Raw genomic sequence first — 111,889 nt, forward strand, 5'->3', positions numbered from 1 at the left:
CATGTGCTTTATGTTTCAAATTGGCCGTGCTGGGGAGAAGGGATTGACGACCACAAATGTGAGTAAGGGACGATCTGGATGCGCTTGGCTGCTATTCATTCCATTACTACCGGTATTGTTTTTTGTAGGGCAGACCATTCTTGAGCCGACAGTAACCGTTCACTACGCCGAAAACGGCAAGGAAGAGCTGAAGTACATCTGGAACGTGCAGCACCGGATATATAAAGGACGGATGCAACCCGGAGGCGGAACATCAGATAACGGCTTTATATTTCCAGACGAAGACTTTTTCATGCAGTTGGATTGGTGGAGCGAAAAGGGCCGTCACCATTGCGTCAGCATCACCCCAAAATGGCCGAACACCCATATCTATCTTGACTTGAACGGGAACATCGACACAGAGAAAGGCATTGTGACTGATGCGGACCGATTGAATCAGTGCAAAGGAGACTGGGCAAAGCCGTAAGACGATACTCCCAACCAGGCAGGGCAAGCCCGGTCGTTTATCTGGACGACGAAAACCAGTAGAGCCCAGCTGGCGCGGGGCTCTTTCTCTGCTTATTAGCAGGCGACGCGTACCATCCCGCTCAGGCAATCAGCTCGACTTTACCGGTGACCAAGCGATAGACGCCGCCCACGATTTTCAATCGGCCCTTGTCGAGCGCGTCGGTGAGCAGTGGCGTGGCCTTTTTAAGGCTGGCGACCGAGTCTTTGACGTTTTGCGCCGTCGCATTTTCCAGCAGATTTCCGGGCTGCTTGAGCACGGTCTCGATAGAGGGCCTGAGGGCGTCGGCCAGTTTCGGGATGCGCCCAGGGAAGACGGTGTGATCCTTTACGGCTTTTATGCCGGCCTCGATGGCGCCGCAGCTCTCGTGGCCCAGTACGAGGATGAGCGGGGCGCCGAGTACCGCCACGGCGTACTCGAGGCTGGCCAGGCCTTCCTCGGTCACGAAGTTGCCCGCGACGCGTATGGCAAAAAGATCGCCGCGCGCGGTGTCGAAAGCGTATTCGGGGGCGATCCGCGAGTCGGAGCAACTGAGCACTGCCACGAACGGGTTCTGCCCGGAAACCAGGGCTTCGCGCTCGTCCTTGAAGTCGTGGGTCTTTGAGTTCCCGCTGACATAACGTCCGTTGCCTTTGATCAGCCTTTGCAGTGCCTGGTCGGGGTTGATGGCGTTTTGTGGCTTGGGCGGCGCGGCGGTTTTTTCGGCGGCCTGGAGCATCTTGTCGGGCAGCATGCCGGCCATCAGCAGGGCGCCGGCGCCCAGTCCGGCGAAGCGCAGAAAGCGACGACGATCCTGGGTATTGGTGCTGGGTTTTGCATCACATGATTCACACATGATTGGTGTACTCGAGTCGACTCGGTGGGAATGACTGCCGTTGGGGGCCAGGAACCTTCGGCCCTGGAATGTTGGAGTCTAGTTGGCTTGTAACATTATGTTTTGCGCGGCCTCGAAGGGCTGCAAAGGGTGGCCTTCGGGCGCAGGGTGGTTCACCTAGCTGTCCAGATCGCAGCCTGCCGCTAGACGTAGCGATCCCGCCACGCCCTCCATTTCGCCCCTATACAACCCCCACTCACAAATAATAAAATGAGAAGCATTATCATTAATGCGAAATCCCCCATGCCCGCCCAAACCCCCACCTCGCCCGTCGCCCAGCTCTACGCCAACCACCACGGCTGGCTGCGCGGCTGGTTGCACAGGCGCTTGGGCCACACCGCCGATGCCGAGGACTTGGCGCACGACACCTTTATCCGCGTGTTGCGCTCCCAGGAGGATGTGCGCGAGTTGCGCCAGCCCATGGCGTTTCTCGCGACTATTGCCAATGGCTTGTTGATCAATCGCTGGCGGCGGCAGGCGATCGAGCGGGCGTACCTGGAAGCGTTGGCGGCGCGGCCGATGGGGGAGGAGCCTTCGCCGGAGGCGCGGCATTTGATGATCGAAACCTTGCTGGAGCTGGACTCGCTGCTGGTGGGCTTGTCGTCGCGGGTGCGGCAGATTTTCTTTTTGTCGCAGTTGGACGGTTTGACCTATCCGCAGATCGCCGCGCAGTTGAGCCTGACGGTGGCCCAGGTGCAGCGGGCCATGGGCAAGGCGTTCAGCGTCTGTTACGCGAGCCGTTTCGAATGAGCGGCGTCGCGGTCAATCCGCGGGTGCGCGACAGCGCCATCGATTGGATGGTCAAGGCGCAGTCGGGGTCGATGGATGCCGCCGAGCATCAGGCGTTGCAGCGGTGGCGGCAGGCGAGTGCCGAGCATGAGTACGCCTGGCAGCGGGTCAGCAGTTTGCCGTTGCTGCTCCAGCCGGGGGCCAATCTGTTGGCGGATGCCACGGCGCGGCGGGCGCTGGAGTCGGCGGGCGCCGATCCGCGGCAGCGGCGGCAGGTGCTCAAGTGCCTGTTGGCGTTGGGGCTGTTCGGCGGGATTTCCTGGCAGGGGGCGGAGTCGACCCTGGTGCGTTCGGCGTTGGCGAGTTATCGCACCGCGGTTGGCGAGCGGCGGCGCTGGGCCTTGGCGGACGGCGGTTCGCTGTGGCTGAACACTGCCAGCGCGGCGAACCTGGACTTGAGCCCGCAGCGGCGTTCCGTGCAGTTGGTCGAGGGCGAGCTGGCCCTGGATATGCCGGCCGGATCCGCGTCGTTGCAACTGCACACCCCGGACGCGGTGCTCTACAGCCGCGGCGCCAATCTGCTGGTGCGCCACGATCGCCAAGGCACTCAGGTGACGGTGCTGCGCGGGTTGGTGCAGGTCAGCGCGCAGCGCCATCCGGCGGTGGTGCCGTTGCAGGCCGGTTGGCAAACCCGGATCGACAGCCGCGGCGTCAGGCAGGCCAGCGCCATCGATACCTTTCTGGCCCAGGCCTGGTTGCGCGGCATTCTGCCGGCCGAGCGCATGCGGCTGGATAAGTTGCTGGCCGAACTCTCGCGTTATCGCCCGGGCCTGCTGCGGTGCAGCGAGGCGGTGGCGAGCTTGCGCGTGACCGGCAGTTTTCAGCTGGACGACACCGAGGCTGCGCTGGCCCTGCTGGCCACGACGCTGCCGGTGCGCATCGAGCGCCGCACCCGGTATTGGGTGACTGTGGTGCCGGCCTGAAAATTTTTTTTCCATCGCGCGATAGTTTTTTCGATCTGGCTTGGCCTCTAGGTATGACCCATCGGCACAGGTGGGTGCCAACCCCTAGGAGCCCTGCATGACATTCCCCGCCCGTGCCTTGCGCACCCGCACTTTTGCCCTGCTGTTATTGAGCCTGCCGCCCTTGGCTGGCGAAGCGGTGTTCGCCGCCGACGCGCTGCAGCATTACAACATTGCCGCCGGCCCGCTGGACCAGGTGCTGTCGCGTTTCGGCGCCCAGGCGGGCATCAGCATGGCCGGCAGCGCGCTGCTCACCGCCGGCAAGAACAGCCAGGGCCTGCAAGGGGATTTCAATACCGAGGCGGGGCTGATCCAGTTGCTGGCGGGCACCGGCCTGAGCTATCAGCGTCAGGCGGACGGCAGCTATGCCCTGCGTTTGCAGCAGGAGGCGGTGTCGTTGCCGGCGCAGCAGGTCAAGGGCGAAAATCCCGAGCTGGAGGAGGTCTACCTGGCGCCGCGTTCGTCGGTGTACATCTCCGGCGAGGAGATGCAGCGCTTCGGCGCGGTCTCGGTGGGCGACGTGCTCAAGGGCCAGCCCGGGGTGCAGGTCGGTGACAGCCGTAACGGCGGCGGCCTGGACGTGAACATCCGCGGTATCCAGGGCCAGAGCCGGGTGGCGGTGACGGTGGACGGTTCGCAGCAGGCGCTGGACGTCTATCGCGGTTACGCCGGCACCCAGCAACGCAGCTACATCGACCCGGACCTGATCAGCGACATCGCCATCGACAAGGGCCCGAGCCTGACTTCCAGCGCCATCGGCGGCACGGTGAAGATGCGCACCCTGGGCGTCGACGACATCCTCAAGGACGGCCAGAACGTCGGCCTGCGCCTCAAGGGCGAGCTGTGGAACAACGGCGTCGACCCGGCTTCGCGCGACGGCCATTCGAAAACCCAGGATCTGTACTCGGAACCGCACCAGAGCCGCGGCGGCTTGTTCGGTTCGGACGCGGAAGCCGGCAGCGCCGCGTTCGCCTACCGGCATGATCTGTTCGACGTGGTGGCGGCCTACGCCAAGCGCAACCAGGGCAACTATTTCGCCGGCAAGAAGGGCCAGGACCGCTACCGCACCTACAACCGCTGGGGCGGCGAAGAGACCAGCGTGGCCACGACCTACAACGCGGGCGAGGAGGTGCTCAACTCGTCGTCGAAGACCGAGTCGTTCCTGCTCAAGACCACGATTCGCCCGGCGGACGACCACACCCTCGACCTCGGCTACCGACGCTACGACGGGCACATCGGCGAGATCATGCCGTCGGACATTTTCCGCTTCGGCACCGGCGGCATTTACCAGTACCCCCTGGGCCACACCAAGATCGACACCTACACCGCGCGCTACAACTACTTGCCGGCGGACAACCCGCTGGTGGACCTGACTGCCAACCTGTGGATGACCGACGCCCAGACCAGCCAACTGACCTCGGTGGCGGCCCCGGCTTCGCAAGCCTACCGCTCGGACCGTGCCTGGAGCCGCCAGGCCGATCGGCGCATCGGCGGCGACCTGAGCAACACCTCGCGTTTCCAGAGCGACTACGGCGATTTCAAGCTCGACCTGGGCAGCTCGTTCCAGGTCGAGGACCTGAGCCCGCAAAAGGGCGTGGTCACCACCCAGCACGACATCAACGCCAACCGCATGCTGCGCGAAGGGACGCGGCAGGAGTTCAGCTTCAACGGCAAGCTGGAATACAAGCCTGTGCAGAGCCTGGCCCTGTGGGGCGGCGGGCGCTACACCCACTACCGCAGCAAGGACAAGGTGGCTTCCGCGACCGCGCGCTGGGAAGAGCGTGACTTGCGCTACGTGGGGGTCTCGAACGACGAGCGCTCCGGCAACATGCTGTGGTTTCCGGACGCGAGCGGGCAGTTCACCGACGCCACCGACCCGCGCCTGAACAACGGCATCGTGTTCAATAACACCAACTTCCCGTTCGAGGGCATCAACTACAACGACTTCGGCGCGACCGAGTCGACGGTCTATCCGTCCCAGGTCGGCGAGGTGGTCACCGGCTACGACTATGGCGGCAAGAACAGCAACAGCGGCGGCGCCTTTGCCCCGGCCTTCGGCATCAACTTCGAAGTGGCGCCGGACACCTTCGTCTATGCGTCCTACACCGAGGGCCTGCGCATGCCGTCGCTGTTCGAGACCAGCCAGGGCGTGTTGCAGACCATGCCGGGCAAAGGCTTGAAACCCGAGCGCTCGCGCAGTTGGGAAGTCGGCGCCAGCACCCTGCAGAAGGGCCTGTTGCTGGACAACGACACGGCGGCGCTCAAGCTGGCCTACTTCGATAACGACATCCAGAACTACATCACCCGCTACTACGACCCGAGCCCGGGCCTGATGGGCCTGATGCGCTTCAGCAACACCGACAGCTACAAGACCCGCGGCCTGGAATTGCAGGCCCATTACGACGCCGGCCGGGCCTTCGCCGACCTGTCGTCCACCTACTACCTGAAGACCGAAACCTGCGACTCGGCCTTCGCCGCCACACTGCGCGCCAGCAGCAATCGCTATCAGGACCTGAGCGGTACGCCGGACTGCACCCCGGGCAGCTTCATGGGCTCCTACACCAACACCCAGAATCCGCCGAAGCTGGCCGGGAACCTGACCACCGGCCTGCGTTTCTTCGACCAGAGCCTGACCGTCGGCACCCGCATGACCTACACCTCCGGGCCCACCGTCACCGCCGACGAGAACTGGCAGACCGGCGCCACCACGCCGCAGCTGAACTACCACCAGGTGACGCTGGTCGACCTGTTCCTCAACTACAAGTTGAAGGAGCACACCCAATTGAATGTGTCGCTGCAGAACCTCACCGACCGCTACTACCTGGACCCACTGGCGCAGAGCTTCATGCCGGCACCGGGGCGCACGCTGCGGGTGGGGATGCAGACCAAGTTCTGAGGGGCGGGCAGGGCTGATCGGCCAGCGGCAACCGCTGGCCGACTCCGCGCCGGGCCGAGCGCCGCCTCTTGCCGAAGCGCTATCGACCAGGAGCGCTTATCGGCCATCGCCCAGCGTCAGGCCTGCGACTAGCGCTTCCAGCAGGAGGCTGATCTTGGGCAGGGTCTCGCGACGTTTAATCCAGGCCAGGTGGATCGGCAGGCCCTCGGTTGCCAGATGCGGCAGCACCTGCACCAATGCGCCCTCGTCCAGCTGTCGCTGGACCAGCCACGACGGCAACTGCGCGATGCCGCAGCCCGCCATGACCGCTGTCACGATCCCTTCGCCATTGCCTACCACAAACCGGGCGGCGACCTGCCGGCGGGTTGTCGTGCCCTGGCCGTCGGCGAAACTCCAGGGGTTGACCCTGCCGTCCACCCAGCCATAGGCGATGCACTGATGCTGCTCCAGGTCGGGCTCGGTCAGCGGGATGCCCTGCCTGGCCAGGTAGGCGGGGGCGGCACACAAGATATGGCGCTCGTGGGCCAGGCAGCGGTGGCCTACCGTATCCGGCCAGGCCTGCGGGTCTGCGATACGCACCACCATGTCGACGCCTGCCTTGAACGGGTCGACGAAACCGTCGGAAAAGGAAATATGCGGGATCAGGGCCGGATGATCCTGCATGACGCGCAGGAACAGGGGCAGCACCTGGGCCCGGCCAAAGGCCCCGGGCAGGTCTATTCGCACACTGCCGCGCAGCCCGCTGGCGTCTGCCTTGAGCGAGTGCTCGGCCTCTTCCAGATCGGCCAGCACGCCAGTGCAGGTGCGATAGAAGGCCATTCCCGCGTCGGTCAGCGAGAGGTGCCGGGTGGTCCGCTGGAACAGTCGGATGCCCAGGCGGCCTTCGAGGCGAGCGATACTTTTACTGATGGCGGAGCCTGTCAGGTGCAGTTGCTCGGCGGCGGCGGTGAAGCTACCAGCCTGGGCAACGCAGACAAACACATCGATGCCTTTCAAGCGTTCGGAGGGAAACATGGCCATTCTCGATTGATGAATTCATGTCCTGATACCAGGTAGAAAACATCATAAATGAGAGTTGCATTCAGCAGTATGCTGGGTCCGCGCCCAGGCTCTCGAGCGATTCGCCAGGCGCGGCTCCCACCACCCAGGATTGGCATAACGATGAGGCAAGGATGCTGGCCACGCTGAGAAACTATCCGACCACCGTCAACCTGCTGCTTTCGGCATCCCTGGTGCTGACCCTCGCCCGAGCGGTCACGCTGCCTTATCTGGTCATTTATTTAGCCGGCAATTTCCACTTGGGCATCGCCGATACCGGCCTGGTCATCGGCAGCGCCTTGATCGTCGGATCGCTGTTGAGCCTATACGGCGGGTTCCTGGTGGACCGACTGTCCAGCTATGGGCTGATCCTGGTCTCCTGCGGCGTGTTCACCGCGGGGTTTCTCGGCACCTTCGTCGCCCGCGATCTCTGGCTGTTCTACCTGTGCCTGGTGGCGATCAACCTGGCCTATGCGGTCATCGATATCGCCGTGAAGTCGGGGTTTGCCAGCCTGCTGCCGGTGGCTGGGCGTAGCGAAGTGTTTTCCATCAAATACACCCTGACCAATATCGGCTATGCCGTCGGCCCCTTTCTCGGCGCGGGAGTGGCCAGGCTGGATATCAGCCTGCCGTTCCTGCTGTCCGCGGGGCTTGGCGCAGGTTTTTTCTTCAGCTATTTCGTGTGGGGCGACAGAGGCCTGGCGGGTGTCGGGGCCAACCAGCCACCGGTACCATTCCTGGCCGTGGGCAGGCTGCTGCTGCGCGATCGCCGGCTGGTGTGCTTTACCCTGGGCGGGCTGTTCAGCGCCGTGGTCTTCGGCCAGTTCAGCGCTTATCTCTCGCAGTACCTGGTGGTGACCACGACTGCCGAAACCACGTACCGGATTATCAGCACCCTCGTGGCGACCAACGCCCTGACGGTGATTGGCCTGCAATACCTTATCGGCCGGAGGATTTCCCAGGAACGCTTGCACCTGTGGCTCGCCGCTGGGCTGGCCATGTTTATCCTGGGGCTGGCCGGTTTTGCCCTGTCGACCACCCTGGGTTGCTGGGTGATCGCCATGGCCATTTTCACGCTTGGCGAGATTATCGTGTTTCCCGCCGAATACATGTTTATCGACAAGATCGCCCCCAGCCATTTGCGCGGCATGTACTACGGCGCGCAAAACCTCAACAACCTGGGAGCGGCCTTGGGGCCTGTGCTGTGCGGGGCGGTGTTGGCGACTCAGCCGGCCCAGTCCATCTTCTACATGCTGATGCTGTTCATTGTCGCGGGCGGTGGGCTGTACTTCCTGGGGGCATCTGTTTCGGGCAATACGGCGCCAGGCAAGGTGGATTGAACAGGCTCGAGCCGGCGACCCCGATCCGCCCCCCGACTTTCGGCTGGATCAACCCAAGCGCACCGACAACTCGACGTCGTCGCCCACCGCCACCGACAGGTAGCCGTTGGCCGGCAAGCGCACATGCGCCAGGTATTCGGGGCAGTAGTCGGTGTTGTCGGCGATCACCAGTGCCCCCGGCTTGAGGCGGCTTTCCAACAGGGCCAGCACATCGCGGTACAGCGCCTTGGCGCCGTCGAGCAACAGCAGGTCGATGGTTTCGGGCAGGTCGCGGGCCAGGGTGACGAGGGCGTCGCCTTCGCGAATCTGCACCAGGTCGTCGACGCCGCCTTCGCTCAGGTGCTCGCGGGCCAGGGCGATTTTCGATGGCTCGAACTCGCTGCCGATCAGCACGCCACCGCCGTTGTCGCGCAGCGCGGCGGCCAGGTGCAGGGTGGAAAGACCGAACGACGTGCCGAACTCGACAATGGCTCGGGCCCTGGTGCTGCGGGCCAGCATGTACAGCAGCGTGCCGGTTTCCCGCGAGACCGGCAGCCACAGGTCCTTGAGCAATCCGTAGAGTTCGCGGTATTCGGTCTTGCTGCGCATCAGGCGCTCGCGTTCGGCAGTGGAAACGCTGGCCAGAAGGGGGCTGGTGGCGGCGCCGGCTTGCGTGTAAAGGCGCTCGATCAGCGGCGCCAGTGGGGCTGAAGTCAGGGTGGTCATGGGTGTTTTCCGTCAAGTTGAGCGCTGGGAAGCGCGAGGCTAAAATGCGAACAATTCGTCGCATTCAAAGTATGCGAAGGCTCCGTCGCATTCGCTATTCGCATTGGCCCAAGGCCGGAACGTTCCCATGACCAGTCGCCAGAGCCCCCGTATTTCCTCGCGCAAACTGCCGCAGCAGGCCCGTTCCACCGAGTTGGTGGCGGCCATCCTGGAGGCGGCTACTCAGGTTTTGGCCAAGGAAGGCGCCAGCCGTTTCACCACCGCGCGGGTGGCGGAGCGGGCTGGGGTGAGCGTCGGCTCGGTGTACCAATACTTCCCCAACAAGGCCGCCATCCTGTTCCGCCTGCAGAGCGACGAATGGCAGCAAACCACGCACATGCTGCGGGACATTCTGCAGGAAAGGCGCACGCCGCCGCTGGAGCGGTTGCGTGCCCTGGTGCATGCGTTCATTCGTTCAGAGTGCGACGAGGCGCAGATGCGCGGCGCGTTGAGCGATGCGGCGCCGCTCTATCGCGATGCGCCCGAGGCCCGGGAGGTTCGCGCGGCGGGGCAGGGGATTTTCCAGGCGTTCCTGCTCGAGTTGCTGCCCGAGGCGCCCGAGGCAACCCGCGCCCTGGCTTGCGACCTGGTCTTGACCACCCTCAGTTCAGTTGGCAAGGAGTTTTCAGGCACGCCGCGCACCCCCGCGCAAATCGCTGCTTACGCCGAGGCGATGGCGCAGATGTTTCGCGCTTATCTGGTGGGGCTCGACTGACGCTGAGGCGAGTCAGGGATTTTCTCCAAGGCACAAAAAAAGCACCCAAGGTGCTTTTTTTGTCAGTGCGCTCAGCGGGACAGCGCCGCCGCCCTGGCCCGTGCCGCGTGCAGCTTCTTGTAGCTGTCGATCAGCCGCAGGTGGCGGTCGAGACCCTCCAGTTTCATGCTGGTCGGGGTCAGGCCATGGAAGCGCACATCCCCCTTCACCGAGCCGATCACCGCATCCATCCGCTCGTTGCCGAACATGCGGCGGAAATTGGCTTCGTAATCCGCCAGGTCCAGGTCTTCGTCGAGTTCCATCTCCAGTACCGCATTCATCGCCTGGTAAAACAGGCCACGCTCGGCGGTGTTGTCGTTGTACTGCAGGAACATCTCCACGCACTCCTTGGCCTCTTCATATTGCTGCAAGGCCAGGAAGATCAGCAGCTTCAGCTCCAGGATGGTCAGTTGGCCCCAGGCGGTGTTGTCGTCGAACTCGATGCCGATCAGGGTGGTGATATCGGTGTAGTCGTCGAGCTCGCTTTCTATCAGGCGCTCGAGCAATGCCTGCAACTCATCCTCGTCGAGGCTGTGCAGGTTGAGGATATCCGCGCGGAAAAACAGCGCCTTGTTGGTGTTGTCCCAGATCAGGTCGTCCACCGGGTAGATTTCCGAATAGTCCGGCACCAGGATGCGGCAGGCGGTGGCGCCCAGGTGCTCGTACACGGCCATGTAGGACTCCTTGCCCATGGCTTCGAGGATGCCGAACAAGGTCGCGGCTTCCTGGGCGTTCGACCCTTCTTTTTCACTGGAGCCGCCTTGGCCGGAAAAGTCCCACTCGACGAACTCATAATCCGACTGGGCGCTGAAGAAGCGCCACGACACCACGCCGCTGGAGTCGATGAAGTGTTCGACGAAGTTGTTCGGCTCGGTGACCGCCTGGCCTTCGAACGTCGGTTGCGGCAAATCGTTCAAGCCCTCGAAGCTGCGGCCTTGCAGCAATTCGGTGAGGCTGCGCTCCAGCGCCACCTCAAAGCTTGGGTGAGCGCCGAACGAGGCAAAGACGCCACCGGTACGCGGGTTCATCAAGGTCACGCACATCACCGGGAACTCGCCGCCCAGGGACGCATCCTTGACCAGCACCGGAAAGCCCTGGGCCTCCAGGCCCTGGATGCCGGCGAGAATCCCCGGGTATTTGGCCAATACGTGCGCCGGAACATCCGGCAGGGCGAATTCGCCTTCGATGATTTCGCGTTTGACCGCGCGCTCGAAGATTTCCGACAGGCACTGCACCTGGGCTTCAGCCAGGGTGTTGCCGGCGCTCATGCCGTTGCTGAGGTAGAGGTTCTCGATCAGGTTGGACGGGAAGTACACCACTTCGCCGTCCGACTGGCGCACGAACGGCAGCGAAACGATGCCGCGCTCTTCATTGCCGGAATTGGTGTCGAACAGGTGCGAGCCGCGCAGTTCGCCATCGCGGTTGTAGATTTTCAGGCAGTAGGGGTCGAGGATTTCGCTGGGCAGCTCATCCTTGGGGCCGGGCTGGAACCAGCGCTCGTCCGGGTAATGCACGAACGGCGCGTTGGCAATCTCTTCGCCCCAGAACTGGTCGTTGTAGAAGAAGTTGCAGTTCAGGCGCTCGATGAATTCGCCCAGGGCCGAGGCCAGCGCGCCTTCCTTGGTCGCGCCCTTGCCGTTGGTGAAGCACATCGGCGACTGCGCGTCGCGAATATGCAGCGACCAGACGTTGGGCACGATGTTGCGCCACGAGGCGATCTCGATCTTCATGCCCAGGCCGGCCAGGATGGACGACATGTTGGCGATGGTCTGTTCCAGCGGCAGGTCCTTGCCGGCGATGTAGGTGCTGGCGTCCGAGCCCCCGCTCGGCATCAGCAGGGCCTGGGCGTCGGCGTCGAGGTTTTCCACCTCTTCAATGACAAACTCGGGCCCGGCCTGTACCACTTTCTTGACGGTGCAGCGGTCGATGGAGCGCAGGATGCCCAGGCGGTCCTTCTCGGAAATGTCCGCCGGCAATTCCACCTGGATCTTGAAGATCTGGTTGTAGCGGTTTTCCGGGTCGACGATGTTGTTCTGCGACAGGCGAATGTTGTCGGTGGGGATGTCGCGGGTCTGGCAGTACAGCTTGACGAAGTACGCCGCGCACAAGGCCGAGGAGGCCAGGAAATAGTCGAACGGACCCGGTGCCGAGCCATCGCCCTTGTAGCGGATGGGCTGGTCGGCCACCACCGTGAAGTCATCGAACTTGGCTTCAAGCCGGAGGTTGTCGAGAAAGTTGACCTTGATTTCCATGGGGGCACACCGAATAACGAGTGAAACGAAAAGGCCGCCATTATCCGGTTTTTCCGCGGGAAGTCTTGCGCTTTCGGCCAGGGCCGCTGGCCGGTAGGCGGCCGCTCTGGCGGGGCAATTTTTCCCGGGCGCTCGCGTTCTACGGCCCGAGCGCCGTGTTAACGTCGGGTTCTCTGCCAGCCTGGTCGCACCCCACCATGAAAATGCCCGACATCGATGCCATCCAGGCCTTCGTCCTGGTGGCGCAGTTCAAGAGCTTCACCCGCGCCGCCGAGGCCCTGGGCGCTACCCAGGCCGCCGTCAGCCTGAAGATCAAGCGGCTGGAGGAAAGCCTCGGCCGCCAGTTGCTGGAGCGCACGCCGCGGCGGGTGGTCCTGTCCGCCCAGGGGCAGGTGTTCCTGGCCAGTGCCCGGCGCTTGCTGGAGCACTATCAAGAGGCGATCGACTGCTTCGGGCAGCGTAAACGCACCCTGCGGGTGGGCGTCAGCCATCATATCGTCGGTGCCGACCTGAGCCGGTGGCTGCGACGCCTGGCCAACACCGACCCGGAGGTGGTGGTCGCCTTCAGCCTGGGCACTTCGCGGGGCATGCTGGACAGCTACGAGCAGGGCCAGCTGGACGTAGCCCTGATCCTGCGTCACGACAACCGCCGCCAGGACGGCGAGGTGGTCGGCAGCGAACGGTTTGCCTGGATGGCGGCCGAGGACTTCCAGTTGCCCGCTGGAGCGCCGTTGCCCCTGGCGTTCCAGCCTGAACCCTGCGGCATGCGCAGCATGGTGGTGAATGCCCTGGATACTCATGACCGCCTGTGGCAGGAGGCGTTTGTCGGCAGCGGCATCCTGGCGATCGGCGCCGCGGTGGTGGCCGGCATCGGCATCGGCGCGATGGTTGCGCGCATGGCGCCCCAGGGTTGTGTCGATGTGCAGCAACGCTTCGGCTTGCCGCCGCTGCCCAGTCGTGACGTGGTGCTCTACAGCGCACACCGCGACGCCCAGGCCCAGGCGCTGATCCGTACCATGAGCGCGGGGATTGCGGGGCGGTGAGTCAGAGCAAGCGATGCCCGACCCAGGCCAGCAGCAGGGTCAGGCCGAGAATGGGCAGGCCGGCGAGGCCGAATGCGCCGAGCTGGATCAGCACGGCCGTGAGTGGGCGGATCGGGCGGGGTTCCATCAGGGCTTCCTCAAGGATTGCGTCAGCCCAGTCTGGCGAAGGGCGCGCGCCCGAAACAGGCGCCATGGGCTATTTCAGTGATAAGCGCCGCGTGGGGTTGGCCCTGCGCGAGCGGTGCGGCGCCAGGAGGAAATCGTGAGTATCAAAGATCACCCGCAAGACTATAAGGACCTCAAGCGCGCCGTCGCTTTGCTCGAGTCGCCGTCCCTGACGGCGAAACTGTCCGGCTTGCTCGGCTCGCCCATCGAAGGCGCGGTCAAGGCCCTACCGGAGGCGGTCTCGAAGAAGATCAACGGCGCGGTGACGGCAGCGCTGCACGCGTCCGCCGACGCGGCGCTGCGGAGCCTGGAGAACCAGCCGAAAAAGCCGGCCTCGACCCGCCTGCACAAACTCTATGCGGCCACGTCCGGAGCGGTCGGCGGGGCCTTCGGTTTTACCGCGCTGTTTCTCGAACTGCCGGTCTCCACGACCATCATGATGCGCTCGGTGGCCGACGTGGCCCGCAGCGAAGGGTTCGACCTGCAAGACTTCGCCACCCAGCAGGCCTGTATCGAAGTGTTCGCCATGGGCGGCAACAGCCAGGCCGACGACGCGACGGAAACCGGCTACTACCTCACCCGTAGCTTCACCACCCAGACTATGCAACAACTGGCCAAGGAGCTCGCCGCCATGGCCGCCAAGCAAGGGGCCGGCGCCGCAAGCCGGCTGACCCCGGGGCAGGCCGGAAAGTGGCTGGCGGTACTGATCGAGAAAGTCGCCGGGCGTTTTGGCGTGACCATTTCCAGCAAGTTCGCGGCCCAGGCCGTCCCGGTGATCGGCGCCTTTACCGGCGCGACCATCAACGCCCTGTTCACTGACTTCTACCAGGACATGGCCCGCGGGCACTTCACCGTCAAGCGGCTGGAGGACAAGTACGGCTATGAGTCGATCAAGAGCGAGTACGAGGCGATCGTGAGCAAGAGGTTGGTGGGGTAGAAGGCGGAGCGGCGGCGATGGCGACGGGCGGTTTGAAACCTGGTAGTCCGTTGGCCTTGCGCCAGGCTTTGACGGTTTTCAAAATGCCTTCGGGCGAGTCGTCAGCATTGTCAGCGGGGTAGAAGAGCAGGTCCGAACCTTTGGGGTGCTCTGATATTTTTCGAAAATGTCGGACCAGAGCAGAATGCTCGTCTTCACTTTGACAACTGACTTCACGGATCTCTGTCAGGAGTCGAAGGAATTCTTGCTCCGTGTACTCCGAAATACAGCTTCTTAAGGTTGTCACCTTAGGTCTCCTTGAACCCAGGCAGATGATGGGTGGAACGCCACTCTTTAACCGTCCTGGTTATTCCTTCGGGGGTGCATTGCGCTTCATCCTCCGGCCAGTAGATCAGGTCGGAACCGTCTGGGTGCCCGGTAAGCCGCCTGAACTTGTCCAGAAGATCATCCAGCACTTCGTCGGGAGTACCGTTTCCATTGGCGGTGAATACTTCCTGCATGAAGCGAATGAATTCAGCTTCTGTGTAGTCGGAGATGCTATTTCCCATGATGTTTACCGATGATTATCTATGTGATTTTTAGGGGTATTTATTCTTATATTATCTAGGTCGTAGATTTTTCCACCTTCCGATATCCATTCAACATGATGAAGTTCGAAGCTGGCTCTTTTTCCTACAATGTCTCGTTGGCGAGCTTTGGGCGCATTCCCACCTCGCATACGAGTGATGTTCTGCTCGTTGAATTGACTAACCAGTTCTGGATCTTTGGAAATGGCCCTCCAAAACGCCTCCCTAAACGCATCAAAGCTACTGAACTCCTTCCCTCGCAACTGATCGGCAATACCTCGGGGTATCGGAACACCTGACCCGACGCCAGCCCCCGCGAGCCAGATACCTTTCACATCCTGCCCCTGACCCGTAACCGTCCCGGGGGTCTTGCGCACGCTCAGCACGATATACAGCGGCCGGACCCCCGACCCCGGCGGGAACACCAGGATGAAGTCCTTGTAGTCCGGTGGGTAGATCGGGTTGACGATGATCTGGTCCGCCTGTTCGGTCGGCGGGAAGATCCAGATGTGCGGCGCCTGGGGCGCGGCTTCCAGCGGGGGGATGCTCGAGGTGCTGGACGGGGCGTGCGCGGGTGTCCAGATCAGGGTGATGCCGTCGCCGAAGTCGGCCACGTGTTGCTGGCCTTTGGCGACGAAGCGCACCACCGGCACCCTTTCCCAGCCGCGGTGCGTTTGTGTGTTGTAGCCGTAGCCTTTGAGGGTGCCGTCGGGCTGTTGCTCGATATGCAGGCGGACGCGGGTGCGGCCTGTTTTCAGGGTGTTGAGTTGTTCGGGGCTGTACAGGGCGCTGTCGCCTAGGCTCGATGGCCAGAGCAGGGCGACCATGCCGGCCAGGGCACCCGCCATGGCGCCGCTGGCTGCTCCAGCTCCGGCCAGGCGGGCGGACGCCAGTGCTTCGCCACCCAGGGCAAGGTTGCCCAGGGCGGCGGGAAGGGCGCCGCCGCTGATTTTCCGCAGCGGGAGGTTTCCCGACTCGTCTGCCGCGCGGCCGCCCAGCAGGACCAGCTCGCCATAGTCTTTGACGGCGCCGGTGGGGATCGCCCCCGAGGGGCTGCTGTAGTTGATGATCCCGTCGGGCAGCTTGCAGGATTTGGTGAAGGTGCAGCCGGCCGTGGCCGCTGGCGGCCGGGGTGTTCGGGGGAGGCTGTCTGCGTAGGCCTGTTGGCGCGCGAGCATCTGCTCGTAGGCGTCCTGCCTGGCCGCTTGTTCCGCCTGTTCGCTTGGCGTCTTGTGGCGATAGGTGACGTGGTGGCCGTCGCCGGACGGCGGGTTCTTGATCGGGGGGAGTCTGTCGCGCGCCATCCAGCGTTCTGCCTGTCCATCCAATGCGGGCTTCCAGCCAAAGGCGGGAAGGCATCAACCCTAGAGGGTATGGAGCGGCATTACAGTGGGAGGATTCTGAAAGGCTTGAAGGGCGAGTCTCTATGAAGAAAAAAATCGTACTCCTCCCGCAATCGGTGCAAAGTGACCGGCACCCTTTGCCAGAACGCCGACCGCCACACCATGAGCCCAGCCCAACCCCGCGACGCCACCCAGGCCATGCCCCTGGCCGTCCTGATCGCCCGGCACGCCAGGACTTCCGGCGATTTCGCCACCGCCGTACCCAACCTGACGCTGCATCGGCGGGCGGTGCCCACGGAGCCTGTACCTTGCATCTACAGCCTGGGACTGGGCGTGGTGGCGCAGGGCGGCAAGCGGGTGATGCTGCAGGATTCGATCATCGACTACCGGGCCGGGCAGGGCATGCTGACCAGCATCGACCAGCCGGTGGTGACCCACGTGTCGCAGGCTTCGGCGGCGGAGCCGTTCCTTGGGGCGATGCTGACCCTGGACATGCACCTGATCCTGCAGACCGCCGCGCAAATGCCGGCGCCGCCGCCGACGCGGGCCGGCGACTATCGGACGCTGGTGATCGACGAGCTGGAGCCGGGGCTGGTCGATGCCCTGGAACGCCTGCTGGGGTTACTGGACGAGCCGACGCTGCTCCCCCAGCTGGCGCCGCTGATCCAGCAGGAGATCGTCGTGCGTTTGCTGGCGGGGCGTCACCGCCTGGCGTTGCAGCACCTGCTGGCGGCGGGTTCGCCGATCCAGCAGATCTTCCGTGCAGTGGCCTGGCTCAAGCAGCATTTCACCCAACCGGTTCGGGTGGACGATCTGGCGCAGCGGGCGCATATGAGTTCGTCCAGCTTCCGCCAGCATTTTCGCGCGATCACCGGGGTCAGCCCGTTGCAGTTCCACAAGCAGCTGCGCCTGCAGGAAGCCCGGCAACTGATGCTCAACCAGAACATCGACGTCGGTCGCGCCGCCGGGCTGGTGGGGTATGAAAGCGCCTCGCAGTTCAGCCGGGAATACAGCCGAGTGTTCGGCGCGCCGCCACAACGCGATATCCAGCGGGTGCGCCAAGCGGGTTGAGCTTCTGCCGTCGCCCCGGGGGCAGCGAAATAGGCAAATCCTGCGCGGGCGTTTAGCCGAAGCGAATGCCCGCTTGGACAGGCCCGGTCTCACCGCCAACGGGCCTGTGTCTAGCTGTAGCGGCGATGCTCATCCGCCACGCCTGGCAAGCCGGCAGAATCCGCGAAACAGGCAAACTTGCCAGCGGAATAGGCAAGGTTTCGCCCGGGGTCATTCCTATACTCGTTTCCAGCGACCACGCAGCCCCAAGGCCCGCGGCGTCCAGCCACGGCGGCCCGAGCGTGTTTTTCCAGGGGCGTCTATCCAGCGAAACGAGCCATGAGCGGAGACCAGATCATGCAAACAGTGCAGTTCAAGCATCGCGACATCCTGATGGCGGGCCACCTCTATACCCCGGTCGGCTTCGACGCGTAGCAGCAATACCCGGCCATCATCGCCGTACACCCGGGCGGTGGGGTGAAGGAGCAGACCGCGGGCACCTACGCGAAGCTGCTGGCCGCGCAGGGCTTCGTCACCCTGGCGTTCGACGCTTCCTACCAGGGCGAGAGCGGCGGCGAGCCGCATTTTCTCGATGAGCCGATGAACCGCGTGGCGGACGTGTACAGCGCCGTCGATTACCTGACCACGCTGGCCTTCGTCGATGCCGGGCGCATCGGCGTATTGGGCATCTGCGCCGGTGGCGGCTTCGCTGTGAAGGCGGCGTCGGTGGACCGGCGGATCAAGGCCGTGGCCACCGCCAGTGCGGTCAACGTCGGTTCCGCCACCCGCAAAGGGTGGGAAGGGCAGGGCTCGATTGACGATCTGCTGCCGGTACTCGATGCCCTGGCCGGCCAGCGCAGTGCCGAGGCCGCCGGCGCCGCGGCGGTCTATGCGCCCTATGTGCCACAGCTGGGCGATAGCAGCGCCCCCCGCGACCTGCGAGAAGCCGCGGACTACTACCTGACGCCCCGCGCCCAGCACCCCAATGCGCAGAACAAGATGCTGATGAACGGCCTCGGCGCTTGGGTGGCCTTTGATGCCTTTGATCTGGTGGAGCAGTTGCTGACCCAGCCGGTCCTGGCCATCGCCGGCAGCGAGGCCGGTTCGCTGTGGCACAGCCAGGAGCTGTACGCCAAGGCCCAGGGCCAGAAGGAGCTGTTCATCATCGACGGCGCAGCCCATATGGACCTCTACGACGGCGAGCAGGTCGGCACGGCGCTGGGCAAGCTCGGCCCGTTCTTCAAGCGACACCTGTGATACCCCGGCCCCATTGACTGGCGGCGCACAGCGCGCCCTACGGACAACCGATACCCGCGCGCCCAATGCGGTGCGCCAGGAGCACGTTCATGAGCAATATCAAGCACGTCACCTACAGGAACCTCGGCTGGGACAGCACGGCGGATATCTACCTGCCGGCGGATTTCGATGAGACCCGGCGTTACCCGGCCATCGTCAGCACCCACCCCATCGGCAGTTGCAAGGAGCAGACCTCCGGCAATGTCTACGCCGCCGGGCTGGCCAGGGCAGGCTTCGTCGCCATCGCCTTCGACGCCAGTTTCCAGGGGGGTAGTGGTGGCCAGCCGCGCTTTATCGAAGATCCCGCGATCCGCGTCTCGGACATCCGTTTTGCCATCGACTACTTGCTGACCCTGCCGTATGTGGACCCCGGGCGCATCGGCGCCATCGGTGTCTGTGGCGGCGGCGCCTACACCGTCCACGCGGCGATGACCGATCACCGGATCAAGGCCCTGGTTTCCATCACGGGGGTGAATTTCGGCCGCCTGATCCGCGAGGGTTTCAGTGCTTTCAACCCGGTCGGTGCCTTGCAGGCCATGGCCAGCCAGCGCACCGCCGAAGCCCAGGGCGCGGCGCGGCAGGTCATCGATTACCTGCCGCCTTCGGTGGCCGAGGCGCGGCAGAGTGGGGTTGCCGATATCGATGTGCTGGAAGCCACCGACTATTACAAGTCTCCGCGCGGCCAGACCCCGAACGGTGCCACCAGCGGCTTGTTTTCCTTCAATGGCGCGGCCATGGCCTGGGATGCTTTCCTGCATGCCGAGGTGCTGCTGACCCAACCGCTGATGGTGGTGATCGGCGACAAGCCCGGCGGCTTCGGCGCCTACCGCGATGGCTGGGAGATCTATGGCCGTGCCGCTTCCACCGACAAGCAGATGGTGGTCGCCGAAGGCTGGTCCCACTACGACCTGTACGACCGTCCCGAACCGGTGGCGCTAGCCATGGCCCGGGTGGTGCCGTTCTTCCAGGAGCATTTGTAAGGCATTGCGAGGGAGCACTGCCTGGCCGAGTTCTGGCCGGGCTTCAGGGGATCAGCGGTATCAGGCCGGCTGGGCCGGATCAGCCTCCCGGCCATGGGCCGCTGCCGCCAACTGCTCGGTATCGACCCGCACGAACAGCGAGTCGCCAACGGCCGTCAGCACATCGCCGGCATACACCTCGCAGATCACCCGGCTTTTGCGGCCGACGTCGCCTTCGACCCTGGCGCGCAGGGTCAGGGGCACGCCCATCGGGGTGGGCTTGATGAACTTGATGCCGAGGTTGCCGGTCACGCAGTTGATGCGCGGCAGGCTGTCCAGGGAGCGTTGTTCGGCGCGGTAGTGGTAGGCCATGGCGGTCCAGTTGGAATGGCAGTCCACCAGCATCGCGATCAGGCCGCCATACACCAGTTCGGGCCAGCCACAGTACTTGGCGTCCGGCAGGTGCTCGGCCATCACATGCACCCCGTCCGCATGCCAGTGGCTCTTGATGTGCAGGCCATGGGGGTTGCTGCCGCCGCAGCCGTAGCACACGCCATCCGGCGCGGCGCTGTCTTGCATGGAAAGCGGATGCATGTCGTCACCTTTTTATTGTTGGAGAGGGTCCTGGACTCAGGCCGCTGCCTGCGCCTGGATCGGCAGTTCCCCGTCGATTTCCTTGACCAGGCCGCTGGCCAGCAACAGCGGCAGCAGGCGGTTGTGCAGTTGCGGCTCGACGAATTCCTTGACGGCGTCCAGCGCCAGGTTGCCGCTGACGTCCAGCTCGGCCTTGGTGTAGGACAGCCAGGCCTTTTTCAGCGCCAGCAGCACGTCGCTGCCCGCGGTGTTGGCGAAGCGGCGGTGGGTGGCCTGGCCGTCGAATTCGAAGCTGTGCTGGAAGGCATAACCCGCCTCGTTGCCCTGGCTGGCCACGCAACGCCCGCAGGTGCATCGGCCGGCGCCGAAGGCCGTGCGCAGGAAGCTGTTGAAGTCCACCACGGGCTTGAGGCTCAGGCGCTTGTCGACCTCGAACAGGTCCCCGGTCAGTTTCTCTTCAGTACTCAACGTCCATTTCCTCCATCGTGCGGCATTTTTTACAGGGCCGCACGATACCAGCCGGACGCCGCCACGGGGGACTTTTCTGCCCGGCGCGCGGGTGCTGCAAGCCGCCAGGGCCGGTCGCGGTGTGCGTACGGGATAAGTGGCCATTAAAAGAGAGGCACATTGCCTTCTCCGAGCCTGCGTCGTGCTGGCCCCGCAAGCGCCGAATCGTCGCCAAAATCACTTTAATTTCAGGTGGTTAGGTAGATCGAAAAATGCGCAATGTGTGGATCACGCTGACCTCGTTCGCCCTGGTCGGCGCGGCGGCCGCGGCCGAGGGCAAGGAGCTGGCGGCCAACGACCGGTATGTGTGCAGCTGGGGCGCGGGGACGGCGGCCCGGGCGCAGGAGCTGAAGCTGTCGGGCGTTTCCTTGTATGCCGCCCGGCAAAAGTTGCAGGCCTACAAGTTCAGCAAGGGCTGGATGCGGATGCTGGCCATGGGCATAACCGAACAGACCTACGACAGCGCTTCGCGGGCCAAGCCGGCCACGGTTCGCCAGGGCTTTTACGAGGATTGCGTGCGCTACAAGCTGGCGCGCAAGTAACTCAAGGTCGGGGGCGGTTTGGGGCAGGGGATCGCCGCTTGCCCGAGCTGCCATGCTGACGGGGGCGCTGGCGGCCCTGGGCCGGAGCGTATCGGCTTTGACGCATGTACCCGGCCCTTTGGCTGAGGAGTCGACATGACCCCCTGACCATCTGATCCGTATTTTTCTTTTTTACCTGCATCTGTATCGGGATCAGATCTGGCCTGACAATGGCTCACCCCCGGGCGCACTGGCCCACCGGCAGCGACCCGAGGGGGCGTTCTGTGTTTCGCGTTGGCGAACACCTATTGTTTCAGGAGGCCTTATGGCGAAGATGGCGATTTTCTTGTTTGGATTCTTGGCGCTGACCATCGCAATCGGGGTATTGGCCACCATCTCTCCGGTCTGAAGGGCAACCTGCGTCCAGCCCGGTCCTTGCGGGGCGAGACTGGGCCGCTAGCGTGCGAACCTCCTCGCCCCGGCCACGCACCCGATCACCGCCACGGTCACTGCGAGCATGCCCAGGCTGACCTGTTCGTGCAGCAGCGTGGCTGCCAGCGCCAGGCCAAAGAACGGTTGCAGCAATTGCAACTGGCCGACGGCGGCGATTCCGCCCTGGGCCAGGCCGCGATACCAGAAGACGAACCCGATCAGCATGCTGAACAGCGCGACGTAGGCCAGGCTCAGCCAGGCCGGCGGGGTGATGCCGGCAAACGAAGGCGGGGCGCTGTACAGGGTCAGCAAGGCCATGAGCGGCAGCGACACCACCAGCGCCCAGGAAATCACCTGCCAGCCGCCCAGGGTCCTGGACAGCTTCGCGCCCTCCGCGTAACCCAGGCCGCAGGCCAGGATGGCCAGCAGCATCAGCAGGTCGCCGGCCGGCGCGACGCTCAGCCCCTGGGACAGCGCGAACCCCACCACCAGCAGGCTGCCCAGGCCCGAGAACAGCCAGAACACCGGTCGCGGCCGCTCGCCGCCGCGCAGCACGCCGAACGCCGCGGTGGCCAGCGGCAGCAGGCCGACGAAGACGATGGAATGGGCCGAGGTGACGTACTGCAACGCCAGCGCGGTCAACAGCGGAAAACCCACCACCACGCCCAGGGCCACGATGGTCAGGGGCCACAGCTGGTCTCTGCTGGGGCGTTTTTCCTTGAACAGCAGCAACAGGCACAGGGCCAAAACGCCGGCGATGCTGGCGCGGGCTACGGTCAGGAACAGCGGGTCGAACTCCAGCACTGCGAGTCGGGTGGCCGGCAGCGAGCCGCTGAAGATCAGCACGCCGATAAAGCCGTTGAGCCAGCCGCTGGCGGTCTTGGGCGTGCTCGAGTGTTGCAGGTTAGATGTCCGTTCCATGAAAGGGCTCTGTGTGGTTCGGGAACAAGCGCAGCGCTGCGGGGCACGATTGCGCCGGGGCTGCTCAGGCCTCATCCTAGGCAGGCAAAGCAATACAATCAAAATATTGTCATGGATACAGGTGCCTATGGCCCGCGCCCGCTATAAACAACTGGTCGACGGTTTTGCCGCCGATATCCGTGCCGGTGCCTTGCCCCCCGGCACTCGCCTGCCCACTCACCGCGAACTGGCGGCCCGGGAAGGGCTGGCGCTGGTGACGGCTTCGCGGGTCTACGCCGAACTGGAGGCTATGGGCCTGGTCAGCGGCGAGGCCGGGCGCGGCACCTTTGTCCGCGAGACCGCGCTGCCGCCCGGCCAGGGCATCGATCAGCAGCCGCTGGCGGCGGGCACCCTGGACCTCAATTTCAACTACCCCGCGCTGCCTGGGCAGGCCGAGCTGCTGCGCGGGGCCTTGCGCCAGCTGGCGGCGGCCGGCGACCTGGAGGCGCTGCTGCGCTACCAGCCCCACAGCGGCCGGCCCCATGAGCGGGCGGCGCTGGCCCGCCATCTGGCCAGCCGCGGGCTGACGGTGGCCGCGGAGCAATTGTCGATCGTCAGCGGCGCCCAGCACGGTCTGGCGGCCACGGTGATGGCGCTGCTCAAGCCCGGCGATGTGGTGGCCACCGATGCCCTGACGTACCCGGGGTTCAAGGTCGCAGCCGACGCCCAGGGCGTCGAGCTGGTGTCGATTGCCCTGAGCGAGCAGGGCCCCGACCTGGACGCCTTCGAGCAACTGTGCCGCAACCGCCGGGTGCGCGCGGTGTATGCCATGCCGACCCTGCACAACCCCATGGGCTGGGTGCTCGACCTGGCATGGCGCGAGCGTCTGGTGCGCATCGCCCGGCAGCATCGGCTGCTGATTATCGAGGACGGCGCCTATGCCTTTCTCGCCGAGGACCCGCCCGCGCCGCTGATGGCCCTGGCGCCGGAACTCACGGTCTATGTCTCGGGTTTCTCGAAGAATGTCGCCACCGGGCTGCGGGTCGGTTTCGTCGTCGCGCCGCTGGCCTGGGTGCCGCTGATCGAGCGGGCGATTCGCGCGACCACCTGGAACACCCCCGGAGTGATGACGGCGCTGGTCTGCAACTGGCTCGACGACGGCACGGTGGAGCGCCTGGAGGCAGAGAAACGCCAGGACGCGACAGCCCGGCAAACCCTGGCCAGGGAGGTGCTGGCCGGCCTGCGTTGCATCGGCCATCCGGCGTCGTATTTCCTCTGGTTGCCGCTGCCTGAAGAGGTGCGCGCCGACCAGGTGGCCATGGCGCTGCAGCGGGAAAAGGTCTCGGTGTCCACCGCCGAGCCCTTTGTCAGCGCCGCGCCGGTGCCCCACGCCATCCGCCTGGCCCTGGGCTCGCTCGACATGGAGCAACTGCGCGTGGCCCTGGAACGGGTGCGGCGGGTGATTGGCGAGTACGCCTACTGAAACAACTCCCGCGCACTCGGGCGCGGGAGTCGGGTGCGTTGGCCCTCAGACCTTGAACTGGTTCACCAGGCCGTTGAGTTCCACCGCCAGGCGCGACAGGTCCTGGCTGGCGGCGTTGCTCTGGTTGGCGCCGGCCGAGGTCTGTGTGGCCAGGTCGCGGATGTTCACCAGGTTGCGGTCCACTTCGCGGGCGACCTGGGCCTGCTCTTCGCTGGCGCTGGCGATCACCAGGTTGCGTTCGTTGATCGCGGTGATGGCCTGGGTGATCTGGTCCAGGGCCAGGCCCGAGGCGCGGGCGGCTTCCAGGGTCAGGTGGGCGCGCTCGTTGCTGTGACGCATGGCGCTGACCGCGCCTTCGGTGCCTTCCTCGATGGTACCGATCATGCTTTCGATTTCCTGGGTCGACTGCTGGGTGCGGTGGGCGAGGGCGCGCACTTCGTCGGCGACCACGGCGAAACCGCGTCCGGCATCGCCGGCCCGGGCGGCCTCGATGGCGGCGTTGAGGGCCAGCAGGTTGGTCTGTTCGGCGATCGAGCGGATCACTTCCAGCACCTGGCCGATATTGCGCACATCCACCGCCAGGTGTTCGACCTGTTCGCAGGTGCGGGTCACTTCGTCGGCCAGGTCGCCGATGGAGTCGACGGTGTGTTGCACCTGCTCACGCCCGTGGTGGGCGGTGGTGTCGGTTTCCCGCGAGGCTTCGGAGGTGCTGACGGCGTTGCGCGCGACTTCTTCCACGGCTGCAGTCATCTCGTTGACCGCGGTGGCGGCCTGCTCCAGTTCGTTGCTCTGCTGGTGCAGGGTCTTGCTGGAGTCCTCGGTCACCGCATGCAGTTCCTCGGCGGCCGAGGCCAGCTGGCTGGAGGAATCGGCGATCTTCTGCAGGGTGCTGCGCAGGCTCTCTTGCATGCGTTGCAGGGCCAGCAGCAGGCGCGCCGGCTCATCGTTGCCGGTCACGTGGATGGCATGGCAGAGGTCGCCGCTGGCGATGGTCTCGGCGACTTCCACAGCCTGGCCCAGCGGCCGCACGATGCTGCGGGTCAGCACCAGGGCCAGGCCGACGGTCAGCACCAGCACCACCGCGAGGATCGCCAGCACCAGGCCGACAGCGCTGTGGTACACCTCGTTGCTGCGGGTGGCCGCCGCTTCGCCGCCGTGGGTGTTGACCTCGACCACGGTCAGCAACTCCTTGAGCATGGCGTCGGCGTTGGTCAGGAAGGAGCCGCCGTCGACAATCGCGATCGCCTCGTCCTTGTGCCCCTGGCGCGCCAGATCGAGGACGCGGCGCTGCTCCTGGAGGTACTTGGCCTTGACGTTGAGGTAGCGCGCGTAGGCGGCTTTTTCCTCGGGGGCGATGCTGACTTTTTCGTAGGCCTGCTCCTGGACCGACAACTGCTCCTCGAGCTGATCGACCCGGTTCAGCAGGGCCTCGACGTCGGCGCTGTCGCGCACCACCAGCAGGCGCAGGGTCAGGGTGCGGATCTGGGTACTGCTCAAGGCCATGGCATTGGCCGCGACGATCGAGGGCAGCCAGTTTCTGTCGACCTCCAGCGATTGCTCGTTCATGCGCCGCATTTCCAGCAGGGAGAACACCCCGAGCGCGACGGCCAGCAAGGCGATCAGGGCAAAACTGAGGCCTGCACGGCGGGAAATATTCATCGATCGTAAAAGCATGGCGGTGTTCCTTGTGGCGGCAAAAGGCACAACCTGCACCGCATCGGGCAGGTTCGCAGCAGAGCGGCGCGCTGCGGAATGGCTCCGGGGCGCCGTCGGTTCTTGCAGGCAAGGCAGGCGGGAGGCGCATCGAGGCGCCTTCTTTATGGGCGTTTCCGGGGGGACGAGGCGGCACGGGCCCTGCCGGAAAGGTGGCGATGATATCACAGTGATGTCTCTGTTTTGGCCGAAACCGCCTCTCGCCGAGCGACGAAAACAGGCGAGCCATGGCTCGCCTGTTTTTCCGGGGAGGAAGCGGGTGGGCTTGGTCAATCAGTCCAGGAGCGAGACGTAGCTCTTGACGTCGAAGCGGCTGTTTCTATTGAACGACAACCAATTGGAGAGGCTGCACAGGAACGCGAAAATGGCGCTGTCGCCGGTGGCTTCATAGTTTCCCGAGGGTTCGAAACTGAAAAAGTAAGCGGGATCGAGGCACAGGATGCCGGTGGGGTAATTCTGGCCTTTCCCTCTGCACTCTTCGAACAGCCACTTGGCAATGGTGTCCGGCTGCGCACCCTGGAAGGCGATGATGTAGGACGGGACCAGGTATTCGTTGTGGTGGATGGATTCTTTTTGCGACTTCTTCCGCTGCAACTGCTGGACCGCATCGCTTTGCGCGAATGCCTCGACCTTCTGCTTGCGCAGGTCGGACTTCACTTCGATGGCCGCCGCCACGGTATCGGCGAAGTAGAGACGTTGCTTGCCGGAGGTGATGGGCAGGCTGAAGCTCTGCTCGCACTCGAGCACGATATCTACCTGGCCCGAGGTCTTGCCGTAGCAGTCCATGATCACTCCGGACCCGTAGCGCACGTTCTGCGGCAGCACGCGAGCCAGCAGGCTTTCGATGATCAGTTCGCGTTCGTTGCCCATGACCGTCGAAGGGTATTTCTGCGATTGCTTGTGCCCCAGCATCAGGCTTTCTCTCAACGTCTCGATACTGTTCAGCAGCAGGTCTTTGCCTGACATGATTCACTCCTTGAAATTTCGATGGGCTGGCTACCCCGCTAGAAGCCGGGGCCGTCTGACAGTAAGAAAGCAGGGATGGGGTGTAAAGGCATTTGTCGAACGGAGCTGCCCACCGAAGATGGCCGCCTCTTGAGGTCCGCCCCTAGCCGTGCTGGATCCCCGCCCGCTTGAGCAACTGCTTGCAACGCTCGGACAGGTGCGTTACCCGCAGGTGCTTGCCGGCCTTGGCGTAGCGTTCGCGCAGGGTTTTCAGGGCGGCGATGGCCGAGTAGTCGACGAAGCTCAAGTGCTGGCAGTCGAGGGTGACCTGGGCCGGGTCACCCGCGGGGTCGAAGTGGTTGAGAAAGGACGTGGTCGAGGCGAAGAACAGCGTGCCGTGGACCCGGTACAGCTTGCTGCCGTCGGCCTCCTGGTGGCTGTCGGCGTACAGCTCGCGCGAATGTTGCCAGGCGAAGTTCAGGGCGGCGATGACGATGCCGCACAGCACCGCGGTGGCGAGGTCGGTGAACACGGTAATGGCGGTGACCGCGACGATCACCAGCATGTCGTTGAGCGGCACTTTGTGCAGCACCCGCAGCGAGCCCCAGGCGAAGGTCTGCTGGGACACCACGAACATCACCCCGACCAGCGCCGCCAGCGGGATGCGTTCGATCAAGGGCGAGAGGAACAGCACGAACAGTAGGATCATCACGCCCGCGACCACGCCCGACAACCGGCCGCGGCCGCCGGAACTGAGGTTGATCACGGTCTGGCCGATCATCGCGCAACCGCCCATGCCGCCGAACAGGCCGGAGACGATATTCGCCGCCCCCAGGGCCACGCACTCGCGGTCCGGCGCGCCGCGGCTCTCGGTGAATTCGTCGGTGAGGTTGAGGGTCAGCAGGGTTTCCAGCAGGCCGACCATGGCCATCAGGAAGGCGTAGGGGGCGATGATGCCGAGGGTGTCCAGGTTCCAGGCAATGTCCGGCAGGACGAACTGCGGCAGGCCGCCGGCGATGTGCGCCATGTCGCCCAGGGTGCGGGTCGGCAGGCCCAGCAGGTAGACCAGCAGGCCGACCCCGAGGATCGCCGCCAGCGCCGGCGGCACCGCGCGGCTCAGGCGCGGCAGCAGGTAGACGATGGCCATGGTCAGCGCCACCAGCCCCAGCATCAGCCACAAGGCCATGCCGCCGAGCCAGCGTTCACCGGTCTTGAAGTGCTCCAGTTGGGCCAGGGCGATGATGATCGCCAGGCCGTTGACGAAACCGAGCATCACTGGATACGGCACGATCCGCACCAGCTTGCCCAGGCGCAGCAGGCCGAAGGCGATCATGATCAGCCCGCCCAGCAGCACCGTGGCCAGCAGGTACTGCACGCCGTGCTGCACCACCAGCGCGACGATCACCACCGCCATCGACCCGGCGGCGCCGGAAATCATCCCCGGGCGGCCGCCGAACAGCGCGGTCAGGGTGCAGAGGATGAAAGCCCCGTACAGGCCCATCAGCGGGTTGAGGTGGGCGACCAGGGCGAAGGCGATGCACTCGGGCACCAGCGCGAACGAGGTGGTGAGGCCGGCCAGGATGTCGGCGCGAAGGCGAGCGGGTTTCATGGATTACCTGAGAGGACGGCCAGCGGCGGCCGGGGATTGCGGGGAAGGCGCGAATGTTACGGAATAACGGCTGTGGCGGCCACCCGGACGGGTTTTGCGGGGGCGAAGGCGGCAAGGAATGGAGTGAGGGCAGGGCGCGGCGAATCGTCGCAGTGCCCCGGTTTACACACAACCTGTCATCCATTAGGCAGGAATCGCGGCACCTCGTTTTGCTAACATGCGCCGCTTTACGGACGATTCGCCTGGCGGTTCGTCTGGACTTTCGGCTCCTGAAAAGGGCGGTAGCGAATGAGTGTTTTGTTGAGTCGCCGCAAGGTGATTGCAGGTATGGGGTTGCTCGGTCTCGGTGTCCTGGCCGGTTGCGATCCCCGGGGCAAGCTGTCGTTCAAATACGGCAAGGACCTGAGCGACAAGATCATGGGACGTACCTTCAAGTTGAAGGACACCGAGGGCAACGTCAGGACGCTGTCGAGCTTTAGCGGCCTGATGCCGATGGTGTTCTTCGGCTTTACCCAGTGCCCGGCGATCTGCCCCACGACGCTGGCGCGCGCGGCGCAGGCCAAGAAGCTGATGGGCCGCGACGGCGAGCGCCTGCAGGTGATCTTCATCACCCTGGACCCCGAGCGCGATACCCCGGCCGTGCTCGACGCCTACGTCAAGGCCTTCGACCCGACGTTCGTCGCGCTCTACGGCACCCTGGAGGAAACCGCGGCCACGGCCAAGGAATTCGACGTGTTCTACGAGAAGATCCCCAGCGGCTCGACCTACACCCTGTCCCACACCGCCACCAGTTTCGTCTACGACTCCCGGGGCACGCTGCGCCTGGGGTTGTCCCAATCGCTTACCGCGCAAGAGTGCGCGGAAGACCTGCTCACCGTCATGGAGGTTTGCTGATGAACCCGTTTTGCACTAACCGCGTTATCGCCCGCCGCGCCAAGGGCCTGCTGCTGGGCCTGTCCCTGCTGGGGCTGGCCGGCCAGGCCGCGGCCCAGACCCAGGTGAGCGACGCCTGGGTGCGCGCCACCGTCGTCGGGCAACAGGCCACCGGGGCCTTCATGACCCTGACCGCCAGCGAAGACAGCAAGCTGCTCGGCGTCGAGTCGCCGGCGGCCAAGATCGTGCAGATCCACCAGTCGACCATGCACAACGATGTGATGAGCATGCGCCCGGCGGACTTCGTCGCGCTGCCGGCCGGCAAGGCCGTGGCCCTGGACCCCCACGGCTATCACGTGATGCTGATCGACCTGGTGGCCCAGGTGAAGGAAGGCGACAAGGTGCCGCTGACCCTGACCGTGGAAAACGCCAAGGGCGAGAAGGAGTCGATCAAGGTCGAGGCCCAGGCGCGCGCGCTGAACATGGGCGATCACAGCATGATGCAACACTGATGTCGCGCGGCTGAGGCATGGCCAAGGACATTGAAAACCCCTGCATTGCCGTCTGCCAGTTGAGCGGCGACCTGTGCCTGAGTTGCGGGCGCAGCAAGGACGACATCCGCCAATGGAAGCGCATGAAGCGCCCGGAAAAAATGGCGGCGGTGCAGCGCGCCAGCCAACGCCTCAAGGCGTTGCGCAAGAAGGCCGGCGGCGCCAGCCGCTAGCCTTGCCCCGCCGGCGTTCCCCGCGCCGGCTTCAGGCGTGCGGCGTGTGCGCCGCGCATTCTCGCAACCACTCGATACAGGCCGACACCCGTCGCGGCAGGACGTCGAGTGCTGGGTGGACGATGTAGTAAGCGTATTCGCCGCTACGGGCAAACCCGTTAAACGGTAGCACCAGCCGGCCTTGCCCGAGGGCCTCGCTGACCAGGTGCTCGCGGCCGATCGCCACGCCGGCATGGTGGATGGCGGCGGTGACGCAAAGGTCCGAGCGGTCGAAGGTCAGCCCGCGTTTCGGCAGGGCCAGGCCTTCGCCCTGCTGGCGCAGCCACAAGGCCCATTCGGAATCGAAGGCGGCATGCTCCCAGGCCAGCGAGTCATGCAGCAGGGTGCAGTGCTCCAACTGCGCGACGGCGCCGTACAGCCCGTGACGCTCGGCGTATTGCGGGCTGCACACCGGGGCGACCCGTTCCTGCATCAGCCGGTGCGCGCTCAGCCCATGGAATTCGCCGGTGCCGTAGTACAGCGCCAGGTCGATCTGCCGGCTGCGGAAGTCGATGCGGTCGTTGCCCACGCGCAGGTCCAGCTTGACCCCCGGAAAGCGCTGGCCGAACTCGGCCAGGCGCGGCACCAGCCAGGCATGGGCGATGGACGGGTGGGCGTACAGGGTTAGCGGTCCGGCCAGATCGGCATCGAGGGGCTGGGCCAGGACTTCGGACAGATCGCCCAGGGTCTGCTGGAGGATCGCGAAGATGCGCTCGCCGGCTTCGGTCAACTGCACCCGGCGGGTCAGCCGTTGAAACAGCTGGATCGACAACTCCGCCTCCAGCCGCGCGATGCGATGGCTGACCGCACTGGCGGTCAGGCACAACTCGTCGGCGGCCTTGCTGAAACTCAGGTGGCGGGCCGCGACCTGGAAGGTGAACAGGTTCGAGAACTGGCTGCCGTTGAGTTTGGCGGCCAGTCGGGGCGGTAGGTTGTACAAGCCGGCGGTGCTCCTGTCGGTGGGTTATGAGCCTTGCAGCACCCGCGCGCCCTGGTCCAGATAGGCCTGCATCTCGGCTTGCGGGACCATGCTGCCGCCGGTGGCCCAGACCAGGTGGGTGGCCCGCTCGTAAGCCTGGGCGTCCATGCCGCTGCGTTGCAGGTACTGCTCGCGGTGCGCCCGCACCCGGGCGATGCCCGGCACGCCGGCCACGGCCGAGGGTTCCAGGTGCAACCGCTGGTGCTGCGCCATCAGCCAGACCAGGGCATGCAGCTCGTCGTCGCTGACGGTGTAGTAGCCCTCGACCAGCCGCTGCATGGCCCGGCCGACGAACCCCGAGGCGCGCCCCACGGCCAGGCCGTCGGCGGCGGTGAGGTTGTCGATGCCGAAGTCCTGCACCGAGACCGCGTCGTGCAGCCCGGTATGCACCCCCAGCAGCATGCACGGCGAATGGGTGGGCTCGGCAAATATACAGTGAACGGCGTCGCCGAACGCCAGCTTCAAGCCGAAGGCCACGCCGCCGGGGCCGCCGCCGACGCCGCAGGGCAGGTAGACGAACAGCGGGTGCTCGGTATCGACCCGGACCCCGGCCTCGGCCAATTGCTGGCTCAGCCGTTCGGCCGCCACGGCATAGCCGAGGAACAGGTCGGTGGAGTTCTCGTCGTCGACGAAATGGCAGGCGGGGTCGGCGCTGGCCTGCTGGCGCCCCTGGGCCACGGCGAGGCTGTAGTCGCTGGCGTATTCCATGACGCTGACGCCGTGGGCGCGCAGCTTGTCCTTCTTCCATTGGCGGGCGTCGGCGGACATGTGCACCGTGACCTGGAACCCCAGCCGGGCGCCCATCAGGCCGATGGACAGGCCGAGGTTGCCGGTGGAGCCCACGGCTATCCGGTACTGGCCGAAGAACGCCCGGGCCGCGGGCGAATCGAGCGCGCTGTAGTCCTGGTCCTGGCGCAGCAGGCCAGCGTCCAGGGCCAGGCGTTCGGCGTGCTTGAGCACCTCGTAGATACCGCCGCGGGCCTTGACCGAACCGGAGATCGGCAGGCGGCTGTCCTGCTTGATCCACAGCGCGCCGGGCAGGGCCTGGCCGTAGCGGCGCGCCAGCACGGCCTGCAGGGCCGGCAGCGGCTGGATCGGCGATTCGAGAATGCCGCCCGTGGCCTGGGTCTCCGGGAAGGCCGAGCGAAAATACGCGGCGAAGCGTTCCAGGCGCGCGCTGGCGTCGGCCACGTCGGCGGCCGTCAGGGCCAGGTCGCCCAGGCCTTCGGCCAGCGGCGCACGGGTGGGGGTGAACCAGGTGGTTTCGCGCAACGCTATCAGCGCTTCGAGCAGCGGGTAGCGTTGGGTCCAGGTGGCGAGTGTCTGGCCGGCGATCATGGGGAAGCTTCCTGTGGCAAAGGGGTTAGACGAAACGGGCAAGGCCCAGGGTCAGCAGCAAGGCCACCACCGAGGCCAGCACGGTGGCGCTGGTGAAGGTCTTGAGGGCGTCGGCCAGGGACACGCCGAGGTATTCCTTGACCACCCAGAACGCCGAGTCGGTGACGTGGGTCCAGCCGATGGCCCCGGCTCCGATGGCGACCACGATGATCTCCTTGCTGTAGCCGGAGTCGACGCCCAGGGTCGGCAGGACGATGGCCGCGGCGCTCATCATGGCCACGGTCGCCGAACCCACGGCGAAGTGCATCAGGCCCGCCACCAGCCAGGCCAGCAGCACCGGGTTGATGTCCAACCGGGTTAGCGAGTCGGCCAGGACCTGGCCCACGCCGCTGTCGATGAGGATGCCGTTGAAGGCCCCGCCGGCGCCGATGATCAGCAGGATGCTGGCCAGCGGCGGCAGGCTTTTCTGGGTGTGCGCCAGCAGGTCCGGCATGCGCAGGCCGTGGCGCAGGCCCAGGGACCAGTAGGCGAAGACCACCGCCAGCACCAGCGCCACCAGCGGGTTGCCGAAGAACCCCAGCAACCCGGCCAGGGCCGAACCGGCGGGCAGGGTGCTGGCGAAGGTCTTGCCGACCATCAGCACCAGCGGCAGAAGGATAGCCAGCAGGGTCAGCCAGAAGCCCGGCAACGGTCGCTCGCCGCGGGCCTGGCTGCGCTCTTCGAGGAACAGCGCCTGGGCGGGGCTGGCGTCGCGGCGGGCCACCAGGCGAATCCACAGCGGCCCGGCGACGATGGCGGTCGGCAGCCCGACGATCAGGCCGTAGACAATCACCTTGCCGACGTCGGCTCCCAGCAAGTGGGTAATGGCCATGGCCGCCGGGTGCGGCGGCAGCATGCAGTGCACGCACATCAGTGACACCGCCAGCGGCACGCCGAGGTACAGCAGGTTGAGCCGGGTGGCCTTGGCCACCACGTACACCAGCGGGATCAGCAGGATGTAACCGACCTCGAAGAACACCGGGATGCCGGCGATGAAACCCACCAGCATCATCACCCAGGACGCGCGCTGCTCGCCCAGGGCGTCGAGCAGGGTACGGGCGATGCGCTCGGCGCCGCCCGATTCCTCGAGCATCTTGCCCAGGATGCTGCCCAGCCCGATGATCGCGGCGAGAAACCCCAGGGTATCGCCCAGGCCTTTCTGGAACGAATCGAGCATGCCGTCCAGGGGCATGCCCGACCCTATCCCGACCACGCCGCACGCGGCGATCAGCGCCAGGAAGGCATGCACCCTGAACCGGACAATCAGCACCACGATCATCACGATCGCGGCGAACAACACCCACAGCAACGCGCCATTGCCTTGCATCGGCCAACCCTCTTATTGATTTTGTACGGGGCCCGTAACGGGGCTTCGCGGGGCGAGAGTTAACTATCGGCGGCGCGGGGCTGACAAAAGATCATTGGTCAGCAGACGGGTGATGCTGGGTCAGCTGTGCAGGAGAGGGGGCAGGCGTATTCGGCAGTGCATGCATGGCGGCCCAAGGTCGCCATGCACAGGCAACAGAGGGCGGCTCAGTCGCCGGCGGCTTGTGGCAGCCGGGCGATCACCTTGATCTCGAAATCGAAACCGTACAGCCAGGTCACGCCGACGGCGGTCAGGGTCGGGTGCGGCGCCTGCCCCCAGAACTCCGGCACCACCTTCCAGATGGTTTCGAACTTCGCCTCGGGGTCGACGATGAAGACGGTGACGTCGACCACGTCGTCGAAGCTGCTGCCGGCCGCTGCCAGGATCGCGTTCAGGTTGTTGAAGGCCAGCCGCACCTGGGCTTCGAGGTCCGGTTCGGGGGAGCCGTCCGCGGTGCTGCCGACCTGCCCGGAGACGAACAGGAAGCCATTGGAACGGATGGCCGGCGAGTAGCGGTTACGCTCGTAAAGGGCTTGGCGGCCGGGTGGGAAAACCACATTGCGCTGGGTCATGTATTGCCTCCATCGAGAGGGTCGGGATCGACCTGGAATGAACGATGAAACGCACTCTAGGCACTTGCGCGCGGCCGATAAACCAGCAACCGTAGCCATCACTGTTTGTAGAATCCAAACAATCCGAGGTCGAAATGGACCGTTTTGACGCAATGCAGGCCTTTGCGCGGGTGGTGGAGGCGGGCAGCTTCACCCGGGCGGCCGACACGCTGCACATGAGCAAGACCAGCGTGACGCAACTGGTGCAGCAGTTGGAGGCGCGGTTGCGGGTCAAGTTGCTCAACCGCACCACGCGACGGCTCAACCTGACCGCCGACGGCGCGGTCTATTACGAGCGTGTGGTGCGCTTGCTGGCCGAGCTGGACGACGCCGAAACCAGCCTCTCCAGCGCCGCGGCCTTGCCCAGGGGACGCTTGCGGGTGGATGTGCCCAGCCCGCTGGCCAGCCTGATCCTGGTCCCGGCGTTGCCCGGGTTTCACGCGCACTACCCGGACATCCAGATCGACCTGGGCGTCAGCGACCGGATCGTCGATGTGATCGGCGAGAACGTCGATTGCGTGCTGCGCGGTGGCGAGCTGACGGACCAGTCGCTGATGGCGCGGCGGGTCGGCGATCTGCAACTGGGCGTGTACGCGGCGCCGAGTTACCTGGAGCGCCTCGGCACCCCGGCGCACCCGCAGGCGCTGGAAGATTCGCAGCATCGCATCGTCGGCTTTCTCTGGGCGCGCACCGGCAAGGCCCTGCCTTATGCCATGCGCAGGGGCGGCGAACGGGTCGAGATCAAGGGCCGCTATGTGCTGGCGGTCGACGATGGCAATGCCTACCTGGCGGCCGGCCTCGCGGGGCTGGGCGTGCTCTGGCTGCCGGACTACATGGCCAGGGCGGCCCAGGCCCGCGGCGAACTGGTGCGCTTGTTCGAGGACTGGCGCCTCGAGCCGATGCCGATTTACGTGGCGTTCCCGCCCAACCGGCATATCAGCATCAAGTTGCGTGTCTTCATCGACTGGGTCGCCGAATTGATGGCCTTGCACGCGCCGGTCGACCCGCCACGGCTTTCCTGAACGGCCGGGCACTCCCGAACGCCGGATGACGGCCCTGGGCCTGGCCGCGCCGCCGGGCCCGGGAAATTTTCCGCCCGCCCCCAAAAAACCGCGGAAGCAGCTTTACTTGTTCAGGCAAGTCGTACCTGCACCCGGCCGTTCGGCCGCCGCATTCTGCCCGGGACCGGCATTGCGAGAAGGACACGGAACGTCGTTCAGCCCTGTGTGAATCCTGATCGCCTCCTGACATGAACGCCCGCTGGAGCTGTCGTTTGCAGGTTTTTACCTCATCGCAGTCTGGAAGTGCCCCTGCCGACCACGGCCGGGCGCGCCGTCTTTAAAGGAGTAAAGAAATGACTCAGTTCGATAGCCGCAACACTCCCTCCAAACACCCCTCGCGGGAGGCGCGCCTGGAAAGCACCGGCCGCGAATGCCTGACGCTGGACAATGCCGGGCCGATCCAGATGGGCTTCTGGGTGCCGAACCGGGTCTGGGCCACGGCCAAGTTCCTGGTGCCGCTGCGCAACCTGATCGCGGCGAAGAAAAAGGCCGGCACCCTGACCCCGATGCGCGCGGAAATCGTCGAGTTCAAGACCTGGGTCACCCATAACAGCGTGTACCGCATGTGGGTCAACTCGATGATCGAGCAGTCGAACGCCTATGTGGCGACGCTCGACGAGGCGACCAAGGAAGAGATCAAGGACTCGGATGGCGATGCCTTATGGATTCCCGGCTACGACTACTTCTTCGAGGTCCTCAACGAGATCATCAGCACCTCGTCGTCGTTCAACGCCACGGCCCAGGTCGGCACGCCGATGAACGCCTTCCTGGCGGTGGCGATGGGCACCGAGGCCGGGGTCGCGCTGTTCCACGACACGACCTTCAACCAGCAGTTCAAGAAGGTGCTCAATGCCTGGAACGCGTTCCTCAAGAGCAGCGCCTCCCTCGACAAGCTGGACATCAACGACCCGGAAAAACCCGGCTCGTGGATCTCGGCGGCGGCGCACGAGGCCGGGGTCTGGACGCAGATGGAACACGACCCGAACCTGCCCGGCTACGGCTTCGACTCGTGGAACTCGTTTTTCATCCGCAAGTTCGTGCCCGGCGCGCGGCCGTTCCAGGGCAACCCGGCGACCCAGGTCGATATCGGCTGCGAGACCACGCCCTGGCAGTACGAAAACGACGTGGCGTTCGAGACCGAGTTCTGGATCAAGGACGTCAATTATTCGCTGCTCGACCTGTTCGCCGGCGAGGACCGCTGGGCCGGTCTGTTCCAGGGCGGCCAGGCGTACCAGGGCTTTCTCTCGGCGACTCACTATCACCGTTGGAACGCGCCGCTGGACGGCAAGCTGGTGCGCTCCTGGGTGCAGCCGGGCACCTATTTCGCCCAGCGTCCGGGGCAGGGCGAAGGCCAGGGCACCTGGGAGGGCACCGAGTCGCAGCCGTACCTGGGGCATGTCGCGGCGCGGGCGATCTTCGTCTTCGAGCACCCGACCTGCGGTTATGTCGCGCTGATCTGCATCGGCATGGTCGAGGTCTCGACCTGCATCATCGAGCCGCAGTTCATCGTCAACGAGGGCGCGGCGCCGGTGAGCATCAAGCGTGGCGTCGAGATCGGCCACTTCGAGTTCGGCGGTTCGACCCACATGATGATCTTCCAGAAGGGCCGGGTGCAGTTGGAGCAGTGGGCGCTGGATGCGGTCCAGCACCAGAACGACCCGCAACCGACGCCCATGGGCACGGTGATCGCCACGGCCTTGCTGCAGGGCTGATCCAGGCCGTGCATTGACAGCGGGCGGCGGCACGAGGGTGTCGCCGCCTGCGCTCGCGGTCTCGGCTGGCGGCTTTCAGCGGCTGGCCTTCAACCGCCGACCTTCAGGTATTTGTCGAACCACGCCAGCGTCCGGTCCCAGGCCAGTGTGGCCGCCGCCTCGTCGTAGCGCGGCGTCGAATCGTTATGAAAACCGTGATTGACCCCCGGGTAGACATAGGCCTCGTAGGTCTTGCCCGCGGCTTTCAGCGCCTGCTCGTAGGCGGGCCAGCCTTCATTGATGCGGGTGTCCAGCTCGGCGTAGTGCAACAGCAGCGGTGCCTGGATGCGCGCGACCTCGGCGCTGTCCGGCTGGCGTCCGTAGAAGGGCACGGCGGCGGCCAGTTCCGGGTAGGCCACGGCCGCGGCATTGGCCACTCCGCCGCCATAACAGAAACCGGTGATGCCGACCTTGCCGGTGCTGGCGTCGTGTTCGAGCAGCCATTGGACGGCGGCGAAAAAGTCGTTCATCAGTTTTTCCGGGTCGACGTTCTGTTGCAGCTCGCGACCCTTGTCGTCGTTGCCGGGGTAGCCGCCGACCGAGCTCAGGCCATCGGGGGCCAGGGTGATGAAACCGGCCTTGGCCAGGCGCCGCGCGACGTCTTCGATATAGGGGTTGAGCCCGCGGTTTTCATGGACCACCACCACGGCCGGCAGCTTGCCTTGGGCTTTCGCCGGGCGCACCAGGTAAGCGCGCACCTGTTCGTGGCCCTTGGGCGAGGGGTAGGTGATGTACTCGGCGAGGATGTCCGGGTCGGTGAACGACACCTGTTCGGCCAGGGCGTAGTTCGGCGTCAGGGCGGCGAGGGTGGCGCTGGCGGTCAGCCCGACCAGGGTGAAGGCCGCCGCCCGGTCGAGAAACTCGCGGCGGTTGATCGTGCCATGGGCGTAGTAGTCGTAGAGCTCCAGTAGCTCAGGGGCGAAGTCTTTGGCGCTGAGACGTGGCATCGCATGCTTCCTCTTGCGTCGTGGGGGGCTGCGTCAGTAAAGCAATCCCGGGCCGAGGCGGCCAGCGCAACCTGCGGTTGTGTTTGCGCGTGGTCTTGGCTAATCTCGCATAAACACGCAGTAACAGGCATAACCATGCAAAACCACCATTCAGTCGCCGAGCTGCCGCACCTGCGCCGGCAGAAGATCCTGTTGTTGCTCGAACGCGACGGCAAGGTGATGGCATCGGAGCTGGGCCAGCATTTTTCGGTCTCGGAGGACACCATCCGCCGCGACCTGGCGGAGCTGGCCGATGCCGGACTGCTGCAGCGGGTGCACGGCGGCGCGCTGCCGCGGCCCAAGGACACCGGCAAGGATGTGTTCACCCGCCTGGAGCAAAGCAGCGAGGCCAAACGCCAACTGGCCAGGCTCGGCGCGCAGCGGGTGCAGGAAGGGCAGATCGTGATGTTCGACTCGGGCTCGACCACGCTGCTGATCGCCCGGTCGCTGCCTGCCGATATCGGCATCACCGCGGTCACCGCTTCGCCGTTGATCGCCATGGCCCTGGCCGAGTACCCGCGCAGCCAGGTGATCCTCGCGGGCGGGCGGCTCAACCCGGCGACCTTGTCCGCCGGCGGCCATGAGGCGGTGCGGCTGATCCAGGGCATCCGTGCCGACCTGCTGTTCACCGGGGTGTGCGCGGTGCATCCGGAGGTCGGCATCACTTCGTTGCATTTCGACGAGGTGCCGGTGAAGCAGGCCTTGCTCGCCAGCGCCTCGCAGGTGGTGGCGGTGACCACCGCCGACAAGCTCGGCGCGGTGGAGCCTTTTCTGGTCGCGCCTTGCGACCGCCTGCATACGCTGATCACCGAACAGCACCTGGCCTCGGGCGATATCGACGACTACCGGCGCCAGGGCATCGAAGTAGTCCAGGCGCAGGTCTGACGCCGCCACGGCGGCCTGTTTGCACGGCCGGGCCTTGAGCCTCGCCAACCCGAGGATGTGTGGCGATGAAACCGAGCTTCGAGCAGATCCCCACCGCGGCCAATGCGTCCTGGTCGATGCTCGATCGGCGCCTGCCCGAGGCCATCCCCTTCGAGTGGCACCACCACCCGGAATACGAGCTGACCCTGACCCTCAACAGCCGTGGGCAGCGCTACGTCAGCGGCGACGTGCGCGCCTACGACGACGTCGACCTGGTGCTGATCGGGCCGAACGTGCCCCACAGCTGGAGTTCGCAGCAGCGGCTCGACCCCGGTCAGCCCCATGTGGCCCTGGTGATCTGGTTTTCCGAGGCCTGGGCGACTTCCCTGACCGGCCTGTTCCCCGAGATGGCCGGGTTGCGGCCCTTGCTGGCGGCGGCCCGGGGCGCCTTGCAGTTCAGCGCCGAGGCCGCGCGTCAAGCGCGCCCGGCGATCGAGGCCATGGTCGCCGAGGACCAACCGACGCGGCTGGTCTCGCTGCTGGGCCTGCTGACCCACCTGAGCCGCGACGCCTGCGCGGAAATGATCCTGCCGGCCGTTGGGGAGGGCGTGATCGAAGACATCCGTTTGCAGCGCGTGCTGGAGCATATTCACGGGCATTACTGCCAGGCGCTGACGGTGGCCGAGCTGGCGCGGATGGCCTGCGTCAGCGTCTCGGCGTTCCACCGGATGTTCCGTCGCCATACCCGGGCCACGCCCCTGGAGTACATCGCCCGGCTGCGGATCGGCCGCGCCTGCGCGCTGCTGGTACAAGGTTCGCAGGTGCCGGTGACCCAGGTCGCCGAGGCCGTGGGCTACGCCTCGCTGGCGCTGTTCAATCGCCAGTTCAAGGCCCGGCAAGGCATGACCCCTTCGGCGTTCCGCCAGGTCCATCGCGTGCGTTTCCAGTGACAGGATCCTGCTGTACGGCTCGCTAAAAACGCCATGATCGTATCGGTCTGCGCGCCAAACCCCACTGCCTGCGAGCGGCGCTCCGGGGTTTCATGGCGGCAGCGGGCATCCGACCCGCCAGGCTGTTTTCCCAAGATGCCCACCACAGGTCACGTCCATGAATCCTTCCTTGCCCAGCCCCTCGTTCCACAGCGAAAGCCTGCCCGACAACTATCGCGAACAGATCGTGCGGATGAAGCGCGCGCTGCGTGCCCGGATCGGCGACGTGCAAGCGCTGTTCGCTGAAGTCAGCGCCTTTATCGAACAGGAAATCGCCTCGTTCGATACCGCGCCGGCCTGGCCGGAGCTGGATTACCAGCAGATCGCCGGCGGCCGGGTCAGCGCCGAACAGCGCGCGGCGATCCACCGGCGCGGTTGTGTGGTGGTGCGCGGGCACTTTGCCCGGGAGACGGTCGAGGCCTGGGACCAGGACTTGCTGGCGTACCTGGCGCGCAACGATTTCGAGCGGGTCTACCGCGGCCCGGTCGACCGCTTCTTCGGCAACCTGGAAGCATCGCGGCCGCAGATCTTCCCCATCTACTGGTCGCCCGCGCAAATGCAACTGCGCCAGCACGAACGCATGGCCGGGGCACAGGTGTTTCTCAACCGCTTGTGGAAGAGCGAGTCCGGGGGCCGGCAGTGGTTCGACCCGCAGGTGAATGTGCTGTACCCCGACCGCGTCCGGCGCCGCCCGCCGGGCACCTGCTCCCGGGGGCTGGGCGCGCACACCGATTCCGGCGCCCTGGAGCGCTGGCTGCACCCGGCCTACCAGCAGGTTTTCGCCAGCCTCTACCGCAACGATTTCGCCGCCTACGATCCCTGGGACGCGGCGCATCGCACCGAGTTCGACGAGTACGCCTACCGCGACACGGTGACCTGCTCGGTGTTCCGGACCTTCCAGGGCTGGACCGCGCTGTCGGACATGGGCACCGACCAGGGCGTGCTGCACGCCGTGCCGATTCCCAAGGCCATGGCCTACCTGCTGTTGCGGCCGCTGCTCGACGACGTGCCGGAGGACGAACTGTGCGGCGTGGCGCCAGGCCAGGTGTTGCCGGTTTCCGCGCAGTGGCACCCGCTGTTGATCCAGGCGTTGCGGCCGATCCCCGACGTCCGCGCCGGCGATTCGGTGTGGTGGCATTGCGACCTGATCCACAGCGTGGCCGCGGTGCAGGACCAGCAGGGCTGGGGCAACGTGATGTATGTGCCGGCCGCGCCGATGTGCGCGAAGAACCGCCGTTATGCCAAGGCGGTCTACGAGGCGTTCGAGCGCGGCGTGTCACCCCCCGATTTTCCCCGCGAGGACTATGAAACGGGCTGGCAGGGGCGGTTCGGTCCGGCGCAGCTCAATGCCATCGGCCGGCGCGGGCTGGGGATGGAATGAGCGGGGCGCCCACCGCTCGCCGAGCGTCGTTCAGGCGCGGGCCCGGGCGCTTATTCGACCCGGCGGAATACCAGCGCTTTCAAGCCGCTCTCGCTGTCGGTGTCGGGAAACTCCGGCGGGTTGTCCAGGCGCTGCTCGAACCGCAGGCCCGGGGCTTCGCGGGTGACGCCGTCGATCAGGAAGTCCGAGGCCACGGCCGGATCGTTCATGCACGCCAGTACGCAGCCGTCGGCCGTGAGCAGTTCCGGCAGGCGGCGCAGCACGCGGGCGTAGTCCTTGGTCAGCAGGAAACTGCCTTTCTGGAAGGACGGCGGGTCGATGATCACCAGGTCGTAAGGGCCGGCGTTCTTCACCTTGGCCCAGGACTTGAACAGGTCGTGGCCGAGAAAACTCACCTGGCTCAGGTCGTGGCCGTTGAGCCGGTGGTTGTCGCGGCCGCGGCTCAGGGCCGGGCGCGACATGTCGAGGTTGACCACCTGGGTCGCGCCGCCGGCGATGGCCGCCACCGAGAAACCACAGGTGTAGGCGAACAGGTTGAGCACGCGCTTGCCAGCGGCGTTGGCGCGCACCCAGTTGCGGCCGTAGCGCATGTCGAGGAACAGCCCGTTGTTCTGCTTCTTGCCCAGGTCCACCCGGTAACGCAGGCCTTCCTCGATCAGGGTCCACTCGTCGATGGCCTCGCCCACCAGCCAGTCCACCGGGCTTTGCAGCTGGTAACGGTGTTGCAGCAACAGCGTATGGGCGCCGCTGGCCTGCCACTCGGGCGTCGCGCCGAGGGCCAGCAGCGACTGCTTGAGCGCCTCCAGCTGTTGCGGTTCCGGCTCCTTGAACAGCGCCACCAGCACCACGCCTTGCAGCCAGTCCACTGTCAGCTGTTCCAGCCCCGGCCAGCAACGCCCACGCCCGTGGAACAGCCGCCGGGTTTCCACGGGCGCGGCCGCCAGGGCGGTCAGCAGGTGGTGGTGCAGGGTGCAGAGGGCGTCGGGGTTCATCGCAGGGGCCGGCAGCAGGAAAGGGCCGGCATTTTAAACACAACGGGGCACAAGACCTAACAAGATACAACCGGGGCCAAGTTCAGAATCCTCCTAGCGTCTGCCCATCGAGATTCGGGGTAACGTCCGTCTGCTAACTGCAAACCAATTTGCCTCCGCCCCGGAGGCTTTTTTATGGACGATAGGGAAGCGCACAGGGATGAGCGGGTATGTGCCCAATAAGCCGAAGGGCTATCGCGATCAAGGCGTCGAGCCGGTCGATATCGGCGAGCAGCGTTGGGCCGAATACAAGGAATTGCCGGAGAAACCACAGGCGATACCGACCCTTAAAGGGTGTGTCTTCTCCAAGTCCTGCGCGTTGCCCAATGGCCTGATCAATCACAGCAACCCCGGCGGTTTCGTACCGGTCGAGTCGCTGAAACAATACGGCACCTTCGCGGTACTGGGCACCGCTCCGGCGATGGCCGCAGGCGCTGTTCCCCTGCAATGGGTTGGCGGTTCGGGCAGTGCCTCGGCCCTGGCGAAACGCCTGGGCGGCAGCTTGGCGCTGGCCGGCCCCGCCGCAGTGGGCTTTGCCGCGTTGCTGATGCCGGACGATATTGCGGCTGACAGCGCCTTCTACACGTCCGAGCAATACGCGCAGTTGCAGTACGGGAATACCCGTGTGCGAGTCAATGTAAAGCACCTGCCGGATGGCGCGGTGAGTGTGTACGGGTTCTATACCGGAACAAAGGCGGCGTGGCAGCAGGTGCCGGTGATTGCGGCCAAGGCCCGGGGTGAGCAGCGGGTCGCGGAGATGGGGCAGGGGATCGAGGTTATCTGGACCCCGGCAACCGACCCTAATACGGTGCCAGGTACTCCGGCGTTGGAGGGCGCTTCGCTGAAGCCGGGCGCGTGGGTTTTTCCGCCGACCGAACAGGCCGATAAGATACTGGTCAATCCGCAGTACCCACCTGACTACCAGGACGCGATTATCTGGTTTCCGGATAGCGGGATTCAGCCGATTTATATTTCGCTGAGTGTTCCGGGAGACCATCGCTATTATCCAGCACCAAAAGGACTGACGGCCTTTTCTGATGCAGTGAAAGATAAAGCCAAAGGCCATGTCCAAGGTGGGAGCAAGAAGCGTAAACGCTGGAAGGACTCTAAAGGGCGTATCTACGAATGGGACAGCCAACATGGCACGGTCGAAATATACGATAAACAAGGGAAGCATCTGGGCGAGTTTGACCCTGAAACGGGTGAGCAGACCAAGCCAGCAACGCCTGGTCGGAAAGTAGAGAAATAGGAGTTTTCATGTATCTATGCATCACCGGCTTTTTACCCGATGGCTTCGACGACACGTCGTTGAAGTTTGAGCTGGACGTTGCGTCTGAGTGTGAGCGGGCGGTAATGGACATTTTGGGCTGGGAAAGCCTCGCCGCCGAGTCTGACGGAGAGTTGCCACTGACAAGTGAGCAGGTCTGGAGGATTTCTGAAGTTATCAAGACATCCTTACCCGACAACCTGGATCTGTTCATTGGTGTTGAGGCTTAGGGGGGAAGTCTTGCAATAACAACCCTTCAACCTGAGGGCGTTGGTAGAAAAGCACCCTTGAAGAAATGCGCATCGGGAATACGGCAAGATCAGTTGCCGGCACCCGTGGCGATGGCGGCAGCTGCGTCAGGCGGGGGTTACCGATCAGCCATGAATCAAGGCAACCGCAAAAGAAAACACGATCATGCAGGCGATCGCAAAATTGATATTCATGACGTACGTATCCGAGGGCGTTAAGGGTGGCGCCATTCTGCAGGCAGCGGCCGCAAATAAAAAATCCGCTTTTGTGATTTGTATGATCGACGGGAATGATGATTGCGCGCCGCGCCGCGCCGCGCCGCGCCGTGGAGGCCGTGGGCCGGGGGCGAGTGGATATCTGCGCGAAGCTGATTATGCTTCAGGAAACCTGGCAGCGATGCGAGGCTTTCAAGGCATCAGCAATCCGCAATCCGATCACATCAGCCCCAGGGCCAGGGTGCGGTAACGGCAAGAGGTACTCCGGCCTACGACAAAAGCAAGACGGAGAACACTCATGGCAACACTTGACGACACAGCCACGGGCAGCGCGCCCAACCGCGGGGTCACCCAGGAGGAGCGCAAAGTCATTTTTGCCTCGTCCCTGGGCACCGTATTCGAGTGGTATGACTTCTACCTGTACGGTTCGCTCGCGGCGATCATCGCCAAGCACTTCTTCGCCGGCGTCAACGAAACCACCTCTTTCATCTTCGCCCTGCTGGCATTCGCCGCGGGCTTTGCCGTGCGACCGTTCGGCGCCATCGTGTTCGGCCGCCTGGGCGACATGATCGGGCGCAAGCACACCTTCCTCATCACCATCGTCATCATGGGCGTCTCCACCGCGGTGGTGGGCCTGCTGCCCAGCTACACGACCATCGGCGTGGCGGCCCCGGTCATCCTCATTACCCTGCGCCTGTTGCAGGGCCTGGCCCTGGGCGGCGAGTACGGCGGCGCGGCGACCTACGTCGCCGAACATGCGCCGCCGGGCAAGCGCGGCTATTTCACCTCCTGGATCCAGACTACCGCGACCCTCGGCCTGTTCCTGTCGCTGCTGGTGATCCTCGCCTGTCGCACCCTCCTCGGTACCGAAGCCTTCGAGGCCTGGGGCTGGCGGATTCCGTTCCTGCTGTCGATCCTGCTGCTGATCGTCTCGGTGTACATCCGCCTGCAACTGAGCGAGTCGCCGGTGTTCCAGAAAATGAAGGCCGAAGGCAAGGCGTCGAAGGCGCCGCTGACCGAATCCTTCGCCCGCTGGGACAACCTCAAGATTGTCATCATGGCGCTGCTCGGCGGCACCGCCGGCCAGGCCGTGGTCTGGTACACCGGGCAGTTCTACGCGCTGTTCTTCCTGTTGCAGATGCTCAAGATCGACCCGCAGACCGCCAACCTGCTGATCGCCGGCTCACTGCTGATCGGCACGCCGTTCTTCATCCTGTTCGGCAGCCTGTCCGACCGCATCGGCCGCAAGGGCATCATCATGGCCGGCTGCATCCTCGCGGCGCTGACCTACTTCCCGATCTTCCACGCGCTGACCCAGTACGGTAACCCCGACGTCTTCATCGCCCAGGAGAAGAACCCGGTCACGGTGATCGCCGACCCCGCGCAATGCTCGTTCCAGTTCGACCCGGTGGGCAAGGCGCGCTTCACCAGTTCCTGCGACCTGGCCAAGAGCGTGCTGGCGAAGAAAGCCATCCCCTACAGCAACGAGAAGGCCGAGCCCGGCGCGCTGGCGCAGGTACGCATCGGCGACAAACTGATGCCGAGCTTCGAAGGCAGCAGCCTGCCGGCCGCCGACTTCAAGGCGCGCAACGACGCCTTCGTCGCGGCCCTGGGCACCGCCCTCAAGGACGCCGGCTACCCCGAGAAGGCCGATCCGGCCAAGACCAACTACCTGGCGGTACTGGCCCTGCTGACCCTGCTGGTGATCTACGTGACCATGGTCTACGGCCCGATCGCCGCCTGGCTGGTGGAGCTGTTCCCGGCGCGCATCCGCTACACCTCGATGTCGCTGCCGTACCACATCGGCAACGGCTGGTTCGGCGGCTTCCTGCCCACCGTGGCCTTCGCCATGGTGGCGGCTACGGGGGACATCTACTACGGGCTCTGGTACCCGATCGTCATCGCCGTGATGACGGCGATCCTGGGCACGTTCTTCCTGCCGGAGACCAAGGATCGGGAAATTCATCACGCGTGAGGAGGGCAGGTCCTCTCCCGAAAGGGAGGGGACCTGCCTCCTGCTCGTTTGTTTTCAGCTCGCCGCGCCGTGCCTGCCCAGTTCTGCTGAGCGACCTGGATCAGGTAGCCGGGCCTGCCGCTGTCGGCAGGGTTTTCGCGGCGCTGGCCGGACGACCTGGCCTCGAGGCTGTAGACTTGCTGGGCCCAAGCCGGCGCCGCGATCGAGGGCGCTGGCGACTTTTTCTTTTTTCCTCGAACAAGAGAGCCCCATGGCCCACCACGATATCGACTTCATTCCCGACCCGGACGCGGACTCCATCTCTTCCGACGTCACAGGTTTCGGCGGCCTGCTGGTTTCCACCCAGATCCCCACCCGCGCCGACGGCAGCCTGGAGCTGGGCGACATCACTGCGCAGAGCGAGTGCACCCTGCAGGCGCTGAAGGTGGCGCTGGAGAAGGCCGGCAGTTCCCTGGACCGGGTGCTGCACCTGACCATCTACCTCACCGACATGGCCGACCGCGCCGCGTTCAACGAGGTCTACCAACGCTTTTTCGCCAAGCCCTGGCCGGTGCGCGCGGCGGTTGGCGTGGCGGCGCTGGCGGTGGAAGGCATGCGCGTGGAAGTCACCGCGATGGCGGCCAAGGCCTGAGTTTTTCGCGGTAATCGGCGGCCCCGCTCGGCGAGCGGGCGCCACCGGGCAGTACACGGGTGCCGGTCGGGCGTTTCGCCGCTACAATGCGCGCCTCGACCGTGACAAGCCTGACTAAAAAAATTATGTCCTTGCCCAAGCATCACCTGGAATTGCTCAGCCCTGCCCGCGATGTGGCCATCGCCCGCGAGGCCATCCTGCATGGCGCCGATGCCGTGTACATCGGCGGCCCGAGCTTCGGCGCCCGCCACAACGCCTGCAACGAGGTGAGTGAAATCGCCGGGCTGGTGGAGTTCGCCCGGCGCTACCACGCGCGGATCTTCACCACCATCAACACCATCCTGCACGACAACGAACTGGAGCCGGCGCGCAAGCTGATCCACCAGTTGTACGACGCCGGCGTCGACGCGCTGATCGTCCAGGACCTGGGCGTGATGGAACTGGACATCCCGCCGATCGAGCTGCATGCCAGCACCCAGACCGACATCCGTACCCTGGCCCGGGCCAAGTTCCTCGACCAGGCCGGTTTCTCGCAACTGGTCCTGGCCCGCGAGCTGAACCTGCAGGAAATCCGCGCCATCGCCGACGAAACCGACGCGGCGATCGAGTTCTTCATCCACGGCGCGTTGTGCGTGGCCTTCTCCGGCCAGTGCAACATCTCCCACGCGCAGACCGGCCGCAGCGCCAACCGTGGCGACTGCTCCCAGGCTTGCCGCCTGCCGTACACCCTGAAAGACGAAAAGGGCGGGGTGATCGCCTACGAGAAGCACCTGCTGTCGATGAAGGACAACAACCAGAGCGCCAATATCCGTGCCCTGGTGGAAGCCGGCGTGCGCTCGTTCAAGATCGAAGGGCGCTACAAGGACATGGGTTATGTGAAGAACATCACCGCCTACTACCGCCAGCGCCTGGACGCGGTCCTCGAAGATCGTCCGGACCTGGCCCGCGCCTCCAGCGGCCATACGGCCCATTTCTTCGTGCCGGACCCGGAAAAGACCTTCCATCGCGGCAGCACCGATTATTTCGTCACCGATCGCAAGATCGACATCGGCGCCTTCGACTCGCCGACCTTCACCGGCCTGCCGGTGGGCGTGGTGGAGAAGGTCGGCAAACGCGACCTGCAAGTGGTGACCCATGAGCCGCTGTCCAATGGCGACGGCCTCAACGTGCTGGTCAAGCGCGAAGTGGTGGGTTTCCGCGCCAACATCGCTGAGGCGAAAGGCGAGTTCGACGAAGACGGCGAGAAGCGTTACCGCTACCGCGTCGAGCCCAACGAAATGCCGGAAGGCATGTACAAGCTGCGGCCGAACCATCCACTGAGCCGCAACCTGGACCACAACTGGCAGCAGGCCCTGCAGAAGACCTCCGCCGAGCGCCGCGTCGGCCTGGGCTGGGTCGCGCGCTTGCGCGAGGAGCGCCTGGAACTGACCGCCACCAGCGAGGAGGGCATCAGCGCCAGCGTCGCCCTGGACGGCCCGTTCGGCGTGGCCAACAAGCCGGAGCAGGCCCTGGAGCAATTGCAGGACCTGCTGGGGCAACTGGGCACCACCCAGTACCACGCCACCGGGGTCAGGCTGGATGCGCCGCAGGCGTACTTCATTCCCAACTCGCAGCTCAAGGCCCTGCGCCGCGACGCCATCGAGGCGCTGAGCCAGGCGCGGATCGCCGCCCACCCGCGCGGTGCGCGCAAGGCCGAGACCAGCCCGCCGCCGGTGTACCCGGAGTCGCACCTGTCGTTCCTGGCCAACGTCTACAACCAGAAGGCCCGCGACTTCTACCACCGCCACGGGGTCAAGCTGATCGACGCTGCCTACGAGGCCCACGAAGAGGCGGGTGAAGTACCGGTGATGATCACCAAGCACTGCCTGCGTTTCTCCTTCAACCTCTGCCCGAAACAGGCCAAGGGCGTGACCGGGGTGCGGACCAAGGTCGCGCCGATGCAACTGATCCACGGCGACGAAGTGCTGACCCTGAAGTTCGACTGCAAACCGTGCGAAATGCACATCATCGGCAAGATGAAAGGCCACATCCTCAACCTGCCGCAACCGGGCAGCGTGGTCGGCCACATCAGCCCCGAAGACCTGCTCAAGACCATCCCTCGCGCGCCGCATTGATTGACGAGCGGGCGCGTCGCCGTGGCGTCGCGCTTGCTCATTCGGTCAAGCGCGGGCTGTCGCGCGTCAACGCCATTGTCGACCCGGGTTGGCAATGGCGTTCTTGTCTCCGCGACCTGCCTCAACGCGCCGGGTTTTCTTCCGCGCGCAGTTGCACGCTCATGTCGTCGCAGCTTTTCGACCAGTCCTGCAGCCACTGTGGCAACTCGGGCGATTGGCCTACGCCCAGTTCGTGGACGAACTCCCCCGGGGCGATCGTGCCTTTGGCCGAGCGGAACAGCCCGCGCATCACCACCACCCCGGTCACCCGGCCTTTGCTCACGAAGCGGTGTTCCATGAAGCTCCATTTTTCGTCCCAGCCGAGGATCCGGCTGTGGACCTCAAATGTTTCGAACAGCTTCAACTCACGGCGGAACTTGCCCCAGACATCGCCGACGATCGGCACCGCCCTGTGGCGCAGGGCCACGCGGTAGGCGCCGCTACGCAGGACGAAGTCCATGCGCCCGAGGTCGGCCAGGGTGAAATAGCGGCCGTTGGTGACGTGCCGGTTGAGGTCGAGGTCGAGTGGCCAGACGCGCATGCGCACGACGGTGGTGGCCAAGCCTTCGACCGGCTTGCGCCACGGACGGCGAAACAGCATGAGCAGCATGCGGAACCAGAGATTCATGGGGGCACCGATGATTGAAAGGATGGCTGCACTTTAGGCAAGGGGAATCGGCTAAGCTAGGTGCGCAAATGACATTTTTCATGCGAAAAGCGCAACGGAAACTACTATGCACGTCACCTTGCTCCTGGCCGATCGCTGTTCCGCCGCCAGCGCCACCCTGGCCCTGGAAGTGCTGAGCGCGGCCAATCTGTTCGCCGATACCGCCAGCGCGCCGTTCGAGGTGGTGGTCGCCTCGCTGGATGGCGCCGATGTCGATGCCTGGGGCGGGCAGGCGCTGCGGGTGCAACATTCCCTGGCCGAGATCCCTCGGACCGATCTGGTGCTGATCCCCGGTTTTCTCTTCACCCTGAAGGAGGCCTTGCCGGCGTTTGCCGGGCATGGGCCCTGGCTGCGGCAACAACATGCCCGGGGCGCGGTACTGGCCTCGATGTGCACGGCGGCGTTCATGCTGGCCGAAACGGGCCTTCTGGACGGCGTACGCGCGACCACCCACTGGGCTTTTGCCGAGCTGTTCCGGCGTCGCTACGCCGGGGTCGAACTGGACGAGGGGCAACTGCTCTGCGAGGACCGGCGCCTGATCACCAGCGGCGGCGCGAGCGCGGCCATGGACCTGCTGCTGCATCTGGTGCGGCGTTTCGCTTCCCTGGAACTGGCGCAGAAATGCGGCAAGTACCTGCTGATCGACAACGTGCGCAGCGAGCAATCGGTGTATGTCATGTGGTCGTTGCCCAAGAGCCATGGCGACGGCGAAATCCTGCGGGTGCAGGACTGGCTGGAGGCGCACTTCGACCAGCCGCTGCTGATCGACGATACGGCGCGGCGCTTCGGGTTCGGCGTGCGCAACTTCAAGCGCCGTTTCAAGGAGGCCACCGGTTATACGCCGTTGGCCTATCTGCAGACCCTGCGCCTGGAGAAGGCCAAGGAGTTGCTCGAGTCCACGCGCATGACGTTGGACAGCATCACCTACAAAGTCGGTTACGAAGACAGCAACTCGTTTCGCCGGCTGTTTCAGCAGCGGGTCGGCCTGCTGCCGGCGGCTTACCGCAAGAAGTTCCAGGCCCTCGGCTGATTCCTGGCCCAGGGGCTGCCAAGCCGCGACGGCCCTTGGCCAATTTGCCCTCAGGCCGCAGAATTCCGCGGCGCGTTTTTCTTTTCCGGGCTTGCGCCCACTGGCCACAGGCGCCGATATGCCGGTACAGCACAGCCAACACCCGCCCCAGGACCCGGACGCCGTTGCCCGGCCCCTGTACGCGTTGCGGATTACGCCCCAGGCCACGCGCTGGGAACGGCCGTGGCACAACCACCGCAAGGCGCAGTTGCTGTTCCCGCTGGCCGGGGTGATCACTTGCGAGACTGACGAGGGCCTGTGGATGGCCCCGCCGCAATGCGCGGTGTGGATTCCCGGGGACATGCGCCACAGCGTGCAGGGCCTGGAAGGGACCGAGGGTTACTGCCTGTTCGTCGAGCCCGAACAGGTTCTCGGTTTGCCGGCGGCCTGTTGCACCCTGGCGGTTTCGCCGCTGTTGCAGGCGCTGTTGCAGCGCTGCGTGGAAATACCCGTGCTCTACGACCTCGATGGCCCCCAGGGCCGGTTGATGGCGGTGGCCCTGGACGAACTGGCCGCCGCGCCCCAGGAGCAGATCCACCTGCCTATGCCCCGACACCCGCGCTTGCGTGGCATGGCGGCTGCGCTCATCGAGCAGCCGGCCGAGCGTCGCAGCCTGGGGGGCTGGGGCGAGCGGATCGGCATGAGCGAGCGCAGCCTGAGCCGGCTGATCGTCGCCGAGACCGGCCTGAGCTTCGGCCAGTGGCAACGCCAGTTGCATATCCTCCTGGGGCTCAAGCAGCTGGCGCGGGGCGAGTCGGTGGAGAGCGTGGCGCTGGGCCTGGGGTATGAAAGCGCCAGCGCCTTTATCCGCATGTTCAAAAAGGCCGTGGGCCAGCCGCCGGCGCGGTTTCTCACCGAACGCAGGATGCTGCTGGGGGCTCAGGAGCCGGGTGAGCAGGGCTGAAGGCGTGTTTGGCTGGATTGGTCAATAGCTTGTCCTGGTTGACTGATGCTGCCATCAGGCTCTTTGCGGATGATAGACATTCTTGTTTATCTCTTGTCGAGGAAGCCTTATGAACATCGACCCTAGTCAGTTCCCCCTGGTCTGGATGCACTACCGCGACTCGGCTGCCGGCCAGACCGATCCCTTCGTCCAGCTCGACCGGCTGTTGCAGCGCGAGCAGCCGTTCGTGCTGGTCACCGCCGATGCCCCGGGCGAGGCGCCGGAGCAGGGCGAGGCGGCCCAGGCCAGCCTCAAGCAGGCGTCGCTGTGGATGAAGCGGAACAAGGAAGCGATCCAGCTCTGGATCAAGGCCAGTATCGTGATTGCCCCGGACGGCGCGGCCCAGGCCCGGGTCGAAGCCTTCGCCGACACCTATCGCAAATTCTGGGGCTACCCCTTGCTGCACTGCGCCTCCAAGGAGGGTGCGCAGGCCATGGTCGAACGGCTGCTGGGCCACAAGCGCGTCAACAGCCAGAACTGGTGACGCGCCGCGCCATCGCAGGCCCATGCACGCCCTGCTTTTGCTCGCGATGACCGATAACGCGGTGGGCCAGACATTCGGCGGTGCGGCCATCGCGAGCAAGCTCGCTCCTAAAGGGGGGGCGTACGCGGTCTGCTTTTTTGTAGGAGCGCAGCTTGCTCGCGATGAACGATGACGCGGTGGATCAGACGTTGCGCGGCGCGGCTACAGGGTTTTGCTCATGAATATGCGGCTGCTACCCACGGGGTCGCAGGGGATTTCGCCGAAGCGTTGCCAGCCGTGTTTCTCGTAGAACTGCGGCGCCTGGAAGCTCAGGGTGTAGAGCACCGCCGAGCGGCAGCCGCGGCGCCGGCCTTCGTCTTCGCAGGCCGCCAGCAGCCGGGCGCCCAGGCCCGAGCCACGCAGTTCCTCGGGCAGGTAGAACAGCTCGATGAACAGCACGCCCAGGGAGGTGCGCCCGCTGACACCACCCAGCACCTGGCCGGTTGTCGGGTCCTTGAGTTCGACCATCAGCGGCCGGCGGTCGTTGTAGCCGACCCGTTGCTCGTTGAAGGCGGCGAGCCCGCTGCCCAGCAGGGTGTCGAACGTGCTGTCGAGTGCGTCGCCGACGACGATCAACGGCTCGGTTATCGGGGTGGGGTTCATTGAGCTGGTTTCATCGGCTGTGTGGATGGACGGTTTTTACCAGGGCGCCGCGTTTCAGGCGTCGCGCAACAGGTCATGGGAATCGAGCAGGCGGTAGGCAATTTCCGGGTTGTTTTCCAAGCCGCGCCGAATCGCGCTGGGGATCGACTGCCGGGTCTTGCGGCACAGCCCCGGCAACTCGTCGATCTGGATGGCGATGCCGCGCATGCTGCGCACCTCGTTGAAGCTGGGGGCGATCTGCACGCGGATGCCCAACAGTTCGTACATGCGTCGCTGCATGTGTTCCAGGTCGTCCAGGCTTTGCAGGCGCTCCAGCCGCTCGAGCAGGCGCTTTTCTTCCGAGCGGGTCAGGCCGAGGATGCGCAGGTCGGTGCCGGGCGTTTCCAGCAGGCGTTCGCGGTCGCAATCGCAGGCGCCGGGCGGACAAGGTTGGCGAAGCTGGAAATCGGGCATTCAGGGACTCCACTCGACGCGATCGCGGATCGCCGTTGCCCATGGGCGTGTCTGGAAATATACACAGCCGGGGCCGGCCATGGCGCGGGAATCGCGCGTGCAGAGCAGATTTTTCAAGGCCGCCGGCGGCGCCACGCCAGGCGCGCGTAGACCAGGACGTTGACCAGCAACACCAGCGCGCCCAGGCCCAGCTGGATCCGCGGCGTCAGCCCGGCCGGGTAGATCAGCGGAATCAGGTACTGCTCGATGAACCCGCCGCCATACCCCTGTTGGCCGGCGCCCTGGCGCAAGCGGTTTTCCCAGGCGGTCAGCGGGCAGGGCAGGTGGAACACTTCCACCGCCACGCCCCAGGCCGCGGCCGGCAGGTGCAGCCAGGCCAGGCGCGGCCACTGGAGCACCAGCAGGCCGCCCAGGAGCACGAACAGGATGAAAGCCAGGTGCAGCGAGACCAGGGCGTCGGCAGCGAGGCGGTAGAGCATGGCGAGTCTCGTGACGGCGGTTCAGATACGCGAGCGGTCGAACCACTCCAGCGCGGTGCGCCAGATGCAGATGCCCAGGAAGTACGCCGACATCGCCAGCCACAGGCCCATCACCCAGGGCCCGTTGTAGGGATGGTTGACCACCAGCGATAGGCTGCACAGCAGCCAGATGGCGGTCACCGCGATGTTCACCGGCATGAAGCGGCGCACGCGGAAGGGGTGCAGGAACTTCATCCGGGTCAGGGTCAGCAGCGCCAGCACCACGATGCTTGACAGGGTCAGCCAGGGCGGCGGGGCGAGGATGAACAGCGCCAGTGCCACCACGTTCCAGGCCGCGGGAAAACCGACGAAATAGTTGTCCTTGCTTTTCATGTTGACGTTGCAGAAGCAGAACAGCGACGACACCAGGATCACCGAGGTCGCCAGCAGCGCGCTGTAGTCCGGCAGCGGAATATAGCGATAGATAAACAGCGCCGGGATGAACACGTAGGTCAGGTAGTCGATCACCAGGTCCAGCACCGAGCCGTCGAAATGCGGCAGCACCGACTGCACGTTGACCTTGCGCGCCAGCGAGCCGTCGACCCCGTCGACGATCAGCGCCACCCCCAGCCACAGCAGGCAGGCCTTGGGCTGGTTGTCGAACAGCGCCAGGGTGGCGAGAAAGGCCGTGACCACCCCGGTCGCGGTGAAACCATGGGCGCCCCAGGCTTTGAGACTGGCGATGTGTCGGGTCGTTATCACGGGCGTTCTCCAGGACATGAACCAGCCGCCGACGCCCCCTCGAACAGTCACGGGGCTTGTCGAAAAACCTGGCCAGATTGCATCTATCGACCGGGCGGGCGGCGAGAAGGTTCACCGCCGCTGCAAACCGCAAGGGCTCCCTAAGACTGTAGCCACTGTTTGGCGTCGACGGGCGCCGGCGAACGCAGATTTTTCCCGGCCTCGGCGCGCGGCCCCGAGGGCCGCGCGCCGAGGTATTGAACGACTGTGTCGTGCCCTACATGCCGTTGACGAAGGGCGCGGCCTGCAGGTCGATGCGCGTGCGCAGGGGCTGCATCGCGCTGGCGTATTCGGCGAGGATCCCCAGGCTCCAGTCAGCGCGAGCGTGCAGGCTGCGCTGCGCGGCGGTGGGCTCGGGGTGCGGGTGGAAGGCCTGCTCGACCTGACGCACGATCAGCTGTTCCGGCAGGTAGCAGATCCGGCAGTTCTTGTAGCTCGACGCCCGCAATTCAGCGAGCGGGTAGGCGCCGCCCACGCCGGCCGAGACCCCGACCAGCAGCGCCGGTTTGTGCCCCAGTTCGGCGTGGCCGGCATACACGAAGAAGTTCTTGATGGCCGGGCAGGCCATGCCGTTCCATTCCGGCGCTACCACCACCAGCGCGTCGGCCTCGCGCAAGGTCGCCGAATAATGGCTCCAGGCGCTGTCCGCCTCGGGGCTCGGCCAGAGGGGCAGGGGCGAACGGCCGAGGTCGAGCACCGAGGTGCGGGCGCAGAGTTGCAGCGCCAGCAGGCGCTCGCCCAGGTAGCGGGCGATCCGGGCCGATTGGCTGTCGTGCTGGCTGGAGCCGGCGATCAGCGCGATCTGCAGGCTCATTGCGCCACCTCCTGTTCGGTCACCGCGCGCTTGGCCGGCTTGGGCGAACGCACCAGCGGCCAGAACAGTTCCTGCTGCCAGCTGATCGGACGCAAATCCTCGATGCCGTAGGTGGCCGGCCGGCGCCGGGTGATTTTCGCGGTGCCGAACAGCACGTCCCAGAAGAACAGCAGGTTGCCGAAATTGCCCTTGTAGTGGGTCACCCCGTCGTGGGCGTTCAAGCCGTGGTGCGCGGAGTGGGTGGCAGGGGTGGAAATGGTGCGCTCCAGCAGCCACATCAGCGGGCGCAGGACGGGGATGCGGTAGAGCCGGTCGTCCCAGGCGACGCTGCTGTGGGCGGCGAAGATCACTGTCATCTTGACGATCAGGTAGCCGTAGTAGACCGGCGCCAGGCCCATGTAGATGAGCATGCCGGAGAGCCAGATCCCGGGCATCAGCAGGTAATAGAAGCTGTTGTTGCGGTAGACGATGCGGATGCTCATGTACGGCGCCGAATGGTGGGCGCGGTGCAGCGCGTAGAGCAACGGCAGGCGGTGGGTCAGGCGGTGCCACCAGTACTGGGTCATGTCGTCGAGCAGCAGGAACAGCGCCGCCCCTGCGACCCAGTGCAGGTCGGCCAGGCTGTTCTTCAACCCGGGGGCCAGCGCGTCGAGCAGCAGGGTGCTGAGGACCATCACCAGGGGGAAGGTGACGCCCAGCAGCAGCGACGAACCGATGATTTCGATCAGCACGTCGCGACGCTGGCCCTTGGGTTGGCGAAAGCAGGTGCAGGCGATTTCCAGCAGGATGAAACCGAGGAAAATCCCGGCCACCACCAGGATTGGATTGTTGGCGAGCATTATTGTATTCATGGCAATCTCGAGTCAGGCCCGACATGGGCATTGCCCGAACAATAAGAAACCAAGAGCTGCCCGGCCCCTATGCGCGAACTGGACAAAAACACTGGCGATGAGGCCAATCAACCGAACCGGCGTTTCCACCGGGGCCAGCTCGGCCGGGTGCTGGAACGGCTGCTGCACAAGCAGACCCGCGGCGATCGCCAGGACTACAACCTGCTGGAGCTCGAACAACTGTGGCGCCTGGCGGCCGAGCGCGACCCGGCCATCGGCCTGCACCTGTTCGCCGAATTCACCCCCCAGGACCTGCACGTCCTGGCCTATATCTGCCTGTACTGCCCGGACGTGCGCGGCGCCATGCAGTGCTGGGCCGACTACGCCACGCTGGCCTCGGACATGGACAGCCTCCGGCTGGTCAGGGACGGCGAGCTGCTCGGCGTCGAACTGTGCATCGACGCCCCGGCGCGGCTGACCCGCTATGTGGTGGAGCATTACGGCGTGATGGCCCTGACCCAGGTGCGTCACGGCACCGGACGGTTGGTCCGGCCGGTGCGCGCCTGTTTCAGCCATTCGCGGCCGGCCTATCACGAGGAATACCGCCAATGGTTCGGCGACAACCTCGAGTTCGACAGCCCGCGCAACTGCCTGTACTACGACCAGGCCACCTTGCAGCTGCCCCTGCTGACCCGCCACGCCGGCATGGAGCAATTGCTGCGCGGCGAGCTGGACCGCCGCCTGGCCCAGCGTGTGCAACGGGGCGGCTGGACCGAAAAGGTCGCGGCGAGCATGCGCGACAGCTTGGCGCGGGGCACGGTGCCCAGCCTGGAGAACCAGGCCGAGGCGTTGTACCAGAGCCCGCGGACCCTGCGCCGGCGCCTGGAAGAGCAGGGCATGAGCTTTCGCCAGTTGCTCGACCAGGTGCGGGCCGAGCTGGAGCAGCAACTGGAGTTCCTCGGCGAGAGCCGGGCCCAGGTGGCCAGCCAGCTGGGCTACGGCGACCTCGCGGCCTATTTGCATGCGCGCAAGCGCTGGAAGCGCGCCTGAGCTTGTGGTTCTCGGATTCCTGTCGGGAATCCACTGCATGAAAAACATGAATTTTATTTATCCGGTCCGCAGCGGTAGCGTGGCGTCGTCCTCGATCGATGGAGCGCCCCCATGACTCAGCCGCAGCCACCCGCCGAACGCCACTGGCAACGCAACCTCGCGGTGTGTGCCCTGGGGGCGTTCACCACCATCGTCGCCATGACCCTGCTGCTGCCGTTCCTGCCGCTGTACGTCGAGCAACTCGGGGTCAGCGACCCGGCGGCCATCGTCCAGTGGTCCGGCGTGGCCTTTGGCGCGACCTTTCTGTCGGCAGCCTTCACCGCGCCCCTGTGGGGCCGCCTGGGCGACCGCTACGGGCGCAAGTTGATGCTGATCCGCGCGAGCCTGGGCATGGCGGTGGCCATGTCGCTGATCGGCCTGGCGGAGAACGTCTGGCAACTGGTGCTGTTGCGCCTGCTGGCGGGTTTGCTCGGCGGCTACGCGTCGGGCGCGACCATCCTGGTCGCCACCCAGACCCCCAAGGCGCGTTCCGGCTGGGCGTTGGGCGTGCTGTCTTCGGGGATCATGGCCGGCAGCCTGGCCGGGCCGTTGATCGGTGGCTTGCTGCCGCCGCTGATCGGTATCCGCAACACCTTTTTCATCGCCGGGGCGGTGATCTTCGTCACCTTCCTGGCCACCACCTTTGTGCTGAAGGAAGCCCCGCGCGAGCCGCGCCAGGCCATGCCGAAAGGCCAGGCGCCGGACGCTTCGTGGGCGGCGGTGACGGACAAGAAACCGCTGCTGAGCATGTTCCTGGTGGCCTGCCTGTTGATGTTCGCGACCATGTCCATCGAGCCGATCATCACCGTGTACCTCCAGGAACTGCGCGCTGAAAACGTCACGCTGATGGCGGGCCTGGTGATGTCCGCCGCGGCCCTGGGCAGCATCATTTCCGCTGCGCAGCTGGGGCGGCTGGCCGACCGCGTCGGTCACTGGCCAATACTCACGGTGTGCCTGGCCGCTGCGGCGTTGCTGCTGATTCCCCAGGCGCTGGTCACCGCGCCCTGGCAACTGGTGCTGCTGCGTTTTTTCATGGGCCTGGCGCTGGGCGGGCTGATGCCGTGCATCTCCAGCATCATTCGCCATTCGGTGCCCGAGCGCCTGGCCGGGCGGATGCTCGGCTACTCGACCTCCAGCCAATATGTCGGGCAGGTGCTCGGGCCCCTGAGCGGCGGTTTTCTCGGCGGGCACTTCGGCATGCGTACGGTGTTTATCGGCACCTGCGGGATCATGGCGGCGTGCGCGCTGCTCACCTGGTGGGTCGGTTCGACGAGCCGCGCCGCACCGTTGGGCGGCGACGCGGGTTGATCCACCTCAGGCCGGTGCCGCGCCGCGCCGGGCGCTGCGTTCGACCATGGACACGATGTTCTCGAACAGTTCGTCGCGGGCCTGCTCGCGGCTGATTTCGCCGATGGCCGCCCCGTGGGACAACGCTTCGGCCGCCCCCAGCATGGCCCGCAGCCCGGCGGGGGCGAGGGTGCCCGGGGCCGCGAAGGGGGCGAGGGCGTTGCGGCATTTATCGATGAAGATCGCCTCGTATTCCGCTTTGATCTTCGCCAGTTCCGGCGAGCTGGCCAGCGCGGCGATCACCCCGGGGATCTCCCGGCCCTGGGTCAGCACGCAGTCGACATAACAGTGGGCGATCACCGCCGCGCGGCTGGCCAGGGTCGCTTCGCTGCTGTCCAGGGCGGCGTCCATCAACCGCGTCTGGCGCGCGTCGAAGTCCTGGTACAACGCCGCCAACAGCCCGGCGCGGCTGACGAAATGGTCGTAGACCACCGGCTTGGTGACCCCGGCGGCTTCGGCGAGCCGGCCCAGGGTCAGGGCCTCGGTGCCTTCCGCGCCGATCAGTTGCCAGGCCACTTCCAACAGCTGGTGCAGACGCTCTTCCCGGGACAGGCGACGACGGGGGGATGGGGTCTCGGAGGGGGTGCTTGACATGCCTATATACCAAAAGTAACTTACTGTTCGTAACTTACCAAAAGTATATCGGGCCCGGTTGCGGCCCTCAATCCATGGCTGGAGGTTTTCCCCATGCATGCGCTTATCGTTGTCGCCCACCACGATTCAGATTCCCTCAGCCACAGCCTCGCCAGGCAGGTCGCCGAGGGCCTGGGGTCGGAGCATTCGTTCGAGATCGCCGACCTGTTCGCCGAGGGATTCGACCCGCGTTTCAACGCCGCCGACCATGCCGTCCATCGTCGCCAGGCGCCGCCGCCGGCCGACGTGCTGGCCGAACAGGCGCGCATCGATCGCGCCGATGCGCTGGTGCTGGTCTACCCGGTGTACTGGTGGTCGATGCCGGCGCTGCTCAAGGGCTGGATCGACCGGGTGTTCGCCAACGGCTGGGCGTTCGATTTCAACCTGGCGGCCGGCACGTTCGAGAAGCGACTCGGGCATCTGCCGGTGCACCTGCTCGGCGTCGCCGGGGCCGATGCCGACACCTACCGGCGCCATGGCTACGGCACCGCGATGCAGACGCAGATCGACCACGGCATCTTCGATTACTGCGGCGCGCGGGTGCTGACTTCGGCATTGTTGGCGGATTCGGAAAGCCAGGACCCGGCCGCGCATCTCCAGGCCGCCCGGGCCATCGGCCGCGAGCTGTTCAGCCGCGCCGCCGCCTTGGCGTGATGACGATCAAGGGGGCAGCCGCTGCGCGACATCCAGGTCGGGCAGCGGCTTGCGCAGGCTGCTAGCGGCCGGCCTGCTGGGTCAGGATCGCCCGGGCCAGTTCTTCGTCGCTGGCGTTGAGGCCGGGGTTTTCCCGGCGGATTTTCTGCAGCACCGACTCCAGGTAGACGCCGCGGATGGCCCCGCCGCTGGCGACGAAACTGGAGGCATCGTCACGGGCGGGAATCACCCGTTTGTCGTCCTTGAAGGTCGAGTACAGCGAGGCGGAAACCCCGGCTGAGGTGGCGACATCGCCCGCGTCGACACGGGCCATGGCCGAACCGGCGGGCAGGCAGAGCAACAACGAAGCAACCAGCAATAGGCGGCGCATGAGGGCGTCCTCCGATAGCGTGGACAAACAGGAAGTACCACATGATTTAGGAGGCACGGCGCCGCCCGGGAGTTCCCCCGGGCCGCCGGGCCGTCGTCGCCTGGGGGGCGAGACGCGGCGCGAACCCCCGGCATTGCGCCGGGGGCTGCGTTTGGTCGGCGGTCAGCTCACCACGCGGTAGCACGGCACATAGGCCGCGCCGCCGGGCAGCTTCATCCGGTGCTGCTGGACGAAGGCCTGCAGCAGGCGGTCCAGCGGCTGCATGATCGCCGGGTCGCCGTGGATTTCGTACGGGCCCTTTTCCTCGATCAGGCGGATACCCTTGTCCTTGACGTTGCCAGCGACGATGCCCGAGAAGGCCCGGCGCAGGTTGGCGGCCAGTTCGTGGGAGGGCAGCCGGTGGTTCAGTTGCAGGCTGGCCATGTTGGCGTGGGTCGGGTCGAACGGACGCTGGAAACCTTCGTCGATCTTCAGCAGCCAGTTGAAGTGGAAGGCGTCGTTGCGCTCGCGGCGGAACTGCTTGACCTGCTTGAGCCCCTCGGTCATTTGCCGGGCGACCTCGGCCGGGTTGTCGATGATGATCCGGTACAGGCTCTGGGCCGTCTCGCCCAGGGTTGCGCCGACGAAGGCATGCAACTGTTCCAGGTACGGCGCGGCGCTGTTCGGCCCGGTGAGGATCACCGGGAACGGCAGGTCGCGGTTGTCCGGGTGCATGAGGATGCCCAGCAGGTAGAGGAATTCCTCGGCGGTGCCGGCGCCGCCGGGGAAGATGATGATGCCGTGGCCGACGCGGACGAAGGCTTCGAGGCGCTTCTCGATGTCCGGCAGGATCACCAGCTCGTTGACGATCGGGTTCGGCGCCTCGGCGGCGATGATCCCGGGTTCGGTCAGGCCCAGGTAACGGCTGCCGCTCATGCGCTGCTTGGCATGGGCAATGGTCGCGCCCTTCATCGGGCCCTTCATCACGCCCGGGCCGCAACCAGTGCAGACGTCGAGCTTGCGCAGTCCCAGCTCGTGGCCGACCTTCTTGGTGTACTGGTATTCCTCGGTGCTGATCGAGTGGCCGCCCCAGCACACCACCATCTTCGGCTCCACGCCCGGGCGCAGGGTGCGGGCGTTGCGCAGCAGGTGGAAAACGTAGTCGGTGATGCCCTGGGAGCTTTCCAGGTCGATGCGCTGGCTGGCCAGCTCGCTCTCGGTGTAGACGATGTCGCGCAGGGCGCTGAACAGCATTTCCCGGGTGCTGGCGATCATCTCGCCGTCGACGAAAGCGTCGGCCGGGGCGTTCAGCAGTTCCAGGCGCACGCCGCGGTCCTGCTGGTGGATGCGGACTTCGAAATCCTTGTAGGCGTCGAGGATGGTCTTGGCGTTATCGACGTGGGCGCCGGTGTTGAGAATGGCCAGGGCGCACTGGCGGAACAGGGTGTAGATGCTGCCGGAACCGGCTTCGCTGAGTTGTTGGACTTCACGTTGGGACAAAGTCTCCAGGCTGCCTTTGGGGCTGACCGAAGCGTTGATGACGTGTCTTGGATGCATTCTGGATTCCTTGAAAGCCTGACCACCGGCCCAGGCGGGCCCATGGTTTAAGAATAGTGAGCAGCGGCGCGCAATGCCGGAAAAAACATTGTCCTCGGCTTCGCGGCGGCAAGGCAAATGCGCCTGCCGGAACGCGTGGCGTGCGCGCTGCGTTACTTTCTCACAGCTGGTGGTGCGAAGCGAAAGCAGCGTGCCCGGCCCTTGACTATGCTCAGCCCTGTCACCCACAGGCTGGGGAGCGCAACCAGGCGCCAGCAGTGCCAGTCTCTTCACGACACAGGAGCGCGTGAACATGGCAACTGCATCTGACCGGCCCAAGGCCCAGCGGCGCACACCTTCGGCAAAGACCGCCACCGCGGCGAAACCCGCGGCCAAGAAAACCACCGCTAAAACCGCTGCCGCGGCCGCCAGGGCCAGCGGCACGACCGCCAAGCCGGCCCCCCGGCGTAAGGCCGACGCGACGCCCAAGCGCGTCTTGAACGTACGCCCGGACGGCCTGGATTTTCGCGACAGCATGTACGTCCCGACCCTGGTGGAAGTGCCGATCCGCCGCGAACTCAGCGACTACCGCAAGGCCAACGTGCCGGTGCTCGACCAGGGCCAGGAAAACGCCTGTACCGGGTATGGCCTGGCGACCGTGGCGCACTACCTGTTGCGCACCCGCCAGTACCAGTCCGACGACACCGCCGTCAGCCCGCACATGCTGTACGACCTGGCGCGGCGTTACGACGAATGGGCCGGCGAGGCCGACGAGGGCTCCAGTTGCCGCGGGGCGATGAAGGGTTGGTACAAGCACGGGGTCTGCACGGCGCCGCAATGGCAGGTCAACAACCGGAACACGACCCTGACCGAGGCCCTGGCCCAGGAAGCGGCGTTGCGTCCGCTGGGCGCGTACTTCCGGGTCAATCACACCGACATCGTCGCCATGCACGCGGCCATCGCCGAAGTCGGCGTGCTGTACGCCAGCGCGACCCTGCACGCGGGTTGGTACGGGGTGGCCGCGGACGGCCATATCGAGCCCTCGCTGGACCTGCTCGGCGGCCACGCCTTCGCGATCGTCGCGTACGACCAGGACGGTTTCTGGGTGCAGAACTCCTGGGGCGAGCAGTGGGGCGACGGCGGTTTCGCCCACCTGCGCTACGACGACTGGCTGGCCAACGGCGCCGACGCCTGGGTCGCGCGCCTCGGCGCGCCGATCACCCTGCGCGCGCCGTTGCAGGCGGCCGGGCAGGCCAAGAGCATGGCGAGCGCCTCGTCCAGCGAGACCCTGCGCGAGATTCGCCCGCATGTGGTCAGCCTGGGCAACGACGGCGCCTTCGACCCGCGGGGCGATATAGCCACCACGGCGGCCAGCGTGGCGGAGATTTTCGACGTGGACTTCCCGCGCATCACCCAGGGCTGGAAAAAAAAACGCATCGTGGTGTACGCCCACGGCGGCTTGGTGGGGCAGGCCGGGGCCATCGAGACCGTGGCCGGCTACCGCGCGGCCATGTTGCAGGCCGAGTGCTATCCGCTGGCGTTCATCTGGAAGACCGACTACTGGAGCACCCTGGGCAATATGCTGGCCGATGCCGCGCGGCGCCGGCGCCCCGAGGGGATTCTCGACGCGACCAAGGACTTCATGCTCGACCGCCTGGACGACGCGTTGGAGCCCATCGCCCGGTTGCTGACCGGCAAGGCCGAGTGGGACGAAATGAAAGAGAACGGCCTGCGCGCCACCACCGACGCCGCGGGCGGCGCGCGGGTGGTGGCCAAGGCCCTGGCGCGGCTGGCGGCTGCCGGGGTGGAAATCCATCTGGTCGGGCATAGCGCCGGCAGCATCCTGCTGGCGCCGCTGGTGCAGTACCTGGTGTCCAAGGGCACGGTGAGCGGCGGGCCGCTGGCGCGCAGCCAACTGAAGGGGCTGGAGACGAAGATCGCCAGCTGCCACCTGTGGGCGCCGGCCTGCACCGTCAAGCTGTTCCGCGAGAGCTACCTGGAACCCATCCGCGACAAGCGCATCCAGAAGTTCGGCCTGTTTACCCTGACCGATCAGGCCGAGCGCGACGACAACTGCGCCTCTATCTATAACAAGTCCCTGCTGTACCTGGTGTCCGATGCGTTCGAGGACAGGGTCCGCATTCCGCTGATTCGCCCCGACGGCGAGCCGATCCTCGGCATGGAGCACTTCGTCGAGAGCGAAAACGATGTCGCCAAGCTGTTCGGCGCCGGGTCCAACGCCGACTGGGTGCGCGCGCCGAACAACCTGCCGATGGGCCATCAGGGCGCCTCCGATGCCCGCCACCATGGCGATTTCGACAACGACGAGGCCACGGTCCGCGCGACCCTGGCGCGTATCCTCGGCTCGGGCGGGACGCGGCAGGTCCTGGCGCTGCCGCAGCCTGTCGCCGAGCGCGCGCAATGGCGGCGTCGGGTCGACCAGGCCAGCAGCATCGGGCGCCGGCAATCATGAACGTTCCGTTGGCGACCCCAACGATCGTGGTGCTGGCGAATCAGTCCTGCGTCACCAGCGCGTTCGGCATCGAGGCCGGCCGTCGCTACCGTTTCCAGGTGGACGGCCAATGGCAAGATGCTTCCGACCCGCTCACCGGGCCTGAGGGCGTGGCGCACCCCGGCGGCGTTCGCGAGGGCTTCGGCTGGGCCAGGCGTTTGCCCGAGGCGGCCTGGATGGCGCTGCTGGTGCGCACCAAGGGGGCGTCGGGCACGTCGCCCTGGCGCCTGCTCGGGCGCGGCGATGAAATCTGGTCGGACCTGCCGCCGGGGCGCTTGCAGTTCTGCGCCAACGACGTGCTCGGCTTCTACTGGAACAACTCGGGGCAGGTGGACGTCAGGGTGATCGATGTCACCCAGGCCAACTAGCGCACCGCTTGGCGGACATGCAGAACCGTGTGGGAAGAAGGGGAGAGAGGACGATGCCAGCGGTCGTGATGCTTGTCGTGTTGCTGCTGCTCGGTGGCTGCGCCCGGGAATCGCCGGACGCGATGCCGGGCCTCTACCGGGAACGGGCGGTGGTGGGGGAGCCGAAGATCCAGTTTCTCGGCGTCGGCGGCTGGCTATTGCATTGGCGCGGGGAGGGCGTGCTGCTGGCGCCCTCGTTCAGCAACCCCGACTCGCTGGACTCCGGCCTGCTGCCGCCGGTGCGGGTGGTGGCCGACCGCAAGCGCATCGACCTGTACATGCCGCGCGCCGACGACGTGAGCATGCTGCTGGTCGGCCACGGGCACTACGACCATCTGCTGGACGTGCCCTGGATCATGCAGAAACACACACCCAAGGCACTGGCCTACGGCTCGTCCTCGGTGGCACACATGCTGCGCGCCATGGTCGATCCGCAGCGGGTGGTCGATGTGCAGTGGGCCATGGCCCGGCCCCATGAGGTCAACGGCGCCTGGGAGCCGCCGACGCCCGGCACCTGGGTGTATTCCACCGGCCGGCACGTGCGCGCCATGCCGATCCAGAGCAAGCATGCCGGGCATGTTGCTGGCATCAACCTGATTCCCGGGCGTTACGTGCTCGACCTCAAGCAGACGCCGGCGTACGTCTGGCAATGGAAACCGGGGCAGCCGCTGGCCTGGCTGATCGACCTGCTCGACGAGCGGGGCGCCCCGGCCTACCGCCTGCACTATCAGGATTCCGGCGCGCCGCCGCCGTTCGGTTTCCCGCCGGTGTTGCCCAATGATCACAAGGCTGTCGACGTGCAGATCCTCAGCGCCGCGTCCTGGACCCAGGTGCGCGATTACCCCTGGCGCCTGCTGCAGGTCACCCAGCCGCGCATGGTACTGGTCGGCCACTGGGAGAACTTCTTCGGCAACGACCCGTACCGGCCGCAGCCGCTGCCCGGGCTCGAACTCCAGCCGCTGCTGGAGGTGATTGCCTGCCATGTCGCCCGCGGCGTGCCGGTGATTCTGCCGGCGCCCCTGGCGACGATCCCGCTGCCGCCAGTGCCGCCGGTCGCGCGTGCGGTGGCCTGTCCGACGTCTCGGCAGGCCGAGTGAATTTATCCGGGCGGGGCCGCTCATAACAGCAGGAGGCGCATTCGCGCCGGTCGTTCATGCCGTCAGGGAGTGTCATCCCATGTGCCCAACATTGCCCGGCAGGGCCAGCCCGCCTTGCCGCCTGATCCTGGTGGTCGAGGACGAGCCGACGATCCGGGAGTTCCTCTGCGAGATCCTGCAGGACGAGGGTTTCACCACCCAGGGCCTGCCCAGCGCGGACGAAGCGCTGGTGTTCATCGACCACCATCCGCAACAGGTGCGCCTGCTGCTGACCGATATCAGCATGCCGGGCACCTTGAACGGCGCCGGCCTGGCCAATCGGGTGCGCGAGCGCTGGCCGGGCATGCCGGTGCTGGTGATGTCCGGGTATGAGACGCCGCAGAGTTCCGGGATCTGCTACCCGGTGTCGTTCATCCGCAAACCCTGGACCATCGGGCAGATCCTCGACAGTGTCGACGATGCGTTGAAGGGGGCGGGAGGCTAGGCGTTGCTGCGGCCGGCCGGGAGGCGGCGGCTTTCGACCACCTTGGGCGCGGGGCCCAGGTGATCGCAAGGGGAGGGAGCGCTAGCGGCTTACTCCTTGACGCTCATGAACTCTTTGGCCCAGACGATGTACTCCTCGGGCTGGGTGTAGGTATGGGCCAGTTCGGTGGCGCTGAGGTCCGAGGCCTGGGTGAAGATCTGCCGCTGTTCGCGCAGGCAGTCGTAGGTGGCCTTGATCGCCGCGAAATACGCCGCGTGGCCGTCGACGATGATCTTCGCGCCCAGTTGGGCCAGGCGGGCGTCGTCGCGCAGCGCCGGGTTGCCGTAGGTCACCAGCATCAGCGGGACGCTGAGGTGCTCGGCAATCTGCTCCAGCTGCTCGAAATCCTTGATCCCGACCATGCAGATGCCGTCGGCGCCGGCGCGCTCGTACTGCTGGGTGCGGCTGATGATTTCCTGGATCGGCAGGATCGCCGCGTTGGTCCGGGCGATGATCGCCAGCTCCGGGTCGACCCGGGCTTCCAGCGCCGCGCGGATCTTGCCCACGCCTTCGGCGACCGAGATCAGGTCGGTGGACTTGCGGCCGAACTGGGCCGGCAGCAGGGTGTCTTCGATGGTCAGGGCGGCGACGCCGGCGCGCTCCAGCTCGACCACCGTACGCATCACGTTGAGGGCGTTGCCGTAGCCGTGGTCGGCGTCGGCGATCACCGGCAGCTGGGCGACGCGGCCGATGCGCGTAGCCTGCTCGGCGAATTCGCTCAGGGTGATCAGGGCGAAGTCAGGCGCGGCCAGCACCTGCAGCGAGGCGACGGAACCGCCGAGAATGCCCACTTCGAACCCCAGGTCGGCGGCGATCCGCGCCGACATCGGGTCGAACACCGAGGCGGTGTGAAAGCAGGAGTCTGAAGCGATCAGCTCGCGGAAACTACGGCGTAAATCTTGATGAGACAGCCTGGACATACGAACTCCCGGAAGGAGGTAAAAGAGATGCCGACGATAGCGTCGAGTCAAAAATGCAATCGGTTGTCCAGCACGCCTGTAAAGGAGGCGCGCTGCGAAAACCTGGGCAGATGAAGACGAAACAAGCAGGTATGAAACGGCGGGTGACGCCGCGCCGGGGCGTTAAGGCCAGGCGGGCGGTCTTGTTATGGCCGGGATGAAGGCTATCACGCCGTCGCGGCGGAAATGATGACGAATTCGTATGGCCCCATGCCGGAACGGCATGGGCCATGCCGGTTGGCGTGGGCGCCAGTACCGGCCGATCATGCCGAACCGGGCGTCCTGGCCGAGCTCGACGCTTGTCGCCGACGCGGGCGAACAGGTCGAAAACCCGCTTGCCGGGCGGTGGTTTGAGTGCCCAGGACCGCGGTACAGGTTCAATAAAATGTCAGAATTTGAGTCCGGCTCTGGACCTTTTCTCCCGATGCGCAATCATTAGGGCGTGGATACCCAAAGGAGAGACGCATGTTCATTCGGTCATTGACCCTCGCAACGCTGCTCGCTGTCGCCGGCCCCGCACTGGCGGCCGACAACGAAGGCCCACTGGCCCAGGACCAGGGCAAGTCGCGCCCGCTGGTCGTCATTGCACCCAGCTCCGTGGACCCGACGCTGGTGGCCCTGAAGAAGTCCCTCGACGAACCGGCCAACCGCCAGGCCTTTACCGACCGCAACATGGTGCTCTACACGGTGATCAATACCATCGGCCAGCGCGACGGCAAGGACCTGGACCCGCAATCGACCATGGCCTTGATCCGCAGCCTGAAGCTCGGCGCGGGGGCGCAGACCAAGGTGATCCTGGTGGGCAAGGACGGCGAGAAGAAACTCGAGCATTCCGGAACCATCGAGCTCAAGGAACTGTTCAGCACCGTCGACCAGTTGCCCAGCGCGGAAAAGGAAGCCGCCGCGCCGACACCGCCGCCGGTCTCCGAGGTCAAGGCCGCCCATGCCGGCAAGACCGCCAAACCGGGCAAACCCGCGGCACCGCCCAAACCGCTGGACGACTGATTCCCCTCATCGCGAGCCCGCCGCTCCTTGTAGGAGCGAGCTTGCTCGCGATAGCGTCCCCAAGCGCCACTCACGACACCGCCAATACCTTGTCCGCTTGCGCCTCGTCGACGGCGCTGCCTTGCAGCGTGCGGACCACGCCGCGCACGATCATTTCCACTTCCCGTTCATCGACGATCAGCGGCGGCAGCAGGCGAATGGTGCTGCCCCGGGTGACGTTGATCAGCAGGCCATGATCCCGCGCCGCCCTTAGCGCCAGGTCGCGTTGGGGGGCTTTGAGCTCGATGCCGATCATCAGCCCCAGGCCGCGCACCTGCAGGACCTGCGGGTGCCCGGCCAGCTCCACTTGCAGGCGTTGCAGCAGGCGTTCGCCCTGGCGCCGGGCGTTGGCCAGCAGGCCCTGTTCCTCGATGATGTCCAGCACGGTGCACGCCACCCGGCAGGCCAGCGGATTGCCGCCGAAGGTGCTGCCGTGGCTGCCCGGGGTGAACAGTTGCGCGGCCTTGCCCCGGGCCAGGCAGGCGCCGATGGGGATGCCGTTGCCCAGGCCCTTGGCCAGGGTCATCACGTCCGGAATCACGCCTTCGTGCTGGCAGGCGAACCACTGGCCGGTGCGGCCGAGGCCGGTCTGGATCTCGTCGAGCATCAGCAGCCAGTTGCGCCGGTTGCACAGTTCGCGCACGGCGGGCAGATAGCCGCGCGGGGCCAGCTGGATGCCGCTTTCGCCCTGGATCGGCTCCATCAGCACCGCGGCGATCCGCGCACCGTGGGCCCGGGCGGCCTGCTCCAGGGCCGCCAGGTCGCCGAAGGGCAGCTTGAGAAAATCCCCCGGCAATGTGCCGAGGCCCAGGCGCACGGCGGGCCCGTCGCTGGCCGCCAGGGTGCCCAGGGTGCGGCCGTGGAAGGCGTTCGCCATGACCACCACCAGCGGCTGTTCGATGCCTCGGCTCCAGCCGTGCAGCCGGGCCAGTTTGAGCGCGGTCTCGTTGGCTTCGGCGCCGGAGTTGTTGAAGAACGCGTTCTCCATGCCGGCCAGGCGCGTCAGCCGCTGCGCCAGTTGCCGTTGCCAGTCGATGGCGTAGAGGTTGGAGGTGTGCAGCAGCAGGCCGGCCTGCTCGCGGATCGCGGCCACCAGCCGCGGATGGGAATGGCCGACGCCGGTCACCGCCACCCCGGCCACCGCGTCCAGGTACTCGCGGCCGGCCTGGTCCCAGAGGCGGGTGCCCAGGCCGCGGGCGAAGCTCAGGGGCAGCGGTTGGTAGGTGTTCATCAGGCAGGCGGCGGTCATGGCGGGTAACTCCATCCAGGGGGTGTGCTGGCAGTATCGTTAGCCACCTGAGCTAGATAAACTCGTCCATTCTTTAATCATCTTGAAGTCAGGGTTGATAATGGATCTGTTCCAGGCGATGTCGGTGTACGTGAAAGTGGTGGAAGAGGGCAACATGACCGCCGCCGCCCGCGAGTGCGGGATGTCCACCACCATGGTCGGCAACCACTTGCGGGCGCTGGAGCAGCGCCTCGGCGTCAGCCTGCTCAGCCGCACCACCCGGCGCCAGCGCCTGACCGAGTTCGGCACCGAGTATTACCAGCGTTGCCTGGCGGTGCTGGGGCTGGTGGCGGATTCCGAGCGCATGGCCGAGCAGGTCCAGGGCGAGCCGTCCGGCACCTTGCGCATCACCGCGCCGCTGACCTTCGGCACCGAGCGGCTGGCCCCGGCGCTGAGCGAGTTCCGCCAGCGTTGTCCGCAGGTCAAGGTCGAGCTGACGCTGGCCAACCAACGCTTCGACCTGATCGACGGCGCCTTCGACGTGGCCTTTCGCCTGGGCAACCTGGACACCTCGTCACTGATCGCCCGCCCGCTGCAGGACTACAAGCTGACCATCTGCGCCGCGCCCGACTACCTGGAGCGCTGCGGTACGCCGCGGGTGCCCGAGGATTTGCAACGACACAATTGCCTGGCGTTCGCCTACCCGGCGGGTGACGAATGGAGTTCCACCGCCACCCAGTGGCCGCTGCACGGGCCCGAGGGCGATGTGCTGATTCCGGTGTCCGGTTCGCTGCTGACCAACACCTCGTCCGGCCTGCACCGTGCGGCGCGGGGTGGCCTGGGGGTGGTGATGATGCCGGATGCCCTGGTGGAGGAAGACTTGCAGCAGGGGCGGCTGGTGCCGTTGCTGCAGGACTATCAGTTGCCGTGGCGGGCGCTGCACCTGGTCTACGCCCAGGACCGTTATCGCCTGCCCAAGCTGCGCAGCTTCGTCGAGTTCGCCCTGGAGAAATGGGGGCGCTAGCCTGCGCCGAAGGGCGGCGTATGAGGGGGGGAAGCGAAGACCCCGCCGTGCCGCTGGGGCATCGGCGGGGTCGGGGTTCAGCGTCGTTCGGTCAACCCAGCTCGACCGGTTTCAGCCGGTGCCAGGACGCCACCGGCCCTGAGTTGCCCGGCAGGCTGCCGCCGCCGAAGCAGACCGCCAGCTTGTCCACGGCGTTGATCGCGGTGGTGACCGCGCCCTCGGCCCAACCGGCAGTCCAGGACACGTCGTCGCCGGCGAGGATGAAACGGTCGGGCTGGTTCGTATCGATGCCGCTCATGAACTGGGAGAAGATCCGCCGCTGGTATTCGTACTGGCCCGGCAGGTTCATCTTGAAGGCGCCCAGGTACAGCGGTTGATCCTCCCAGTTGTGTTCCACGAACGGGTCGACCGTGCTGTAGCGCTCGTTGAGGTCGATCCCCGGGTAGATGTTGTCCAGCAGGTTGGTGCAGAGCCCGACATGCTGCGGCAACGGCTCGGGGCGATCGCCGAGGAACTTCAGGGCGTCGTCGTTCCAGGTATAGGAGAGGAAGATCCCGCTGCCCTTGTACGTGCCCTTGCTGGCCGAGTAGTCGACCAGGTAGGTGCCGCGGGTCAGGCGGTCGGAGAGGGTGATGCTCATCTTGCGCTGTTCGTTGCCGGCCACCGGGTCGTTCCAGAACGGGCGCTGGGTGGCGGCGAAAATCTTCGCCGACTGCATGTAGTGGGTGTACATGATGGCTTCCCAGGTCTCGAGGGGCAGCAGGCTGTCCATGGCCGGGAGGTCTTGCGGATTGCCCGAGTAACGGAGCTTGTCGAGGATCCGGACGTGGGGGGTGTAGATGACGCTGGCGAAGTTGAACAGCAGTTCCTGGTCGGTCTTGGTGTCGGTGATGTGCACGCGGAAGGAGCCGTTCGGCTGGCGGACGATATGCCGCACTTCCTTGTGGAACGGGTCGGGGAATACTTCTCGCGACAGCGCTTCGACCGTGTTGCCTTCGCCCCAGTACTGCATGCTGTCGCCGAACGCTTTCGGCGGCGTCGACCAGAGCCGCTGCGGCAGGCTGGAGGAACCGTCGAACATCAGCTGGTGGTCGGCGTCCAGGCCGGTGTACAGCACGCGCAGCAGTTCGAGGATGCTGTTGGGGTAGTCGGTGTTCCAGCCGCCGGTGCCGAAGCCGATCTGCCCGAACAGGTCGATCTCGGCCTTGCTCCAGCCGGAGTTTTCCAGCAGTGCGGAATAGAAGCTGACATCGTCGCCGCTGGTGCCCTGGGCCGGCTTGAGGATGGCCTGCCACAGCTCTTTGATCCTCGGCTGGTTGATGGAGCCTTCGGTCATGGCCGCTTCCATGGCGGCGAAATCGTAGTGCTCCAGGAAACCGTCGAAGAACTGGTTTTCCAGCTCGACGTATTCCTGGGGTTTCGGAAAGGCCGGGTTGCCGTCGACTTCGTAATAGACCTTCTCGCCCTGGTAATCGACCACGGTGCTGATCGCCGCCGCGGTGCCCGGGTTGGGGAAGTCCGCCGAGTTTTCGGTCATGCCGACCTTGCGAAAGTAATGGAACAGCGCCTTGCCGGACACCGGGAAACGCATCGCGCCCAGTTCGCAGAGCACCTGTTTGTCCGGGGTGGCGGGGTCGCCCTGGAGCTTGGCGTAGAGCCGCCCGCCGATACGTTCCGAGGCTTCGACCACCACCGGGTGCAGGCCCATGCGCATGGCCTCGTAGGCGGCTACCAGGCCGGCGATGCCGGCGCCGACGATCAGCACCTTCTGCCCGTGGTTCGCCGCGTCGACCGAGCCCAGCGGGCGGCCCTGGCCGTGTTGCAGGTAGTTGGCGTAATGGAAGGGGAAGTCCGGAATCAGCGCGGTGACGTCCTTGTTCATGCGCAGCGGAGAGCGGTTGGTTCTTGAAGGAATCGCGGACATGGGGTTTCTCCTTGAAAGTCATTTCCATGTGTTTCGATGGCTCTATCTCGATAGTCGCCAGCGGTTCCAGCCTAGAACAGATTCGCCGCACCTGTCGGCTTGCGGCTTTTTTTGCCGCTGGGGAGGGGCTTGCGCAGGGGCCTGGCTCGATGGCGATGGAGCCCGTGGGATCGCCATCGCGAGCAAGCTCGCTCCTACAGAAGCGCACATGCCCCTGTAGGAGCGAGCTTGCTCGCGATAACGCTCCAGCGGCAGGCCGCCCTTCAGGGGTTGCCCTGGCACCAGCCCGGACGGGTGTCGGCGTAGGCGTGATGGCCGGGTTTCAACAGTTCCTGGTCGTTGTCGTCGAAGCCGCCCAGCAGCAGGGCGACGGTCGGTTCGTCGTCGATCGCCCCCAACGAGCTGCCGCACTGCGCGCAGAACGTGCGGCTGGAGTAGTCGGACGAACGAAAGGTCGCCGGCGTACCGTTCCAGGTCACCCGCTCGCGGGGGAATTCGACCCAGGTCGCGGTGAGCGCGCCGGTGTGGCGCTGGCACAGCTTGCACGAACAGTGGTGGGGATTCTGCGCCGGCCCCAGGGCCGCGAAACGGACTTGCCCGCACAGGCAGCCGCCGTGGTAGACCAATGGATTCATTGCCTGCTCCTCGAGCGTTCGGAGTACCGCGCAAGGGTATTACCTAATCTCATGGCCCCATGATTTTTAATGGTTACAGGCCGCTACAAGGCCGGTGATACAACAGCGCAAACACCAGCTCAACCACAACAACAAAGAGCGTTTGCCCCATGACCCAGCCTCTGTGCCCAGTCTTCGCCGGCCCCGTGCCGCGCTCTTGGAACCCCTTTCGTTGCCGCGCCCCGATCGACCCGGGCGTGCGCCGCTGATCGTCTCAACCCCTCCCTCTGCGTCCCAAGAGTAATGACCCATGAAAGAACTCGACCTCTATATCGGTGAAGGTTTCGAAGGCCCGGGCGTGAACGCCGCGCACATCAATATCCTTATCGGCCCGCGCAACGGTCCGGCCGGCCAGGCCTTCGCCAACAGCCTGGCGTCGCCCAGCCAGGGCCATTGCCCGTTCATGGTGATCGCCCAGCCGAACATCCCGGTCAAGCCGATGACCCTCTACGTCAACAAGGCGGCGATCGGCAGCGAGCTGCACGGCAACGCCACCTGGGGCGCGTCCCAGGCCGGCATCGCCAAGGCCGTGCTCGAAGCGCTGCTCGACGGCACCCTGCCCAAGGAAGCCGAGGACGAGTGGGCGATCGTCACCGCCAACTGGGTCAACCCGGCCTGCGACGACCTGGATGCGGTCTACCTGAACAACTACAACGCCTGCCGCACGGCGATCCGCGCGGCCCTGGCCGGCAAGCCGGAAAACGCGCAGCTCAAGGATGTGGCCAGCCACATCAGCAACCCTTTCTACACGCCCAAGGCCTGAGGTCCGCGCCATGCAATACATTCGTTTGGGCCACTCCGGCCTGGAAGTCTCCCGCCTGTGCCTGGGCACCATGAACATGGGCACCCCGGACTGGAAACCCTGGATCTTCAACGAGCAGCAGAGCGAGCCGATCGTCCGTCATGCCCTGGACCACGGGGTGAATTTCATCGACCTGGCGGACTTCTATTCCGCCGGCGTCGGCGAGGAAGTGGTGGGGCGCATCGTCAAGCGCCTGGCCCGTCGCGAAGACCTGGTGATCACCACCAAGGTCGGCTACGGCACCCGCGGCGGCATCAACGCCAGCGGCCATTCGCGCAAGCACATCCTCGACAGCATCGACGCCTCGCTGAAACGCCTGGACATGGATTACGTCGACGTCTTCATGCTGCATTACTTCGACCTGAACACACCGGTGGAAGAAACCATGAGCGCCATGAACGACATCGTGCGTTCCGGCAAGGCGCGCTATATCGGCGTCTCGACCATGCTCGCCGGCCAGCTGGCGAAGATTCTCATGGCCTGCGAGCGCAACGGCTGGGTCAAGCCGATCAACATGCAGCTGCAACTGAACTGCGCGTACCGCGAGGAAGAGCGCGAGATGCTGCCGTTCTGTCGCGACCAGGGCCTGGGCGTCTCGGTGTTCAGCCCGCTGGCCCGCGGCCTGCTCACCGGCGACGCGCAGTCGACCCGCAACCAGACCGACTTCTTCACCCAGCAGATGTACAGCGACCAAGCCTCGTTCGAGATCGCCCATTCGGTACAGCGCGTGGCCCGGGCCCGCGGCGTGTCCAACGCGCAGATCGCCCAGGCCTGGGTGCTCAACCACCCCGGCGTGGACTGCATGCTGGTGGGCGCCGACACCACCGAGCAGTTCGACAGCGCCCTGGCGGCCCTGGAGATGCGCCTGGATGCCGAGGAGCTGCACGAACTGGAACGCAACTACACGCCGTGCGATGTGATCAACGACTACACCGCGGGCAAACGTATCCTGCGCGATGCCCGCCCGGCCCTTGAACGTTTCACCTTGAGCGAGGCCGTGGCATGAGCGCGCTGATCCGTAACGGCAACTACATCGACGGCCAATGGTCCAGCGGCGGCCCCGTCTACCCGGTGCTGAACCCAGCCAGCGGCGAGCTGGTCGCCGAGGTGCAAAAGGCTGGTGCCGAGGAAACCGAACGGGCCATCGCCGCGGCCAATCGCGCCTTGCCGGCCTGGCGCGGCCTGACCGCCAAGGAGCGCAGCCAGCGCCTGAAACGCTGGAGCGAACTGATGCTGGGCAACCAGCGCGAGCTGGCCACTTTGCTCAGCCGCGAGCAGGGCAAGCCGCTGGCCGAGGCCATGGGCGAGGTGGTGTACGCGGCGAGTTTTCTCGAATGGTTCGGCGAAGAGGCCAAGCGTGCCTATGGCGATGTGATCCCCAGCCACAAGGCCGATGCGCGGATCATCGTGACCAAGGAGGCCATAGGCGTAGTCGCGGCGATCACCCCGTGGAACTTCCCCCTGGCCATGGTCACGCGCAAGGTCGGCCCGGCCCTGGCCGCCGGTTGCACGATGATCCTCAAGCCTTCGGAAGAGACGCCGTTGTCGGCCTTTGCCCTGGCGGTGCTGGCCGAGCAGGCGGGGATTCCGGCCGGGGTGTTCAACATCGTGTCCGGCGACGCGCCGGCCATCGGCGGCGCGCTGCAAGCCTCGAGCGTGGTGCGCAAGCTGTCGTTCACCGGCTCGACCCGCACCGGCAAGCTGCTGATGCGCCAGGCCGCCGACACCCTGAAAAAAGTCTCGCTGGAACTGGGCGGCAACGCGCCTTTCATCGTCTTCGACGACGCCGACCTGGACGCCGCGGTGAAGGGCGCCATGGCCTCGAAATTCCGCAACACCGGGCAGACCTGCGTCTGCGTGAACCGCTTCTTTATCCAGGACGGCGTCTACGAGGCCTTCACCGGCAAGCTGGCCGAGGCGGTGGCGGCGATGCGCGTCGGCAGCGCCCTGGACGGCGAGACCGAGCAAGGCCCGCTGATCAATGCCGCGGCCCTGGCCAAGGTCGAGCTGCACGTCGGCGATGCCCTGGAGAAGGGCGCGACGTTGCTGTGCGGCGGCCGGCGCCATGCCCTGGGCGGCACCTTCTACGAGCCGACCATCCTTGCCGAGGCCAGCAGCGACATGCTGATCGCCCAGGAAGAAACCTTCGGCCCGGTGGCCGCGTGTTTGCGCTTCAAGGACGAAGCCGAGGTGCTGCAACGGGCCAACGACACGCCGTTCGGCCTGTCGGCCTACTTCTACAGCCGCGACATCGGCCGCGTCTGGCGCATGGCCGAAGGCCTGGAAGCGGGCATGGTCGGGATCAACGAAGGGATCATTTCCACCGAGGTCGCGCCGTTCGGCGGCATCAAGGAATCGGGCCTGGGCCGCGAAGGCTCGAAGTACGGCCTGGATGACTACCTGGAGATCAAATACCTGCTGATGGGCGGGCTCTGACACACCGCCTTTTCTGTAGGAGCGAAGCTTGCTCGCGATGAACGCAAGAGCGCCGCAGTTCTTCAGGTGCTCCACGTTATCGTTGACGATTTATCGCGAGCAATCGAGCGTCGACCGGCTGCTCCTACAGGATGGGCGCCCGGTTTCATCTCTCTTTCAAGAACAATAATCGGAGACGAACATGACCACCCAATCCGTCAAGATCGACGACCTGCCCATCGGCCGGTTTCACTTGAAGATCGCCGGCCTGACCTTCGGCGCGCATTTCACCGACGGCTATATCCTCGGCCTGATCGGCATCGCCTTCACCCTGCTCAGCCCGCAGATGCAGCTCGATGCGTTCTGGCAGGGGCTGATCGGCGCCTCGGCGCTGATCGGGCTGTTTCTCGGCAGCCTGTTCTTCGGCTGGATTTCCGACCGCCTGGGGCGGCAGAAAATCTTCCTGATCAGCTTCGTGCTGATCACCCTGGCCTCGGTCATGCAGTTCTACGTGCAGAGCGCCATGGCCTTGCTGTTGTGCCGGATCCTGATCGGCATCGGCCTGGGCGGCGATTTCAGCGTCGGCCACGCGATGCTCGCCGAGTTCGCGCCGAAGAAGCACCGCGGCGTGCTGCTCGGTTCGTTCAGCGTGATCTGGACCTTCGGCTATGTGGCGGCGACCTTTGTCGGCACCGCCATGCTCGGCCTGGGCGACGACGCCTGGCGCTGGATGCTGGCCTCGTCGGCGATCCCCGCCGGGCTGATCCTGATCGCCCGCATCGGCACCCCCGAGTCGCCGCGCTGGCTGGTCAACCAGGGCCGGGTCGCCGAGGCCCGGGCGGTGGTCAAGAAGTACCTGGGGGCCAACGTGGTGCTGGACGAGGAGCCGTCCGGCGACAACCGTTCCGGCTACGCGGTGCTGTTCAGCCGCGAGTACCGCAAGCGCACGGCGTTCAACTGCCTGTTCTTCGTCTGCATCGTCATGCCGTACTTCGCCATCTACACCTTCCTGCCGTCGATCCTGCAGAAAATGGGCCTGGCTGAAGGCTTCGGCACCGAGCTGATGCTCAACCTGCTGTTGATCCTCGGCGCGCTGATCGGCATCTGGTGCACGGTGAAGTTTTCCCGCCGCGGTTTCCTGATCAACTCGTTCGTCATCCTGGCGGTGGCGCTGTTCCTGCTGGCGGTGTTGCCGGGCAGCGCGGCCTGGCTGATGGTCCTGGTGTTCGGGCTGTTCACCCTGGTGCTGTCGGCGGTGAGCAACCTGGTGGGGGTGTTCCCGGCCGAGAGTTTCCCCACCGAGGTGCGCGCCAGCGGTATCGGCCTGGCCACCGCGGTCAGCCGGCTCGGCTCGGCCATCAGTACCTTCCTGCTGCCGGTCAGCGTGGCCGGGATCGGCCTCAGCCCGACCATGGGCATCCTCGCCGCGATCCTCGCGCTGGGGGCGTTGATCTCCTGGGCCTGGGCCCCGGAAACCAAGGCCTTGACCCTGAGCCAGGCGTGCAAGGTGCAGGGCTTGAAAGAGGGGGCTGAAGAGGGCGCCGCGGCGTCGGTGACGCGCAAGGTCGCGGCGTCGATCTAAGCCGGGAGCTGCGCTCCCATCGCGAGCAAGCTCGCTCCTACAGAAGCGCGCAGGCCCCTGTAGGAGCGAGCTTGCTCGCGATAGCGCCCGTGGTGCCAACCACGCGCTACGGGTTGCTCACCTGCCGCAACCAGTCGGTGAACAGCCGCACCTTCGACAGGCCCTGCTTGTCGTTGGCCACGTCCAGCCAGTAGCCGTAGGGGCCGAGCACTTCCACCGGGGTGATCGGCAGCAGGCTGCCGTTGGCCAGTTCGCGCTCGATCATCTGCCGGTCGATCACCGCCAGGCCGCCGCCGGCCAGGGCGGTATGGATCACCTGGTCCAGGGTGCTGAATTCCAGGCCCTGGCTCGCGTCCACGTCGTCGCGGCCCATGGCCGCCAGCCAGTTCTCCCAGACCTTCAGGCGCTTGCCGTCGTGCAGGATATGCAGCAGTGGAAAACGCCGCAGGTCTGGCGCCTGGCCGTCGACGAACAGCTCCGGGCTGGCCACGGCGATATGCCGCTCCATCACCAGCAACTGGCTCGAACAATGGCCGGCCGGCTCCAGGCCGAAGCGCACCTGGCAGTCGACTTCGGCCAGGCTGTCGTGGCTGTTCTGGTGGGTCACGCTGAGGTTGAGGTCCGGGTAGCGCTGGCAGAAGTGCCGCAACTGCGCCGACAGCCAGCGGGTGGCCCAGGTCGGCGGCGCGACGATGCGCAGGCGCTGGCGCAGGTTGGGCACGCGCACCGCCTCCAGGGCCTGCTCGATATGGTCGAAGGCCGCCCCCAGTTGCGGCGACAGCGCCGTGCCGGCTTCGGTCAGCGCCAGACCGCGCGGGGTCCGCACGAAGAGGGCGAGGCCCAGGTAGTCTTCCAGTTGCTTGATCTGGCGGCTGACGGCGCCCTGGGTCACGTTCAGGCCCAGGGCCGCCTGGCTGAAACTGCGATGCCGGGCGACTTCCTCGAAGACGCGCAGCATATTCAGGGCGGGCAGTTGACGCATGAGAGGATGACTCCGCTGCGCCGGTGTCAGCGGTCTTTGCAGGCAAAGAGCCAGGGACAGGGGAGCAGATTTATTGTTGTTTTTGGATCATGAATCCGGGTCCGTCAATCTGACGCCTTGGGCCTTGGGCCTGCAAGTGTTTGCGCGGATAAAACGCGACCGCCGGCAGGGCGCCGAGCGGCTTGGGCAGGAGCGAACTGGTTCGCCGGGTGGACCGCGTTGCCTTGATCGCCAGCCAGCTGGCTCCTACCGGGCAGCGGTGAGCGGCTCTTTGTAGGAGCGAGCTTGCTCGCGATGGCGGCCCCAAGACCGCCCGAGGCAGATCAGAAGTAATACCCGATATTCACGTACAACTGGTTTTCCCACTGGTCGCTGCCACCGGCGCCCAGGCTCTGGGTGTAGCTGCTGCCGCCGATGTAGGGGTCGTTCTTGCCGATCAGCCATTCGCTGGCGATCCACAGTTTGCTCAGGGAGAACGAGCTGCCGAGGATCAGCCGCTGCGAGGTCTTGAACGCCTCGGCGGATTTGTCGAAGGCGCTGTAGTTGGCGTACAGCTTGATGCCGCTGAGCTGGTCGAACAGGTATTTGCCGGCGACGTCGTAGCTCAGGTCGGCGACGTAGAGGTTGCCGCGGCTGGCGACGTTGTAGGTGCCGTCGTAGCCGCCGAGGGTCACCACTTCGTCGCTGCCGGCGTTGCGCGGCGACATCTGCTGGCGCGCCGCCTGCAACTGCACGCCCCACGGGCCGTTCTTGCCCAGGTAGTGCACGGCCACGGCATTGCGCCGGCCGTCGTGGTCGGTGTCCTTGTTCTCCAGGGTCGAGGTCAGGCCGGAGATCCCCACCTCGGATTTCCACGGCCCCAGGTCCAGGGCCTTGGCCAGCCGCAGCACCACGGTGTTGCGTTCCTGGTTGTCGCTGCCGTCGGCCACGTAGCTGTCGGCCCCGGACACCACGCTGGAGTAGGTCACGCCCTTGCTGGTGCCTTTGCCCTGCCACGCCGGGCGCAGGTAATAGCCGGCCTGCAAGTTCCAGTCGCCGTGTTGCTGGATGTATTTGGCGCCGACCTGCTGCACGTCTTCCAGGCCGATGACGTTGCCCAGGGTTTCGTAGAAGGTGCTGCCGAAGTACGGCTGCAAGCCGAACGGCACCGTGTTCAGGCCCACCTGGACCTGGCGTTCGGGGCTGAACTTGTAGCCCAGCCAGGCGAACTTGGCGAACTGGATATCGCCGTAGTCCTGGGTGTACTGGTAGGGGTAGGAGCGTCCGTAGAAGCGGTATTGGGCTTCGCCTATCCAGGTGTCGGAGTTGTACTTGGCGCTGAGGAACACCGTGTCCAGGCCGAACTTCTGGATGTCGCGGTCCGGGTCGTAGTCCCAGCGCGCGCGAACCGCGCCGCCGAGGTCGAGGTTATCGGTGACCTGGATCGCCATGGCCGGCGCGGCGAGGGTGGACAGGGACAGCAGGCAGACGGATGGCAGGCGCAACGAAGCGATGCGGGGCATGGGGCGGCTCTCGTTTATTGTTATGTGAGATGCCGGCAGTCTTGCCAGCGCGCGCCGGATCGACAAACGATTATTTGGTCGGGCAAACCTTCCTCAAATGCAGGTTACTCGTTGAAAAAGTTGCTGTGCCTGTAGAAGCGGCGCCAGCGGCCGTGGGATGCTTGGCGCCTCGTCAGCTGTTCTCGAGTCCCGCCATGAAACGCAGAATGCCCGGCCTCAATGCCCTCAAAGCCTTCGAGGTCGCCGGGAGCACCGGCAGCTTCACCCGCGCCGCCGAACTGCTCAACGTCACCCAGAGCGCGGTCAGCCGCCAGGTGCGCCAGCTCGAGGAGCAGCTGGGCGAAAGTTTGCTGGAGCGCCGCCACCATCACCTGGAACTGACCAGCGCCGGCCGGGTGCTGCTGCGGGCGTTGCACCAGTCGTTCGACAAGATCGAGCTGACGGTGCGCAGCATCCAGCAGAAGTCCCACGCCAACCGCCTGCACCTCAACGCGCCGCCGACCTTCACCCGCCGTTGGCTGATGCCGCGCCTGGGGCGCCTGCGCGAACAGCACCCGGAGCTGGAACTGAGCATCACCACGCGCTTGCAGGACAGCCTGGCGCAAACCGGCACCCTGGACTGCGCCATCCGTTTCGGCAACGGCGAGTGGGATGGGCTGGACAGCTCGCTGCTGTTCCAGGAGCGGCATATCGCGGTCTGCGCGCCGTCGCTGTATGCCCGCGAGTCGAGCGAGCACGGCATCGACCTGAACCGCATGACCCTGCTGCATGTGCTGGCCAGCGAAGACCAGCGCTACCTGACCTGGAAACACTGGCTGGACGCGGCGCGCATCAGCGGCGTCGACACCCAGGGCGGCTACGAATTCGACCTGCTGGACCTGGCGATCCGCGCGGCCACCGACGGCCTGGGCATCACCATCGCCGACTGGCACATGGTGGCCCGGGAACTGGCCAGCGGGCAGTTGACCCAGGTGCTCAACGTGCACGTGGAAGGGCACCAGTCCTATTGGCTGGTGACCCGCCCGGAACAGACCCAGGCGCCGCAGTTGCAGGTGTTCGGCCAGTGGTTGCAGGAAGAGATCTGGCTGGCGCAACGCCAGTTGGAGCCGTCTACCGCGGCGATTTGAGGCTTATCGCCCCTGTAGGCGCGAGCTCGCTCGCGATGCCGGCGCCGCCCGGCTAGCAGGAACCCCTACCGTGACTAACATGCGTTTTTCGCACGTTTGTCCGCGCAATTAATCGTTTGTCGTCCTCGCGGCGGATGGCAAGACTGCTGGCACTCACATAACAACAACCTTGAGTGCCACGCCATGCCATCCCTGGCCGCCGTCGATCGTTTCTGCGCACTAATTCCGCCACCGCCAGGCCTGGGCGCTGCCCGCCGCGGGCGTTCGTCGGCGCGTTCGACCCGGTCCGCCAACGCACTCCAGACTCTTTAACAGGGGCGGCCCGGATCGCCTCCGGGCCGCTCGGCCATTCATGCAACGACGATGGGCAACTGCCATGCGACTCGAGCGAAATTTTGTTAACGGGCACTTTATCGAACCGGCCAGCCCGGCCCTGATCGCGGTCCATGACCCGGCCAGCGAAGCCTTGATCGGCCAGGTCAGCGCCGCCACCGCCGAGGAGGCCATCGCCGCCGTCGACGCCGCCGCCCAGGCGCAGAAAACCTGGGGCAAACTCACCAGCATCGAGCGCGCCGAGCACCTGCGGGCCTTCGCCGATGCCTTGGAAGCACGGGCAGAGTCGATCGGCGCGGCGTTGGCCGCCGAGTCCGGCAAGAGCCTGGGCGACGCCAGTAACGAAGCCCGTTACGCGGCGCAGATCACCCGCTACCACGCCGAGTGGGCGCGGCGTATCGAAGGCGAGATCATCCCCAGCGACAGCCCGGACGAAAACCTGTTCCTGCACCGAGAGCCGATCGGCGTGGTGGCCTGCCTGATCCCGTTCAACTACCCGGTCTACACCCTGCTGCGCAAGGTCGCCCCGGCGCTGATCGCCGGCAATACCGTGGTCGTGCGGCCGAGCAACAACACCCCGACCTCGGCCTTCGAGATTGCCCGGGCGGCGCAACAGGCCGGCCTGCCGGCGGGCGTGCTGAACATCCTGACCATGGACCACGCCACCGCCGCCAGCGTCTGCACCCACCAGGCGGTGGGGCTGATCACCCTGACCGGCAGCGTCAACGCCGGGCGCATCGTGCTCGATTACTGCAAGGCCAATATCGCCAAGCCGTCCCTGGAACTGGGCGGCAAGACCCCGGCGATCGTCGAGGCCGATGCCGACCTGGAAAAGGCCGCCAGCGATATCGTCGCTTCCAAGACCACCCACTGCGGCCAGCTGTGCACGGCGGTGGAGCGGGTCTATGTGCACGCCAGCGTGCACGAGCGCTTCCTGGCGCTGCTCAAGGCGAAGATCGCCGCGGTGCGCTTCGGCGACCGCGCCGGCGACGCGAGCCTGATGGGCCCGCTGGTCAACGCCGCGGCGCAGCAGAACATCCACGCCATGGTGCAGCGCGCGGTCGCCGCCGGCGCGGTCCTGGAAACCGGCGGCGTGCTGCCCGAGGGGCCGGGGCATTTCTACCCGCCGACCCTGCTCAGCGGCTGCCGCCAGGACATGGAAATCGTCCAGGAGGAAATCTTCGGCCCGGTGTTGCCGGTGCTGCAGTACCGCGACATCGACGAGGCGCTGGCCCTGGCCAACGACCATCAGTTCGGCCTGTCGTCGGTGCTCTACAGCGAGAGCTACCGCACCGCGATGAAGGTCGCCAATGCCATCGAGGCCGGCGAGCTGTACGTCAATCGCACCCCGGCCGACCCGTACCAGGGTTATCACGCCGGCTGGAAGCGTTCGGGCCTGGGCGGCGACGACGGCAAGCACGGCATGCTCGAGTTCACCCAGACCCGATTGGTGGTGATGAAGTACTGAAAACAGCTCCAAGCTCCAAGCTTCAAGCGGCAAGCAAAGGCGCCTCGGTCATTCTTGCCGCTTGTAGCTTGCCGCTGCTCCTCCTCCTATAAAAACAATTATCAGGGCGCCCGGAATACCGGGTGGCCCGAGGTCTCGTCCATGTCCAAGCACGCTGCCGCTGTCCAGGGTTCCACCTCGCTTGCCGACGGCAAGAGCGACAAGGGAAGTCGCTATTTCCAACTGATGCTGCTGGTCCTGGCGGCCGGGGCGATCTACCCGATCCTCTACCTGCGCCAGGTCTACCAGACCACCATGCTCGAGGTGTTCCAGATCAGCCACAGCGAGCTGGGCTACCTGTATTCCATGCTCGGTACGATCTTCCTGCTCAGCTACCTGCCCAGCGGCTGGCTGGCGGACCGCATCGCGCCGCGCTTCCTGATTTTCTTCTCGCTGGTGGCCACCGGCGTCCTCGGCCTGTGGTACTCCACCGCGCCGTCCATGAGCGGCCTGATGGTCATCTTCGGTTGCTGGGGCCTGACCACCGGCCTGACCTTCTGGGCCTCGGTGCTCAAGCGCGTGAAGATGATCGCCCATCACACTGAGCAGGGACGGTTCTTCGGCATCCTCGACGGCGGGCGCGGCCTGGTCGAGGCGCTGCTGGCGACGGTTGCGCTGGCGTTGTTCGCCTTTGCCACCGAAACCCGCGGCGAGTCCACCGCCGAAGGCTTCCGTCACGTGGTCTATCTCTACGCCTTCACCTGTATCGCCATCGGCTGCGTGCTGGTGCTGATCAAGGACCCGAAGTCGATGGAGGACACGCCGCCGGTGGAGAAGGGCAAGTTCAACCTGCTCACGGATCTGGCGACGCTGGTGAAGATTCCCGAGCTGTGGCTGGTCACCGCGATCGTGTTTTGCGGCTACCACATCTTCTGGGCCACCTACAGCTTCTCCGACTACCTGCAAGGCAGCGGCCTGACCGCCGTCATGGCCGGCACCATCACCACCATCAAGTTGTGGATGCGCCCCATCGGCGGCATCGGTGGCGGCTGGTTGGGGGACAAGTTCTCGAACATCTCGGTGCTGATCGTCGCGCTGTTGCTGGCAAGCCTGGCGATTGTCGGCCTGATCGTCTTCCCGGCGCTCAACAGCATGGGGCTGCTGATTGCCACGGTGATTTTCATTGGCCTGATGACCTACGCGATTCGCGGTCTGTACTGGGCGATCCTCGACACCTGCGACATCCCGCTGCGCATCACGGGCCTGGCCATCGGCATCGTCTCGGTGGTCGGCTACATGCCGGATGCGTTTATTCCGTTGATCAACGGCTACCTCACCGAACATTTCCCCGGGGCCCTCGGCTACAAGCTCTACTTCGGCTATATCGCCTCCATCGGTCTGATCGGCACCCTGGCCGCCGTGGTCCTGCGTGCCCGAATCAATCGCACATCCTCGAAGACAACTGGTGCCTGACATGAAAATCATTGCCCTGGAAACCCATATCGTCGCCGTACCACCGCCGCATATCGGCGGCATGTACTGGCTGTTCGTCAAGCTCAGGACCGCCTGCGGCATCGAGGGCGTCGGCGAGATCTACGCCGCCACCTTCGGCCCCAAGGCCATGCTGCCGATCATCGAGGACGTGTTCGAGCGCTACCTGCTGGACCAGGACCCGCACCACATCGAGCGCTTCTTCCGCCAGGCCTACTCCAGCGGTTTCACCCAGCGCCCCGACCTGACCATGATGGGCGTGGTCAGCGGCCTGGAGATGGCCTGCTGGGACATCATCGGCAAGGCGGCGAACAAGCCGGTCTACGAGTTGCTGGGGGGCAAGGTCCACGAACGGCTGCGTTCCTACACCTACCTGTACCCGAAGGGCAGCGACGGCGAATACAACTACGACGACCCGGACCTGGCCGCCGAATGCGCGGTGGAGAACATGAACAAGGGCTTCACCGCCCTCAAGTTCGACCCGGCCGGGCCTTACACCGCTTATTCGGGGCACCAGGTTTCCCTGGAAGTGCTGGAGCGCTGCGAAACCTTCTGCCGCAAGATCCGCGAAGCGGTGGGCAATAAATGCGACCTGCTGTTCGGCACCCACGGGCAGATGGTGCCGTCCTCGGCCATTCGCCTGGCCAAGCGCCTGGAAAAATACGACCCGCTGTGGTTCGAGGAACCGGTGCCGCCGGGCCAGGAAGAGGCCATGGCGCAAGTGGCGGCCAAGACCAGCATTCCGATCGCCACCGGCGAGCGCCTGACCACCAAGTACGAGTTCTTCAAGCTGCTGCAGGCCGGCGGCGCGTCGATCCTGCAGATGAACGTGGCGCGCTGCGGCGGCCTGCTGGAGGCCAAGAAGATCGCCAGCATGGCCGAGGCCTACTACGCGCAGATCGCCCCGCACCTGTACAACGGGCCGATCGGCGCCGCGGCGAGCTTCCAGCTGGCCACCTGCACGCCGAATTTCTTGATCCAGGAAAGCATCGAGACCTGGGGCGGTTTCCACGCCGAAGTACTGACCAAGCCCCTGCAATGGGAGGACGGCTACATCATCCCGTCCTCCGAACCGGGCCTGGGGGTGGAGCTGAACATGGACGTGGTGCGCCGGCATTCGCCGTACACCGGCGCGCGCCTGCACCTGCAAATGGCCGCGACCCCGGCCGACGTGAAAGACACGTCGCCGGCCAAGGGCTGATGAGTTCCCGCCTGGCGACAGGCGGGGCATGGGCCGCCGCGGGCGGCGGCCTTCAATACGACTGACGCGGTAACCCTGCATGACATACGACTACATCATCGCCGGCGCTGGCGCCGCGGGCTGCATCCTCGCCAACCGGTTGTCCGCCTCGGGGCACTACTCGGTGCTGCTGCTGGAGGCGGGCGGCAAGGACTCATCGTTCTGGTTCAAGATCCCGGTGGGTTTCGCCAAGATGTACTACAACCCGACCTTCAACTGGATGTACTACAGCCAGCCGCAGAAGCACCTGCACAATCGCGCCCTCTACGCGCCGCGGGGCAAGGTGCAGGGCGGTTCCGGCTCGATCAACGCAATGATCTACGTGCGCGGCCAGGCCCATGACTTCGACGACTGGGCGGCGGGCGGCAACGACGGCTGGAGCTTCAAGGAGGTGCTGCCGTACTTTCGCAAGCTGGAGAGCCACCCCGTGGGCGACACCGAGTACCACGGCGCCAGCGGACCGATCAGCATCACCCCGATGAAGGGCCAGACCCACCCGATCTGCGATGTGTTCCTCAAGGGCTGCGAAGAACTGGGCTATCCCCTGAGCGAGGATTTCAACGGGCCGCGTTTCGAGGGCGCGGGGGTCTACGACGTCAACACCCGCAACGGCCAGCGCTGCTCCAGCAGTTTCGCCCACCTGCACCCGGCGCTGGGCCGGCCGAACCTGACCGTCGAGCATCACGCCCTGGTCGACCGGGTGCTGTTCGACGACCTGCAACAGCGCGCCACCGGCATCAGCGTGACCCAGCATGGCGTGACCCGCACCTTCACCGCGCGTAAGGAAGTGATCCTCTGCGCCGGCGCGGTGGACACGCCGAAGATCCTGCAACTGTCCGGGGTGGCCGACCGCGAGCTGCTGGCCAAGCACCGGATTCCGCTGGTTCGGCACCTGCCGGCGGTGGGCCGCAACCTGCAGGACCACCTGTGTGTCAGCTACTACTACAAGGCCAATATCCCGACCCTCAACGACCAGCTCAGCTCGCTGTTCGGCCAGCTCAAGCTGGGGTTGCAGTACCTGCTGACGCGCAAGGGCGCGCTGGCCATGAGCGTCAACCAGGCTGGCGGCTTCTTTCGCGGCGACGCCGAGCAGGCCCACCCCAACTTGCAGCTGTACTTCAACCCGCTGTCGTACCAGATTCCCAAGAGCAACAAGGCCAGCCTCAAGCCCGAGCCGTATTCAGGCTTCCTGCTGTGTTTCAACCCGTGCCGGCCGACCAGCCGCGGGCATATCGAGATCGCCTCGAAGAACCCGCGGGACGCGGCGCTGATCGACCCCAACTACCTGAGTACGCAGAAGGACATCGACGAGGTGCTCCAGGGCAGCCGGCTGATGCGCCAGATCATGCAGGCCCCGGCGCTCAAGGGCATCACCGTGGACGAAGTGCTGCCCGGCCCGGCGGTGGAGAGCGACGCGCAGATGCTGGAGTACTTCCGCGAAAACAGCGGCTCGATCTACCACCTGTGCGGCTCCTGCGCCATGGGCGGCGACGTCGAGACCTCGGTGGTGGACAAGCGCCTGAAGGTGCACGGCATCGACGGGTTGCGCATCGTCGATGCGTCGATCTTCCCCAACGTCACCTCCGGCAACACCCACGCGGCGGTGCTGATGGTGGCCGAGAAGGGCGCCGAGCTGATTCTCGAGGATGCGCTGTAGCTGCTGGCACACGGTCGTTAGATCGCGCCGTCAGGTTTTGCGTCTGCTGCGCAGCCGTACGCAGGCTGCGCCAGCGGCTACAGGATCGAGCCGCGGCCGAAGCAAAGGATGCGCGGGGTTCCCGGACAGAGCGCGTCACCAGGTTTGCGTCGGGCGGGTTTTTGTAGCCGCTGCCGAAGGCTGCGCACGACGACGCAGTCGGCGATGCCGATCGCGAGCAAGCTCGCTCCTACAGGTTTGCCGAGCCTCTGTAGGAGCGAGCTTGCTCGCGAAAAAATCGGCGGTTCAGCGCAGTTTTTCGAGCATCTGGTAGTACCACATGCCCGCCGCCAGCATCGGGTTGCCCAGCTGGTCGCCGAAGGGCACGCGGATGTGCCGGCAGGCGGCGAAGGTGTCGTAGTCGCCCAACTGCCCGGTGATGGCCCGGGCCATGATCTCGCCCATGATGTGGCTGGTGGCAATGCCGTGCCCGGAGTAGCCCTGGCAGTACCAGACGTTGTCCGAAAGCTTGCCCAGCTGCGGGATGCGGTTGATCACGATGCCCATGGCGCAGCTCCACTGGAAGTCGATGGCCACGCCCTTGAGCGCCGGGAAGGTGCGCTCGATGCACGGGCGCAGTTCGCCGGCGATATCCCGCGAGTCCTTGCCGCTGTAGTTGGCGCCGCCGCCGAACAGCAGGCGGCCGTCGGCGGTCATACGGTAATAGTCGAGGACGAAACGGCAGTCGTAGACCGCCAGGTCCTGGGGGTTCAAGCGCTTGGCCAGGTCGCCCAGGGGCGCGGTGGTGACGATGCCGCCCATGGCCGGGAAGATCTTGCCCTTGAGCTGTTTCGGCTCCAGCTTGTGGTACACGTCGCCGGCCAGCAGCACCTGCCTGGCGTCGATGCGGCCCTGGGCGGTGATCACTGCCGGGCGTTCGCCGTGGACGATTTGCAGCACCTCGCTGTGCTCGAAGATCAGCGCGCCGAGGCTTTCGGCGGCGCGGGCCTCGCCGATGCACAGGTTCAGCGGGTGCAGATGCAGATTGCGGGTGTTCTTGATCGCGCCCTGGTAAAGCGGGCTCTCCAGCAATTCGCCGAGCTGGTGCCGGTCGAGCAGGCTGACCTCGTCGCCCATGCCGCGGCGCACCGCTTCTTCGTAGTCGGCGCGCAGGCCGGCGAGGTGGCTGGGCTTGTAGGCCGCGTGCAGGTGGCCGCGCTTGAGGTCGCAGGCAATGGCGTATTTCTCCACCCGCTGCTGGATGATCGTGTGCCCGCGCCAGCGCAGTTGCCAGATGAAATCGTCGACTTCGTCGCCCAGGCTGCGGCGCATCTGCTTGCGCATGGCCTCGTCGCCGGACAGGCTGCCGGTGACCTGGCCGCCGTTGCGCCCGGTGGCGCCCCAGCCGATCTTGTGGCTTTCGACGATGGCCACCTTCAGGCCTTTTTCCGCCAGTTCCACGGCGCTGGCGACGCCGGTGAAACCGCCGCCGATGATCACCACGTCGACCTGATGGTTGCCTTGCAGGGTCGGGTAATGGGTTTCCTGGTTCAGGGTGGCGCTGTAGTACGAAGGGCAGCGTTCGGCTGCCGGTGTGACCGGGTTGAATGCGGCTGTCATGGGTCGTTCTCGAATTCGATGGAGTCGGGCCGGCGCGCGGGCGTCGGCCGCTGCGTCACGCCTGGGTCAGGTACCAGCGCCAGTCCTGTTCGCCGACTTCGGCCATGAACTGGCGGTACTCGGTGCGCTTGACCGCCAGGTACACGCCGAGGAATTCGCGACCCAGGGCGTCGCGGGCCCAGACCGAATTTTCCAGGGCGGTGAGCGAGGTCAGCCAGTCGGTGGGCAGCAATTCGCTGGCCTGGGCGTAGCCGTTGCCTTGCACCGGATCGCCCGGGTCGAGCTGTTCGCGCAGGCCGCGGTGAATGCCGGCGAGGATCGCCGCGGCGGCCAGGTAGGGGTTGGCGTCGGCGCCGCAGATGCGGTGCTCGATATGCCGGCTGTTGGCCGGGCCGCCCGGCACGCGCAGGCTCACGGTGCGGTTGTCGACGCCCCAGGTCGGCGCCAGCGGCGCGTAGCTGTTGGCCTGGAAGCGCCGGTAGGAGTTGGCGTTGGGGCAGAACAGCAGCAGCGAATCGAGCAGGGAGGCGAGCATGCCGCCCACCGCCTGGCGCAGCAGCGGGGTGCCGGCCGGGTCTTCAGAGGCGAACAGGTTGCGGCCCTCGGCGTCGGCGATACTCACGTGCATATGCATGCCGGTGCCCGCCAGGTCGTCGAAGGGCTTGGCCATGAAGGTGGCCTGCATCCCGTGCCGGTGCGCCACCGCCTTGACCAGCCGTTTGTAGCGCACCGCCTGGTCCATGGCGGCCAGGGCGTCGCCGTGTTCCAGGGTGATTTCCACCTGGCCCGGGGCGTATTCGGAAATCGCCGTGCGCGCCGGAATGCCTTGCAGCTTGCAGGCGGCGTAGAGGTCGGCGAGGAAGGGTTCGATCTGCTCCAGTTCGCGCAGGCCGTAGACCTGGGTGTGGCGCGGTCGGCCGCCGTCGGCGTCCAGCGCCGGTTGCGGGCGGCCGTTGCCGTCGCGCTTGGCGTCCAGCAGGTAGAACTCCAGCTCGCAGGCCATGACCGGGTGGTAGCCCTCGGCCTTGAGCTGGTCGATGACCTTGATCAGCAGGTGGCGCGGGTCGGCGATGCTGGCGGGCAGGCCTTCCTGCGGGTGCATGCTGACCTGCACCGCGGCGGTGGGGATCTGCCGCCACGGCAGGCGCACCAGGCTGCCGGCCAGGGGGTAGGCGCGGCAGTCGATATCGCCGACGTCCCAGACCAGCCCGGAATTCTCCACGTCGTCGCCCTGCAGGGTCAGGCCGAGGATGGTGCTGGGCAGCGGCCGGCCGCTCTCGTACACCGCCAGCAGTTCCTCGCGGTGCAACAGCTTGCCGCGCGGCACGCCGTTGGCGTCGAGGATGAACAGCTCGATCATGTCGATATCGGGGTGGGCGGCCAGGAAGCTACGGGCCTCGTCAGGGGCTGCAAAATTCATGGTTCTGTCTCGCTTGCGCCGCAGGGGCGCGCAGGTTCGGTTCATGCAGCGGCGCCGGCGGGGCCCGGTTGCAATGGCAGGAAGCAAGGCTGGGAAGCTGGACGCGTTACGGCGCGTTCAGGCAGCGGGCGAGGGATCCGGAGGGCGCGAGGAATGACGCAGGCGGGAGCGGCACAGGGCCATGGGCAGGTTGACCAACAGTTTCATCGCAGGCCCCCGAAGTGTTCGGGAGCCTGGCCGCGAGCCTGGTGTTTTCCCAGGCCATGGCCGAGGCGGCTGCACGGGGCAGCGGCGCTGGTCTGGCGGTGCGGGAAGGCACACAAGGGGGTCATCGGCCGGCGGGTCTCGTCAAGAATTCACGGACATATCGTGCAACTGAGGTTCACCGTTTTACCGGGACTGGCCGCCGCTGCCAAGGGGCGTGTCACAAAATAATTAACGCTGCCCCTGGCCGCGCGCGGGGGAAATCCTTCGCCAACGCCTTCAGTAGAGCCATGGCACCAGGCGCCAGGTGTAGGCGCAATAAGTGTCGTATTGCTTGCCGAATGCCTGGCGCAGCAGCGCCTCTTCGGCGTGGATGCGGGCGATCAGCGGGACCAGCATCAACGCGGTCAGCAGCAACCCGACCCCGGAGCGAAAAGCCAGGGACCAGCCCACGGAATTGATCAGCAGCCCCAGGTAGCTCGGGTTGCGCAGGATGCCGTAGATGCCGGTGGTCACCAGGCGGTGGCCGGGCTGGATCGCCACCAGGCCGCTGAAGCGGTTGCCCAGCACGAACACCGGCCACAGCCGCAACACGCCGCCGCCAATGAAGAACACCACGCCCAGCCAGCGCACGTCGGCGTCGCCGAAGGTCCAGAAATGCAGGCGGTCGGTGTAGGCGGGGAGAAAGGCCAGCGACAGCCCGAGCAGGCCGAAGGCGGCGAGTACCCAGCGGTTGTCGCGGTCCTCGCGTTCGCCCGGGCTCAGGTTGCCTTCGCTGAACAGCGCCACGCCGGTCATGACCAGCAGGGACAGGGCGATGACCCACAAGGCCGGATGGGAGAAGAAGGCGCCGAACCCGCCGATGCCGAGGATGGCCAGGCCGAGGTAGGCGAGGCTGGCGAACACGCTGAATGCTGCCAGTTTGGGAGAGATGCGCATGATGGCCCCTCACGGATGCCGAGGTGTATGCCTTCAGTGTAGGACTATCGTCGAGACATCCCAGGTCGCCCGCGGCATCGCGTCGCTTGCATCGCCAGCAAGCGGGCTCCTACAGAAACGAGGTGCTCCCGGCCCTTGTAGGAGCGAGGCTTGCCCGCGAGGCGGCGTGCCTGACTCACCGCGTCGTCGGGATCGCCCGCAATCGAGCGTCGACCGGCTGTTCCTACAGGGGAAGGGTTTTCTCCGCCAGCTGGGCGATCAGGAAGTCGATAAAGGCCCGGGTCTTCTGCGGCACGCGACGGGCCGAGGGGTACACCGCGTGGATGCTGATCGGCGGCGCCTGCCATTCGCACAGCACCGGCACCAGGCGGCCGGCGGCCAGGGCGTCGGCGACGATGAAGTCGGGCAGCAGGGCGATGCCCATGCCGGCCTCGGCGGCCTGGGCCAGCAGGTCGCCGTTGTTGGCGTGCAGCGGGCCGGTGACGTGGACGCGCTGGGTGTCCTTGCCGTTGCTCAGTTGCAGGCTGACTCCGCTTTGCAGGTAGCCGTAGTTCAGGCACTGGTGGGCGGTCAGCTCGCGGGGCGTGCGCGGGGTGCCGGCGCGGGCCAGGTACGCCGGCGCGGCCACCATGATCCGCGGCGCCGGGGCCAGCAGCCGGGCGACCATCGACGAGTCGGCCAGGCTGGCGATGCGAATGGTCACGTCGAAGCCGCCGCGCACCGGATCCACCTGCTGGTCGCTGAGCACCAGTTGCAACTCGATGTTCGGGTGCTGTTCATGGAACAGCGGCACCAGCGGCCCGAGACGGCGCAGGCCGAACGACATCGGCGCGTTGACCCGCAGCACCCCGCGCAATTCGCCGATGCCGTTCCGCGCCCGCTGTTCGGCCTCGTCCACTGCGGCCAGGACCTCCCGCGCCGACTCGTAGTATTCGGCGCCGGCTTCGGTCAGGTGCAGGCTGCGCGTGGTGCGTTGCAGCAATTGCACGCCGATGGCTTCTTCCAGCGCCTGGATCTGCTTGCTGACTTTCGAGCGCGGCACGTCCATGGCCCGCGCCGCGGCGGCGAAGCCATTGGCGTCGACGGTGACGACAAAGGCGCGCATGCATTCGATCCGGTCCATGACTGTCCCTATTTTGGAATCAATGATTCTCGATTTTAGGTAATTGTCCCTTTTCGAGCCAGTCCCTAAATTAGCCACCAAGCCGGCAGCACAGCCTCCCGCAGCGGAACCCGCGCCGAGCCCGCGACACGCTTTCAACCCACCCAGCCATCGACAGCAAAAGGAACGCGCCATGTCTATCCGCGAACTGCTCAACCCGAACAACGCCGCCCTGATCCTCATCGACCACCAGCCGCAAATGTCCTTCGGCGTGCAGTCGATCGACCGCCAGACCCTGAAGAACAACACCGTGGGCCTGGCCAAGGCGGCGAAGATCTTTAACGTGCCGACGATCTTCACCTCGGTGGAAACCGAAAGTTTCAGCGGCTACATCTGGCCGGAACTGCTCAGCGTGTTCCCCGACCACCAGCCGATCGAACGCACCTCGATGAACTCCTGGGAAGACCAGAAACTGGTGGCCGCGGTGAAGGCCACCGGCCGCAAGAAGCTGATCATGGCCGCGCTGTGGACCGAGGTCTGCCTGAACTTCCCGGCCCTGGAAGCCCTGGCCGAAGGCTATGAGGTGTACATCGTCACCGACGCGTCCGGCGGCACCACCCAGGAAGCCCACGACATGTCGGTGCAGCGCATGATCCAGGCCGGCGCGGTGCCGGTGACCTGGCAGCAAGTGCTGCTCGAGTTCCAGCGCGACTGGGCCCACAAGGACACCTACGACGCGGTGATGGACCTGGTGCGCGAGCACAGCGGCGCCTACGGCATGGGCGTGGACTACGCCTACACCATGGTGCACAAGGCACCGCAGCGTCAGGTCAAGTAAGCGGCGGTCGGCGGGCGCTCCCTGGGGCGCCCGCTAGACTTTTTCCTCTCGATGCGACCTGGAGTCAGCCCATGAACCTCGAACTTTCCGACGGCGTGGTCACCCTGCTGGTGCGTCACCGCGTCAAGGCGGGCCAGGACCTGGCGTACGAAGCCTGGTTGCGCCGGATCATCGCCACGGCCCGCGGCTACCCGGGGCACCTGGGGATCGATGTGGTACGCGGGCACAGCGGCGGCCTGGCGTTGTTCACCAGCGTGCTGCGCTTTGCCAGCACCGAGCAGTTGCAGCAGTGGCTCGATTCGGCCGACCGTCGCGAGCTGGTGGCGCAGGCCCAGCCGATGCTGGCCGACGGTGACCGGACCGAAATCAACGCCGACCGCGAATTCTGGTTCACCCCCAATGAAGCTGGCACCGCCGCGCCGCCACCGCGCTGGAAGCAGGCGTGCGTGACCTTCCTGGTGATCCTGCCGCTGAGCCTGCTGGTGCCGGCCCTGTGGCGGCCGCTGTTCACCTGGATGCCATGGTTCGGTGGTTACCTGCAAGCCAACGTTCTGATCACCCTGAGCATCGTGCTGCTGGTGGTCTATGTCTTCATGCCCCGCGTGACCCGCTGGTTCAGCCGCTGGTTGCAACCGCGGACCCCGGCCTGAGCGGCCGGTACTTTTCCAGACGATAAGGAGCACTGTCATGAGTAACGCTATTGCCGATCTGATCCTGCACAACGGCCGCCTGCATACGGTGGACCGGGCCCGGCCGACCGCCACCGCGGTGGCGATCAAGGACGGGAAATTCATCGCCGTGGGGCACGATGCCGAGGCCATGGCCTTGCGCGGCAGTGCCACCCAGGTCATCGACCTCAAGGGCCGCACGGTGATTCCCGGTCTCAACGACTCGCACCTGCACCTGATCCGCGGCGGCCTGAACTACAACCTGGAACTGCGCTGGGAAGGCGTGCCGTCCCTGGCCGACGCGCTGCGCCTGCTCAAGGACCAGGCCGAGCGCACCCCGGCCCCGCAATGGGTGCGCGTGGTCGGTGGCTGGAACGAATTCCAGTTCGCCGAAAAACGCATGCCGACCCTCGAGGAGTTGAACCGCGCCGCGCCGGACACCCCGGTGTTCGTCCTGCACCTGTACGACCGCGCCTTGCTCAACCGCGCGGCGCTGCGGGTGGTGGGCTACGACCGCAACACGCCGAACCCGCCGGGCGGCGAGATCGTGCGTGACAGCAACGGCGAGCCGACCGGCATGCTGGTGGCCCGGCCCAACGCGATGATTCTCTACTCGACCCTGGCCAAGGGGCCGAAGCTGCCGCTGGAGTACCAGGTCAACTCGACCCGCCAGTTCATGCGCGAACTCAATCGCCTGGGCGTCACCAGCGCCATCGACGCCGGCGGCGGTTTCCAGAACTACCCGGACGACTACGAAGTGATTGACGAGCTGGCGGCCAAGCAGCAATTGACCGTGCGCATCGCCTACAACCTGTTCACCCAGAAGCCCAAGGAAGAACTCACCGACTTCAAGAACTGGACCAGCAAGGTCACTTACGGTCAGGGCGACGATTTCCTGCGGCACAACGGCGCCGGGGAAATGCTGGTGTTCTCGGCGGCGGACTTCGAGGACTTCCTCGAGCCGCGCCCCGAGCTGCCGCAGACCATGGAGCAGGAGCTGGAGCCGGTGGTGCGCCACCTGGTGGAACAGCGCTGGCCATTCCGCCTGCACGCCACCTACGACGAATCGATCTCGCGCATGCTCGACGTATTCGAGAAGGTCGACCGCGACATGCCGTTCAACGGCCTGCCGTGGTTCTTCGACCACGCCGAAACCATCAGCCCGAAAAACATCGAGCGGGTGCGGGCGCTGGGCGGCGGCATTGCGATCCAGGACCGCATGGCGTTCCAGGGCGAATATTTCGTCGACCGCTACGGCGCCAAGGCCGCCGAACAGACCCCGCCGATCCAGCGCATGCTCGCCGAGGGCGTGCCGGTGGGCGCGGGCACCGACGCCACCCGCGTCTCCAGCTACAACCCCTGGACCTCCTTGTACTGGATGGTCAGTGGCAAGACCGTGGGCGGCCTCGAACTCTATCCCCAGGGCCTGGGCCGCGACACCGCGCTGGAGCTGTACACCCACGGCAGCGCCTGGTTCTCCTCGGAACAGGGCAAGAAAGGCCAGATCAAGGTCGGCCAGCTGGCGGACCTGGTGGCGCTGTCGGCGGACTATTTCAGCGTCGAGGAAGAGGCCATCAAGTGGATCGAATCGGTGCTGACCGTGGTCGGTGGCAAGGTGGTGCACGCCGCCGGCGATTTCAGCACGCTGGCCCCGCCGGCCCTGCCGGTGACCCCGGACTGGTCGCCGGTGGTCAAGGTCCCGGGCCACTGGCGGCCGGCCTCGCCGCTGCTCAACCAGGTGCACCAGTGCAGCGGCCCGTGCGGTGTGCACGCCCACGGTCATGAGCGGGCGCGGCTGTCGAATGTGCCGGTCAGTGACTTCCAGGGGTTCTGGGGGGCGTTTGGGTGTTCGTGTTTTGCCTTTTGAACTGAGGTAGACCGCGTCGTCTGTATCGCGAGCAATCGAGCGTCGACCGGCTGCTCCTGCACCGAGCTTGCTCGCGATAAACGATAACGCGGTTATCAAGTGTGAAGAATAAAAAAGGGGCGCTCTTATCGGGAGCGCCCCTTTTATTCAAAACATCAATAGTTGATTAACGACACATAGTACTTAGCAGAACCGATCGATCACCCGAACTTCCGACTTGTTCTTCAGCGATTGCCATTCATCTTTCAGGGTATCGAGTACCCGTGAGATGAAGTCCCGGTCGGCGGCGGCCTTCTTGCCGACGTAGCCCTGGCCGCGACGGTACATTTTCAGGCGGGCCAGCAGGTCCCGGTTGTTCTGGTCGAACTCGGCTTCGTGGGCGTGGGGCGACAGGCAGTCGATATGCACCTGGCCAGACTTGGCAATCCACAGGATGTGGCTGTCATGGCTGTCTTTCTGTGCTGCGAACATGCGAGCCAGTTCATCGATAGTGGGATGATTGTTCAGATTCATGTTTAAGCCCCTTGACCATTTCGATCTATCTAGTTGAGTCGCTAATTGATATCGCTACATCGGTAAGTTGAACCCTGATACCGGAAACAGGGCGACAGAGGGTGTCTGTCGGATACAGATAAGGCCCAGAGCCTGATGCGTGTAGTTGTCTTGATTAACTGCTACGCAATAGCGTCACAACGAAGAGAAGCAGCGTAAACCTGGATCAAGCTGCCGAAGTTTTCAGTTTCGGCCACAAGCATCTTGAGGAGTTTTCGCCAGCTTCCCGCCCTTTGTACTGGACGTTCATGCCAGGTCAGTTTCATCAATCTGCCTTGTGGGCAGTACACATCCGGGTTGACAGCTCGGCGGTCAGACGAGCTTGCTCATAACACCTTTGCCATGTCTCCCGATCGGGGAGACGTCTGCATCATGCAAGGGCAAATTCGCCTCGTCAACGGTTTTGTAGTGAAAATTTTCAAGCACTACATATTGTCCGACAAAACCTTTCGACCCATGGAAGGAACGGGCTATCGCGACCGCGGACAGGTAGAATCGACGCCTTGAAACAGGTTCTTGAGGTTGGCGTGGTGGATTTACAGCAGGGCTTCGTCCTGACCCGGCATTGGCGCGACACGCCGGCAGGCACGGAAGTCGAATTCTGGTTGGCGACCGACGCCGGGCCGCGGCGGATCCGCTTGCCAGTGCAGACCTCGGTGGCCTTCGTGCCCGCCGAGCAGCAGGCCCAGGCGCGGCGCCTGCTGGCCGACGATGGCGATGCCGAACTGCGGCCCCTCGACCTGTGCGACTTCCAGCACCGTCCGGTGCTCGGCCTGTATTGCCCGCAGCACAACCAGCTGATCCGTCTCGACAAGACCCTGCGCCGCGCCGGGGTCGAGGTGTTCGAGGCCGATGTGCGCCCGCCCGAGCGTTACCTGATGGAGCGCTTTATCACCGCGCCCGTGTGGTTCGGCGGCAACCCGGGCGAGGGCGGGGTGCTGTTGGAGGCGCAGATGAAGCCGGCGCCGGACTATCGGCCGACGCTGAAACTGGTGTCGCTGGACATTGAAACCAGCGAGACCGGCGAGCTGTATTCCATCGCCCTGGAAGGCTGCGGCCAGCGCCAGGTGTACATGCTCGGCCGAGCCCGCGAGGACGACCGCGCGGTGGATTTCGACCTGGAGTTCTGCGAGCGCCGCGAGCAGTTGCTCGAACGCCTCAACCAGTGGCTGGCGCGGCACGACCCGGACGCGATCATCGGCTGGAACCTGGTGCAGTTCGACCTGCGGGTGCTGCACGAACACGCCCGGCGCCTGGCGGTGCCCCTGCGCCTGGGGCGTGGCGGCGAAGAAATGCAGTGGCGCGAACACGGCAGCCGCACCCATTACTTTGCAGCGGCCGCCGGGCGCCTGATCATCGACGGCATCGAGGCGCTGCGTTCGGCGACCTGGAGCTTCCCCTCGTTCAGCCTGGAAAACGTCGCCCAGACCCTGCTCGGCGAAGGCAAGTCGATCGACAATCCCTACCAGCGCATGGACGAGATCAACCGCATGTTCGCCGAGGACAAGCCTGCCCTGGCGCGCTACAACCTCAAGGATTGCGAACTGGTGACGCGGATTTTCGCCAAGACCGAGCTGCTCACCTTCCTCCTGGAACGGGCCACGGTCACCGGCTTGCCGGCCGACCGCAACGGCGGCTCGGTCGCGGCCTTCACCCACCTGTACATGCCGCTGATGCACCGCCAGGGTTTCGTCGCGCCGAACCTCGGCGAGCGCCCGCCGCAGGCCAGCCCCGGCGGCTTTGTCATGGACTCGCGGCCCGGACTCTACGAGTCGGTGCTGGTGCTGGACTACAAGAGCCTGTACCCCTCGATCATCCGCAGCTTCCTGATCGATCCGGTGGGGCTGGTGGAAGGCTTGCGCGAGCCGGGCGACGACCGCTCGGTGCCGGGGTTTCGCGGCGCGCGGTTTTCCCGCACCCGGCATTGCCTGCCGTCGATCGTCGCGCGGGTCGCCGAGGGTCGCGAAGTGGCCAAGCGCGAACGCAACGCGCCGCTGTCCCAGGCCCTGAAGATCATCATGAACGCCTTCTACGGGGTGCTCGGCTCCAGCGGCTGCCGCTTCTTCGATCCGCGGCTGGCGTCGTCGATCACCCTGCGTGGCCACGAAATCATGCGCCGCACCCGCCAGCTCATCGAGGAGCAGGGCCATACGGTGATCTACGGCGACACCGACTCGACCTTCGTCTGGCTCGGTCGCGCCCACGCCGAGGCGGATGCCGCACGCATCGGCCGGGCGCTGGTGGCGCACGTCAACCAGTGGTGGCGCGAGCACCTGCGCGACGAGTACGGCCTGGACAGCGCCCTGGAGTTGCAGTTCGAAACCCACTTCAGCCGCTTCCTGATGCCGACCATCCGCGGCGCGGAAGAGGGCAGCAAGAAACGCTACGCTGGCCTTGTGACCCGTGCCGACGGCAGCCAGGACATGGTCTACAAGGGCCTGGAGGCGGTACGCACCGACTGGTCGCCGCTGGCCCAGCAGTTCCAGCAGGAGCTGTACCGGCGGATCTTCCACCGCCAGCCGTACCAGGACTATGTGCGCGACTACGTGCGCCGTACCCTGGCCGGCGAGCTGGACGAGCAACTGGTGTACCGCAAGCGCTTGCGCCGCCAGTTGGACGAGTACGAACGCAACGTGCCGCCCCATGTGCGGGCCGCGCGCCTGGCCGACGAATACAACCAGCGCCAGGGCCGGCCCCAGCGCTACCAGAACGGCGGCTGGATCAGCTACGTGATCACCCTGGCCGGCCCTGAGCCCCTGGAAAACCGCACCGCGGCCATCGATTACGATCACTACCTGACCCGGCAATTGCAGCCGGTGGCGGACGCGATCCTGCCGTTCGTGCAGGACGATTTCAGCACCCTGGTGGGCGGGCAGATGGGCTTGTTCTGATAAGGAGGACGGGCTGCGAGACCCCGTCCTCCCATTGATTCAGTCGACCACGAACAACCTGGCGCCGACTGCGGTGAACGAGCGATGGGGTTCGGCGTTGTCCGCCACCTGGTAGCTCATGCCGGGTGTCAACACGAACCGGCGGCCATCTTCGAGTTCTGTGTGCAGCTCGCCTTCCAGGCAAAACAGGATATGCCCCTTGGAGCACCAGTGATCGGCCAGGTAGCCGGGGCTGTATTCGACCATGCGCACGCGGATGGCGCCAAACTGCCGGGTGCGCCAGTAGGCGCTGCCAGTTTCGCCGCGATGTTCGGTGGCTTCGATCTGTGACCAGTCGGTGGTGCCGAAGGGAATACCTGCGATATCCATTGAATGCCTGTCTGTCCTGGGTTGGGGGCTCAGTCGTCGACCGAGGTGCAGATGCCGCTGGCGCCTTGCTTGCCGTTGTAGGTTACGACCACCGAGTCGTCGTCCTCCACGCTGATGGACACCGTGACGCCCGCGCCCTTGGCCTCGAAATAGCGCTCGTTGACGGTCTTGGTCTGGGCTTCCTTGCCGTTGATGAACACCGGGCCGCCCTGGTCCGCGCTGACTGGGACATTGCCCGGGCAGTCGACGTTGAACAACGGGATGCCTTCGGCATGGGCAGCACTGGCGAGGATCGACAGGACGCTGCTCAGGAGGATTTTTTTCATCGTGGACTCCTTCGAAAAACAACCGGGAACCGGGGGTGCGACAACGTGCCCCGATGTGCGCTGAAGCTTAGCGTATGGCACGCCTGCGCAGGGGCTGCAGGCGAGGTTTTTAATGCGCGCAAAAGCCCTGCGAACATTTTGTCGGACAATAAAAAACGTGGACGCCGCGCGGGCGTCTGTGTCAGTTTTCCTGCGCCTTGAATGGGCGAGTGATAGGACGATCTCGCTAACAGGTCGCCGTGGTCTATCGGAAACTTTCAACGTTGAACAAGGACGTAAGTGATGTCGAAAACCAAAGAAAATGCCGGTTTCGCGGGCGTTCCCGGCAGCGATGCCTTCCAGCTGGTGCACAGCTTCAGCCATGCCTATGACCGCGGCGGCGCGGAGCTGGTGAACGGCAAGCCGTCGTACACCGCCGAGCAGGCGGCCGAGCAGATCCTGCGCAAGAACCTGTCCTGGCACGACCAGAACGGCGACGGCAAAGTCGAACTCAGCTACAGCTTCCTCACCAGCAAACCGGCCAACTACAACCCGAACCTGGGCAACTTCAGCGAGTTCAGCGCGTTGCAGAAAGCCCAGGCGTTCCTGGCCCTGCAATCCTGGTCGGACGTGGCCAATGTCAGCTTCAACGAAGCCGCGGCCGGCGGCGACGGCCACCTCAGCTTCGGCAACTACGACGTCAGCACCGGCGGCGCGGCGTTTGCCTACCTGCCTTCGGGCAGCAGCTACGACGGCCAGTCCTGGTACCTGATCAACGACCAGTACCGGGTCAACGAAACCCCGGGCAACGGCAACTACGGCCGCCAGACCCTGACCCACGAAATCGGCCACAGCCTGGGCCTGTCCCATCCGGGCGCCTACAACGCCGGCAACGGCAACCCGACCTACAACGACGTCACCTACGCCCAGGACACGCGCGGCTACAGCCTGATGAGCTACTGGAGCGAGAGCCACACCGGGCAGGACTTCAGCAAGGACGGCGGTGGCGCCTACGCCTCGGCGCCGTTGATGGACGACATCGTCGCGGTGCAGAAACTCTACGGCGCCAACCACGAGACCCGCGCCGACAACACCGTGTACGGCTTCAACTCCAACACCGGTCGCGACTTCTACAGCGCCGATTCGGCGGCGTCCAAGCTGGTGTTCTCGGTGTGGGACGGTGGCGGCAACGACACCCTGGACTTCTCCGGCTTCACCCAGGACCAGAAGATCAACCTCAACGAAGGCGCGTTCTCCGACGTCGGCGGCCTGGTGGGCAACGTTTCCATCGCCCTGGGCGTGACCCTGGAAAATGCCGTCGGCGGTTCGGGTAACGACCTGCTGATCGGCAACGACGCGGCCAACAGCCTCGAAGGCGGTGCCGGCAACGACATCCTCTACGGCGGCGGTGGCGGCGACAGCTTGTGGGGCGGGGCGGGAGCGGACACCTTCGTGTTCGGCGCGGCCTCGGATTCGACCTTCGACGCGCCCGACTGGATCATGGATTTCACCAGCGGCCAGGACAAGATCGACCTCAGCGGCATTGCCCAGTTCGCGTCCGGACAGGCGACCCTGAACTTCGTCAGCGGCTTCACCGGCCATGCCGGCGACGCGATCCTGACCTACTACGCCGAAACCGACCAGACCAGCCTGATGCTCGACCTCACGGGCCTGGGCAACGTCGACTTCGCCGTAGGCACCGTCGGCCAGGCGGTGACCACCGATATCGTGGCCTGATCGACGACAACGGCAGCGGCGCGCAAGGCGCCGCTTCCTTTGCAGAACACCCGCGTCACCCTCCGGCCTATTGGCCAATTTCAAGCGCCGATCGGCACGCGTTATTCCTGGCTACGTTTTTCCAGCCTTGGTCTAGTCTCCAGACTCAGATAGTTCCTGGCAGCGACAAGGAGGTCGCCATGCATGCAACCGTTCGCTGGTCTTTTATCCTGGCCTGGACCCTGCCTGTGGCATTCAGCGCCCTGGCCGCCCAGCCGCCGCTCGATCCGCTGGAAACCCTCAACCGCATCAACCGCAACTACAACACACTCAAGGACGCCTGCCAGGAGCCCGATAGCGGCGCTGCCCGCGGTCACTACTACTGCAGCGGCGTGACCTTACGCATGGTCAACGACGGGCCCTTCAACCCCTGGGACTACAGCCCCTACGCGATCAAGATCGGCGCCACGTCCTACTCCTGGATCCGCAAGGACCTGAGTACCCGGATTCTCATTCACCCGGCCGGTTTCATCCTGCGCACGCCCACCGACGCCACCGCCTTGAGCCTGCCGGTCAAGGAGCAGGGCTGGACCTGCATCTACGCCTTCGACGGCGGTACCGGGCCGGAGCGCAAGTGGTACGGCTGCGGTTTCTTCGACAGTCGCGAGCCGCCGCGCGCGGCCCAGGGCACGCAGAACAACAAGAACGCGGCGCTGGCCTACGGCACCTGCGCCGAAGCCGGGGTGAGCACCGCCGAGCAGTGGACCCAGAAATACACCGGCCTGATGAAGGGCCCGATCCAGTACAGCCAGTGTTCCTGGAACGCGGAGAAACCCAGCGACTGGAACGCCATGATCCGGGTCCACGAGTCGCGGGTGAAGACCACCAACAAGGACCCCTTCGCCTACAGCGCGCAGGTCAACGAGTTCATGTTGAAGAACGCCTCGGCCAGCAACGACGGCAGCGAAAACATGAAGTACATCGATGCCTTCATCTACAACGTCAACAGCACGCAGAACTTCGCCACCCGCGGCGACCAGGCACCGCCGAAGCCGGAGAACGGCCTGAACAGCGCGCGCAATTTCCAGAAGAAACTCAAGGATCAAGGCTACAGCGTGCCGATCCTGCGGCTGGATTTCACTAAACCGCCGGAACAGCGTTTCAGTTATGTCGCCGCCGACCAGGCGATCGAGCTGGCGAGCACTGGCGGCGGCCAACCCGCGCCGACGCCACCCGCGGCGCGTTATATCGCCTCGGCCACCTGGGTCGAGCGTTACGACCCGGGCAGCAAGAAAAACGAATGGACCCTCAACGTCACGCCCACCGCCCAGGGCAAGGCCAGCCAGGCCAGCGACCAGGAGGCGGTGTACCAGGAATTGTTGGCCCTGCGCGGCGCCGACAGCCAATGGCGCGAGCATGAAAAATCCCCGGGCAGCATGCGCCAGCAACTGAGCTGCCTGGTGCAGAACTACCCCGGCAAGAGCGAATGGAACCTGGAGCCGTTCCGGCCCACCGTCACGCCCCAGGAAGCAGCTAAGGCCGGTTGCAACCCGGTGCCGGTCCAGGCGCCGCAGTACATTGCTTCGGCCGACTGGGTCAAGCGCTACGACCCGGGCACCCGCCAGGACGAGTGGACCCTGAGCGTGGTGCCGACCGCCGCCGGGCGCGCCTTGCCCAACGAGCAGGCGGGGGCGTTGTACGAGCAGTTGTTCGCCCTCAAGGGCGCCGACACGAACTGGCGCGACAACGAAAAATCCGCCGGCAGCATGCGTCAGCAACTGAACTGCGTTCTGGTCAACTACCGCGGCAAGACGCCGTGGAATCTCGAACCCTTCCGGCCGGCGTTGTCGGACGGCGAGACGCGCGCGGCGGGGTGCAACCCGGTTCCGCGCTGAAACTTGATCTTTTCACCCGGCAGAAGGGCTAATCAGGGAGAGACATGCCATGAAAAAAAACTTGAACAGGATCGTTCCGATCTTCGTGTCTGCGTTGCTCTTGCACGCCACGTCGGCACATGCCGAATCCTGCGAGGAGACGCTGAAGCAGGTTGAAATCCTGTACAACAAGACCGTCGACAGCTGCGGGCCGGACCCGGCGTCGGACTGCTCGGGCTTGCTGATCAGGGGCACCCACCGCGCCGACCCGGCGAAGGGGCAGCAATGGGACGTCTGGAACCCGAGCCCGAAAGCCAGGGAACTGGGAACCTTCGCCGCGTCCTGGATGCGCGTCGACGGCATCAGCTATGAAGACCCGGGCATGAGCACGCAGAACGGCTACATCATCAAGCCGATCGACCTGGTGCGCCAGCCGGAGACGCCGGTCCACGTCTACTGCGCGTTTCCCAACGACGCCTGGACCGATTTTCGCGACGACCGCGGTTGCGGCAACAACAAGAACACCAACCAGACCGAGGCGGTCTGCCAGGCCATGGCCCCGCCGATCACCAGCGCCAACGCCTGGGTCGCGCATTTCACCAAGTTCAACAACGACCGCAAGCAGGACCAGCTGCAATGCGGCTTCAACATGCGCAACCCGATGAGCAGCAAGGAGCGGGTCGACGCGTTCCGCAACTTCATGGGCGCCCGGCGAGTCATCAATACCCGCGAGTTCCAGACCCAGACCGAGCTGCGCCTGGGCAACCCGAAAGACGACGAACTGCCGATCCTGGCGTTTTTCTACAGCGACCCGCGGGGCTTGAACGATGCCCTGGCCAACCAGCGCGACTACAAGAACAAGACCGGCAAGGACCGCAACATCGTCCAGATCGACTTTCCCAGGACCCCGAACGGCAAGGCCACGTTCTCCTGTACCCGGGCCGCGCCTTTGCCGACGCAACAGTTTTGCGAGAAGTACATCGAGTCCAGCACCTGGGTGCAGCGCGACGACCCGAAACTCGGGCCCAAGACCTGGTCGCTGCAGGTGGTGCCCACCGCGTGCGGCCGTGCGATCAAGGACGACCAGACCGACCGGATGTTCGCCGAGCTGTACAACAAGCACAAAAACGATGACCAATGGCGGCAGTACAGCATCAATGGCGGTTCGCTCCGTCGACAGATGGTCTGCCATCTGGCGGCCAGCTTCGACGGCAAGCCGGTGCGGAACAAGCCCGAATGGAACCTGGAGCCGGCGCGCCCCTACGTCGACCAGGCCACGGCCGTGGCCCAGCACTGCAATCCGTATTGACCTGGGATAAGCCGTCGCAACGCAACGCGGCCCGGATCATCCAGTCCGGGCCGCTTTTTTGTAGGAGCGAGCTTGCTCGCGATGACGTCCTCGAAGGCTGCGTCGATGCCCAGCCTTGTCAGTTGTTGTCGATATCCACGTGACGGGTCTCGCGCAGGCACAACAGGCCGACGATCAGGCTGACCCCGGTGATCGCCACCGGGTACCACAGGCCGTAGAAGATATCGCCGGTGTACACCACCAGGGCGAAGGACACGGTGGGCAGGAAGCCGCCGAACCAGCCGTTGCCGATGTGGTAGGGCAGGGACATGGAGGTGTAGCGGATGCGGGTCGGGAACAGTTCGACCATCAGCGCCGCGAGCGGGCCGTAGCACATGGCGGCGATCAGGATCAGGGCGACGATCAGCACCACCACCATGGTCTTGTCGACGTTCTGGGTCGCGGCGGACTGCGGGTAGCCGGCCAGGGTCACCGCGCCGCGCAGGGCCGCTTCATCGAACCCGCCGATCTTCACATCGCCGACGCTGACTTCCACCGGGCTGCCGGCCGGCGCGGCGACGCTGGTGTAGGGCAGCCCCTGCTTGACCAGGAAGGTCTTGACCTTGTCGCACGGGCTGTCGAAACGCGCCTTGCCCACCGGGTCGAACTGGAAGGTGCAGGTGGCGGGGTCGGCCAGCACGCTGATCGGCGCCTGGCGGCTGGCCTGGTCGATGGCCGGGTTGGCGTAGTGGGCCAGGGCCTTGAAGATCGGGAAGTACAGCACGGTGGCGAGCAGCAGGCCGAGCATCAGTACCGGCTTGCGCCCGACCTTGTCCGACAGCCAGCCGAAGAAGATGAAGAACGGCGCGCCGATCACCACGCTGATGATCAACAGCATGTTGGCCAGGGCCGGGTCCATCTTGAGGAACTGGGTGAGGAAGAACAGCACGTAGAACTGCGCGGCGTAGAAGGTCACCGCTTGCCCGGCGTTGATGCTGAACAGGGCGATCAGCACCACCTTGAGGTTTTCCCATTTGCCGAACGACTCGCTGATCGGCGCCTTGCTGGCCTTGCCTTCTTCCTTCATTTTCAGGAAGGCCGGCGACTCGTGCAGGCTCATGCGGATCCAGGTGGAAATGCCCAGCAGCACGATCGACAGCAGGAACGGCAGGCGCCAGCCCCAGACCTCGAACTGATCGCCGGTGAAGTAGCGGCAACCCAGCACCACCAGCAGCGACAGCAGCAGGCCGAGGGTCGCGGTGGACTGGATCCAGCTGGTGTGGAAGCCGCGCTTGCCCTGGGGCGCGTGCTCGGCGACGTAGGTCGCGGCGCCGCCGTATTCGCCGCCCAGGGCCAGGCCCTGGAGCATGCGCAGGGCGACCAGGATGATCGGCGCGGCGATGCCGATGCTCGAATAGGTCGGCAGCAGGCCCACGGCGAAGGTCGCCAGGCCCATGAGGATGATGGTGGCGAGGAAGGTGTATTTACGTCCGATCATGTCCCCCAGGCGGCCGAACACCAGCGCGCCGAACGGCCTGACGACGAAGCCCGCGGCGAACGCCATGAGGGCGAAGATAAAGGCGGTGGTGTCGTTGACCCCGGCGAAGAACTGCTTGCTGATGACCGCCGCGAGCGCGCCGTAGAGAAAAAAGTCGTACCACTCGAACACCGTCCCCAGGGACGAGGCGAAGATGACTTTCTGGCTTTCCTTGCTGGTGGGCGCCGCGGTCGCGGCGTCCAGCGCTTGAGCATGTTCCGACATATCGATATCCCTCACAGTGATTGTTTTTGTTGTTCCACTGTCGGCGCCACCTTTGATTTCGGTGCCGCGTCTTGTCGTACATCTTCTGTTTCTTCTGTTTCTGTAGGAGCGAAGCTTGCTCGCGATGGGCCTCAAGAACGCTGCAAGGTTCGAGCGCCTATCGCGAGCAAGCTTCGCTCCTACACGGGTCAGGCGGTGGTGGCGGGTTCTTTGTCTGGCAAGCAACTCCTGGTGGTGGGGGCAAGCATCAGTTCGGCGGCCTTCTCGGCGATCATCAGCGTCGGCGAGCAGGTATTGCCGGAGGTGATGTACGGCATGATCGAGGCGTCGGCGATACGCAGGCCAGGGATGCCGTGCACCCGCAACTCGGCGTCGACCACCGCGTCCGGGCCCTGGCCCATGCGGCAGGTGCCCACCGGGTGGAAGATGGTGGTGCCGATGCGCGCGGCGGCTTCGTGCAATTGTTCGTCGCTGCGCAGCTCGGCGCCCGGCAGGTATTCGCTGGGCTTGAAGGCTTGCAGGGCCGGTGCGGCGACGATACGCCGGGTCAGGCGGATGGCGTCCGCGGCGACTTTCAGGTCTTGCGGGTGGCTCAGGTAATTGGGTTGGATCAGCGGCGCGGCCTGCGGGTCGGCGGAGCGGATTTCCACCCGGCCGCGGCTGTGCGGGCGCAGGTCGCAGACCGAGGCGGTAAAGGCCGGGAAGGCGTGCAGTGGTTCGCCGAAGCGCTCCAGCGACAGCGGCTGCACGTGGTATTCGAGGTTGGCCGAAGGCTGTTCCGGCCCCGAGCGGGCGAACGCCCCCAGTTGGCTCGGCGCCATCGACAGCGGGCCGCTGCGGTCGTACAGGTAGCGCAGGCCCATGCCCAGCTTGCCCCACAGGCTGCCGGCGATCTGGTTCAGGGTGCGGGCGTTTTCCAGCTTGTAGATCAGCCGCAGTTGCAGGTGGTCCTGCAGGTTGCCGCCGACCCCGGGCAGCTCGTGGGCGACGCCTATGCCTAAGCGTCGCAGCAGGGCCGCGGGGCCGATCCCCGAGCGTTGCAGGATGCTCGGCGAGCCGATGGAACCGGCGCTGAGGACGATTTCGCGGCGGGCCCTGAAGGTCTGTTGCTGGCCTTGATGGCGGCCGCTGACCGCCGCCGCGCGACCATTTTCCAGGAGCACGCGATCCACCTCGACCCCGGTCAGCACGGTCAGGTTGGGGCGGTTGCGGATCGGCTTGAGGAAGGCCTTGGCGGCGTTCCAGCGTACCCCGGCTTTCTGGTTGACCTGGAAATAGCCGCAGCCTTCGTTGTCGCCGCCGTTGAAATCGTCGAGGTGGGCGATGCCGCTCTGTTCGGCGGCAGCGCGAAAGGCATCGAGGATCGGCCACGACAGGCGCTGGCGCTCGACCCGCCATTCGCCGGCGGCGCCATGGAACGGTGAGTCGCCGGCAAAATGGTTTTCGCTTTTCTTGAACAGCGGCAGCACGTCCTGCCAGCTCCAGCCGGGGTTGCCGTCGGCGGCCCAGCGCTGGTAGTCGCCCGCCTGGCCGCGCATGTAGATCATGCCGTTGATCGACGAACAGCCGCCCAGCACCTTGCCGCGCGGGTAGCTCAGGCTGCGGCCTTGCAGGCCGGGTTCGGCTTCGGTCTTGAAGCACCAGTCGGTGCGCGGGTTGCCGATGCAGAACAGGTAGCCGACGGGAATGTGGATCCAGGGGTAGTTGTCGCGGCCGCCGGCTTCGAGCAGCAGGACGCGGTGGGCCGGGTTGGCGGACAGCCGATTGGCCAGCAGACAGCCGGCGGGGCCGGCGCCGACCACGATGTAGTCGTACGGATCAAAGGCAGGGAGCATCCATGACCTCTTCTTTATCGTTCTTGTTGGCGTCATCCTAGTTGTTAGCTTTCGTTAAAAGAATGTTAGTTTTTGCTCAGCCGCTGTGCGTTTTTAAACAGCGACCTTAAACCGGCGACCGGCAAGGAAGACTCATGTTCGACTGGAACGACCTGCGGTTTTTTCTCGAATTGCAACGCAGCGGCCGTCTGCTGACCGCGGCCCAACGGCTGAAGACCACTCACGCCACGGTGGCCCGGCATATCGAGGCGATCGAGAAAAGCCTGGGCACCGCGCTGTTCGTCCAGCACGCCCAGGGCTACCAGCTGACGCCGGCCGGCGAGGCCCTGCTCAAGCATGCCGAGGCCATGGAGAATGTGGCGCTGCTGGCCCAGGAGGAAATCACCCAGTCCACGGCGCCCCTGGGCAAGATCCGCGTCGGCGTCACCGAGGGCTTGGGCATCATGTTCCTGGCCAGCCGCCTGCACAGCCTGTTCGAGCGTTACCCGGGGCTGGAAGTGGAGCTGGTGGCGGTGCCGCGCTTCGTTAGCATCCTCAACCGCGAGGCGGAAATCAGCATCCACCTGGAACGGCCCAACGCCGACCTGCTGGTGACCCGCAAGCTCACCGACTACCGCCTGGCGCTGTACGCCAGCCAGGCCTACCTGGACCGCGCGCCGCCGCTGCGCAGCCGCGAGGACCTGGGCCGGCATGCCTGGATCGATTACGTCGACGACCTGCTGTTCAGCCAGGAACTGAAGTTCCTCAGCAGCTTCTGCCGCAACCCCCAGGTGGTGTTCCACAGCACCAGCGTGATCGCCCAGCAACAGGCCGCGCGCTCCGGTTTGGGCATCGCCGTGCTGCCGTGCTACATGGCCGCCGGCGACCCGCAACTGGTGCCGTTGCTGCCCGGCGAGAGCATCCAGCGCGCCTACTGGATCAGCACCCGGCGCGAGCTGCACAAGTCGGTGCGCTTGCGGGTGGTGTGGGATTTCCTGGTCGAGCTGTGCGCGGCCGAGCAGGGTTTGCTGCTCGCCGAGCCGGGCGCTTCGTAGTCCCTGGCCTCAGGAGCGCGAGCTGTTCCGGACCGGCTGAGGCGGGTCGGCCAGGCTCACCCGGGCCTGCCGATGGGTGACGAGCAACAGCCCCATGGCCAGCAGGCTGATGCCGCCGGCCACGAGCATGGCCAGGTGAAAGCCGCTGGTCATGGCCGCGCCATAGAGTTCGGCGAAGCCTGGCGACTGGGCGGGAAGCAGATGCCGGTGCACGGCCTCGCGGGCCAGGCTGGCGGCGTCGGCAAAGCCGTTGGCGCCAGCCGTCGCGCTGAGTTGGCGGACCGCCTGGGCGCTCATCAAGGTGCCGAGCAGGGCGATGCCGACGCTCATGCCGGTCTGGCGCAGGGCATTCATGGTCGCCGAGGCGATGCCGGCGCGCTCCGGCGGGGCGCAGCCCATGACCACCAGGCCGGTGGCCGGTACCGCCAGGCCCATGCCCAGGCCGAGCAGGGCGAATAGCGAACCCACCAGCCAGTAGGGGGTGTGCCCATCGAAGCCGGTCATGGCCGTCATGGACAGGCCGATCAGGCCGTAGCCGGCGATCATCAGCGGCTGCACCGGCCAGCGTCCGCTCAGGCGGCCGAAGCACACCGAGACACAGCCGGTGACCACGAATTGCGGCAGCATGCGCACGCCGGTTTCGGCCGCGGACCAGCCCTGGATCTGCTGCAGGAAGAGCGAGAAGAAGAACAGGCTGCTGTAGCAGGAAAAGCCCAGGATGAACGATGCCAGGTTGGCCACGGCGAAGGGCCGGTGGCGGAACAGCTGAAGGGGTACCAGGGGGCGTGGGACCTTGCGCTCGACCCGCCCGAAGGCCAGCAGCGCCAGCGCCGCCACTCCGAGCGAGAGCAGGGCGGCGGGGCCGTCGAAGCCTTGCTCCCCGGCGACGATCAGGCCGTAGGTCAAGGCGCCCAGCCAGAGCACGCTGAGCAATTGCCCGGCGGGGTCGAGCGCGGCGTGCTCGGGGTGCTTGCGCTCGGCGATGCCCCAGGCGCCCAGGGCGATGGCGAGCAGGCCCAGCGGCAGGTTGATCAGGAAGATGCTTTGCCAGCCGACCGACTCCAGCAACAGGCCGCCGACCAGGGGGCCGAGAATCAGCGCCAGGGCACTGAAGGCCGACCAGCCGCCGATGACATGGGCGCGTTGCCGGGGATCAGGGAAGGCATGGCTGAGGATCGGCATCGCCCCGGGAATCAGCAGCGCCCCGGCCACGCCTTGCACGGCCCGACCGAGCAGCAGCAACGGCAGGTCGCCGGCCAGGGCGCACAGCGCTGAACCGGCGGTGAACAGGGTCACCCCGAACAGCCAGCAGCGCTTGTGCCCGTAGCGGTCGCCCAGGGGGCCGGCGGACAGCATGAACGCCGACAGGCAGATGGCGTAGGCGTTGACCACCCATTGCAGGCCGGCGATGTCGGTCTTCAGGGCGTGCTGCAAGGTCGGCAAGGCCACGTTGACGATGCTGATGTCCAGCGAGGCGAGAAAGGTCCCCAGGTAGGCCGCGCTGACGAGCGCGGTACGGCGATAACGATCCATGAAGCGTCTCCCGGAAGGTCGAACGGCAAGCAGAGGGCTTCAGGATAATTACCGACTGACCGTCGGTCAATTGAAATGATAATGGTTCTTGATTCGCCGCGAGCAGGCGATTCCCCTAGACTGGCGACCTTTGTTTGCCAGGCGGAATCCGCAGATGATCGTCAAACGCTCCAAGCCCGATGCAGCGCCAGCCGAGGCGCCGCGCCCGAGAACCAAGCCGGCCGAAGTGCGCCTGGAAGAGTTGATGGCGGCGGCCGAACAGCTGTTCCTGAGCCAGGGCGTGGAGGCCACCACCATCAGTGAGATCGTGGGCAAGGCCGATGTCGCCAAGGGCACCTTCTATCATTACTTCGCTTCCAAGGCCGAGCTGCTGACGGCGCTTGGCGAGCGTTACACCGCGCAGTTCCTGGAGCGGGTGGAGAGCGCGGTGAATGCCTGCGCCGAAGACGATTGGGTCGGTCGCCTCGCCAGCTGGATCGGCAGCAGCGTCGAGACTTACCTGGCGACCTACCGGGTGCACGACATCGTCTATACCCATCACCACCATCACGACCGGGGCAACCCGGAGAAGGGCGCGATCCTCCAGCAACTGGCGGCCATCCTCGAAGGCGGGCG

103 protein-coding genes and 1 pseudogene (1 of these 104 cut by a window edge) are annotated in these 111,889 nt (G+C 65.5%); 57 read left to right on the forward strand and 47 right to left on the reverse strand.

The genetic code is table 11. From position 1 onward, the window contains the following. Positions 1 to 10 precede the first annotated feature (10 nt). Positions 11 to 466, forward strand: coding sequence for a hypothetical protein (locus BTN82_RS10810; RefSeq protein ID WP_261792950.1), 456 nt, complete (start codon positions 11 to 13; stop codon positions 464 to 466). Positions 467 to 587: 121 nt separating this feature from the next. Here BTN82_RS10810 and BTN82_RS10815 read toward each other — a convergent pair whose 3' ends face one another. Then, entirely contained in the window at positions 588 to 1,340 is a 753-nt protein-coding gene (locus BTN82_RS10815) for a carbonic anhydrase (RefSeq protein WP_075119112.1), read from the reverse strand. A gap of 282 nt (positions 1,341 to 1,622) precedes the next feature. On the opposite strand from BTN82_RS10815, the gene BTN82_RS10820 reads away from it, so the two are divergent. From BTN82_RS10820 to BTN82_RS10830, 3 genes are all read left to right on the forward strand, one after another. Next, entirely contained in the window at positions 1,623 to 2,129 is a 507-nt protein-coding gene (locus tag BTN82_RS10820) for a sigma-70 family RNA polymerase sigma factor (RefSeq protein ID WP_075119113.1), read from the forward strand. After that, the gene (locus tag BTN82_RS10825) at positions 2,126 to 3,091 is read left to right on the forward strand and encodes a FecR domain-containing protein (RefSeq protein WP_075119114.1); all 966 of its coding nucleotides are present in this window, start codon (positions 2,126 to 2,128) and stop codon (positions 3,089 to 3,091) included. The genes BTN82_RS10820 and BTN82_RS10825 overlap by 4 nt, the downstream gene beginning before the upstream one ends. A 97-nt stretch (positions 3,092 to 3,188) precedes the next feature. Beyond that, complete coding sequence (locus BTN82_RS10830; protein WP_075119115.1) at positions 3,189 to 6,026, forward strand: TonB-dependent receptor; 2,838 nt, start codon at positions 3,189 to 3,191, stop codon at positions 6,024 to 6,026. A gap of 96 nt (positions 6,027 to 6,122) precedes the next feature. Here BTN82_RS10830 and BTN82_RS10835 read toward each other — a convergent pair whose 3' ends face one another. Then, complete coding sequence (locus BTN82_RS10835) at positions 6,123 to 7,040, reverse strand: LysR family transcriptional regulator (protein WP_075119403.1); 918 nt, start codon at positions 7,038 to 7,040, stop codon at positions 6,123 to 6,125. A 158-nt stretch (positions 7,041 to 7,198) separates the two neighbouring features. Between BTN82_RS10835 and BTN82_RS10840 the strand changes: the two genes are divergently transcribed. Then, entirely contained in the window at positions 7,199 to 8,404 is a 1,206-nt protein-coding gene (locus tag BTN82_RS10840; protein WP_075119116.1) for an MFS transporter, read from the forward strand. Between the two features lie 48 nt (positions 8,405 to 8,452). On the opposite strand, the gene BTN82_RS10845 is transcribed toward BTN82_RS10840, so the two are convergent. Continuing rightward, the gene (locus tag BTN82_RS10845) at positions 8,453 to 9,109 is read right to left on the reverse strand and encodes an O-methyltransferase (RefSeq protein ID WP_075119117.1); all 657 of its coding nucleotides are present in this window, start codon (positions 9,107 to 9,109) and stop codon (positions 8,453 to 8,455) included. 127 nt (positions 9,110 to 9,236) lie between these two features. Between BTN82_RS10845 and BTN82_RS10850 the strand changes: the two genes are divergently transcribed. Further along, entirely contained in the window at positions 9,237 to 9,863 is a 627-nt protein-coding gene (locus tag BTN82_RS10850; protein WP_075119118.1) for a TetR family transcriptional regulator, read from the forward strand. 71 nt (positions 9,864 to 9,934) lie between these two features. Here the strand turns inward: BTN82_RS10850 and BTN82_RS10855 are convergent, their stop codons facing one another. After that, positions 9,935 to 12,154 carry an OsmC domain/YcaO domain-containing protein gene (locus tag BTN82_RS10855; protein WP_075119119.1) on the reverse strand — a complete coding sequence of 740 codons (2,220 nt, stop codon included), beginning with the start codon at positions 12,152 to 12,154 and terminating at the stop codon, positions 9,935 to 9,937. A 197-nt stretch (positions 12,155 to 12,351) separates the two neighbouring features. On the opposite strand from BTN82_RS10855, the gene BTN82_RS10860 reads away from it, so the two are divergent. Further along, a complete protein-coding gene (locus BTN82_RS10860) occupies positions 12,352 to 13,197 on the forward strand; it encodes a LysR family transcriptional regulator (protein ID WP_075119120.1) in 846 nt (281 codons plus the stop codon). Between the two features lies 1 nt (position 13,198). On the opposite strand, the gene BTN82_RS31495 is transcribed toward BTN82_RS10860, so the two are convergent. Then, positions 13,199 to 13,324, reverse strand: coding sequence for a hypothetical protein (locus tag BTN82_RS31495; RefSeq protein ID WP_261792951.1), 126 nt, complete (start codon positions 13,322 to 13,324; stop codon positions 13,199 to 13,201). A gap of 135 nt (positions 13,325 to 13,459) precedes the next feature. On the opposite strand from BTN82_RS31495, the gene BTN82_RS10865 reads away from it, so the two are divergent. Further along, entirely contained in the window at positions 13,460 to 14,299 is an 840-nt protein-coding gene (locus tag BTN82_RS10865) for an EcsC family protein (RefSeq protein WP_075119121.1), read from the forward strand. On the opposite strand, the gene BTN82_RS10870 is transcribed toward BTN82_RS10865, so the two are convergent. From BTN82_RS10870 to BTN82_RS10880, 3 genes are read right to left on the reverse strand one after another with little or no spacing between them, the layout of a single operon-like run. After that, complete coding sequence (locus tag BTN82_RS10870) at positions 14,253 to 14,585, reverse strand: bacteriocin immunity protein (protein ID WP_075119122.1); 333 nt, start codon at positions 14,583 to 14,585, stop codon at positions 14,253 to 14,255. The genes BTN82_RS10865 and BTN82_RS10870 overlap by 47 nt on opposite strands. 1 nt (position 14,586) lies before the next feature. Next, positions 14,587 to 14,847, reverse strand: a complete 261-nt coding sequence (locus BTN82_RS10875; RefSeq protein ID WP_075119123.1) for a bacteriocin immunity protein — start codon at positions 14,845 to 14,847, stop codon at positions 14,587 to 14,589. 5 nt (positions 14,848 to 14,852) lie between these two features. Further along, on the reverse strand, positions 14,853 to 16,169 hold the full coding sequence (locus BTN82_RS10880; protein ID WP_075119124.1) for an S-type pyocin domain-containing protein: 1,317 nt from the start codon (positions 16,167 to 16,169) through the stop codon (positions 14,853 to 14,855). A 201-nt stretch (positions 16,170 to 16,370) separates the two neighbouring features. On the opposite strand from BTN82_RS10880, the gene BTN82_RS10885 reads away from it, so the two are divergent. From BTN82_RS10885 to BTN82_RS10895, 3 genes are all read left to right on the forward strand, one after another. Beyond that, the gene (locus tag BTN82_RS10885; protein ID WP_075119404.1) at positions 16,371 to 17,279 is read left to right on the forward strand and encodes an AraC family transcriptional regulator; all 909 of its coding nucleotides are present in this window, start codon (positions 16,371 to 16,373) and stop codon (positions 17,277 to 17,279) included. Positions 17,280 to 17,708: 429 nt separating this feature from the next. Continuing rightward, complete coding sequence (locus tag BTN82_RS10890) at positions 17,709 to 18,515, forward strand: alpha/beta hydrolase (protein WP_315969263.1); 807 nt, start codon at positions 17,709 to 17,711, stop codon at positions 18,513 to 18,515. Between the two features lie 89 nt (positions 18,516 to 18,604). Beyond that, positions 18,605 to 19,534 carry an alpha/beta hydrolase gene (locus tag BTN82_RS10895; RefSeq protein WP_075119125.1) on the forward strand — a complete coding sequence of 310 codons (930 nt, stop codon included), beginning with the start codon at positions 18,605 to 18,607 and terminating at the stop codon, positions 19,532 to 19,534. Between the two features lie 60 nt (positions 19,535 to 19,594). Here BTN82_RS10895 and BTN82_RS10900 read toward each other — a convergent pair whose 3' ends face one another. Together BTN82_RS10900 and BTN82_RS10905 are read right to left on the reverse strand one after the other, a co-directional pair. Then, positions 19,595 to 20,107, reverse strand: a complete 513-nt coding sequence (locus BTN82_RS10900) for a PaaI family thioesterase (protein ID WP_075119126.1) — start codon at positions 20,105 to 20,107, stop codon at positions 19,595 to 19,597. A gap of 36 nt (positions 20,108 to 20,143) precedes the next feature. Next, positions 20,144 to 20,575 carry a hypothetical protein gene (locus tag BTN82_RS10905; RefSeq protein ID WP_075119127.1) on the reverse strand — a complete coding sequence of 144 codons (432 nt, stop codon included), beginning with the start codon at positions 20,573 to 20,575 and terminating at the stop codon, positions 20,144 to 20,146. A gap of 251 nt (positions 20,576 to 20,826) precedes the next feature. Between BTN82_RS10905 and BTN82_RS10910 the strand changes: the two genes are divergently transcribed. After that, the gene (locus tag BTN82_RS10910) at positions 20,827 to 21,156 is read left to right on the forward strand and encodes a hypothetical protein (RefSeq protein ID WP_075119128.1); all 330 of its coding nucleotides are present in this window, start codon (positions 20,827 to 20,829) and stop codon (positions 21,154 to 21,156) included. 435 nt (positions 21,157 to 21,591) lie between these two features. On the opposite strand, the gene BTN82_RS10915 is transcribed toward BTN82_RS10910, so the two are convergent. Then, a complete protein-coding gene (locus BTN82_RS10915) occupies positions 21,592 to 22,488 on the reverse strand; it encodes a DMT family transporter (RefSeq protein WP_075119129.1) in 897 nt (298 codons plus the stop codon). A 127-nt stretch (positions 22,489 to 22,615) separates the two neighbouring features. Between BTN82_RS10915 and BTN82_RS10920 the strand changes: the two genes are divergently transcribed. After that, positions 22,616 to 23,950, forward strand: coding sequence for a PLP-dependent aminotransferase family protein (locus BTN82_RS10920; RefSeq protein WP_075119130.1), 1,335 nt, complete (start codon positions 22,616 to 22,618; stop codon positions 23,948 to 23,950). A 45-nt stretch (positions 23,951 to 23,995) separates the two neighbouring features. Here the strand turns inward: BTN82_RS10920 and BTN82_RS31840 are convergent, their stop codons facing one another. The 4 genes and pseudogenes from BTN82_RS31840 to BTN82_RS10935 all read right to left on the reverse strand — a co-directional run bounded on the left by BTN82_RS31840 (position 23,996) and on the right by BTN82_RS10935 (position 28,217). After that, a complete protein-coding gene (locus tag BTN82_RS31840) occupies positions 23,996 to 24,859 on the reverse strand; it encodes a methyl-accepting chemotaxis protein (RefSeq protein WP_410002805.1) in 864 nt (287 codons plus the stop codon). Further along, positions 24,854 to 25,624 (reverse strand): annotated as a pseudogene (locus BTN82_RS31845) (MCP four helix bundle domain-containing protein); the annotation flags it as partial. The gene BTN82_RS31840 and the pseudogene BTN82_RS31845, both read right to left, overlap by 6 nt. Positions 25,625 to 25,936: 312 nt before the next feature. After that, complete coding sequence (locus BTN82_RS10930; RefSeq protein WP_075119132.1) at positions 25,937 to 26,629, reverse strand: DUF6602 domain-containing protein; 693 nt, start codon at positions 26,627 to 26,629, stop codon at positions 25,937 to 25,939. Between the two features lie 142 nt (positions 26,630 to 26,771). Then, positions 26,772 to 28,217 (reverse strand): SulP family inorganic anion transporter, encoded by a 1,446-nt coding sequence (locus BTN82_RS10935; RefSeq protein WP_075119133.1) that lies wholly within the window; start codon positions 28,215 to 28,217, stop codon positions 26,772 to 26,774. Positions 28,218 to 28,505: 288 nt separating this feature from the next. Between BTN82_RS10935 and BTN82_RS10940 the strand changes: the two genes are divergently transcribed. The 3 genes from BTN82_RS10940 to BTN82_RS10950 are packed head-to-tail and all read left to right on the forward strand — an operon-like array spanning position 28,506 to position 29,814. Continuing rightward, entirely contained in the window at positions 28,506 to 29,111 is a 606-nt protein-coding gene (locus BTN82_RS10940) for an SCO family protein (RefSeq protein ID WP_075119134.1), read from the forward strand. Continuing rightward, complete coding sequence (locus BTN82_RS10945; RefSeq protein WP_075119135.1) at positions 29,111 to 29,602, forward strand: copper chaperone PCu(A)C; 492 nt, start codon at positions 29,111 to 29,113, stop codon at positions 29,600 to 29,602. The genes BTN82_RS10940 and BTN82_RS10945 overlap by 1 nt, the downstream gene beginning before the upstream one ends. Before the next feature lie 17 nt (positions 29,603 to 29,619). Beyond that, positions 29,620 to 29,814: a DUF1289 domain-containing protein gene (locus tag BTN82_RS10950; RefSeq protein WP_075119136.1), complete on the forward strand. Its 195-nt coding sequence runs from the start codon at positions 29,620 to 29,622 to the stop codon at positions 29,812 to 29,814. 31 nt (positions 29,815 to 29,845) lie between these two features. Here BTN82_RS10950 and dsdC read toward each other — a convergent pair whose 3' ends face one another. The 4 genes from dsdC to BTN82_RS10970 form a co-directional block, all read right to left on the reverse strand. Further along, positions 29,846 to 30,793 (reverse strand): DNA-binding transcriptional regulator DsdC, encoded by a 948-nt coding sequence (gene dsdC / locus BTN82_RS10955; protein ID WP_075119137.1) that lies wholly within the window; start codon positions 30,791 to 30,793, stop codon positions 29,846 to 29,848. A gap of 24 nt (positions 30,794 to 30,817) precedes the next feature. Beyond that, positions 30,818 to 32,170 carry a D-serine ammonia-lyase gene (locus BTN82_RS10960; protein WP_075119138.1) on the reverse strand — a complete coding sequence of 451 codons (1,353 nt, stop codon included), beginning with the start codon at positions 32,168 to 32,170 and terminating at the stop codon, positions 30,818 to 30,820. Positions 32,171 to 32,195: 25 nt separating this feature from the next. Then, positions 32,196 to 33,536: a gluconate:H+ symporter gene (locus tag BTN82_RS10965; RefSeq protein WP_075119139.1), complete on the reverse strand. Its 1,341-nt coding sequence runs from the start codon at positions 33,534 to 33,536 to the stop codon at positions 32,196 to 32,198. A gap of 206 nt (positions 33,537 to 33,742) precedes the next feature. Beyond that, positions 33,743 to 34,147: a RidA family protein gene (locus BTN82_RS10970; protein ID WP_075119140.1), complete on the reverse strand. Its 405-nt coding sequence runs from the start codon at positions 34,145 to 34,147 to the stop codon at positions 33,743 to 33,745. A gap of 134 nt (positions 34,148 to 34,281) precedes the next feature. On the opposite strand from BTN82_RS10970, the gene BTN82_RS10975 reads away from it, so the two are divergent. Both BTN82_RS10975 and BTN82_RS10980 read left to right on the forward strand, forming a co-directional pair. Further along, a complete protein-coding gene (locus BTN82_RS10975; protein ID WP_075119141.1) occupies positions 34,282 to 35,208 on the forward strand; it encodes a LysR family transcriptional regulator in 927 nt (308 codons plus the stop codon). A gap of 332 nt (positions 35,209 to 35,540) precedes the next feature. Continuing rightward, positions 35,541 to 36,959 carry a phosphatidylserine decarboxylase family protein gene (locus BTN82_RS10980; protein ID WP_075119142.1) on the forward strand — a complete coding sequence of 473 codons (1,419 nt, stop codon included), beginning with the start codon at positions 35,541 to 35,543 and terminating at the stop codon, positions 36,957 to 36,959. Between the two features lie 89 nt (positions 36,960 to 37,048). Here BTN82_RS10980 and yghX read toward each other — a convergent pair whose 3' ends face one another. Next, positions 37,049 to 37,945 carry a YghX family hydrolase gene (gene yghX / locus BTN82_RS10985; RefSeq protein WP_075119143.1) on the reverse strand — a complete coding sequence of 299 codons (897 nt, stop codon included), beginning with the start codon at positions 37,943 to 37,945 and terminating at the stop codon, positions 37,049 to 37,051. A gap of 135 nt (positions 37,946 to 38,080) precedes the next feature. Between yghX and BTN82_RS10990 the strand changes: the two genes are divergently transcribed. The 3 genes from BTN82_RS10990 (at position 38,081) to BTN82_RS11000 (ending at position 41,218) form a co-directional block, all read left to right on the forward strand. Beyond that, entirely contained in the window at positions 38,081 to 38,869 is a 789-nt protein-coding gene (locus tag BTN82_RS10990; protein WP_075119144.1) for a DeoR/GlpR family DNA-binding transcription regulator, read from the forward strand. Positions 38,870 to 38,934: 65 nt separating this feature from the next. After that, entirely contained in the window at positions 38,935 to 39,798 is an 864-nt protein-coding gene (locus BTN82_RS10995) for a helix-turn-helix domain-containing protein (protein WP_075119145.1), read from the forward strand. Between the two features lie 157 nt (positions 39,799 to 39,955). Further along, a complete protein-coding gene (locus BTN82_RS11000; RefSeq protein WP_075119146.1) occupies positions 39,956 to 41,218 on the forward strand; it encodes a DUF1479 domain-containing protein in 1,263 nt (420 codons plus the stop codon). 50 nt (positions 41,219 to 41,268) lie between these two features. Here the strand turns inward: BTN82_RS11000 and BTN82_RS11005 are convergent, their stop codons facing one another. Continuing rightward, positions 41,269 to 42,210, reverse strand: a complete 942-nt coding sequence (locus tag BTN82_RS11005) for a class I SAM-dependent methyltransferase (RefSeq protein ID WP_075119147.1) — start codon at positions 42,208 to 42,210, stop codon at positions 41,269 to 41,271. Between the two features lie 199 nt (positions 42,211 to 42,409). On the opposite strand from BTN82_RS11005, the gene BTN82_RS11010 reads away from it, so the two are divergent. The 6 genes from BTN82_RS11010 to BTN82_RS11030 all read left to right on the forward strand — a co-directional run bounded on the left by BTN82_RS11010 (position 42,410) and on the right by BTN82_RS11030 (position 48,700). After that, positions 42,410 to 43,498, forward strand: coding sequence for a colicin E3/pyocin S6 family cytotoxin (locus tag BTN82_RS11010; protein ID WP_075119148.1), 1,089 nt, complete (start codon positions 42,410 to 42,412; stop codon positions 43,496 to 43,498). Between the two features lie 8 nt (positions 43,499 to 43,506). Further along, complete coding sequence (locus tag BTN82_RS11015; RefSeq protein ID WP_075119149.1) at positions 43,507 to 43,746, forward strand: pyocin S6 family toxin immunity protein; 240 nt, start codon at positions 43,507 to 43,509, stop codon at positions 43,744 to 43,746. Between the two features lie 184 nt (positions 43,747 to 43,930). Beyond that, entirely contained in the window at positions 43,931 to 44,230 is a 300-nt protein-coding gene (locus BTN82_RS31320) for a hypothetical protein (protein ID WP_186828380.1), read from the forward strand. Between the two features lie 48 nt (positions 44,231 to 44,278). Continuing rightward, on the forward strand, positions 44,279 to 45,955 hold the full coding sequence (locus BTN82_RS11020) for an MFS transporter (protein WP_075119150.1): 1,677 nt from the start codon (positions 44,279 to 44,281) through the stop codon (positions 45,953 to 45,955). Positions 45,956 to 46,205: 250 nt separating this feature from the next. Further along, positions 46,206 to 46,586, forward strand: coding sequence for a RidA family protein (locus BTN82_RS11025; RefSeq protein ID WP_075119151.1), 381 nt, complete (start codon positions 46,206 to 46,208; stop codon positions 46,584 to 46,586). 125 nt (positions 46,587 to 46,711) lie between these two features. Next, positions 46,712 to 48,700 carry a peptidase U32 family protein gene (locus BTN82_RS11030; RefSeq protein ID WP_075119152.1) on the forward strand — a complete coding sequence of 663 codons (1,989 nt, stop codon included), beginning with the start codon at positions 46,712 to 46,714 and terminating at the stop codon, positions 48,698 to 48,700. Between the two features lie 121 nt (positions 48,701 to 48,821). Here the strand turns inward: BTN82_RS11030 and BTN82_RS11035 are convergent, their stop codons facing one another. Then, complete coding sequence (locus BTN82_RS11035) at positions 48,822 to 49,367, reverse strand: thioesterase family protein (RefSeq protein ID WP_075119153.1); 546 nt, start codon at positions 49,365 to 49,367, stop codon at positions 48,822 to 48,824. A 106-nt stretch (positions 49,368 to 49,473) separates the two neighbouring features. On the opposite strand from BTN82_RS11035, the gene BTN82_RS11040 reads away from it, so the two are divergent. From BTN82_RS11040 to BTN82_RS11050, 3 genes are all read left to right on the forward strand, one after another. Beyond that, entirely contained in the window at positions 49,474 to 50,436 is a 963-nt protein-coding gene (locus BTN82_RS11040) for a GlxA family transcriptional regulator (protein WP_075119154.1), read from the forward strand. Positions 50,437 to 50,554: 118 nt separating this feature from the next. Then, positions 50,555 to 51,379, forward strand: a complete 825-nt coding sequence (locus tag BTN82_RS11045; protein WP_075119155.1) for an AraC family transcriptional regulator — start codon at positions 50,555 to 50,557, stop codon at positions 51,377 to 51,379. Positions 51,380 to 51,488: 109 nt separating this feature from the next. Continuing rightward, positions 51,489 to 51,902: a hypothetical protein gene (locus BTN82_RS11050; RefSeq protein ID WP_075119156.1), complete on the forward strand. Its 414-nt coding sequence runs from the start codon at positions 51,489 to 51,491 to the stop codon at positions 51,900 to 51,902. Between the two features lie 201 nt (positions 51,903 to 52,103). Here the strand turns inward: BTN82_RS11050 and BTN82_RS11055 are convergent, their stop codons facing one another. The 6 genes from BTN82_RS11055 to BTN82_RS11080 form a co-directional block, all read right to left on the reverse strand. Continuing rightward, complete coding sequence (locus BTN82_RS11055; RefSeq protein WP_081375441.1) at positions 52,104 to 52,544, reverse strand: GNAT family N-acetyltransferase; 441 nt, start codon at positions 52,542 to 52,544, stop codon at positions 52,104 to 52,106. 54 nt (positions 52,545 to 52,598) lie between these two features. Further along, positions 52,599 to 52,997: a hypothetical protein gene (locus BTN82_RS11060; protein WP_075119157.1), complete on the reverse strand. Its 399-nt coding sequence runs from the start codon at positions 52,995 to 52,997 to the stop codon at positions 52,599 to 52,601. 113 nt (positions 52,998 to 53,110) lie between these two features. Beyond that, a complete protein-coding gene (locus BTN82_RS11065) occupies positions 53,111 to 53,476 on the reverse strand; it encodes a DUF2784 domain-containing protein (RefSeq protein WP_075119158.1) in 366 nt (121 codons plus the stop codon). 21 nt (positions 53,477 to 53,497) lie between these two features. Continuing rightward, entirely contained in the window at positions 53,498 to 54,217 is a 720-nt protein-coding gene (gene pcsA / locus BTN82_RS11070; RefSeq protein WP_075119159.1) for a phosphatidylcholine synthase, read from the reverse strand. 256 nt (positions 54,218 to 54,473) lie between these two features. Further along, on the reverse strand, positions 54,474 to 55,070 hold the full coding sequence (locus BTN82_RS11075; RefSeq protein ID WP_075119160.1) for an NADPH-dependent FMN reductase: 597 nt from the start codon (positions 55,068 to 55,070) through the stop codon (positions 54,474 to 54,476). After that, the gene (locus BTN82_RS11080) at positions 55,067 to 55,921 is read right to left on the reverse strand and encodes a sterol desaturase family protein (RefSeq protein WP_075119161.1); all 855 of its coding nucleotides are present in this window, start codon (positions 55,919 to 55,921) and stop codon (positions 55,067 to 55,069) included. The genes BTN82_RS11075 and BTN82_RS11080 overlap by 4 nt, the downstream gene beginning before the upstream one ends. A gap of 69 nt (positions 55,922 to 55,990) precedes the next feature. On the opposite strand from BTN82_RS11080, the gene BTN82_RS11085 reads away from it, so the two are divergent. After that, a complete protein-coding gene (locus tag BTN82_RS11085; RefSeq protein ID WP_075119162.1) occupies positions 55,991 to 56,950 on the forward strand; it encodes an AraC family transcriptional regulator ligand-binding domain-containing protein in 960 nt (319 codons plus the stop codon). Positions 56,951 to 57,061: 111 nt separating this feature from the next. Beyond that, a complete protein-coding gene (locus BTN82_RS11090) occupies positions 57,062 to 58,297 on the forward strand; it encodes an MFS transporter (RefSeq protein ID WP_075119163.1) in 1,236 nt (411 codons plus the stop codon). 6 nt (positions 58,298 to 58,303) lie between these two features. On the opposite strand, the gene BTN82_RS11095 is transcribed toward BTN82_RS11090, so the two are convergent. Beyond that, positions 58,304 to 58,930 carry a TetR/AcrR family transcriptional regulator gene (locus BTN82_RS11095; RefSeq protein WP_075119164.1) on the reverse strand — a complete coding sequence of 209 codons (627 nt, stop codon included), beginning with the start codon at positions 58,928 to 58,930 and terminating at the stop codon, positions 58,304 to 58,306. Positions 58,931 to 59,023: 93 nt separating this feature from the next. Between BTN82_RS11095 and BTN82_RS11100 the strand changes: the two genes are divergently transcribed. Then, positions 59,024 to 59,623 (forward strand): NAD(P)H-dependent oxidoreductase, encoded by a 600-nt coding sequence (locus tag BTN82_RS11100; protein ID WP_075119165.1) that lies wholly within the window; start codon positions 59,024 to 59,026, stop codon positions 59,621 to 59,623. A gap of 61 nt (positions 59,624 to 59,684) precedes the next feature. Here BTN82_RS11100 and BTN82_RS11105 read toward each other — a convergent pair whose 3' ends face one another. Both BTN82_RS11105 and ppnN read right to left on the reverse strand, forming a co-directional pair. Beyond that, the gene (locus BTN82_RS11105; RefSeq protein ID WP_075119166.1) at positions 59,685 to 59,993 is read right to left on the reverse strand and encodes a DUF2388 domain-containing protein; all 309 of its coding nucleotides are present in this window, start codon (positions 59,991 to 59,993) and stop codon (positions 59,685 to 59,687) included. 162 nt (positions 59,994 to 60,155) lie between these two features. Next, positions 60,156 to 61,529, reverse strand: coding sequence for a nucleotide 5'-monophosphate nucleosidase PpnN (gene ppnN / locus BTN82_RS11110; RefSeq protein WP_075119167.1), 1,374 nt, complete (start codon positions 61,527 to 61,529; stop codon positions 60,156 to 60,158). Positions 61,530 to 61,821: 292 nt separating this feature from the next. Between ppnN and BTN82_RS11115 the strand changes: the two genes are divergently transcribed. The 4 genes from BTN82_RS11115 to BTN82_RS11130 all read left to right on the forward strand — a co-directional run bounded on the left by BTN82_RS11115 (position 61,822) and on the right by BTN82_RS11130 (position 66,008). Beyond that, complete coding sequence (locus BTN82_RS11115; RefSeq protein ID WP_081375442.1) at positions 61,822 to 63,981, forward strand: C1 family peptidase; 2,160 nt, start codon at positions 61,822 to 61,824, stop codon at positions 63,979 to 63,981. Next, positions 63,978 to 64,388, forward strand: a complete 411-nt coding sequence (locus tag BTN82_RS11120) for a hypothetical protein (protein WP_075119168.1) — start codon at positions 63,978 to 63,980, stop codon at positions 64,386 to 64,388. Before BTN82_RS11115 ends, BTN82_RS11120 begins: the two co-directional genes overlap by 4 nt. 53 nt (positions 64,389 to 64,441) lie before the next feature. Further along, positions 64,442 to 65,524 (forward strand): hypothetical protein, encoded by a 1,083-nt coding sequence (locus BTN82_RS11125; protein WP_261792952.1) that lies wholly within the window; start codon positions 64,442 to 64,444, stop codon positions 65,522 to 65,524. A 79-nt stretch (positions 65,525 to 65,603) separates the two neighbouring features. Next, positions 65,604 to 66,008: a response regulator gene (locus tag BTN82_RS11130; protein WP_075119169.1), complete on the forward strand. Its 405-nt coding sequence runs from the start codon at positions 65,604 to 65,606 to the stop codon at positions 66,006 to 66,008. Between the two features lie 89 nt (positions 66,009 to 66,097). On the opposite strand, the gene BTN82_RS11135 is transcribed toward BTN82_RS11130, so the two are convergent. Beyond that, entirely contained in the window at positions 66,098 to 66,967 is an 870-nt protein-coding gene (locus tag BTN82_RS11135) for an oxaloacetate decarboxylase (protein WP_075119170.1), read from the reverse strand. A gap of 504 nt (positions 66,968 to 67,471) precedes the next feature. Between BTN82_RS11135 and BTN82_RS11140 the strand changes: the two genes are divergently transcribed. Next, entirely contained in the window at positions 67,472 to 68,011 is a 540-nt protein-coding gene (locus BTN82_RS11140; RefSeq protein ID WP_075119171.1) for a DUF4174 domain-containing protein, read from the forward strand. Positions 68,012 to 68,081: 70 nt separating this feature from the next. Here the strand turns inward: BTN82_RS11140 and BTN82_RS11145 are convergent, their stop codons facing one another. Next, on the reverse strand, positions 68,082 to 69,299 hold the full coding sequence (locus BTN82_RS11145; RefSeq protein ID WP_075119172.1) for an aspartate aminotransferase family protein: 1,218 nt from the start codon (positions 69,297 to 69,299) through the stop codon (positions 68,082 to 68,084). Positions 69,300 to 69,399: 100 nt separating this feature from the next. Here BTN82_RS11145 and BTN82_RS11150 point away from each other — a divergent pair, with 100 nt between their 5' ends. After that, entirely contained in the window at positions 69,400 to 70,302 is a 903-nt protein-coding gene (locus BTN82_RS11150) for a LysR family transcriptional regulator (protein ID WP_075119173.1), read from the forward strand. Between the two features lie 91 nt (positions 70,303 to 70,393). On the opposite strand, the gene BTN82_RS11155 is transcribed toward BTN82_RS11150, so the two are convergent. Together BTN82_RS11155 and BTN82_RS11160 are read right to left on the reverse strand one after the other, a co-directional pair. Next, positions 70,394 to 72,226 (reverse strand): flavin monoamine oxidase family protein, encoded by a 1,833-nt coding sequence (locus BTN82_RS11155; protein ID WP_075119174.1) that lies wholly within the window; start codon positions 72,224 to 72,226, stop codon positions 70,394 to 70,396. A gap of 263 nt (positions 72,227 to 72,489) precedes the next feature. Beyond that, positions 72,490 to 72,861: a GFA family protein gene (locus BTN82_RS11160; protein WP_075119175.1), complete on the reverse strand. Its 372-nt coding sequence runs from the start codon at positions 72,859 to 72,861 to the stop codon at positions 72,490 to 72,492. Between the two features lie 289 nt (positions 72,862 to 73,150). Here BTN82_RS11160 and fae point away from each other — a divergent pair, with 289 nt between their 5' ends. The 4 genes from fae to BTN82_RS11180 all read left to right on the forward strand — a co-directional run bounded on the left by fae (position 73,151) and on the right by BTN82_RS11180 (position 77,699). After that, positions 73,151 to 73,663: a formaldehyde-activating enzyme gene (gene fae / locus BTN82_RS11165; RefSeq protein WP_075119176.1), complete on the forward strand. Its 513-nt coding sequence runs from the start codon at positions 73,151 to 73,153 to the stop codon at positions 73,661 to 73,663. A gap of 10 nt (positions 73,664 to 73,673) precedes the next feature. Next, positions 73,674 to 74,708, forward strand: a complete 1,035-nt coding sequence (locus tag BTN82_RS11170; RefSeq protein ID WP_075119177.1) for an aldo/keto reductase — start codon at positions 73,674 to 73,676, stop codon at positions 74,706 to 74,708. Beyond that, entirely contained in the window at positions 74,705 to 76,138 is a 1,434-nt protein-coding gene (locus BTN82_RS11175; protein WP_075119178.1) for an NAD-dependent succinate-semialdehyde dehydrogenase, read from the forward strand. The genes BTN82_RS11170 and BTN82_RS11175 overlap by 4 nt, the downstream gene beginning before the upstream one ends. Positions 76,139 to 76,319: 181 nt before the next feature. After that, positions 76,320 to 77,699 (forward strand): MFS transporter, encoded by a 1,380-nt coding sequence (locus tag BTN82_RS11180; RefSeq protein WP_075119179.1) that lies wholly within the window; start codon positions 76,320 to 76,322, stop codon positions 77,697 to 77,699. 106 nt (positions 77,700 to 77,805) lie between these two features. Here BTN82_RS11180 and BTN82_RS11185 read toward each other — a convergent pair whose 3' ends face one another. Together BTN82_RS11185 and BTN82_RS11190 are read right to left on the reverse strand one after the other, a co-directional pair. Beyond that, positions 77,806 to 78,681 (reverse strand): LysR substrate-binding domain-containing protein, encoded by an 876-nt coding sequence (locus BTN82_RS11185; RefSeq protein WP_075119180.1) that lies wholly within the window; start codon positions 78,679 to 78,681, stop codon positions 77,806 to 77,808. A 323-nt stretch (positions 78,682 to 79,004) separates the two neighbouring features. Then, positions 79,005 to 80,183 carry a hypothetical protein gene (locus BTN82_RS11190; RefSeq protein ID WP_075119181.1) on the reverse strand — a complete coding sequence of 393 codons (1,179 nt, stop codon included), beginning with the start codon at positions 80,181 to 80,183 and terminating at the stop codon, positions 79,005 to 79,007. A gap of 194 nt (positions 80,184 to 80,377) precedes the next feature. On the opposite strand from BTN82_RS11190, the gene BTN82_RS11195 reads away from it, so the two are divergent. The 5 genes from BTN82_RS11195 (at position 80,378) to BTN82_RS11215 (ending at position 87,478) form a co-directional block, all read left to right on the forward strand. Then, on the forward strand, positions 80,378 to 81,310 hold the full coding sequence (locus tag BTN82_RS11195) for a LysR substrate-binding domain-containing protein (protein ID WP_075119182.1): 933 nt from the start codon (positions 80,378 to 80,380) through the stop codon (positions 81,308 to 81,310). Positions 81,311 to 81,686: 376 nt separating this feature from the next. Continuing rightward, positions 81,687 to 83,111, forward strand: a complete 1,425-nt coding sequence (gene aldA, locus BTN82_RS11200; RefSeq protein WP_075119183.1) for an aldehyde dehydrogenase — start codon at positions 81,687 to 81,689, stop codon at positions 83,109 to 83,111. Positions 83,112 to 83,252: 141 nt separating this feature from the next. Continuing rightward, complete coding sequence (locus BTN82_RS11205; RefSeq protein ID WP_075119184.1) at positions 83,253 to 84,563, forward strand: MFS transporter; 1,311 nt, start codon at positions 83,253 to 83,255, stop codon at positions 84,561 to 84,563. A 1-nt stretch (position 84,564) separates the two neighbouring features. Then, positions 84,565 to 85,782 carry a mandelate racemase/muconate lactonizing enzyme family protein gene (locus tag BTN82_RS11210; RefSeq protein WP_075119185.1) on the forward strand — a complete coding sequence of 406 codons (1,218 nt, stop codon included), beginning with the start codon at positions 84,565 to 84,567 and terminating at the stop codon, positions 85,780 to 85,782. Between the two features lie 79 nt (positions 85,783 to 85,861). Continuing rightward, positions 85,862 to 87,478: a GMC family oxidoreductase gene (locus BTN82_RS11215; protein ID WP_075119186.1), complete on the forward strand. Its 1,617-nt coding sequence runs from the start codon at positions 85,862 to 85,864 to the stop codon at positions 87,476 to 87,478. Between the two features lie 285 nt (positions 87,479 to 87,763). Here the strand turns inward: BTN82_RS11215 and BTN82_RS11220 are convergent, their stop codons facing one another. The 4 genes from BTN82_RS11220 to BTN82_RS11235 all read right to left on the reverse strand — a co-directional run bounded on the left by BTN82_RS11220 (position 87,764) and on the right by BTN82_RS11235 (position 92,763). Continuing rightward, on the reverse strand, positions 87,764 to 89,077 hold the full coding sequence (locus BTN82_RS11220; protein WP_075119187.1) for an NAD(P)/FAD-dependent oxidoreductase: 1,314 nt from the start codon (positions 89,075 to 89,077) through the stop codon (positions 87,764 to 87,766). Positions 89,078 to 89,132: 55 nt separating this feature from the next. Beyond that, the gene (locus BTN82_RS11225) at positions 89,133 to 90,497 is read right to left on the reverse strand and encodes a glutamine synthetase family protein (protein ID WP_075119188.1); all 1,365 of its coding nucleotides are present in this window, start codon (positions 90,495 to 90,497) and stop codon (positions 89,133 to 89,135) included. A gap of 483 nt (positions 90,498 to 90,980) precedes the next feature. Next, complete coding sequence (locus tag BTN82_RS11230) at positions 90,981 to 91,640, reverse strand: methyltransferase family protein (RefSeq protein WP_075119189.1); 660 nt, start codon at positions 91,638 to 91,640, stop codon at positions 90,981 to 90,983. A 223-nt stretch (positions 91,641 to 91,863) separates the two neighbouring features. Further along, entirely contained in the window at positions 91,864 to 92,763 is a 900-nt protein-coding gene (locus BTN82_RS11235) for a LysR family transcriptional regulator (protein WP_075119190.1), read from the reverse strand. Between the two features lie 172 nt (positions 92,764 to 92,935). On the opposite strand from BTN82_RS11235, the gene BTN82_RS11240 reads away from it, so the two are divergent. The 3 genes from BTN82_RS11240 (at position 92,936) to BTN82_RS11250 (ending at position 96,115) form a co-directional block, all read left to right on the forward strand. Further along, positions 92,936 to 93,580 (forward strand): hydrolase, encoded by a 645-nt coding sequence (locus BTN82_RS11240; protein WP_075119191.1) that lies wholly within the window; start codon positions 92,936 to 92,938, stop codon positions 93,578 to 93,580. Between the two features lie 71 nt (positions 93,581 to 93,651). Beyond that, positions 93,652 to 94,230, forward strand: coding sequence for an antibiotic biosynthesis monooxygenase (locus BTN82_RS11245; protein WP_075119192.1), 579 nt, complete (start codon positions 93,652 to 93,654; stop codon positions 94,228 to 94,230). A 37-nt stretch (positions 94,231 to 94,267) separates the two neighbouring features. Continuing rightward, a complete protein-coding gene (locus tag BTN82_RS11250; protein WP_075119193.1) occupies positions 94,268 to 96,115 on the forward strand; it encodes an amidohydrolase in 1,848 nt (615 codons plus the stop codon). Positions 96,116 to 96,298: 183 nt separating this feature from the next. Here the strand turns inward: BTN82_RS11250 and BTN82_RS11255 are convergent, their stop codons facing one another. Then, on the reverse strand, positions 96,299 to 96,628 hold the full coding sequence (locus tag BTN82_RS11255; RefSeq protein WP_075119194.1) for a hypothetical protein: 330 nt from the start codon (positions 96,626 to 96,628) through the stop codon (positions 96,299 to 96,301). Between the two features lie 569 nt (positions 96,629 to 97,197). On the opposite strand from BTN82_RS11255, the gene BTN82_RS11260 reads away from it, so the two are divergent. After that, on the forward strand, positions 97,198 to 99,558 hold the full coding sequence (locus BTN82_RS11260; protein ID WP_186828386.1) for a DNA polymerase II: 2,361 nt from the start codon (positions 97,198 to 97,200) through the stop codon (positions 99,556 to 99,558). A 39-nt stretch (positions 99,559 to 99,597) separates the two neighbouring features. Here BTN82_RS11260 and BTN82_RS11265 read toward each other — a convergent pair whose 3' ends face one another. After that, the gene (locus BTN82_RS11265; protein WP_075119196.1) at positions 99,598 to 99,927 is read right to left on the reverse strand and encodes a DHCW motif cupin fold protein; all 330 of its coding nucleotides are present in this window, start codon (positions 99,925 to 99,927) and stop codon (positions 99,598 to 99,600) included. A 29-nt stretch (positions 99,928 to 99,956) separates the two neighbouring features. Beyond that, positions 99,957 to 100,253, reverse strand: coding sequence for a hypothetical protein (locus tag BTN82_RS11270; RefSeq protein WP_075119197.1), 297 nt, complete (start codon positions 100,251 to 100,253; stop codon positions 99,957 to 99,959). A 282-nt stretch (positions 100,254 to 100,535) separates the two neighbouring features. Here BTN82_RS11270 and BTN82_RS11275 point away from each other — a divergent pair, with 282 nt between their 5' ends. The 3 genes from BTN82_RS11275 to BTN82_RS11285 all read left to right on the forward strand — a co-directional run bounded on the left by BTN82_RS11275 (position 100,536) and on the right by BTN82_RS11285 (position 105,131). Further along, positions 100,536 to 101,969 (forward strand): serralysin family metalloprotease, encoded by a 1,434-nt coding sequence (locus BTN82_RS11275; protein ID WP_075119198.1) that lies wholly within the window; start codon positions 100,536 to 100,538, stop codon positions 101,967 to 101,969. A gap of 179 nt (positions 101,970 to 102,148) precedes the next feature. Next, positions 102,149 to 103,843: a DUF2599 domain-containing protein gene (locus BTN82_RS11280; RefSeq protein ID WP_075119199.1), complete on the forward strand. Its 1,695-nt coding sequence runs from the start codon at positions 102,149 to 102,151 to the stop codon at positions 103,841 to 103,843. Positions 103,844 to 103,892: 49 nt separating this feature from the next. Then, positions 103,893 to 105,131: a DUF2599 domain-containing protein gene (locus tag BTN82_RS11285; RefSeq protein ID WP_075119200.1), complete on the forward strand. Its 1,239-nt coding sequence runs from the start codon at positions 103,893 to 103,895 to the stop codon at positions 105,129 to 105,131. Between the two features lie 118 nt (positions 105,132 to 105,249). Here the strand turns inward: BTN82_RS11285 and BTN82_RS11290 are convergent, their stop codons facing one another. Continuing rightward, complete coding sequence (locus BTN82_RS11290; RefSeq protein WP_075119201.1) at positions 105,250 to 106,872, reverse strand: MFS transporter; 1,623 nt, start codon at positions 106,870 to 106,872, stop codon at positions 105,250 to 105,252. Between the two features lie 188 nt (positions 106,873 to 107,060). Beyond that, positions 107,061 to 108,707 carry a GMC family oxidoreductase gene (locus BTN82_RS11295; RefSeq protein ID WP_075119202.1) on the reverse strand — a complete coding sequence of 549 codons (1,647 nt, stop codon included), beginning with the start codon at positions 108,705 to 108,707 and terminating at the stop codon, positions 107,061 to 107,063. Positions 108,708 to 108,841: 134 nt separating this feature from the next. Between BTN82_RS11295 and BTN82_RS11300 the strand changes: the two genes are divergently transcribed. Beyond that, on the forward strand, positions 108,842 to 109,741 hold the full coding sequence (locus BTN82_RS11300) for a LysR family transcriptional regulator (RefSeq protein WP_075119203.1): 900 nt from the start codon (positions 108,842 to 108,844) through the stop codon (positions 109,739 to 109,741). 9 nt (positions 109,742 to 109,750) lie between these two features. Here BTN82_RS11300 and BTN82_RS11305 read toward each other — a convergent pair whose 3' ends face one another. After that, a complete protein-coding gene (locus BTN82_RS11305; RefSeq protein ID WP_186828381.1) occupies positions 109,751 to 111,274 on the reverse strand; it encodes an MFS transporter in 1,524 nt (507 codons plus the stop codon). 154 nt (positions 111,275 to 111,428) lie between these two features. On the opposite strand from BTN82_RS11305, the gene BTN82_RS11310 reads away from it, so the two are divergent. Next, positions 111,429 to 111,889, forward strand: the 5' portion of a protein-coding gene (locus BTN82_RS11310; RefSeq protein WP_075119205.1) for a TetR/AcrR family transcriptional regulator. The gene runs 172 nt beyond the window's last position; the window shows 461 of its 633 coding nt (coding positions 1–461); it begins with the start codon at positions 111,429 to 111,431; its stop codon lies off the right edge, out of view.

It is taken from the genome of Pseudomonas chlororaphis (genome assembly GCF_001921865.1).
GTDB lineage: Bacteria > Pseudomonadota > Gammaproteobacteria > Pseudomonadales > Pseudomonadaceae > Aquipseudomonas > Aquipseudomonas chlororaphis_D.

Bases quoted from the DNA above. Each gene is read 5' to 3' on its own strand.
- BTN82_RS11225 (WP_075119188.1), bottom strand. From the start codon at position 90,497: ATGAATTTTGCAGCCCCTGACGAGGCCCGTAGCTTCCTGGCCGCCCAC.
- BTN82_RS10895 (WP_075119125.1), top strand. From the start codon at position 18,605: ATGAGCAATATCAAGCACGTCACCTACAGGAACCTCGGCTGGGACAGC.
- BTN82_RS10920 (WP_075119130.1), top strand. From the start codon at position 22,616: ATGGCCCGCGCCCGCTATAAACAACTGGTCGACGGTTTTGCCGCCGAT.
- BTN82_RS11095 (WP_075119164.1), bottom strand. From the start codon at position 58,930: ATGTCAAGCACCCCCTCCGAGACCCCATCCCCCCGTCGTCGCCTGTCC.
- BTN82_RS11145 (WP_075119172.1), bottom strand. From the start codon at position 69,299: ATGACCGCCGCCTGCCTGATGAACACCTACCAACCGCTGCCCCTGAGC.
- BTN82_RS31840 (WP_410002805.1), bottom strand. From the start codon at position 24,859: ATGCAAGAGAGCCTGCGCAGCACCCTGCAGAAGATCGCCGATTCCTCC.
- BTN82_RS11020 (WP_075119150.1), top strand. From the start codon at position 44,279: ATGGCAACACTTGACGACACAGCCACGGGCAGCGCGCCCAACCGCGGG.
- BTN82_RS11065 (WP_075119158.1), bottom strand. From the start codon at position 53,476: ATGCTCTACCGCCTCGCTGCCGACGCCCTGGTCTCGCTGCACCTGGCT.
- BTN82_RS10855 (WP_075119119.1), bottom strand. From the start codon at position 12,154: ATGGAAATCAAGGTCAACTTTCTCGACAACCTCCGGCTTGAAGCCAAG.
- yghX (WP_075119143.1), bottom strand. From the start codon at position 37,945: ATGCCACGTCTCAGCGCCAAAGACTTCGCCCCTGAGCTACTGGAGCTC.
- BTN82_RS11265 (WP_075119196.1), bottom strand. From the start codon at position 99,927: ATGGATATCGCAGGTATTCCCTTCGGCACCACCGACTGGTCACAGATC.
- BTN82_RS10910 (WP_075119128.1), top strand. From the start codon at position 20,827: ATGCGCAATGTGTGGATCACGCTGACCTCGTTCGCCCTGGTCGGCGCG.
- BTN82_RS11280 (WP_075119199.1), top strand. From the start codon at position 102,149: ATGCATGCAACCGTTCGCTGGTCTTTTATCCTGGCCTGGACCCTGCCT.
- BTN82_RS11025 (WP_075119151.1), top strand. From the start codon at position 46,206: ATGGCCCACCACGATATCGACTTCATTCCCGACCCGGACGCGGACTCC.
- BTN82_RS10975 (WP_075119141.1), top strand. From the start codon at position 34,282: ATGGACCGTTTTGACGCAATGCAGGCCTTTGCGCGGGTGGTGGAGGCG.
- BTN82_RS11125 (WP_261792952.1), top strand. From the start codon at position 64,442: ATGCCAGCGGTCGTGATGCTTGTCGTGTTGCTGCTGCTCGGTGGCTGC.
- BTN82_RS11175 (WP_075119178.1), top strand. From the start codon at position 74,705: ATGAGCGCGCTGATCCGTAACGGCAACTACATCGACGGCCAATGGTCC.
- BTN82_RS11230 (WP_075119189.1), bottom strand. From the start codon at position 91,640: ATGCGCATCTCTCCCAAACTGGCAGCATTCAGCGTGTTCGCCAGCCTC.
- BTN82_RS10860 (WP_075119120.1), top strand. From the start codon at position 12,352: ATGAAAATGCCCGACATCGATGCCATCCAGGCCTTCGTCCTGGTGGCG.
- BTN82_RS11040 (WP_075119154.1), top strand. From the start codon at position 49,474: ATGCACGTCACCTTGCTCCTGGCCGATCGCTGTTCCGCCGCCAGCGCC.
- BTN82_RS11240 (WP_075119191.1), top strand. From the start codon at position 92,936: ATGTCTATCCGCGAACTGCTCAACCCGAACAACGCCGCCCTGATCCTC.
- BTN82_RS11235 (WP_075119190.1), bottom strand. From the start codon at position 92,763: ATGGACCGGATCGAATGCATGCGCGCCTTTGTCGTCACCGTCGACGCC.
- BTN82_RS10835 (WP_075119403.1), bottom strand. From the start codon at position 7,040: ATGTTTCCCTCCGAACGCTTGAAAGGCATCGATGTGTTTGTCTGCGTT.
- BTN82_RS10825 (WP_075119114.1), top strand. From the start codon at position 2,126: ATGAGCGGCGTCGCGGTCAATCCGCGGGTGCGCGACAGCGCCATCGAT.
- BTN82_RS11135 (WP_075119170.1), bottom strand. From the start codon at position 66,967: ATGTCCAGGCTGTCTCATCAAGATTTACGCCGTAGTTTCCGCGAGCTG.
- BTN82_RS11160 (WP_075119175.1), bottom strand. From the start codon at position 72,861: ATGAATCCATTGGTCTACCACGGCGGCTGCCTGTGCGGGCAAGTCCGT.
- BTN82_RS11140 (WP_075119171.1), top strand. From the start codon at position 67,472: ATGTTCATTCGGTCATTGACCCTCGCAACGCTGCTCGCTGTCGCCGGC.
- BTN82_RS11300 (WP_075119203.1), top strand. From the start codon at position 108,842: ATGTTCGACTGGAACGACCTGCGGTTTTTTCTCGAATTGCAACGCAGC.
- BTN82_RS10935 (WP_075119133.1), bottom strand. From the start codon at position 28,217: ATGAAACCCGCTCGCCTTCGCGCCGACATCCTGGCCGGCCTCACCACC.
- BTN82_RS11075 (WP_075119160.1), bottom strand. From the start codon at position 55,070: ATGAGCCTGCAGATCGCGCTGATCGCCGGCTCCAGCCAGCACGACAGC.
- BTN82_RS11000 (WP_075119146.1), top strand. From the start codon at position 39,956: ATGAATCCTTCCTTGCCCAGCCCCTCGTTCCACAGCGAAAGCCTGCCC.
- aldA (WP_075119183.1), top strand. From the start codon at position 81,687: ATGCGACTCGAGCGAAATTTTGTTAACGGGCACTTTATCGAACCGGCC.
- BTN82_RS11055 (WP_081375441.1), bottom strand. From the start codon at position 52,544: ATGAACCCCACCCCGATAACCGAGCCGTTGATCGTCGTCGGCGACGCA.
- BTN82_RS10880 (WP_075119124.1), bottom strand. From the start codon at position 16,169: ATGGCGCGCGACAGACTCCCCCCGATCAAGAACCCGCCGTCCGGCGAC.
- BTN82_RS31495 (WP_261792951.1), bottom strand. From the start codon at position 13,324: ATGGAACCCCGCCCGATCCGCCCACTCACGGCCGTGCTGATCCAGCTC.
- BTN82_RS11270 (WP_075119197.1), bottom strand. From the start codon at position 100,253: ATGAAAAAAATCCTCCTGAGCAGCGTCCTGTCGATCCTCGCCAGTGCT.
- BTN82_RS10980 (WP_075119142.1), top strand. From the start codon at position 35,541: ATGACTCAGTTCGATAGCCGCAACACTCCCTCCAAACACCCCTCGCGG.
- BTN82_RS11180 (WP_075119179.1), top strand. From the start codon at position 76,320: ATGACCACCCAATCCGTCAAGATCGACGACCTGCCCATCGGCCGGTTT.
- BTN82_RS11275 (WP_075119198.1), top strand. From the start codon at position 100,536: ATGTCGAAAACCAAAGAAAATGCCGGTTTCGCGGGCGTTCCCGGCAGC.
- BTN82_RS10830 (WP_075119115.1), top strand. From the start codon at position 3,189: ATGACATTCCCCGCCCGTGCCTTGCGCACCCGCACTTTTGCCCTGCTG.
- BTN82_RS10915 (WP_075119129.1), bottom strand. From the start codon at position 22,488: ATGGAACGGACATCTAACCTGCAACACTCGAGCACGCCCAAGACCGCC.
- BTN82_RS10970 (WP_075119140.1), bottom strand. From the start codon at position 34,147: ATGACCCAGCGCAATGTGGTTTTCCCACCCGGCCGCCAAGCCCTTTAC.
- BTN82_RS10945 (WP_075119135.1), top strand. From the start codon at position 29,111: ATGAACCCGTTTTGCACTAACCGCGTTATCGCCCGCCGCGCCAAGGGC.
- BTN82_RS11205 (WP_075119184.1), top strand. From the start codon at position 83,253: ATGTCCAAGCACGCTGCCGCTGTCCAGGGTTCCACCTCGCTTGCCGAC.
- BTN82_RS11090 (WP_075119163.1), top strand. From the start codon at position 57,062: ATGACTCAGCCGCAGCCACCCGCCGAACGCCACTGGCAACGCAACCTC.
- BTN82_RS10900 (WP_075119126.1), bottom strand. From the start codon at position 20,107: ATGCATCCGCTTTCCATGCAAGACAGCGCCGCGCCGGATGGCGTGTGC.
- BTN82_RS11255 (WP_075119194.1), bottom strand. From the start codon at position 96,628: ATGAATCTGAACAATCATCCCACTATCGATGAACTGGCTCGCATGTTC.
- BTN82_RS11100 (WP_075119165.1), top strand. From the start codon at position 59,024: ATGCATGCGCTTATCGTTGTCGCCCACCACGATTCAGATTCCCTCAGC.
- BTN82_RS11035 (WP_075119153.1), bottom strand. From the start codon at position 49,367: ATGAATCTCTGGTTCCGCATGCTGCTCATGCTGTTTCGCCGTCCGTGG.
- BTN82_RS11185 (WP_075119180.1), bottom strand. From the start codon at position 78,681: ATGCGTCAACTGCCCGCCCTGAATATGCTGCGCGTCTTCGAGGAAGTC.
- BTN82_RS10940 (WP_075119134.1), top strand. From the start codon at position 28,506: ATGAGTGTTTTGTTGAGTCGCCGCAAGGTGATTGCAGGTATGGGGTTG.
- BTN82_RS10990 (WP_075119144.1), top strand. From the start codon at position 38,081: ATGCAAAACCACCATTCAGTCGCCGAGCTGCCGCACCTGCGCCGGCAG.
- BTN82_RS11080 (WP_075119161.1), bottom strand. From the start codon at position 55,921: ATGAATACAATAATGCTCGCCAACAATCCAATCCTGGTGGTGGCCGGG.
- fae (WP_075119176.1), top strand. From the start codon at position 73,151: ATGAAAGAACTCGACCTCTATATCGGTGAAGGTTTCGAAGGCCCGGGC.
- BTN82_RS11285 (WP_075119200.1), top strand. From the start codon at position 103,893: ATGAAAAAAAACTTGAACAGGATCGTTCCGATCTTCGTGTCTGCGTTG.
- BTN82_RS10885 (WP_075119404.1), top strand. From the start codon at position 16,371: ATGAGCCCAGCCCAACCCCGCGACGCCACCCAGGCCATGCCCCTGGCC.
- BTN82_RS11245 (WP_075119192.1), top strand. From the start codon at position 93,652: ATGAACCTCGAACTTTCCGACGGCGTGGTCACCCTGCTGGTGCGTCAC.
- BTN82_RS10820 (WP_075119113.1), top strand. From the start codon at position 1,623: ATGCCCGCCCAAACCCCCACCTCGCCCGTCGCCCAGCTCTACGCCAAC.
- BTN82_RS31320 (WP_186828380.1), top strand. From the start codon at position 43,931: ATGCAGGCGATCGCAAAATTGATATTCATGACGTACGTATCCGAGGGC.
- BTN82_RS10930 (WP_075119132.1), bottom strand. From the start codon at position 26,629: ATGTCAGGCAAAGACCTGCTGCTGAACAGTATCGAGACGTTGAGAGAA.
- BTN82_RS11290 (WP_075119201.1), bottom strand. From the start codon at position 106,872: ATGTCGGAACATGCTCAAGCGCTGGACGCCGCGACCGCGGCGCCCACC.
- BTN82_RS11115 (WP_081375442.1), top strand. From the start codon at position 61,822: ATGGCAACTGCATCTGACCGGCCCAAGGCCCAGCGGCGCACACCTTCG.
- BTN82_RS10850 (WP_075119118.1), top strand. From the start codon at position 9,237: ATGACCAGTCGCCAGAGCCCCCGTATTTCCTCGCGCAAACTGCCGCAG.
- BTN82_RS11105 (WP_075119166.1), bottom strand. From the start codon at position 59,993: ATGCGCCGCCTATTGCTGGTTGCTTCGTTGTTGCTCTGCCTGCCCGCC.
- BTN82_RS10875 (WP_075119123.1), bottom strand. From the start codon at position 14,847: ATGGGAAATAGCATCTCCGACTACACAGAAGCTGAATTCATTCGCTTC.
- BTN82_RS11170 (WP_075119177.1), top strand. From the start codon at position 73,674: ATGCAATACATTCGTTTGGGCCACTCCGGCCTGGAAGTCTCCCGCCTG.
- BTN82_RS10810 (WP_261792950.1), top strand. From the start codon at position 11: ATGTTTCAAATTGGCCGTGCTGGGGAGAAGGGATTGACGACCACAAAT.
- BTN82_RS10995 (WP_075119145.1), top strand. From the start codon at position 38,935: ATGAAACCGAGCTTCGAGCAGATCCCCACCGCGGCCAATGCGTCCTGG.
- BTN82_RS10950 (WP_075119136.1), top strand. From the start codon at position 29,620: ATGGCCAAGGACATTGAAAACCCCTGCATTGCCGTCTGCCAGTTGAGC.
- BTN82_RS11130 (WP_075119169.1), top strand. From the start codon at position 65,604: ATGTGCCCAACATTGCCCGGCAGGGCCAGCCCGCCTTGCCGCCTGATC.
- BTN82_RS11305 (WP_186828381.1), bottom strand. From the start codon at position 111,274: ATGGATCGTTATCGCCGTACCGCGCTCGTCAGCGCGGCCTACCTGGGG.
- BTN82_RS10815 (WP_075119112.1), bottom strand. From the start codon at position 1,340: ATGTGTGAATCATGTGATGCAAAACCCAGCACCAATACCCAGGATCGT.
- BTN82_RS11190 (WP_075119181.1), bottom strand. From the start codon at position 80,183: ATGCCCCGCATCGCTTCGTTGCGCCTGCCATCCGTCTGCCTGCTGTCC.
- BTN82_RS10840 (WP_075119116.1), top strand. From the start codon at position 7,199: ATGCTGGCCACGCTGAGAAACTATCCGACCACCGTCAACCTGCTGCTT.
- BTN82_RS11155 (WP_075119174.1), bottom strand. From the start codon at position 72,226: ATGTCCGCGATTCCTTCAAGAACCAACCGCTCTCCGCTGCGCATGAAC.
- BTN82_RS11215 (WP_075119186.1), top strand. From the start codon at position 85,862: ATGACATACGACTACATCATCGCCGGCGCTGGCGCCGCGGGCTGCATC.
- BTN82_RS11210 (WP_075119185.1), top strand. From the start codon at position 84,565: ATGAAAATCATTGCCCTGGAAACCCATATCGTCGCCGTACCACCGCCG.
- BTN82_RS11150 (WP_075119173.1), top strand. From the start codon at position 69,400: ATGGATCTGTTCCAGGCGATGTCGGTGTACGTGAAAGTGGTGGAAGAG.
- BTN82_RS11045 (WP_075119155.1), top strand. From the start codon at position 50,555: ATGCCGGTACAGCACAGCCAACACCCGCCCCAGGACCCGGACGCCGTT.
- BTN82_RS11120 (WP_075119168.1), top strand. From the start codon at position 63,978: ATGAACGTTCCGTTGGCGACCCCAACGATCGTGGTGCTGGCGAATCAG.
- BTN82_RS11295 (WP_075119202.1), bottom strand. From the start codon at position 108,707: ATGCTCCCTGCCTTTGATCCGTACGACTACATCGTGGTCGGCGCCGGC.
- BTN82_RS11010 (WP_075119148.1), top strand. From the start codon at position 42,410: ATGAGCGGGTATGTGCCCAATAAGCCGAAGGGCTATCGCGATCAAGGC.
- BTN82_RS10845 (WP_075119117.1), bottom strand. From the start codon at position 9,109: ATGACCACCCTGACTTCAGCCCCACTGGCGCCGCTGATCGAGCGCCTT.
- BTN82_RS10960 (WP_075119138.1), bottom strand. From the start codon at position 32,170: ATGATCGCCGGCCAGACACTCGCCACCTGGACCCAACGCTACCCGCTG.
- BTN82_RS11050 (WP_075119156.1), top strand. From the start codon at position 51,489: ATGAACATCGACCCTAGTCAGTTCCCCCTGGTCTGGATGCACTACCGC.
- BTN82_RS11085 (WP_075119162.1), top strand. From the start codon at position 55,991: ATGCGCGAACTGGACAAAAACACTGGCGATGAGGCCAATCAACCGAAC.
- BTN82_RS11250 (WP_075119193.1), top strand. From the start codon at position 94,268: ATGAGTAACGCTATTGCCGATCTGATCCTGCACAACGGCCGCCTGCAT.
- BTN82_RS11060 (WP_075119157.1), bottom strand. From the start codon at position 52,997: ATGCCCGATTTCCAGCTTCGCCAACCTTGTCCGCCCGGCGCCTGCGAT.
- BTN82_RS11220 (WP_075119187.1), bottom strand. From the start codon at position 89,077: ATGACAGCCGCATTCAACCCGGTCACACCGGCAGCCGAACGCTGCCCT.
- BTN82_RS11030 (WP_075119152.1), top strand. From the start codon at position 46,712: ATGTCCTTGCCCAAGCATCACCTGGAATTGCTCAGCCCTGCCCGCGAT.
- BTN82_RS11005 (WP_075119147.1), bottom strand. From the start codon at position 42,210: ATGAACCCCGACGCCCTCTGCACCCTGCACCACCACCTGCTGACCGCC.
- BTN82_RS10965 (WP_075119139.1), bottom strand. From the start codon at position 33,536: ATGCAAGGCAATGGCGCGTTGCTGTGGGTGTTGTTCGCCGCGATCGTG.
- BTN82_RS11195 (WP_075119182.1), top strand. From the start codon at position 80,378: ATGAAACGCAGAATGCCCGGCCTCAATGCCCTCAAAGCCTTCGAGGTC.
- BTN82_RS11015 (WP_075119149.1), top strand. From the start codon at position 43,507: ATGTATCTATGCATCACCGGCTTTTTACCCGATGGCTTCGACGACACG.
- ppnN (WP_075119167.1), bottom strand. From the start codon at position 61,529: ATGCATCCAAGACACGTCATCAACGCTTCGGTCAGCCCCAAAGGCAGC.